This window comes from Mesorhizobium sp. RSR565B (genome assembly GCF_054719465.1).
Map to the genome: position 1 here is coordinate 608,882 of NZ_JBTTIE010000001.1, position 114,772 is coordinate 723,653.

Annotated in this window: 102 protein-coding genes, 1 tRNA gene and 2 pseudogenes (2 of these 105 cut by a window edge); 45 read left to right on the forward strand and 60 right to left on the reverse strand. The window is 63.4% G+C overall.

Features of this window, described 5'->3' with window-relative positions; translation table 11 throughout:
- From ACYG9R_RS03075 to ACYG9R_RS03090, 4 genes are all read right to left on the reverse strand, one after another.
- Positions 1-2,373 carry the 5' portion of a bifunctional [glutamine synthetase] adenylyltransferase/[glutamine synthetase]-adenylyl-L-tyrosine phosphorylase gene (locus ACYG9R_RS03075; protein ID WP_023824197.1) on the reverse strand. 582 nt of this gene lie to the left of the window's left edge, so only the first 2,373 of its 2,955 coding nucleotides appear in the window; the start codon lies at positions 2,371-2,373; the stop codon falls past the left edge of the window.
- 11 nt (positions 2,374-2,384) lie between these two features.
- Positions 2,385-3,860, reverse strand: coding sequence for a sensor histidine kinase (locus tag ACYG9R_RS03080; RefSeq protein WP_023824198.1), 1,476 nt, complete (start codon positions 3,858-3,860; stop codon positions 2,385-2,387).
- Between the two features lie 107 nt (positions 3,861-3,967).
- Positions 3,968-4,642: a response regulator transcription factor gene (locus ACYG9R_RS03085; protein WP_023670185.1), complete on the reverse strand. Its 675-nt coding sequence runs from the start codon at positions 4,640-4,642 to the stop codon at positions 3,968-3,970.
- A gap of 252 nt (positions 4,643-4,894) precedes the next feature.
- A complete protein-coding gene (locus ACYG9R_RS03090; RefSeq protein ID WP_023752740.1) occupies positions 4,895-6,448 on the reverse strand; it encodes a Do family serine endopeptidase in 1,554 nt (517 codons plus the stop codon).
- Positions 6,449-6,639: 191 nt separating this feature from the next.
- Between ACYG9R_RS03090 and ACYG9R_RS03095 the strand changes: the two genes are divergently transcribed.
- A complete protein-coding gene (locus tag ACYG9R_RS03095; protein WP_023684527.1) occupies positions 6,640-6,909 on the forward strand; it encodes a CopG family ribbon-helix-helix protein in 270 nt (89 codons plus the stop codon).
- Entirely contained in the window at positions 6,906-7,205 is a 300-nt protein-coding gene (locus ACYG9R_RS03100; RefSeq protein ID WP_023824199.1) for a type II toxin-antitoxin system RelE/ParE family toxin, read from the forward strand. Before ACYG9R_RS03095 ends, ACYG9R_RS03100 begins: the two co-directional genes overlap by 4 nt.
- 5 nt (positions 7,206-7,210) lie before the next feature.
- Here ACYG9R_RS03100 and ACYG9R_RS03105 read toward each other — a convergent pair whose 3' ends face one another.
- The 8 genes from ACYG9R_RS03105 to ACYG9R_RS03140 form a co-directional block, all read right to left on the reverse strand.
- Positions 7,211-7,675 carry a cytochrome c-type biogenesis protein gene (locus tag ACYG9R_RS03105; RefSeq protein ID WP_023670181.1) on the reverse strand — a complete coding sequence of 155 codons (465 nt, stop codon included), beginning with the start codon at positions 7,673-7,675 and terminating at the stop codon, positions 7,211-7,213.
- Positions 7,672-9,663, reverse strand: a complete 1,992-nt coding sequence (locus ACYG9R_RS03110; RefSeq protein ID WP_023702187.1) for a heme lyase CcmF/NrfE family subunit — start codon at positions 9,661-9,663, stop codon at positions 7,672-7,674. The genes ACYG9R_RS03105 and ACYG9R_RS03110 overlap by 4 nt, the downstream gene beginning before the upstream one ends.
- Positions 9,663-10,106, reverse strand: a complete 444-nt coding sequence (gene ccmE, locus ACYG9R_RS03115) for a cytochrome c maturation protein CcmE (RefSeq protein ID WP_023705431.1) — start codon at positions 10,104-10,106, stop codon at positions 9,663-9,665. Before ccmE ends, ACYG9R_RS03110 begins: the two co-directional genes overlap by 1 nt.
- A gap of 3 nt (positions 10,107-10,109) precedes the next feature.
- Positions 10,110-11,261 (reverse strand): c-type cytochrome biogenesis protein CcmI, encoded by a 1,152-nt coding sequence (gene ccmI / locus ACYG9R_RS03120; RefSeq protein ID WP_023824200.1) that lies wholly within the window; start codon positions 11,259-11,261, stop codon positions 10,110-10,112.
- A gap of 85 nt (positions 11,262-11,346) precedes the next feature.
- Positions 11,347-11,790, reverse strand: coding sequence for a hypothetical protein (locus ACYG9R_RS03125; RefSeq protein ID WP_023824201.1), 444 nt, complete (start codon positions 11,788-11,790; stop codon positions 11,347-11,349).
- A gap of 174 nt (positions 11,791-11,964) precedes the next feature.
- A complete protein-coding gene (locus tag ACYG9R_RS03130; RefSeq protein ID WP_023702189.1) occupies positions 11,965-13,383 on the reverse strand; it encodes an ATP-binding protein in 1,419 nt (472 codons plus the stop codon).
- Positions 13,367-14,032 (reverse strand): response regulator transcription factor, encoded by a 666-nt coding sequence (locus ACYG9R_RS03135; RefSeq protein WP_023670175.1) that lies wholly within the window; start codon positions 14,030-14,032, stop codon positions 13,367-13,369. Before ACYG9R_RS03135 ends, ACYG9R_RS03130 begins: the two co-directional genes overlap by 17 nt.
- Positions 14,033-14,114: 82 nt before the next feature.
- A complete protein-coding gene (locus tag ACYG9R_RS03140; RefSeq protein WP_023670174.1) occupies positions 14,115-14,375 on the reverse strand; it encodes a hypothetical protein in 261 nt (86 codons plus the stop codon).
- A 280-nt stretch (positions 14,376-14,655) separates the two neighbouring features.
- Between ACYG9R_RS03140 and ACYG9R_RS03145 the strand changes: the two genes are divergently transcribed.
- Complete coding sequence (locus ACYG9R_RS03145) at positions 14,656-15,042, forward strand: ester cyclase (protein WP_023684533.1); 387 nt, start codon at positions 14,656-14,658, stop codon at positions 15,040-15,042.
- A 6-nt stretch (positions 15,043-15,048) separates the two neighbouring features.
- On the opposite strand, the gene ACYG9R_RS03150 is transcribed toward ACYG9R_RS03145, so the two are convergent.
- Positions 15,049-15,456, reverse strand: a complete 408-nt coding sequence (locus ACYG9R_RS03150; protein ID WP_023670173.1) for a DUF3168 domain-containing protein — start codon at positions 15,454-15,456, stop codon at positions 15,049-15,051.
- A gap of 217 nt (positions 15,457-15,673) precedes the next feature.
- On the opposite strand from ACYG9R_RS03150, the gene ACYG9R_RS03155 reads away from it, so the two are divergent.
- Positions 15,674-15,883: a hypothetical protein gene (locus ACYG9R_RS03155; RefSeq protein ID WP_023670172.1), complete on the forward strand. Its 210-nt coding sequence runs from the start codon at positions 15,674-15,676 to the stop codon at positions 15,881-15,883.
- A 7-nt stretch (positions 15,884-15,890) separates the two neighbouring features.
- Positions 15,891-16,082, forward strand: a complete 192-nt coding sequence (locus ACYG9R_RS03160) for a hypothetical protein (protein WP_023670171.1) — start codon at positions 15,891-15,893, stop codon at positions 16,080-16,082.
- 42 nt (positions 16,083-16,124) lie between these two features.
- Here ACYG9R_RS03160 and ACYG9R_RS03165 read toward each other — a convergent pair whose 3' ends face one another.
- Together ACYG9R_RS03165 and ACYG9R_RS03170 are read right to left on the reverse strand one after the other, a co-directional pair.
- Complete coding sequence (locus ACYG9R_RS03165; protein ID WP_023670170.1) at positions 16,125-16,391, reverse strand: DUF1488 family protein; 267 nt, start codon at positions 16,389-16,391, stop codon at positions 16,125-16,127.
- Positions 16,388-16,651 carry a hypothetical protein gene (locus tag ACYG9R_RS03170; RefSeq protein ID WP_023732031.1) on the reverse strand — a complete coding sequence of 88 codons (264 nt, stop codon included), beginning with the start codon at positions 16,649-16,651 and terminating at the stop codon, positions 16,388-16,390. Before ACYG9R_RS03170 ends, ACYG9R_RS03165 begins: the two co-directional genes overlap by 4 nt.
- A 247-nt stretch (positions 16,652-16,898) precedes the next feature.
- Between ACYG9R_RS03170 and ACYG9R_RS03175 the strand changes: the two genes are divergently transcribed.
- From ACYG9R_RS03175 to ACYG9R_RS03185, 3 genes are all read left to right on the forward strand, one after another.
- Positions 16,899-17,261 (forward strand): co-chaperone GroES, encoded by a 363-nt coding sequence (locus ACYG9R_RS03175; protein ID WP_023684536.1) that lies wholly within the window; start codon positions 16,899-16,901, stop codon positions 17,259-17,261.
- 64 nt (positions 17,262-17,325) lie between these two features.
- Positions 17,326-18,954 carry a chaperonin GroEL gene (gene groL / locus ACYG9R_RS03180; RefSeq protein ID WP_023692807.1) on the forward strand — a complete coding sequence of 543 codons (1,629 nt, stop codon included), beginning with the start codon at positions 17,326-17,328 and terminating at the stop codon, positions 18,952-18,954.
- A 136-nt stretch (positions 18,955-19,090) separates the two neighbouring features.
- Complete coding sequence (locus ACYG9R_RS03185; protein WP_023698576.1) at positions 19,091-19,255, forward strand: hypothetical protein; 165 nt, start codon at positions 19,091-19,093, stop codon at positions 19,253-19,255.
- Between the two features lie 12 nt (positions 19,256-19,267).
- Here the strand turns inward: ACYG9R_RS03185 and ACYG9R_RS03190 are convergent, their stop codons facing one another.
- On the reverse strand, positions 19,268-20,821 hold the full coding sequence (locus ACYG9R_RS03190; protein WP_023824202.1) for a trimethylamine methyltransferase family protein: 1,554 nt from the start codon (positions 20,819-20,821) through the stop codon (positions 19,268-19,270).
- Positions 20,811-21,110 carry a glycine cleavage T C-terminal barrel domain-containing protein gene (locus tag ACYG9R_RS03195; protein ID WP_023824203.1) on the reverse strand — a complete coding sequence of 100 codons (300 nt, stop codon included), beginning with the start codon at positions 21,108-21,110 and terminating at the stop codon, positions 20,811-20,813. The genes ACYG9R_RS03190 and ACYG9R_RS03195 overlap by 11 nt, the downstream gene beginning before the upstream one ends.
- Positions 21,111-21,237: 127 nt before the next feature.
- On the opposite strand from ACYG9R_RS03195, the gene ACYG9R_RS03200 reads away from it, so the two are divergent.
- The 4 genes from ACYG9R_RS03200 to ACYG9R_RS03215 all read left to right on the forward strand — a co-directional run bounded on the left by ACYG9R_RS03200 (position 21,238) and on the right by ACYG9R_RS03215 (position 25,991).
- A complete protein-coding gene (locus ACYG9R_RS03200; protein WP_023687235.1) occupies positions 21,238-23,397 on the forward strand; it encodes a transglycosylase domain-containing protein in 2,160 nt (719 codons plus the stop codon).
- A gap of 73 nt (positions 23,398-23,470) precedes the next feature.
- The gene (locus ACYG9R_RS03205; RefSeq protein WP_023670163.1) at positions 23,471-24,055 is read left to right on the forward strand and encodes a DUF1214 domain-containing protein; all 585 of its coding nucleotides are present in this window, start codon (positions 23,471-23,473) and stop codon (positions 24,053-24,055) included.
- Positions 24,048-24,596 (forward strand): DUF1254 domain-containing protein, encoded by a 549-nt coding sequence (locus ACYG9R_RS03210; protein ID WP_023824204.1) that lies wholly within the window; start codon positions 24,048-24,050, stop codon positions 24,594-24,596. The genes ACYG9R_RS03205 and ACYG9R_RS03210 overlap by 8 nt, the downstream gene beginning before the upstream one ends.
- A 396-nt stretch (positions 24,597-24,992) precedes the next feature.
- Positions 24,993-25,991 (forward strand): DUF2336 domain-containing protein, encoded by a 999-nt coding sequence (locus ACYG9R_RS03215; RefSeq protein WP_023824205.1) that lies wholly within the window; start codon positions 24,993-24,995, stop codon positions 25,989-25,991.
- On the opposite strand, the gene ACYG9R_RS03220 is transcribed toward ACYG9R_RS03215, so the two are convergent.
- The 3 genes from ACYG9R_RS03220 to ACYG9R_RS03230 form a co-directional block, all read right to left on the reverse strand.
- Entirely contained in the window at positions 25,978-26,325 is a 348-nt protein-coding gene (locus ACYG9R_RS03220) for a DUF1491 family protein (RefSeq protein WP_023824206.1), read from the reverse strand. The genes ACYG9R_RS03215 and ACYG9R_RS03220 overlap by 14 nt on opposite strands.
- A 73-nt stretch (positions 26,326-26,398) precedes the next feature.
- Positions 26,399-27,187: a peptidoglycan-binding domain-containing protein gene (locus tag ACYG9R_RS03225; protein ID WP_023670159.1), complete on the reverse strand. Its 789-nt coding sequence runs from the start codon at positions 27,185-27,187 to the stop codon at positions 26,399-26,401.
- The gene (locus ACYG9R_RS03230) at positions 27,162-28,907 is read right to left on the reverse strand and encodes a sensor histidine kinase (RefSeq protein WP_023732037.1); all 1,746 of its coding nucleotides are present in this window, start codon (positions 28,905-28,907) and stop codon (positions 27,162-27,164) included. Before ACYG9R_RS03230 ends, ACYG9R_RS03225 begins: the two co-directional genes overlap by 26 nt.
- A gap of 532 nt (positions 28,908-29,439) precedes the next feature.
- Between ACYG9R_RS03230 and ACYG9R_RS03235 the strand changes: the two genes are divergently transcribed.
- Both ACYG9R_RS03235 and ACYG9R_RS03240 read left to right on the forward strand, forming a co-directional pair.
- Complete coding sequence (locus ACYG9R_RS03235) at positions 29,440-29,808, forward strand: DUF5330 domain-containing protein (RefSeq protein ID WP_023732038.1); 369 nt, start codon at positions 29,440-29,442, stop codon at positions 29,806-29,808.
- Between the two features lie 117 nt (positions 29,809-29,925).
- Positions 29,926-30,354 carry a SufE family protein gene (locus tag ACYG9R_RS03240; RefSeq protein ID WP_023684547.1) on the forward strand — a complete coding sequence of 143 codons (429 nt, stop codon included), beginning with the start codon at positions 29,926-29,928 and terminating at the stop codon, positions 30,352-30,354.
- A gap of 125 nt (positions 30,355-30,479) precedes the next feature.
- Here ACYG9R_RS03240 and ACYG9R_RS03245 read toward each other — a convergent pair whose 3' ends face one another.
- Both ACYG9R_RS03245 and ACYG9R_RS03250 read right to left on the reverse strand, forming a co-directional pair.
- A complete protein-coding gene (locus ACYG9R_RS03245; RefSeq protein ID WP_023673680.1) occupies positions 30,480-30,905 on the reverse strand; it encodes a Ros/MucR family transcriptional regulator in 426 nt (141 codons plus the stop codon).
- Between the two features lie 412 nt (positions 30,906-31,317).
- Entirely contained in the window at positions 31,318-31,692 is a 375-nt protein-coding gene (locus ACYG9R_RS03250) for an SH3 domain-containing protein (RefSeq protein WP_023684548.1), read from the reverse strand.
- A 114-nt stretch (positions 31,693-31,806) separates the two neighbouring features.
- Between ACYG9R_RS03250 and ACYG9R_RS03255 the strand changes: the two genes are divergently transcribed.
- The 3 genes from ACYG9R_RS03255 (at position 31,807) to ACYG9R_RS03265 (ending at position 35,114) form a co-directional block, all read left to right on the forward strand.
- The gene (locus ACYG9R_RS03255) at positions 31,807-33,954 is read left to right on the forward strand and encodes a S9 family peptidase (RefSeq protein ID WP_023824207.1); all 2,148 of its coding nucleotides are present in this window, start codon (positions 31,807-31,809) and stop codon (positions 33,952-33,954) included.
- Complete coding sequence (locus ACYG9R_RS03260; RefSeq protein ID WP_023754808.1) at positions 33,951-34,577, forward strand: LysE family translocator; 627 nt, start codon at positions 33,951-33,953, stop codon at positions 34,575-34,577. Before ACYG9R_RS03255 ends, ACYG9R_RS03260 begins: the two co-directional genes overlap by 4 nt.
- Positions 34,578-34,724: 147 nt before the next feature.
- On the forward strand, positions 34,725-35,114 hold the full coding sequence (locus ACYG9R_RS03265; protein ID WP_023673684.1) for an SET domain-containing protein: 390 nt from the start codon (positions 34,725-34,727) through the stop codon (positions 35,112-35,114).
- Between the two features lie 20 nt (positions 35,115-35,134).
- On the opposite strand, the gene ACYG9R_RS03270 is transcribed toward ACYG9R_RS03265, so the two are convergent.
- The 4 genes from ACYG9R_RS03270 to ACYG9R_RS03285 form a co-directional block, all read right to left on the reverse strand.
- Complete coding sequence (locus tag ACYG9R_RS03270; RefSeq protein ID WP_023824208.1) at positions 35,135-36,085, reverse strand: cytochrome c; 951 nt, start codon at positions 36,083-36,085, stop codon at positions 35,135-35,137.
- 9 nt (positions 36,086-36,094) lie between these two features.
- Positions 36,095-36,532, reverse strand: coding sequence for a c-type cytochrome (locus tag ACYG9R_RS03275; protein WP_023824209.1), 438 nt, complete (start codon positions 36,530-36,532; stop codon positions 36,095-36,097).
- 159 nt (positions 36,533-36,691) lie between these two features.
- Entirely contained in the window at positions 36,692-37,294 is a 603-nt protein-coding gene (locus ACYG9R_RS03280) for a superoxide dismutase (RefSeq protein ID WP_023699276.1), read from the reverse strand.
- A 105-nt stretch (positions 37,295-37,399) separates the two neighbouring features.
- The gene (locus ACYG9R_RS03285; protein WP_023692793.1) at positions 37,400-38,278 is read right to left on the reverse strand and encodes a branched-chain amino acid aminotransferase; all 879 of its coding nucleotides are present in this window, start codon (positions 38,276-38,278) and stop codon (positions 37,400-37,402) included.
- A gap of 168 nt (positions 38,279-38,446) precedes the next feature.
- On the opposite strand from ACYG9R_RS03285, the gene ACYG9R_RS03290 reads away from it, so the two are divergent.
- The 9 genes from ACYG9R_RS03290 to ACYG9R_RS03330 all read left to right on the forward strand — a co-directional run bounded on the left by ACYG9R_RS03290 (position 38,447) and on the right by ACYG9R_RS03330 (position 49,328).
- Entirely contained in the window at positions 38,447-39,109 is a 663-nt protein-coding gene (locus ACYG9R_RS03290) for a haloacid dehalogenase type II (RefSeq protein ID WP_023673689.1), read from the forward strand.
- 175 nt (positions 39,110-39,284) lie between these two features.
- On the forward strand, positions 39,285-40,094 hold the full coding sequence (locus ACYG9R_RS03295) for a L,D-transpeptidase (protein WP_023692792.1): 810 nt from the start codon (positions 39,285-39,287) through the stop codon (positions 40,092-40,094).
- Between the two features lie 289 nt (positions 40,095-40,383).
- A complete protein-coding gene (locus ACYG9R_RS03300; protein ID WP_023684556.1) occupies positions 40,384-40,584 on the forward strand; it encodes a hypothetical protein in 201 nt (66 codons plus the stop codon).
- A gap of 809 nt (positions 40,585-41,393) precedes the next feature.
- The gene (locus tag ACYG9R_RS03305) at positions 41,394-42,329 is read left to right on the forward strand and encodes a helix-turn-helix domain-containing protein (RefSeq protein ID WP_306413643.1); all 936 of its coding nucleotides are present in this window, start codon (positions 41,394-41,396) and stop codon (positions 42,327-42,329) included.
- Positions 42,330-42,562: 233 nt separating this feature from the next.
- The gene (locus ACYG9R_RS03310; RefSeq protein ID WP_023673694.1) at positions 42,563-42,982 is read left to right on the forward strand and encodes a hypothetical protein; all 420 of its coding nucleotides are present in this window, start codon (positions 42,563-42,565) and stop codon (positions 42,980-42,982) included.
- 1 nt (position 42,983) lies between these two features.
- Positions 42,984-47,561, forward strand: coding sequence for a YadA-like family protein (locus ACYG9R_RS03315; protein WP_023824210.1), 4,578 nt, complete (start codon positions 42,984-42,986; stop codon positions 47,559-47,561).
- 9 nt (positions 47,562-47,570) lie between these two features.
- Entirely contained in the window at positions 47,571-48,146 is a 576-nt protein-coding gene (locus ACYG9R_RS03320; protein ID WP_023670757.1) for an invasion associated locus B family protein, read from the forward strand.
- Positions 48,147-48,159: 13 nt separating this feature from the next.
- Positions 48,160-48,855, forward strand: a complete 696-nt coding sequence (locus ACYG9R_RS03325) for a hypothetical protein (RefSeq protein ID WP_023727661.1) — start codon at positions 48,160-48,162, stop codon at positions 48,853-48,855.
- Complete coding sequence (locus tag ACYG9R_RS03330) at positions 48,852-49,328, forward strand: DUF4189 domain-containing protein (protein ID WP_023687219.1); 477 nt, start codon at positions 48,852-48,854, stop codon at positions 49,326-49,328. Before ACYG9R_RS03325 ends, ACYG9R_RS03330 begins: the two co-directional genes overlap by 4 nt.
- A gap of 4 nt (positions 49,329-49,332) precedes the next feature.
- On the opposite strand, the gene ACYG9R_RS03335 is transcribed toward ACYG9R_RS03330, so the two are convergent.
- From ACYG9R_RS03335 to ACYG9R_RS03365, 7 genes are all read right to left on the reverse strand, one after another.
- Positions 49,333-50,202 (reverse strand): aldose 1-epimerase, encoded by an 870-nt coding sequence (locus tag ACYG9R_RS03335; protein ID WP_023702211.1) that lies wholly within the window; start codon positions 50,200-50,202, stop codon positions 49,333-49,335.
- A gap of 3 nt (positions 50,203-50,205) precedes the next feature.
- Positions 50,206-50,961, reverse strand: coding sequence for an SDR family oxidoreductase (locus ACYG9R_RS03340; RefSeq protein WP_023747504.1), 756 nt, complete (start codon positions 50,959-50,961; stop codon positions 50,206-50,208).
- A gap of 12 nt (positions 50,962-50,973) precedes the next feature.
- Positions 50,974-51,705 (reverse strand): ATP-binding cassette domain-containing protein, encoded by a 732-nt coding sequence (locus ACYG9R_RS03345; protein ID WP_023702212.1) that lies wholly within the window; start codon positions 51,703-51,705, stop codon positions 50,974-50,976.
- Positions 51,706-51,708: 3 nt separating this feature from the next.
- Positions 51,709-52,686: an ABC transporter permease gene (locus ACYG9R_RS03350; RefSeq protein ID WP_023702213.1), complete on the reverse strand. Its 978-nt coding sequence runs from the start codon at positions 52,684-52,686 to the stop codon at positions 51,709-51,711.
- Between the two features lie 87 nt (positions 52,687-52,773).
- The gene (locus ACYG9R_RS03355; protein WP_023692778.1) at positions 52,774-53,751 is read right to left on the reverse strand and encodes a sugar ABC transporter substrate-binding protein; all 978 of its coding nucleotides are present in this window, start codon (positions 53,749-53,751) and stop codon (positions 52,774-52,776) included.
- A 23-nt stretch (positions 53,752-53,774) separates the two neighbouring features.
- Complete coding sequence (locus tag ACYG9R_RS03360; protein WP_023702214.1) at positions 53,775-54,977, reverse strand: mandelate racemase/muconate lactonizing enzyme family protein; 1,203 nt, start codon at positions 54,975-54,977, stop codon at positions 53,775-53,777.
- 1 nt (position 54,978) lies between these two features.
- Positions 54,979-55,698, reverse strand: a complete 720-nt coding sequence (locus tag ACYG9R_RS03365) for a FadR/GntR family transcriptional regulator (RefSeq protein WP_023747506.1) — start codon at positions 55,696-55,698, stop codon at positions 54,979-54,981.
- Between the two features lie 104 nt (positions 55,699-55,802).
- On the opposite strand from ACYG9R_RS03365, the gene ACYG9R_RS03370 reads away from it, so the two are divergent.
- Entirely contained in the window at positions 55,803-56,702 is a 900-nt protein-coding gene (locus ACYG9R_RS03370) for an SMP-30/gluconolactonase/LRE family protein (RefSeq protein WP_023702216.1), read from the forward strand.
- Positions 56,703-56,739: 37 nt separating this feature from the next.
- Here the strand turns inward: ACYG9R_RS03370 and ACYG9R_RS03375 are convergent.
- A pseudogene (locus ACYG9R_RS03375) lies at positions 56,740-58,280 on the reverse strand (helicase HerA-like C-terminal domain-containing protein).
- A gap of 349 nt (positions 58,281-58,629) precedes the next feature.
- On the opposite strand from ACYG9R_RS03375, the gene ACYG9R_RS03380 reads away from it, so the two are divergent.
- From ACYG9R_RS03380 to ACYG9R_RS03390, 3 genes are all read left to right on the forward strand, one after another.
- Positions 58,630-60,072 (forward strand): methylmalonyl-CoA mutase subunit beta, encoded by a 1,443-nt coding sequence (locus ACYG9R_RS03380; RefSeq protein WP_027050027.1) that lies wholly within the window; start codon positions 58,630-58,632, stop codon positions 60,070-60,072.
- Positions 60,069-62,189 carry a methylmalonyl-CoA mutase gene (scpA, locus tag ACYG9R_RS03385; protein ID WP_023821052.1) on the forward strand — a complete coding sequence of 707 codons (2,121 nt, stop codon included), beginning with the start codon at positions 60,069-60,071 and terminating at the stop codon, positions 62,187-62,189. Before ACYG9R_RS03380 ends, scpA begins: the two co-directional genes overlap by 4 nt.
- Before the next feature lie 64 nt (positions 62,190-62,253).
- A complete protein-coding gene (locus ACYG9R_RS03390; RefSeq protein WP_023732052.1) occupies positions 62,254-62,385 on the forward strand; it encodes an AbrB/MazE/SpoVT family DNA-binding domain-containing protein in 132 nt (43 codons plus the stop codon).
- Between the two features lie 111 nt (positions 62,386-62,496).
- On the opposite strand, the gene greA is transcribed toward ACYG9R_RS03390, so the two are convergent.
- Positions 62,497-62,970, reverse strand: coding sequence for a transcription elongation factor GreA (greA, locus tag ACYG9R_RS03395; protein WP_023670749.1), 474 nt, complete (start codon positions 62,968-62,970; stop codon positions 62,497-62,499).
- A 139-nt stretch (positions 62,971-63,109) separates the two neighbouring features.
- Between greA and ACYG9R_RS03400 the strand changes: the two genes are divergently transcribed.
- Positions 63,110-64,465 (forward strand): TIGR03808 family TAT-translocated repetitive protein, encoded by a 1,356-nt coding sequence (locus ACYG9R_RS03400; RefSeq protein ID WP_023698160.1) that lies wholly within the window; start codon positions 63,110-63,112, stop codon positions 64,463-64,465.
- Here the strand turns inward: ACYG9R_RS03400 and ACYG9R_RS03405 are convergent.
- Positions 64,458-65,462 carry an asparaginase gene (locus tag ACYG9R_RS03405; RefSeq protein WP_023735549.1) on the reverse strand — a complete coding sequence of 335 codons (1,005 nt, stop codon included), beginning with the start codon at positions 65,460-65,462 and terminating at the stop codon, positions 64,458-64,460. The genes ACYG9R_RS03400 and ACYG9R_RS03405 overlap by 8 nt on opposite strands.
- 28 nt (positions 65,463-65,490) lie before the next feature.
- Positions 65,491-66,657: an acetyl-CoA acetyltransferase gene (locus tag ACYG9R_RS03410; protein ID WP_023824211.1), complete on the reverse strand. Its 1,167-nt coding sequence runs from the start codon at positions 66,655-66,657 to the stop codon at positions 65,491-65,493.
- Positions 66,658-66,846: 189 nt separating this feature from the next.
- On the opposite strand from ACYG9R_RS03410, the gene betI reads away from it, so the two are divergent.
- From betI to betB, 5 genes are read left to right on the forward strand one after another with little or no spacing between them, the layout of a single operon-like run.
- Complete coding sequence (betI, locus tag ACYG9R_RS03415; RefSeq protein WP_023670745.1) at positions 66,847-67,437, forward strand: choline-binding transcriptional repressor BetI; 591 nt, start codon at positions 66,847-66,849, stop codon at positions 67,435-67,437.
- 8 nt (positions 67,438-67,445) lie between these two features.
- Positions 67,446-68,975 carry a choline-sulfatase gene (gene betC, locus ACYG9R_RS03420; protein ID WP_023824212.1) on the forward strand — a complete coding sequence of 510 codons (1,530 nt, stop codon included), beginning with the start codon at positions 67,446-67,448 and terminating at the stop codon, positions 68,973-68,975.
- Positions 68,972-69,976 carry a threonine/serine dehydratase gene (locus tag ACYG9R_RS03425; protein ID WP_023824213.1) on the forward strand — a complete coding sequence of 335 codons (1,005 nt, stop codon included), beginning with the start codon at positions 68,972-68,974 and terminating at the stop codon, positions 69,974-69,976. The genes betC and ACYG9R_RS03425 overlap by 4 nt, the downstream gene beginning before the upstream one ends.
- Before the next feature lie 3 nt (positions 69,977-69,979).
- A complete protein-coding gene (gene betA, locus ACYG9R_RS03430; protein WP_023824214.1) occupies positions 69,980-71,632 on the forward strand; it encodes a choline dehydrogenase in 1,653 nt (550 codons plus the stop codon).
- Positions 71,633-71,666: 34 nt separating this feature from the next.
- On the forward strand, positions 71,667-73,130 hold the full coding sequence (gene betB / locus ACYG9R_RS03435) for a betaine-aldehyde dehydrogenase (RefSeq protein WP_023824215.1): 1,464 nt from the start codon (positions 71,667-71,669) through the stop codon (positions 73,128-73,130).
- 189 nt (positions 73,131-73,319) lie between these two features.
- On the opposite strand, the gene ACYG9R_RS03440 is transcribed toward betB, so the two are convergent.
- Complete coding sequence (locus tag ACYG9R_RS03440) at positions 73,320-75,557, reverse strand: mannose-1-phosphate guanylyltransferase/mannose-6-phosphate isomerase (RefSeq protein WP_023824216.1); 2,238 nt, start codon at positions 75,555-75,557, stop codon at positions 73,320-73,322.
- Between the two features lie 11 nt (positions 75,558-75,568).
- Positions 75,569-77,089 carry a phosphomannomutase/phosphoglucomutase gene (locus tag ACYG9R_RS03445; RefSeq protein WP_023824217.1) on the reverse strand — a complete coding sequence of 507 codons (1,521 nt, stop codon included), beginning with the start codon at positions 77,087-77,089 and terminating at the stop codon, positions 75,569-75,571.
- 200 nt (positions 77,090-77,289) lie between these two features.
- Between ACYG9R_RS03445 and ACYG9R_RS03450 the strand changes: the two genes are divergently transcribed.
- Positions 77,290-77,366: transfer RNA gene (locus ACYG9R_RS03450), tRNA-Pro, on the forward strand.
- Between the two features lie 168 nt (positions 77,367-77,534).
- Positions 77,535-77,873 (forward strand): hypothetical protein, encoded by a 339-nt coding sequence (locus ACYG9R_RS03455; protein WP_023705463.1) that lies wholly within the window; start codon positions 77,535-77,537, stop codon positions 77,871-77,873.
- A 42-nt stretch (positions 77,874-77,915) separates the two neighbouring features.
- Here ACYG9R_RS03455 and ACYG9R_RS03460 read toward each other — a convergent pair whose 3' ends face one another.
- From ACYG9R_RS03460 to ACYG9R_RS03525, 14 genes and pseudogenes are all read right to left on the reverse strand, one after another.
- Entirely contained in the window at positions 77,916-79,535 is a 1,620-nt protein-coding gene (locus tag ACYG9R_RS03460) for an ABC transporter ATP-binding protein (RefSeq protein WP_023705464.1), read from the reverse strand.
- A gap of 47 nt (positions 79,536-79,582) precedes the next feature.
- On the reverse strand, positions 79,583-80,710 hold the full coding sequence (locus tag ACYG9R_RS03465; protein WP_023824218.1) for an ABC transporter permease: 1,128 nt from the start codon (positions 80,708-80,710) through the stop codon (positions 79,583-79,585).
- 9 nt (positions 80,711-80,719) lie between these two features.
- A complete protein-coding gene (locus tag ACYG9R_RS03470; RefSeq protein WP_023684574.1) occupies positions 80,720-81,643 on the reverse strand; it encodes an ABC transporter permease subunit in 924 nt (307 codons plus the stop codon).
- Positions 81,644-82,069: 426 nt separating this feature from the next.
- Positions 82,070-83,437, reverse strand: a pseudogene (locus tag ACYG9R_RS03475) (peptide ABC transporter substrate-binding protein); the annotation flags it as partial.
- 422 nt (positions 83,438-83,859) lie between these two features.
- Positions 83,860-85,509 carry a beta-galactosidase BglA gene (gene bglA, locus ACYG9R_RS03480; protein ID WP_023702236.1) on the reverse strand — a complete coding sequence of 550 codons (1,650 nt, stop codon included), beginning with the start codon at positions 85,507-85,509 and terminating at the stop codon, positions 83,860-83,862.
- Entirely contained in the window at positions 85,509-87,509 is a 2,001-nt protein-coding gene (gene glgX / locus ACYG9R_RS03485) for a glycogen debranching protein GlgX (RefSeq protein ID WP_023824219.1), read from the reverse strand. The genes bglA and glgX overlap by 1 nt, the downstream gene beginning before the upstream one ends.
- A gap of 157 nt (positions 87,510-87,666) precedes the next feature.
- Positions 87,667-89,295, reverse strand: a complete 1,629-nt coding sequence (locus tag ACYG9R_RS03490; protein WP_023754827.1) for an alpha-D-glucose phosphate-specific phosphoglucomutase — start codon at positions 89,293-89,295, stop codon at positions 87,667-87,669.
- Between the two features lie 3 nt (positions 89,296-89,298).
- Positions 89,299-90,744, reverse strand: a complete 1,446-nt coding sequence (glgA, locus tag ACYG9R_RS03495; protein ID WP_023824220.1) for a glycogen synthase GlgA — start codon at positions 90,742-90,744, stop codon at positions 89,299-89,301.
- A gap of 19 nt (positions 90,745-90,763) precedes the next feature.
- Positions 90,764-92,029, reverse strand: coding sequence for a glucose-1-phosphate adenylyltransferase (glgC, locus tag ACYG9R_RS03500; protein WP_023715696.1), 1,266 nt, complete (start codon positions 92,027-92,029; stop codon positions 90,764-90,766).
- Between the two features lie 83 nt (positions 92,030-92,112).
- Positions 92,113-94,326, reverse strand: a complete 2,214-nt coding sequence (gene glgB / locus ACYG9R_RS03505; RefSeq protein WP_023824221.1) for a 1,4-alpha-glucan branching protein GlgB — start codon at positions 94,324-94,326, stop codon at positions 92,113-92,115.
- Positions 94,327-94,397: 71 nt separating this feature from the next.
- Positions 94,398-96,860 (reverse strand): glycogen/starch/alpha-glucan phosphorylase, encoded by a 2,463-nt coding sequence (locus tag ACYG9R_RS03510; RefSeq protein WP_023824222.1) that lies wholly within the window; start codon positions 96,858-96,860, stop codon positions 94,398-94,400.
- A gap of 140 nt (positions 96,861-97,000) precedes the next feature.
- On the reverse strand, positions 97,001-97,783 hold the full coding sequence (locus tag ACYG9R_RS03515; RefSeq protein ID WP_023670726.1) for an ATP-binding cassette domain-containing protein: 783 nt from the start codon (positions 97,781-97,783) through the stop codon (positions 97,001-97,003).
- A complete protein-coding gene (locus ACYG9R_RS03520; protein WP_023670725.1) occupies positions 97,780-98,841 on the reverse strand; it encodes an ABC transporter permease in 1,062 nt (353 codons plus the stop codon). The genes ACYG9R_RS03515 and ACYG9R_RS03520 overlap by 4 nt, the downstream gene beginning before the upstream one ends.
- Before the next feature lie 150 nt (positions 98,842-98,991).
- Positions 98,992-99,969, reverse strand: coding sequence for a sugar ABC transporter substrate-binding protein (locus ACYG9R_RS03525; protein WP_081725578.1), 978 nt, complete (start codon positions 99,967-99,969; stop codon positions 98,992-98,994).
- Positions 99,970-100,233: 264 nt separating this feature from the next.
- On the opposite strand from ACYG9R_RS03525, the gene ACYG9R_RS03530 reads away from it, so the two are divergent.
- The 4 genes from ACYG9R_RS03530 (at position 100,234) to ACYG9R_RS03545 (ending at position 104,267) form a co-directional block, all read left to right on the forward strand.
- Positions 100,234-101,460 carry an ROK family transcriptional regulator gene (locus ACYG9R_RS03530; protein ID WP_023824223.1) on the forward strand — a complete coding sequence of 409 codons (1,227 nt, stop codon included), beginning with the start codon at positions 100,234-100,236 and terminating at the stop codon, positions 101,458-101,460.
- A complete protein-coding gene (locus tag ACYG9R_RS03535; RefSeq protein ID WP_023824224.1) occupies positions 101,461-101,907 on the forward strand; it encodes an RbsD/FucU family protein in 447 nt (148 codons plus the stop codon). It begins immediately after the preceding gene.
- The gene (locus tag ACYG9R_RS03540) at positions 101,904-102,827 is read left to right on the forward strand and encodes a carbohydrate kinase family protein (protein ID WP_023684582.1); all 924 of its coding nucleotides are present in this window, start codon (positions 101,904-101,906) and stop codon (positions 102,825-102,827) included. Before ACYG9R_RS03535 ends, ACYG9R_RS03540 begins: the two co-directional genes overlap by 4 nt.
- A gap of 297 nt (positions 102,828-103,124) precedes the next feature.
- Positions 103,125-104,267, forward strand: coding sequence for a DegT/DnrJ/EryC1/StrS family aminotransferase (locus ACYG9R_RS03545; RefSeq protein ID WP_023824225.1), 1,143 nt, complete (start codon positions 103,125-103,127; stop codon positions 104,265-104,267).
- A 1-nt stretch (position 104,268) separates the two neighbouring features.
- Here the strand turns inward: ACYG9R_RS03545 and cysQ are convergent, their stop codons facing one another.
- The 4 genes from cysQ to ACYG9R_RS03565 form a co-directional block, all read right to left on the reverse strand.
- The gene (gene cysQ / locus ACYG9R_RS03550) at positions 104,269-105,057 is read right to left on the reverse strand and encodes a 3'(2'),5'-bisphosphate nucleotidase CysQ (protein WP_031196090.1); all 789 of its coding nucleotides are present in this window, start codon (positions 105,055-105,057) and stop codon (positions 104,269-104,271) included.
- A gap of 10 nt (positions 105,058-105,067) precedes the next feature.
- Positions 105,068-107,005 (reverse strand): sulfate adenylyltransferase subunit CysN, encoded by a 1,938-nt coding sequence (gene cysN / locus ACYG9R_RS03555; RefSeq protein WP_023824226.1) that lies wholly within the window; start codon positions 107,003-107,005, stop codon positions 105,068-105,070.
- 2 nt (positions 107,006-107,007) lie between these two features.
- Complete coding sequence (cysD, locus tag ACYG9R_RS03560) at positions 107,008-107,913, reverse strand: sulfate adenylyltransferase subunit CysD (RefSeq protein ID WP_023670717.1); 906 nt, start codon at positions 107,911-107,913, stop codon at positions 107,008-107,010.
- Between the two features lie 315 nt (positions 107,914-108,228).
- On the reverse strand, positions 108,229-108,570 hold the full coding sequence (locus tag ACYG9R_RS03565; RefSeq protein WP_245260079.1) for a hypothetical protein: 342 nt from the start codon (positions 108,568-108,570) through the stop codon (positions 108,229-108,231).
- Here ACYG9R_RS03565 and ACYG9R_RS03570 point away from each other — a divergent pair.
- Both ACYG9R_RS03570 and ACYG9R_RS03575 read left to right on the forward strand, forming a co-directional pair.
- Positions 108,557-109,654, forward strand: a complete 1,098-nt coding sequence (locus ACYG9R_RS03570) for an O-antigen ligase family protein (RefSeq protein WP_245260080.1) — start codon at positions 108,557-108,559, stop codon at positions 109,652-109,654. The two genes, ACYG9R_RS03565 and ACYG9R_RS03570, sit on opposite strands and share 14 nt — an antisense overlap.
- Positions 109,651-110,595 (forward strand): NAD-dependent epimerase/dehydratase family protein, encoded by a 945-nt coding sequence (locus tag ACYG9R_RS03575; RefSeq protein WP_023816493.1) that lies wholly within the window; start codon positions 109,651-109,653, stop codon positions 110,593-110,595. Before ACYG9R_RS03570 ends, ACYG9R_RS03575 begins: the two co-directional genes overlap by 4 nt.
- Here the strand turns inward: ACYG9R_RS03575 and ACYG9R_RS03580 are convergent.
- The 3 genes from ACYG9R_RS03580 to ACYG9R_RS03590 all read right to left on the reverse strand — a co-directional run bounded on the left by ACYG9R_RS03580 (position 110,568) and on the right by ACYG9R_RS03590 (position 114,202).
- Positions 110,568-111,125 (reverse strand): sugar transferase, encoded by a 558-nt coding sequence (locus ACYG9R_RS03580; RefSeq protein ID WP_460221805.1) that lies wholly within the window; start codon positions 111,123-111,125, stop codon positions 110,568-110,570. The two genes, ACYG9R_RS03575 and ACYG9R_RS03580, sit on opposite strands and share 28 nt — an antisense overlap.
- Positions 111,126-111,142: 17 nt before the next feature.
- Positions 111,143-112,075, reverse strand: a complete 933-nt coding sequence (locus tag ACYG9R_RS03585; protein ID WP_023824228.1) for a glycosyltransferase family 2 protein — start codon at positions 112,073-112,075, stop codon at positions 111,143-111,145.
- 138 nt (positions 112,076-112,213) lie between these two features.
- Positions 112,214-114,202, reverse strand: a complete 1,989-nt coding sequence (locus tag ACYG9R_RS03590) for a nucleoside-diphosphate sugar epimerase/dehydratase (protein WP_031197112.1) — start codon at positions 114,200-114,202, stop codon at positions 112,214-112,216.
- Between the two features lie 515 nt (positions 114,203-114,717).
- On the opposite strand from ACYG9R_RS03590, the gene ACYG9R_RS03595 reads away from it, so the two are divergent.
- Positions 114,718-114,772, forward strand: partial view of an ABC transporter permease gene (locus ACYG9R_RS03595; protein ID WP_023824229.1) — the beginning only. The gene runs 737 nt beyond the window's last position; only the first 55 of its 792 coding nucleotides appear in the window; the start codon lies at positions 114,718-114,720; the stop codon falls past the right edge of the window.

The following is a 114,772-nucleotide window of genomic DNA, read 5'->3' on the forward strand; positions in this document are numbered from 1 at the left end:
TTTCTTGAAGGCATCGATGTGGGTGGCCACCGGCCCCTTGTTGCCGGATGGCCGCAAGCGCAGGTCGAGCTCGTAGAGAACGCCTTCGGCGGTCGGCGCCGAGACAGCCGCGATCAGCCGCTGCGTCATCCTGGTATAGTAGTGCGATGGTGCGAGCGGCTTGTCGCCGTCGGACTCGTCGGCATTCGCGTCGTGGTCGTAGAGCAGAATGAGGTCGACATCGGAGCCGGCGGTGAGCTCGCGGCTGCCGAGTTTGCCCATGCCGAGCAGCGACACGGTGCCGCCGGCGATGCGGCCATGACGCAGCGCGAATTCGGTGGTCACCGCCTGCAATGCGGCGTCGATGGTGAGGTCGGCGAGATCGGAAAAGGCGCGGCCGGCGCGCGCCGGGTCGATCGAGCCGGCGAGCAGCCTGACACCGATCAGGAATTTCTGCTCGGAGGCAAAGATGCGCAAACGGTCGAGCACGTCCTCATAAGCCCGGTCGCCTTCGATGAAAGCGGCCAACCGCGCTGAGAGATAGGCTCGGTTGGGCAGTTCGGCGAGCAGCGCCGGGTCGAGCAGACCGTCGAAGACATGCGGGCGCCTTGTGATGATTGCCGCCAGCCGAGGCGCGGCGCCCATGATCGTCGCCATAAGCTTCAGCAGGGCGGGATTCGACTGCAGCAGCGAAAACAGCTGGATGCCGGCGGGCAGGCCGGCGAGGAATTCGTCGAAGCGAACCAGCGCCTCGTCGGCCCGGCGCGTCTGGCCGAAGGCTTTGAGCAGCGCCGGCGTCAGTTCGGTCAGCCGCTCGCGCGCTTCCGCAGACTGGGTGACGCGGTAGCGGCCGAAATGCCAGCCTCGAATCACGCGGCAGATGTCGCTTGGCCGCTGGAAGCCAAGGCCGTGCAAGGTCTGCAGCGTGTCGGGATCGTCGACATCGCCTGTGAAGACCAGATTGCCGACGCCGGCCGACAATTCAGGCGCGGTCTCGAACAGCGCGGCGTAATGGCGCTCGACCTCATGCAAAGCCGCGCGAAAGGTTTCGGCAAATCTGGCGGCATCGGCAAAGCCCAGCATATGGGCGATGCGTTCCAGCCCTTCATCATCGTCGGGCAGAATATGCGTCTGCTCGTCGGCGACCATCTGGATGGTGTGTTCGACGCGGCGCAGAAACCAATATTGCTGCGTGAGCGCGTCGCGTGCATCGGCGGTGATCCAGTTGCGCGCGGCCAGCGCACCGAGCATCGGCACCGTCTCGCGGCCGCGCAGCTCCGGAAAACGGCCGCCGGCGATCAGCTGCTGGGTCTGGACGAAGAACTCGATTTCGCGAATGCCGCCGCGGCCGAGCTTGACGTTGTGTCCTTTGACCGCGATCTCGCCATGACCCTTGTGGGCATGGATCTGGCGCTTGATCGAATGAACGTCGGCGATCGCCGCATAGTCCATGTATTTGCGCCAGACATAGGGCTGCAATTCCCGCAGGAACGCGTCCCCGGCATCGAGATCGCCGGCCACGGGACGCGCCTTGATCATGGCGGCGCGCTCCCAGTTCTGGCCGCGCGCCTCATAGTAGCGAAGTGCTGCCTCGACCGGGATCGCCAGCGGCGTCGAGCCTGGATCGGGACGAAGCCTCAAATCGGTGCGGAAGACATAGCCGTGCCCGGTGCGGTCCTGCAGGATGCGGACCAGCCTGCGGGTCAGGCGCGCAAACAGCTCTGTGGCGTCGAGCGGATCGACGATCGCCGGCGCATCCGGATCGAAGAAGACGACGAGGTCGATGTCGGAGGAGAAATTCAGTTCATGCGCGCCAAGCTTGCCCATGCCGAGCACGATCCAGCCGGATTGCCGTGACGGATTTTCGGGATCGGGCAATTTGAGCTTGCCTTGGCTGTGCGCCTCGCGCAGCAGGAAGTCGACCGCCGCGCAGGTGCAGGCATCGGCGAGATTGCTGAGGCGCCTTACCGTCAGCGCGGCATCGGCCTCGCCGGAGAGGTCTGCAAGTGCGATCAGGAAGTGAGCTTCACCCTTCCACTGCCTGAGTTCCATCATCAGGCTGGATTCGGAAACGGTCTCGGAAAAGGCGGCCTTGCCGATCGCTTCGGCGATGGCGAGCAGCCGAGCCTCGACACTGCCATCGAACAGCGCGTCGAGGATTTGCGGCCGGCGGCGCGCAACATCGCGGAGGAAGGGCGAGAGATCGAAGACGGCAGCGAGAAACTCCTGTGCGGTGCCCTTGCCTCCTAGGAATTTCGCCAGACGCGGCAGGTTCTCGTCCTTGGCATCGCCAGCGATCTCCGACAGTTCACGCCGGGCGCGGGCCTCATCCAGCGGCGCGAGCTGCGCCGCCAGTTGCAGGCGCCATTCGGTCTCGATCCGTTTCGCAGCCATCCTCACCGCCATCAATGGTCCTCCCGCGCCGGGAAGCTCATGATAACGGACAATCCGGGATTGGCAGGCAGAAGTTCAAGCCGGCCATTGTGAAAAGTCATGATCGCCTTGGCGAGGCTGAGGCCAAGACCGGATCCCGGCTGCGAGCGGCTCTTTTCCAGCCGCACGAAGCGCTCGGTCGCCCTGGCGCGGTCGGCATCGTCGGGGATGCCATGGCCATTGTCGGAAACGGAAAGGCGGATTTCGTGACCGACGCGCTGCAGGGCTACGCGCACGGCAGGCTTTTCCGTCGCATCGGTCGAGTATTTGATGGCGTTGTCGACGATGTTCGACAGTGCCTGGCCGATCAGCTCGCGGTTGCCTTCGACGGAAAAATTCCCGTCCGCGGCAGTTTCAAGCACCACGCCAGCCTCCTCCGCCACCGGCTCATAAAGCTCGACAACGTCATGCACCGCGGCGGCGAGATCGACCTTGCTGGTGCTCTCCGAGGAATAGCCGGCCTCCAGCCTGGAGATCATCAGGATGGCGTTGAAGGTTTTTATCAGCTGGTCGGATTCGGCGATGGTGCCTTCCAGCGCCTGCCGGTAGTCGGTGGTCTTGTGCTTGCCCGAAAGTGTCGCCTCAGCGCGGTTGCGCAGTCTGGTCAGCGGCGTCTTCAAATCATGGGCGATGTTGTCGGAGACCTGCTTCAGCCCTTCGTTGAGCGTCGCTATCCTGGCCAGCATGGTGTTGAGGTTTTCCGACAGGCGGTCGAACTCATCGCCGGCGCCGGTCACCGGCAGCCGTCCCGTGAGATCGCCGCCCATAATGCGGCGGCTTGCCTCCGAGACGCTGTCGATGCGCTTCAGCGCGGCGCGGCCGACAAGGAACCAGATCAGCAGCCCGCCCAGGCCCATCATGCCCAGCGCCAGCATCAGGGCGCGGCGGACGACGGCGCGGAAGCGCTCGGGTTCGCCGAGATCGCGGCCGACAAGCATGATCATCTGGTTGGGCAGCCGCAGCACCAGCGCGATGGCGTTGTGGCCCTTCTCGCCCTCGGACTGAATTTCGCTCTCGCCGGCCTCCGCGCCGTTCGGGTCAGCAGCCTGGTTGCGCTGCCGTTCGAGCTCACCTTCGCCGAAACGGCGATAGGAGAAGGGTTCGGTCGTCCAGCCATCGGTCTCGAGCACCCCCGGTGCCAGGCTCTGCACGTTGCCGGTGAGGATCTGGCCGTTGACATCGGCAATGAGATAGAGGTTGGCGCCGGGCTGGCGCGAGCGCTGCTCGACGACGCGCACCAGCCGCGGCAGGCCGCCGCTCTGATAGGCACGGGCGAGGCCGAGCACCTCGTCATTGATGGTCTGCTGGGTCTGGCCGGTCAGCATGCGGGCCGACAACGACGTCATGTAGAAGACCAGCAACACGGCACATAGCGCGAAAAGCAGGAAATAAAGCGCTGAAAGCCGCGCCGCCGTCGTCCTCATGATGGCCGGCAGGGAAAGGGCCATCGAGTTCTAGCTCATGATGAGATTTGGCTGAAATCTCATCATGACCTACCCCTTTGTTGGAGCATGATCTTCTCCAAAAACCGGTACCTACTTTTTGGGATCATGCTCTAGCCGCTCTTCAGCATATAGCCGGCGCCGCGAACCGTATGCAGGATCGGCTTGTCGAAACCCTTCTCGATCTTGCCACGCAGGCGCGAGACGTGAACGTCGATGACGTTGGTCTGCGGATCGAAATGATAGTCCCAGACATTTTCGAGCAGCATGGTGCGCGTCACCACCTGGCCGGCATGGCGCATCAGATATTCGAGCAGGCGGAATTCGCGCGGCTGCAGCGTGATCTCGCGCGCCGCGCGCTTGACCGAATGGGACAGCCGGTCAAGCTCGAGATCGCCGACCCGGTAGACGGTTTCGGCCTCCCTGGCGCTGGCGCGGCGGTTCAGCACCTCGACGCGGGCGAGCAATTCGGAAAAGGCATAGGGCTTGGTCAGATAGTCGTCCCCGCCGGCGCGCAGACCGGTGACGCGGTCATCGACTTCGCCCAGCGCCGACAGGATCAGCACCGGCGTGGTGTTGCCGCGCGAGCGCAGGCCGGCAATGACGGAGAGCCCGTCGCGGCGTGGCATCATGCGGTCGACGACCATCACGTCATAGTCGCCGGCATCGGCCAGCGCAAAGCCGGTTTCGCCGTCGCCAGCGACATGGGCGGTGTGCCCAGCCTCGGCAAAGGCCTTCTGCATATAGTCGGCCGCCTCGCGATCGTCTTCTATGACGAGAATCTTCATAGAGCCGTTATACGCGATTTCGCCGGAAGATTGAGGGGCGGCCATGAGCGCAAAAGCTTTCGTTCAAGCATGTCGTTTTGCCAAAACCGCCGTGCACTTTTGGGCGACATGCTTCGATGTTAGAGCGGCAGCGGGCGATGGGCCCGCTGCCGCCGGGGGCAGAACACGATGACTGACTAACGCGTTCGGCCCCTTGCTTCCCGTGCGGCGGCTCGGGGGTGTTGAAACCGCCGCACTGGAAACTGTGTGATGTCAGCCTTTGGCGACTGGCAGCGCGACGAAGCGGTTTGAATCGTCGCGGGTGATCTGCATCAGCACCGCCTTGCGGCCGGACTTGACCGCATCGGCCATCGCCTTGGCGACGTCTTCGGTGCCGTTCACCTCCGTCGAATTGACCGAGGTGATGACATCGCCGGGCTGGATGCCGCGGTCGGCGGCATCGCTGTCGGGATCGACATCGGTCACCACCAGGCCCTTGCCGTTTTCCGACTTGGTGACGGTGAGGCCGAGATCGGCCAGCGCGGCGGGCTTTGCCGGTGCCGCGGGCTGCTGCGGGTCGGCCGAGGCCTGCTTGTCGGTGGATGGCAACGTGCCGAGATCGACCTTGATGGTCTGGCTCTTGCCGTCGCGCCACACCGTGACGTCGACCGACTTGCCGGGTGGGTAGGCGCCGATCAGACGAGCCAGTTCCTTCGGCGATGCGACGTCCTTGCCTTCGACCTGGGTGATCACGTCACCGGCGGTGATGCCGGCCTTCTTGCCGGGGCCACCGTCCTGGGCGCCCGAAACCAGAGCCCCGTTCTGCGACTTCAGGCCCAGCGATTCGGCGATGTCCGATGTAACCGGCTGGATTTCGACGCCGAGCCAGCCACGCTGCACCGAGCCGCTCTTCATCAGATCCTGCACCACCTGCTTGGCGGTCGAGGCCGGAATGTCGAAGGCAATGCCGACGCTTCCGCCCGACGGCGAGAAGATCGCGGTGTTGATGCCGACGACCTGGCCGTTGAGGTTGAAGGTCGGGCCGCCCGAATTGCCGCGGTTGACCGAGGCGTCGATCTGGATGAAGTCGTCGTAGGGACCGGCGCCGATATCACGGCCACGGGCCGAGACGATGCCGGCGGTGACGGTGCCGCCGAGGCCGAACGGATTGCCGACGGCCACCACCCAGTCGCCGACGCGAACCTTGGAATCGTCGGCGAAATCGACATAGGTGAACTTGCCGACGCCATCGACCTTGAGCACCGCCAGATCGGTGCGCGGATCGGTGCCGATCAGCTTGGCGTCAAGCTCCTTGCCGTCATTCATTACCACTGTGAAGGCGGAGCCTTCCTCGACGACATGGTTGTTGGTGACGAGATAACCGTCATCGGAGATGAAGAAGCCCGAACCCTGCGCCACCGGACGCGGCTGGTCGTTGTTATGGTCGCGGTGGCTGAAGCGACGATTGCCGCCGTCATGGCCGTTCTGATCGCCAAAGCCGCGGAATTGCTTGAAGAACTGGCGCAGCTGCGGATTGTCGGGCAGGTTGTTCATGCCGTCCGGATCGTCGGACTGGTCGGAGCCGTCATCGGCGGCAGGCTCGATCTTGGCCTTGACCTTGACGCTGACCACGGCCGGCGAAACGCGCTCGACGACATCGGCAAAGCCCGGTACCTGCGGCGCTTCGACCCGCACGGCGTCGGCCAGAACGGGAGCTGTACCAGTGGCAACGGCGCCGAAACCGATGCCGCCGGCAATGGCCAGCGAAGCGGCGGCGGCCAACAGGCGCTTGCGGGTGCGGGAATATGGGTTGGGGGCGATAGTCATGGGTCTCGTATCCTCTTTTCACTGGATGCGGCTCAGGCAGAGCATCCTCGGACAAGAGAAATAGAGAGGCGCACATTACGGCGCCATTTCCGGTGCATGAAAGTTTTGTAATGTTGGGCGGTCGCACAAATCGCTTGGTTGCGCTCGCCTGCTGCCCTATGGTGTACACAACTCAGCACAAGGCTTTCACAATGACAGCAAGCACCACCATGACCATTCGAGTCTCGTCCGAGACCAAGCTGAAGCTGGAGCAGATCGCTACCGATACCAGGCGTAGTAAATCGTTCCTCGCCGCCGAGGCGGTCTCAGCCTATGTCGATCGCGAGCTGGATATCATCGAAGGCATAAAACGTGGCATGGCCGACGCAGAGGCTGGCCGCGTCGTGCCCCACGACGACGCCATGGCGGAGCTCGACGCGGTGATCGAAGCAGCGAAAGCCAGGCGCGCAGGCAAGGCGTGAAGCTGTTCGTCACCTGGTCGCGAGAAGCGCTGGACGATCTCACGCAGCAAGTTGCCTTTATCGCTCAGGACAATCCTGCCGCCGCCCGACGCCTCGCGGACCGTATCCGTGAAATGGGCCGGGGCCTTGGTGATATGGCGACGGGCCGACCTGGCCGGGTAACAGGCACTTATGAGAAGCCCATCGGCCGCCTGCCCTACATCATTGCCTATGAATTGCGCCTGATCGCCGGCCGTCAGAGCATTGTTATCCTGCGCGCCATCCACACGTCGCGGGACTGGCCTTTGGAGGAATAGCCGAGCTAGTCGCTCAGCATCTTGTCCAGCGCCGCCTGTTCCTCGGCGCTCAGCGCCTTGGTTGCCAACGAGCGGCGGGAGCGTGTGGTCAGCACAATGAAAATGCCGCCGACCAGAAGCAGAAGCACCGGCGTGCCCCAAAGCAAGGCGTTGCGCGGGCTGAAGCGCGGCTTCAACAGCACGAACTCGCCGTAGCGCGACACGATATAGTCCATCACCTGCTGGTCGGTATCGCCGGCAACCAGGCGCTGGCGCACCAGGATGCGCAGGTCGCGGGCGAGGTCTGCATCGGATTCGTCGATGGACTGGTTCTGGCAGACCATGCAGCGCAGGCCTTCCGACAGTAGCCGCGCCCTCGCCTCGAGCGCCGGATCGGTGAGAACCTCGTCCGGTTTCACCGCTTGCGCCGCGCCGGCAAACAGCAGCGCCAGAAGCAGGGTGAGCGAGGCCAACGAGAACCTGGTGCTCACGGCGCGCCTGCCGACGGCATGGAGGCTGCCTGCTTGCGGCGGCGCGAGGGTGCGCCAACCCGCAGGCGACGGTCGAGCAGCGACATTGCGGCTCCCGCCATCATCACCAGAGCTCCGCCCCAGATCAGCGTCACCAGCGGCTTCCACCACAGGCGCACCACGACGGATCCATCGGTGCCTTCATCGCCCAGCGACAGATAGAGCTGGCTGAAGCCGATCGTCTCGATGCCGGATTCGGTCGTCGTCGTCTGCCGCACCGGAAAGAAGCGCTTGGCCGAGGTGATTTCGGCTGAAACGCCGCCATCGGCGCCGATCAGGGAAAAGCGGCCGCGCTGCTCGCTGTAATTCGGACCCTGCGCCGGGAAGAGGCCGTCGAAACGCAGCGTGTGGCCGGAGAGTTCGACGCTCTCGCCGGCATGCATCGACAGTATCCTTTCGGTGCCGAAGCACAGCGTGCCGACAATGCCGAGCGTCGTCAGCCCGAGGCCGAGATGGGCAAGTGCAGTGCCGAACACCGAACGCGGCAGGCCGGCGAAACGGCGCAGCATGATGGCGGGCGACACATTGCCAAAGCCGGACTTGACGGCGAGGTCGGTGAGCGCGCCGCAGACCAGCCAGCAGGCGAGGCCGACACCAAGGGCGGCGAACACCGACGCGCCGTCGATAAACAGCCCCGTGACCAGCATCGCCAGGAGAGCGGCGCCGAAAGCCGCCATCAGGCGCTGAGCGACGGCATAGAGGTCGCCGCGCTTCCAGGCTAGCAGCGGCCCGAACGGAACCACGACCAGCAGCGGCACCATCAGCGGGCCGAATGTCAGGTTGAAGAAGGGGGCGCCGACCGAGATCTTGCCGGCCGAAAGCGCCTCGACCGCGAGCGGATAGAGCGTGCCGACCAGCACGGTGGCGGTGGCCGTGGTCAGGAACAGATTGTTGAGGACAAGCGCGCCTTCGCGCGAGATCGGGTGGAACAGGCCGCCGGCCGTCAGCCGCGAGGCGCGCAGCGCAAACAGGGCCAGCGAGCCGCCGATGAACAGCGTCAAAATGCACAGGATGAAGATGCCGCGGGTCGGATCGGTGGCGAAAGCATGCACCGAGGTCAGCACGCCGGAGCGCACCAGGAAGGTGCCGAGCAGCGACAGCGAGAAGGTGAGGATGGCAAGCAGCAGCGTCCAGATCTTGAGCGCCGAACGCTTCTCCATGACGATCGCCGAATGCAGAAGAGCCGTGCCGGCCAGCCACGGCATAAAGGAGGCGTTTTCGACCGGATCCCAGAACCAGAAGCCGCCCCAGCCGAGCTCGTAATAGGCCCAGTAGGAGCCCATCGCGATGCCGCCGGTGAGGAACATCCAGGCGACCAGCGTCCACGGCCGCACCCAGCGCGCCCAGGAGGCATCGATGCGGCCTTCGATGAGGGCGGCGACCGAGAAGGAAAAGCAGATAGAGAACCCGACATAGCCGAGATAGAGCAGCGGCGGATGGATGGCGAGGCCAAGATCCTGCAGGACCGGGTTGAGATCGCGGCCCTCGATCGGCGCCGGATTGAGCCGGGTGAACGGATTGGATGTCGCCAGGATGAACAGGAAGAAGGTGGCGCCGATAGCCCCCTGCACGGCCAGCACATTGGCGCGCAGCGTCGCCGGAAGGTTGGAGCCGAAGACAGCGACCAGCGCACCGAAGAAGGTCAGGATCAGCACCCAGAGCAGCATCGAGCCTTCGTGATTGCCCCAGGTTCCGGTGATCTTGTAGATCAGCGGCTGCAGCGAATGCGAGTTTTCCCACACGCTCGCCACCGAGAAATCGGAACTTGCATAGGCGCCGGCGAGTGCTGCGAACGATAGCGCCGTGAGCGCGAAGCCTGTGACCGTGACGGGACCGCCGACAGCCATCAGCCTCTGGTTGCCGGTACGGGCGCCGATCAGCGGCACCAGCGTCTGCACCAGCGACAGCACAAAGGCGAGGACGAGCGCGAAGTGTCCGGTCTCAACCATTACTGGCTCTTGCTCTCTTGCCACACGCCCTTGGCCTTCAGCCCGTCAGCGACTTCCTTGGGCATGTAGCGCTCGTCATGCTTGGCCAGCACGCTGTCGGCGACGAAAACGCCGTCGGCGCCAAAGCTGCCTTCGGTGATGACGCCCTGCTCCTCGCGGAACAGATCGGGCAGGATGCCGGTATAGCTGACCTTGACCGATTTGTGCGCGTCGGTGACCGAGAACGCAACCGTCGCGCCCTGCCCGCGCACGACCGTGCCCTTTTCGACGAGGCCGCCGAGCCTGATGCGCTGTCCCGGCTGCAAGCTGGCGGTGGTCAGATCGGCGGGCATATAGAAATAGGAGGCCTTCTGGCCCAACGCATAGAAGGTCAGCCCGGTGGCGGCGCCGAGGAAGGCAAGACCTCCGACAATCACCGACAATCGCTTCTGCTTGCGCGTCATGTCCTACTCCGTCGCCGTCAGGCCGAGCGAGGCGGCAAAGGCGGTGAATTTCTTCGCTTCCTCACTGTCGGCGCCAAACACGGCGATACCGCGATGCAGCGCGTCGCGCGCCTGGTCAGCCTTGCCCAGCACAACATAGGAACGAATGAGCCGCATCCATCCTTCCGCGTCGCGCGGATTTTGCCGCAGTTTTTCGTCGAGGCCGGCGACCATGGTTTCGATCATGGCCTGCCTGTCCTGCGGCGCCATCGACGAGGCATCGACGGCTGCGGCATCGGGGCCTTTGGCGGGCTCTCCTGACGCGACGCTGCGGTTGGCGGCCTCGGCCAGTGCCTGTTGGACAGCTCCGCGCCATGGCGAATCCTGCGGCAGGGAATCGAGCATTTTCTGCCAAGCCGTGGTTGCCTCGGGTATGCGGCCTTCCTGGGCCAGCGCCATCGCCAAATAGAACGAGGCCTTCGCGTTTCCCGGGTCGAGTTTTAGCGCCTGTTCGAAAGCGGATTGCGCATCGGCCGAAACGATGCCGCCGGCCGCATTGGCAATCGCTTCGCCGAGGCCGGCCTCGCGGGCGGCCGTGTCGCCATCGAGGCGGATGGCATTGCGATAGGCGGTCACGGCATCGGGAAAGCGCTGCAGGCGCAGATAGATCGGGGCGAGCACGTCCCAGCCGCGTCCATCGCCAGGGTTGGCGGCAAGATGAGCCTCGGCGCGCGCCACCAACTCGTCGACCGAACTATCGGCCGGATTCTTGGCCAGCCGTTCGGCAAGCGGCTGCGACGGCAGATCCGGCGAGCCGAGCTGGCTGTAAAGGCCCCAGCTGAGCAGAGGGACCGCCAGTACCGCAGCCGTTGCCACCAGCCTTGCCGCCTTTGACGGCTGCCGCGTGCCAGGCGCATCGGCTTGACCGACATTGGCTTGACCAACATCTCCCAGGCGAAGGATGCGGCGGGCGATTTCGGCGCGCGCCTCCTCGGCTTCCGCCGGCTGGATCAGCCCGCGCGCGGCGTCACGCTCAAGCTCGGCCAGTTGGTCGCGATAGACTTCGAGGTCGTGGTCGCTGCTGGTCGGAGCGTCCTTGCCGCCACTGGTCAGCGGCAGCAGCACCGTCAGGCTTGCGCCTAGCGTGAGGATTGCGGCTATGACCCAGAACAGCATGGTTCTTCCAATAGAGCGAGAGCCCTGCTCTCACAACATGAGGGTGCTGCGACGCTTTGACGGGATTCCGACCCCGGCCCAATGTTCAGGTCAGCGGCGTCCAGCTGCCGTCGGCGTTGCGGCATGCGGTGCCCCGCGCGGTCTGGCCGGCCGTGCCGGTAAACACCGTATGGGTGTACTGGCGGCAATCCTGCGAGCCGACGCGGTAGGGCTGGGCCGCGACGACTTCGCCGGAATGAGCCGAACTGTCGCTCTTCCACGTCACCTTCTGGCCGCTCGCCGTATATTCGAGCGCCTTGTATTCCGCCTCGAGCGCCTTGCGCTTCTCGGTGCTGTTCAGGCCGCTGCCGATCGATCCGCCGACGAGCCCGCCGGCCATGGCCGAGATGATCGTCGTCGCGACTTTGGCCCCTGAAGAAGGCGACGCGGGCGGGTTGGTGATGGAGATATCCGGGCCACTGCCCTTGCCCAGCGTTCCGCAGCCGGAAAGAGCGAGCAGTGCGGAAACGAGCGCAACGCGAATCTTCATGCCAACAACCGGTTTTCTTGAACGGGATGCGCTGGGGGCCGCGTCATCGGGGGCGTCAGGACGTCATACTATTGATATTTGTCGGAAATTTGGCCGTTCTTAACGGCTTTTGCGCAATCGAGGGGCCGCCATAACACAGGCATTCGGCCGTGTCGATTGGCCCTGGGCAGTACATCATTGCAAGCTCCGCAAGCGCACAACCGCCTTCAGCCCGCCCATCGTGGAGCGTTCCAGCGCCAGCGCCCCGCCATACTCGTTGACGAGGTCGGCAACGATGGCAAGTCCGAGCCCGGTTCCCGGCTTTGTCTCGTCGAGGCGCCGGCCGCGTTTCAAGACGTCGCGGGCCTTGTCCTCGGGGATGCCGGGACCGTCATCCTCGATCGATAGCTCGAACAGGCCGGCTGCGGCCGGCGTGACGGATACGGCAACAGTGCTCTTCGCCCATTTCATCGCATTGTCGAGAAGGTTGCCGAGCAGTTCCTCCAAATCCTCGCGCTCGCCAGCAAAGACGATGTCGGCCGCCGGCAGCGTAAGCGACAGGCTGACATCAGGCTTGAGTTTTTGCAGCACGCGCACCATGCGCTGCACCAGCGGCGTCACCGGCGTGCGGTAGACGACGCTGTCGCGCTGCGCCGCGACCCGTGCCCGCTGCAGGTAGTGGTCGACCTGTTTCTGCATCGACGCCGCCTGGTCGGCGATGAGCTGGCCCTTGGCGCCGCCGAGAGCCCGGCCCTCATTTATCAGCACGGCGAGCGGCGTCTTCAGCGAATGGGCAAGGTTGCCGACCTGCGTACGCGAGCGCTCGACGATGCGCTTGTTGTTTTCGATCAGCGCATTGGTTTCGTTGGCGAGCGGCTCGATCTCGGCGGGAAACCGGCCATCGAGCCGCTGCGCCGTGCCTTCGCGCACCTGGGCAAGCGCGTTGCGAACCCGGCGCAAGGGCTGGAGGCCGAGCAGGATAGCGATCGCATTGATGGCGATCATGCCGACGCCGAACAGGCTGAGATAGGTCAGCAATCGGCCTTGGAAGGTGGCGATCTCCTGTTCGAGCTCGGTCTTGTTGCCCATCACGCGGAAGCGCGCGGCGCGGTTCTTGGCGTCGAGCACGAATTCGCTCTCGAACACTTCGAGCTGCTCGTCGCCGATACCGTCGGTGGAGTAGCTGCGCTGGAAGCTCGAATTGAACGGCACCTCGGCGACGGTCGGCGACGGGATCGTCGTGGTCATCGAGGACGAATGAAGGTTGCCGTGCACACCTTCGGAAGCCGGCTCCACCGACCAGTACCAGCCCGAATTCGGCTCCGAGAAGCGCAGGTCGCCAAGGTCGGGAGCACCGGTGAGCTGGCCGGATTCGGAAACGCCGACCGAGCCGATCAGATTGAACAGATGCGCCGACAGCAGGCTGTCGAAGCCGCGCTCGCTGGCCTGGCGGTAGAGCGTGGTGATCAGAGTGAAGATGACGATCAGGGTGAGGATCGCCCAGATCGTGGAAAAGCCGATGACGCGGAAGGCCAGCGAGCGCGGCCAGAGCCGCGCCGAAAAAGGCTTCCTTGCTGGTATGGGGAGCGGTTCCGCCTTACGCCTCCGGCTCACGCATGCGATAGCCCATGCCGCGCACGGTTTCGATCATGTCGATGCCCATCTTCTTGCGCAGCCGGCCGACAAAGACCTCGATGGTGTTGGAATCGCGGTCGAAATCCTGGTCGTAGAGATGCTCGACCAGCTCGGTGCGCGACACCACCTCGCCCATATGGTGCATCAGATACGCCAGCAGGCGGAACTCATGCGAGGTCAGCTTCAGCGGCACGCCGTTGACATCGGCCTTGGAGGCCTTGGTGTCGAGGCGCAGCGGCCCGCAAGTGAGCTCGGACGAGGCATGGCCGGCGGCGCGGCGGATCAGCGCCCTCACCCTGGCCAGCACCTCCTCGATGTGGAACGGCTTGGTGACATAGTCGTCGGCGCCGGCATCGATGCCCGACACCTTGTCGCTCCAGCGGTCGCGCGCTGTCAGGATCAGCACCGGCATCTTGCGGCCGTTGCGGCGCCAGCGCTCGACGACGCTGATGCCGTCCATCTGCGGCAGGCCTATGTCGAGCACGACGGCATCGTAGGGCTCGGTGTCGCCGAGGAAATGCCCCTCCTCGCCGTCATAGGAGCGGTCGACGACATAGCCGGCATCGACCAGCGCGTCGGCCAGCTGCCGGTTGAGATCCTTGTCATCTTCTACGACGAGTACGCGCATGATCGGTCAGGCCTGTTGATGGGTCAGATATAGGCCGATTCCGGTGGTCTGGGAAACGAGCCCTGCAAGAGGGAAGATTGGATCAGTTCGCCGGGACGACGATCTCGGAACGGCGCGGACGCTGGCCGTCCTTGCCCGGCACAAGCACGACGATGACGCAGACCTCCTGGCCGCCACGCGTCGTCTGCGAAGCCTTGGCCAGCGTGCCGCCATTCTGCTCGGCAACCTGCTGGCCGATCGCGTAGCAATCCGCCGCGGCTGCCGGCGTCGCTTGCGACGCCAACAGGCCGGCCGCTGTGAGCGCCAGTATCGCGGTTCTGACATGAGAGCGAAGCGTTTTCATGGTCGGCGTTGTAACGCAACTGTGCTGAACGTGAAATGAACGGTGAACGGGTGAAAATCCATCCCCGCAATACCCCCTGCGCGCGCAACGAATGAATGCGATCCTACCGCCCAGTCCCTCAGACCGGGCAATGGATTCATAACCGGAAAACCGGCTGCGCGGCTATGGTGTTTGCGCGCAGGTTCTCAATTCGCAGCCAGATTGGGAACAGGTCAAGGCGAGACCATTCTGAAGGGCCGCCCTAAATAGCGCGGGAAACGCCAAATCATCGGAGTGCGCCATGACGGATAAAGACCTTGCCGACCTTTACCGGGGCTATATCGCTTGCCTGAATGCCCAGGACTGGGCGAAACTTGGAGACTTTGTCGGCGACGAGGTGCAGCACAATGGCGAAATGCTCGGCCTGTCGGGTTATCGCCGTATGCTCGAAGGCGATTTCGAGGCGATTCCCGACCTCCGCTTCAACATCGAACTGCTGGTCTGCCAGCCGCCGCGCGTGGCGGCGCGCCTGCATTTCGACTGTCATCCCAAGGGCGTGCTGTTCGGCCTGCCGGTGAACGGCAAGCGCGTGTCGTTCGCTGAGAATGTTTTCTACGAATTCGGAGAGGGTCGCATCCGCGAGGTGTGGTCAGTCATCGACAAGGCCGAGATCCAGGCGCAGATCTAGGTTGCTTCAATCACTTTGTTCGGTGAGAGCGCGTATCCGCAGCACCCCGTGGTAGAGCGCCAGGTCCTCGTCGTAGCGGGCCTCGGCGAACTCCAGCGACAGGCGGGTCTGGTCGCGCGAGCCGGTGGCGAAAGCGGCGCCGTCAAGGCGCGCCCGGATGCTGTCCATAATCAGACGCGTCTCGGCCTCGCCTTGCGCCTTCGACCAGACATGCAGCGTGATGAGCTGGTCGTCATCATTGTCGGCGCCGGTGTCCAGATCGAATGCGCTGGTCCTGCCATAGGTCACATAAGGGAAGGCGGCACTGTCGGCCGCCTGCTCGCGCAACCCGGCGCCGCCGAGCAGCGCCGTCAGCGAGGCATCGCTCTTCAATCTCATGAACAAGGCTTGCAGCAAATCGCCGGGCGCCGTCATCGTCGTCTCCGTTCGCCTGTCACGCTTTGAACAACCTCAGTTTCGCGCGCAACCTAACCGCGTTGCACGGATTTCGCCAGATGACGATCCGCCTGATGGAAGGCGGCGAATCGGGCGGCATGGCCCTTTCACGGACCGGGTTCTATTTGGCATGCGGGGAGTTTCAAGAAGGGTGTTATGAGGAGCCCTGTTTTCTCCGGCAATTCGAGGTCATTTCATGCGAACGCCACCGCTGCTGCCGGCTTTTGGAAAGCTTGGCGTCAAGCCCCCGGTCGCGATTGCGGCAGCACCCGCCCTGTCGAAGAGGACCGTGGCCCTGCGCATGCGCGAGATACTTTCAATGCATGGCGGCCTGGCCTTGAAGCTGTCGGTGGTGGCCTGGACAATCCTGATCCTGGCGGCGGCATTTTTCATGTCAAGGGCCTGATGCCGATATGGCAAACCGCTACGCGTTGCGCATGGACGAGCCCGAGAGCTGGACTATCTTCGACATCTTCACCGGCCAGCCTGTCGAGCTTAAGCAACAGGTAATGGTGGCCATGAATTTGCGGGATGCGGAAGCGATGGCCGACCGCCTGAACAGCCGGGACGTCAAGCGGCGGGCAAAAGCCGACCGCAAGTCCTGACGCACGCTGATCTCAGCCGCTCTGATGCAAGACGAACGCGCGCTAGCCGAAATCCGCGGCTGTGAGCACATAAATGCTCTTGCGGGTGCGGGCGTAGGCCTTGCTGGCAATGTCATGGATGGAGCTGGACGCGGTGTCGAAGGCCGCCAGATAGGTGGCTTCCGCGGTCGCCGTCCCTGATGGCGCCTTCGAGAGGGCATCGGCGGCGACAGAGAAGGAAATCTGGAACATGCCGTCATGGCCGACAAAGCGGATGCGCTTGCCGGCCTCGTCATAGAAGCGGCTTGGATTGGGGAATGTCAGGCTCATGACGTGCCCCCCTTCGGCGCGGCGGCGGCTTTCTTGACGGTAGCCCGCTTCTTCTTCGGTGTCGGGTTCAAGGCTTCCGCGACGCGGTCGGCCTCTTCCTTCTCCAGGCGCAATTCCCTGAGCCTTGCCGTCTTGATCTCCCTGGCCCTCGCTTCGGACATGTAGTCGGAGGTTGCCTTGTTGCGCTCGGCCGTCTTCTTCTGCTTGTCCATGAAGCGGGCTTCAGCTTTTTCCATGATGCTCTGATTGCCTTCGGCCATCGCATAAATCTCCTCGTGCCTGAAATTGTGAAATCGAACTTACGATATAAATAGTCGCTTTGGCCTCGAAATTCAATTTTTCGAAATATCTAGGCGCCTCGCGACGTTTCGAACCCCGGCAGACATCATAATACTTTTTAATATTAAATTTTGGCCACGAATAATTTTTGGCACTCCTATCTATCGAGTGCCAACACGCCTATAAGAACGGCGCGGTCGCCTATGCCGGCCCCAGAAAGAAGTTCTCATGAAGTTTCGGCCACTCCACGACCGCGTCGTCATCCGGCGCGCCGAAGGCGATGTCAAATCCAAGGGTGGCATCATCATTCCCGACAATGCCAAGGAAAAGCCGCAGGAAGGCGAAGTCATCGCCGTTGGGCCGGGCGCACGCGACGAAAACGGCGCGCTTGTTCCGCTCGAAGTCAAGGCCGGCGACTTCATCCTGTTCGGCAAATGGTCGGGCACCGAGGTCAAGATCGACGGCGAGGACCTGCTGATCATGAAGGAAGCCGACATTATGGGCGTCATCGACAAGAGCGAGACGGCCGCTATCGGCAAGAGCGGGACGGTCGTCACCGAGAAAAGCGTCAAAGCCAAGAAGGCCGCCTGACCGGCCTGGCTTTGCTAGGCTCCGGCGAGCCGCTTGCTTCACCACACCAACGGGATTGAAAAAAATGTCTGCCAAGGAAATCAAATTCGCCACCGACGCGCGCGACCGCATGCTGCGCGGCGTCGAGATCCTCACCAATGCGGTGAAGGTCACGCTCGGCCCCAAGGGCCGCAACGTCATCATCGACAAGGCCTATGGCGCGCCGCGCATCACCAAGGACGGTGTGACGGTGGCCAAGGAAATCGAGCTTGCCGACAAGTTCGAGAACATGGGCGCGCAGATGGTGCGCGAAGTGGCTTCGAAGACCAACGACCTCGCCGGTGACGGCACCACCACCGCCACGGTGCTGGCCGCATCGATCCTGCGCGAAGGCGCCAAGCTGGTTGCCGCGGGCATGAACCCGATGGACCTCAAGCGTGGCATCGACCAGGCTGTCGCCGCCGTGGTCAAGGACATCAAGGCGAAGGCCAAGAAGGTCAAGTCGTCGGCCGAGATCGCGCAGGTCGGCACCATCGCCGCCAATGGCGATGCCAGCGTCGGCGCCATGATCGCCAAGGCGATGGACAAGGTCGGCAATGACGGCGTCATCACCGTCGAGGAGGCCAAGACCGCCGACACCGAACTCGATGTCGTCGAAGGCATGCAGTTCGACCGCGGCTATCTCTCACCCTATTTCGTCACCAATGCCGACAAGATGCGCGTCGAACTGGAAGAGCCTTACGTGCTCATCCACGAGAAGAAGCTCGGCAATCTGCAGGCGATGCTGCCGATCCTCGAAGCAGTGGTGCAGAGCGGCAGGCCGTTGCTGATCATCTCGGAAGACGTCGAAGGCGAAGCACTGGCGACGCTGGTCGTCAACAAGCTGCGCGGCGGCCTCAAGGTCGCGGCCGTCAAGGCGCCGGGCTTCGGCGATCGCCGCAAGGCGATGCTGGAAGACATCGCCGTGCTGACATCGGGCCAGATGATTTCCGAGGATCTCGGCATCAAGCTCGAAAACGTCACCATCGAGATGCTTGGCCGCGCCAAGCGCGTACTGATCGAGAAGGACACCACCACGATCATCGACGGCGCCGGCACCAAGGCGACCATCCAGGCGCGCATCGCGCAGATCAAGGGCCAGATCGAGGAGACCACGTCCGATTACGATAAGGAGAAGCTGCAGGAGCGGCTGGCCAAGCTCGCCGGCGGCGTCGCCGTGATCCGCGTCGGCGGCGTCACCGAGTCTGAAGTGAAGGAAAAGAAGGACCGCATCGACGACGCGCTGAATGCGACGCGCGCGGCGGTGGAAGAAGGCATCGTGCCCGGCGGTGGCGTGGCGCTTCTGCGCGCAAGATCGGCTCTGGCCGGCCTGACCGGCGCCAATGACGATGTGACCGCCGGCATTTCGATCGTGCTCAGGGCGCTGGAAGCGCCGATCCGCCAGATCGCCGAGAATTCCGGCGTCGAAGGCTCGATCGTCGTCGGCAAGCTGTCCGACAGCAAGGACCAGAATCAGGGCTTTGATGCCCAGAACGAGGTCTATGTCGACATGATCAAGGCCGGCATTGTCGACCCGGCGAAAGTGGTGCGCACCGCGTTGCAGGACGCCGGCTCGATCGCCGCCCTTCTGATCACCGCCGAAGCGATGATCACCGACATCCCGGCCAAGGATGCGGCGCCTGCGGGCGGCGGTGGCGGCATGGGCGGCTACTGACCATCGCCCGAAAATTGCCCGCCTGGGAATCTGGGCGGGCATAAATCAGAACAGGCTGCCCGAGACATTTCCCCGGCGAGCTAGGAATTTCCGTCAGTCAGTCAAGACCAGTCAGCAACGACAGGGAGATCGACAGATGATCACATTCGCCCCGAAGCCAAACGCTGTATCCGCGACCAAGCCGGCGGAGGAGAGCCGCTTCGATCGCATCCGCCGGATCGCCGCCGACAAGCACACGCAGGCCGATGCCGGGCCGATTGGCCGCGAGCCGTCGAAGACCGGCGACAAGCGGCCGATGTGACGGCTGCCAACCTCACGACATCGGCAACGCTCCGCCCTCTTCGGTGCGGCGGGCAATGAACTCGTCGAGCACATCGGATGTGGCAACGGCCGACGCCGGCGGCTGGAACTCGGCCAGCGTCCGCTTCCAGATGCCGGTGGCGCGCTCGGTGGCCGACTTCGAACCGGACTGCGTCCAGCTGCCGAAATTCGACCAGTCGGCGACCAGCGGCTCGTAGAAGGCGGTGCGGTAGCGCGTCATGGTGTGGCCGGCGGAGAAGAAATGCCCGCCCGGCTGGACTTCGGCGATCGCCTCGAAGCCGATAGAATCCTCGTCGCCGGGGGTCCTAGCGCAGAGTTCGGCAACCGTCTGCAATGCCTCGATATCGGTGATCAGCTTCTCGTAGGAGACGCTGAGGCCACCCTCCAGCCAGCCCGCGGCATGGATGCAGACGGTGGCGCCGGCAAGCACCGAGCCCCACAGCGCGAACTGCGTCTCGTGCGCCGCCTGCACATCGGAAATGTTGGCCGCACTGCCGCCGCCGGACCGCCAAGGCAGGCCGGTGAAGCGCGCCAGCTGGCCGGCGCCCAGCGTCGCCTTGACGTGCTCGGGCGTGCCGAAGGCCGGTGCGCCGGACTTCATGTCGACATTGGAGGAGAAGGATCCGTAAACCACCGGTGCGCCCGGCCGCACCATCTGCGCCAGCGCGAGACCAGCCAGCGCCTCGGCATGCTGCAGCGTCAATGCGCCGGCGACGGTGATCGGCGCCATGGCGCCGGCCAGGCAGAAGGGCGTGATGATGGACACCTGGCCGGCCTTGGCGACGTCGATGATGCCCTGCGCCATCGGGATATCGAGCTGGCGCGGCGAATTGGTGTTGATGACGGTATAGCAATGGACGCCGGCAAGGAACTCGTCCTGCGAGAGGCCGCGCGCCAACCGGATCATCTCGAACCCGTCCTCGACCTGCGGCGTGCCACGGGCGAAGACGAAGGGAAACTTGTCCGACAGGGTCAGCTGCGCACGGTTGACGGCATAGTGGCGCAAATGGTTGTCGACATCCTGCGGCTCGATCCAGGGGCCGAGCATATGCAGCACATCGAAATTCTGAACAAGCTTGGTCAGTTCTTCGAAAGCGGCGAGCGTGCCCGGACGCCGTCCGCGTTCGAGATCGGTGACGTTGGGCGCCCCGGCCCCGGCGAGGAACGTCATCGAGCCGAGCTCCAGCATGAGATCGCGGCTACGGTTGCCCGCCAGCGCCCGGATGGATTTCGGCGCCGAGGCCAGTGCGGCGGTGACGATATCGCGGCCGATGCGCACCATCTGGCTGTCCTCATCTACCAGCGCACCGGCTTTGGCGTAGATCGCCCGTGCCTCCGGCGGCAGCACCTTGATGCCGAGCTCTTCCAGCACGCGCAACGCCGTGCCGTGGATGGCCGCGACCTGGTCGTCCGAAAACACCGGCTGCGGCAGGAACGGGTTTTTGAGCGAGCGATAGTTCGGGTGGCGGCTTGACCCGCTGCCGGCCACGCCGGTGTGCCCGCGCCGGCGCTCGCGCCTGGTCTCCCTTATGATGTCATCGACCATGGCCAAAACTCCTCATTGCCGCATCGCCTTGCCCTCGGGCCGTATGGCGAGCCGGAATAATTCGCGCCGGCCGCTCGACGCCGCCGACAATGTGCACCCAAAGCGCGGTCCCCTCCCCGGCGAATTCGTCGTCCAGCAACGCCAGCGCGACGCTTTTGCCTATTGTGTAGCCATAGCCGCCTGAGGTGACGAATCCGACCCGCCGGCCCTTGTGCCAGTCTGGCTCGAAGCCACTGGCGTCGGCATCGACGGAGCAGAACTCCAGCGTCACGATGCGGGCGGCGCTCAACAAACCGTGCGGTGTGGCCTGGCTGCCCTTGTGAGCCGGGCTGAAATGGAAGAATAGTCTTCGCCGGGTATGCCCGCCCTGAAATTGCCCGCTTGCGGTTCTCAGGTGGGTTGGGTGAGTTTCGGGAATGGCCAGTCCTTTAGAACGACGTCCAAGACGAAGAGGTCCGATCGCCGCCGCACTGCTGGCGGTGGACGCGTGGATCGATTCCTCGCTCTACGAAATCGGCTTCAAGGCCGGCCAGTTCTGGGAATCGGCAACCATTTTTTCGCGGCGCTTCCGAGTCACCGGCTGGCGACGCGGCATCATCGAGGTGCTGAGCGAAGGTTTTACGATGGGCGCCGGCGGCGTCGTCGTGCTGCTCGCACTCGCGATGCCGGCCTTCCAGATCACCACTGGCGACTGGCGCAGTCAGGGCGATTTCGCCGTCACCTTCCTCGACCGCTACGGCAACGAGATTGGCCAGCGCGGCATCATCCAGCGCGATTCCGTGCCTGTCGACGAGATGCCGGACCATGTCATCAAAGCAGTGCTGGCGACCGAGGACCGGCGCTTCTTCGAGCACTACGGCATCGACGTGCTAGGCCTGTCGCGCGCCATCTTCGAGAATGTGCGGGCCAATTCCGTCGTCCAGGGCGGCTCCAGCATCACCCAGCAGCTGGCCAAGAACCTGTTCCTGTCGAATGAGCGGACCTTCCAACGCAAGATCAAGGAAGCCTTCCTGTCGCTGTGGCTGGAGGCCAATCTGTCGAAGAAGGAGATCCTGCAGCTTTATCTCGACCGCGCCTATATGGGCGGCGGCACGTTCGGCATCGAGGCGGCGGCGGATTTCTATTTCGGCAAGAGCGTCAAGGATCTGAACCTCGCCGAGGCGGCGATGCTGGCCGGCCTGTTCAAGGCGCCGACCAAATACGCCCCGCACATCAACCTGCCCGCCGCCCGTGCTCGCGCCAATGTGGTGCTGTCGAACCTCGTCGATTCCGGTTTCATGACCGAAGGCCAGGTGCTGCAGGCAAGGCTGCATCCAGCCGAGATCGTCGACCGCGGCGAGCAGAAGAGCCCGGACTATTACCTCGACTGGGCCTTCGATGAGGTCAAGAAGATCGCCAAGCCCGGCCAGCATTCGCTGGTCGCCCACACCACTTTCGACGCCAACATCCAGAAAGCGGCGGAGGAATCCGTCGAATTCCATCTCCGCCAGTTCGGCAAGGAATACAACGTCACCGAGGGCGCCGTTGTGGTGATCGAGACCAATGGCGCGGTGCGCGCCATTGTCGGCGGCCGCGACTATGGCGCAAGCCAGTTCAACCGCGCCACCAAGGCGCTGCGCCAGACCGGCTCCTCGTTCAAACCTTACGTCTACGCCACCGCCATGGAGCACGGGTTCACCCCGGACTCCGTCGTCTCAGGCGGGCCGATCAGCTGGGGCGGCTGGTCACCGCACAATTACAATGGTGGCTCGGCCGGCAACGTGACGCTGATCACGGCGATCGCCAAATCGATCAACACCGTGCCGGTACGGCTGGCCAAGGACTATCTCGGCATCGGCCCGATCAAGGCGATGGCCGAATCATTCGGCGTGGAATCGCCGCTGGAGTCGCACAAGACCATGGTGCTCGGCACATCGGGCATGACGGTCATGGACCAGGCGACGGGCTACAGCGTGTTCGCGCAGAACGGCTTCGCCGGCTCGCGGCACGGCATCACCCAGCTCGTCACCCGCACCGGCGATGTCGTCTACGACTTTGCCAAGGATGCGCCGGCGCCGCATCGGGTTCTGTCGGAACAGGCTCTGAAATACATGAACACCATGCTGGCTGCGGTGCCGGCGATCGGCACCGCGCGGCGCGCGCAACTGCCCAACATCGTCGTCGCCGGCAAGACGGGGACGACGCAATCCTACCGCGACGCCTGGTTTGTCGGCTTCACCGGCAATTACACGGCTGCCGTCTGGCTCGGCAATGACGACTTCACCCCGACCCGCAACATGACCGGCGGCACGCTGCCGGCGATGGTGTGGCAGCGGCTGATGGTCTACGCGCACCAGAATATCGACCTGAAGCCGATCCCCGGCCTCGACAAGCCCTTCGTCGACGAAGAGATCGCAGCCAAGGCCGAGGAAGCGGAGAAGAAAAATGCCGATCAGGCAGCCGCGGATGCCGCCGCCGAGCGCCCGGCGGTGTTGTCCAGCCGCACGACACAGACGCTGCGCGAGATGACTAAGGTGTTCCAGACAGCGCCCGTGCTCGGCTCGCCGCAGACACCGGAGACCCTGTCGGCGCTTTGATTCCACAGCGCTGCTTGCTCTGTGGCCTGCCCCGCTATATCCCCGAACGATAATTCTCTCGTCCCGGTTCTTCATGCTCAAGACCGCCTTTTTCACGCTGCTTTCGCTTGCCATAGCCATCGGCCTCGGCGGCGGCAGCGTCTGGTATGCGCTGCAGGCGCAGAGCGGCGTCGGCGCGATCAGCATCGGCCAATGGACCGCCTTCCCCGAGATCGGCACGCAAGATGCCGACCCCTATTCGAAGGCGCGCGTGGCGCGCGAGGGCGTGCTGGCGCTCGGCAAGGCGGAAGGCTTGTCCTTCATCGCCGAACGCGATGCGGCCGGCGATGAGCTTCAGCGGCAATGCGACTACAGGATCGAGGGCAGTTTCCCGACCGCCCGGTTCTGGACGCTCTATGCCGCGGATCAATCGCTCGGCGTGGTCGACACCGGCAAGCCGAGGCTGGCGGCGCTGCAATCCTACCAGGTGCTGCGTCAGCCCGACAATTCGGTGATCATCGCCGTCGGCAACCGTCCGGCCCCCGGCAACTGGCTTCTGACCGAAGGTTTTGGCCGGATGTATTTCGTGCTCACCTTCTACGACACGCCGATTGCCTCAAGCACCGGCCTTTCCGACGTGTCGCTGCCCCGGATCGTCAAGGCTGGCTGCAATGCGTAGGTTGCTGCACGCCATCCTGCTCGGCCTGCTCGGCGCCGGCATCGTCCACATCGTCGTGCTTTTGCTGGTGCCGGAATTTACCGAGCGCGATGCCTGGTCACGGCTGGCGATGGCGTCCGACCTCTACATGATGACCAGGCTGGACGCCGAGGCGGGCGGCGCGCCGGTGGTGAAGTCGGTGGATCCGCTGTTTTACGCCGCCGCCTGCCGCTTCGACCTTGCCGAAGGCATGGTGCGGATCAAGGCGCCGGGCAGCGTGCCGTTCTGGTCGGTGTCGGTCTATGACCGCAACGGCCACAATTTCTATTCATTCAACGACCGCACGGCGACCGGCAACAAGCTGGACACCGTGGTGCTGACGCCGGCACAGATGATCGACGTGCGCAGGGAGCTTCCCGAAGACCTGCAAGGGGCGATCTTCGTCGAGGCGCCGATCGAGGAAGGCATCTTCGTCATCCGCGCCTTCGTGCCTGACGACAGCTGGAAGCCGATAGTGTCGCAGTTCCTGGACCAGAGCTCCTGCGAACTGCAGGACTACTGACCTCAGCCCGACGACCAGCAAACTCAGTGGTGCGGAACAGGCGTCCGTGGTGTGCCCGGCTTGTCCGCCGGCCGCGCCTGGCCTGCCAATGGCGGATGCTCGTAGCGGACGCCGGGAAAAATGATCACCGCCGCCGGCGTACCGGTGTCCTGAACTGCTCGATTGACTGGTGCCGATCGCGGCACGAAAGACAGTACCATGCCCATGGTTCGCGTATTCCTCTCGGTTGCCCCGGAGCACAACGCAACGCCTCCAAATGTGATTAAGGCCGGCAGAGGGTTAACGGAGCGCTAACGGATCGCGGCTAATTTGATGTTTGTTCCAGGCCTTGCGCGAAACCGACACTGTTGCGGTTGAGCATGGCCCGGGTTGTGTCGAGTGTCGGGCGTATCTTCCGTGTCAGCTTCGGATTTCAGGCAAATCGCCATACGGACGGAATCGGGAAAAGCCGAAAGGCTGTTTCGCGCCGCCGTGTCGGCGTTCTGCTCGCTGACCCGCCCGTCGCGCCGCGAGATCGCCCAGCTCGAGGATCTGACGCTGCCGCTGTTCGACAGCGTGCCGGTCGAATCGCGCCGCTATGTCGCCGCCGCCCTGTCCGAATGCGAATATGCGCCGGCCGCCCTGGTGCGGCGGCTTTGCGAGGAGCCGGTCGATGTCTGCGCCCCCTTGCTCGTCCGTTCGCGGGCGCTGGGCGACATCGACCTGATCGCGTTGATCGGCCGCCACGGCCTGCCGCATGCGCGCGCCATTGCCCGCCGCAAGGATTTGAACCCGACCATCGCGCAGTTGATCAAGGCGCTGGAAAAGCCGACCCTGGTGCGCGTGCGGCAGCCCCAGCCGATCGCCGACGTGGCGGGCGCCGACGCCGAAGCCGCTGCCGCCGCTCCCAGCGCACCAAAACTGCCCGGCAGCGCCGCCGCAACCGCCAGGCGCCGCCTGCGCTCGATGATGCTCGCCGAGGGCGAGGCGACATCGGTCGGCTCAGCAACTTACAGCAAGCTGCGCGAGACGGCGCTGACCGGCAACGCCGCCTTCTTCCAGACCGCGCTTGCCGACGCGCTCGATATCGACTTCTCGACGGCGCGGTCGCTGACCGAGCATTCGAGCTATGTCTCGCTGCTCGCCGCGCTGCGGGCGCTCAACCTCAGTGAGGACAGGGCATTCCTGATCGTGGTCGCGGTTTACCCCCGGGAGTTTCCGCACCCGCAGGCGATCCGCATCTTCCTCGACCGCTACCGGCTGCTGCACCACGAGGCGGCGCTCGACAAGGTGCGCGGCTGGAAGGCCGAAACATTGTCGCGAGCGGTGCGCGGCAACACCCCTGTCGCCGCGAATGGCGACCAAGCGCCGGACGTCGACAAAGCCAGCCTAGGGGCCAGCCTCAAGGCGTCTTGACGGAGAGAAGCTCCTCGACGGAAACCGTTGCGGCCTCGATCTCGACCACCCAGATGTCGGGATCGAATTTTTTCTCCCGCTCAAGCCTGGCGTCAAGCACGGCGGCATCGTCGCCGGCGCCGAGCAGCGTGAAAAAGCGATCATCCGGTTTGTCCGAATCGTAGCTCGTCTGGGGCGCCGGGCCGAACAGGGAGACCTCGCCCAGCCTGCCGCGGGAGAGCACGAAGACAGCGCCGGCCTCGGTTGCGCCGCGCTTGACGACGGCCGCAAAGCCGCCGGCGCCGAAAACACGGCGCAGCAGGGCCGACACCCAAAACTCGGTGGTTACGCGCATGACGAGGCTCCGGAGGACATGCGCGGCGTCTTAGCCGGATTTTCGTCTATCCGCGAGCGGTCGTCTTGACCACTCAATTGGTCAGGCCGATCTCGCGCATCTTGACGTAGACGACCTCGTCGGGCTCGCCCGTTTCCGGCAGGCCGAATAGCGACTGGAATTCCTTGATCGCCGCCTTGGTGCGGGCGCCGACGACGCCGTCGAGCTGCATGTCGTCATTGCCGAATGCCTTCAGGCCGGCCTGGATCTTGACGATGCGGGCATCGGGCGCCTGGGCGGATACCGGCGCGGAAACCGGGATGGGCGCAGGCGCGGCCTCGGGCGCGGCAACTCGAGCGGCGGCCATATCCACGGGCCTCGGCACAGGATGCGGGATGCCAGCTGTTGTCTGCTTGGCGCCGAGCTGGTCGAGCAGGACGGCGTCGATCTCACCGGAGGCCGGCAGGCCAACTTTCTGCTGGTATGCCTGGATCGCCTTTTGGGTATTCGGCCCGGAAATGCCGTCGACCGTTCCCGTGTAGAAATCGAGATCCTTCAGGATGCCCTGGACCTGCTCGACGGTCGGATCGCTTTTGACCGGAGCCGGGCCGGGCCGCAGGATGTTGATGGTGGTTTCGGGTTCGTCCGCGCCGGGGTGCGGAAAACCCTCGATGCTGCGGGTGGCGAAGAAGGCGCCGGCATGCGGAAACGGCTGGTACCACAGCGCGTTGGCGGAAACGTAGAACAGCGTCACCAGGAAGGCGGTCGAGCCGCCGACCAGGACCGGATTGCGCGAGATCGCGCCGCCCAGCGCAATCGCGCCGGCCTCGAACGCGCCGCTGCGGCGCTTGACCGCCTTAGGCTGTTTTGCGGAGCGAGCCATTCCTGTCCCCTTTCGCGTCGCCTTTCGTCCTGGTCGCGGGCATCGGCAGCACGCCGTTCCTCTCGGTCGCGCTCCTCTTCGGCCCGTTCACCGGCAGGCTGATCGTGACCGTCGTCCCCTCGCCCGGCATGCTTTCGATCGACATCGTGCCGTCGTGCAGCGCCACCAGGCCCTTGACCAGCGACAGGCCGAGCCCGGTGCCCTCGAAGCGGCGCGTATAGTCGTTCTGGATCTGCATGAACGGCTTGCCGAGATTGACAAAATCCTCCTCGGCGATGCCGATGCCGGTGTCCCTGACCCAGAAATGCAGCCGCGAGCCGATCCGCTTGGCGCCGACGACGACATTGCCGCCATCGGGCGTGAACTTGACCGCATTGGAGACGAGGTTGATCAGGATCTGCTGCACGGCACGACGGTCGGCATTGATCTCCCCGGCGTCCGGCGCAATCTGCGCCTGGAGACCGATGTTCTTGGCATTCGCCTGCAGCTGCATCATCGACTGGCACATCTCGACCGCTTCGATGAATCGGAACGGTTCGGGCTCGGTCGCGTAGGCGCCGGCCTCGATCCTCGAGACATCAAGGATGGAGGTGACGACGGCAAGCAGATGCTGGCCCGACTCCTTCACCAGGCCGACATACTCCTTCTGGCGCGGGTCCTTGAAGCCGCCGAACATCTCATGCAGCAGCATGTCGGAAAAACCGATGATGGCGTTGAGCGGCGTCCGAAGCTCATGGCTGACGACCGCCAGGAAGCGGCCCTTTGCCACCTCGGCCGACGCTGCGGCCTCATTGGCGGCAGCAAGCTCGTCGCGCAATTCGGCAGTCTCGTCGTTCTCGCGCAGCAGCAGAGTGAAGGTCTCCTGCTGCTCTTCGGCACGCATCAGTTCGAGCTGAAATGGCCGGTAATTGTCGGCCGTCGAGGCGCTGCCGTCCTGCGGCAGCCTTACCCGAAGATCGAGCCGGCGCGCCAGGGCGCCATCGCGCATGTCGGCAAGCGCGCTGAGATAAGCGACGCGATCGGACAGGTGGATGCGGTCGAACAGCCCGGCGCCGAAAAGCAGTTCCGGCGGCAGCTTCAGGATGGTGCGCGCCTTGGCTGAGGCATCCAGGACCTCGCCATGCCGGGCGACATGCAGGACAACGGCGTCGATCATGTCTTCAAGGCGGTCGTTTGGAAGCAGCGCGGGCTGCGCGCGTGCGGCATCGCCTAGGGCTGCGAGCCGGGGAACCAGCGTCAGGCCCCAGGCGAGCGGCAGCAGCCAGTGCCACGCCGCGACTTGCGCCCCGCCGAGCGGGACGACAGAGGCGACAAAGGGCTGCAGCAGCATTGCGGCCAAGGCCGAGAGGCCGCCCCAAAGTGCCGCGCGCTTTGAACCGCCGATCCACCAGGCCTCGAATGGCAGTGCCAGGGCCAGCAGCGCAACCGGCGACGCCAGGCCGCCTGCTGCCGCGACGGCGCCGGCAAGCGCAAGACCGCCGGCGGCAAGGGCAACCTGGGCTGCCAGCGTCATCTTGCCCGACGCCGCCACCAGCAAGGCGGCGAACCAGCAAAGACCGAAGGCGGCGAAAATGGTTGCGACGGTGACGGCGGCGCCCATGCCCGAGGTGACCAGTGTCACCGCCGCACCGGCGGCGAAGAACGGAGCGGCAAGCATGATGCCGATGAACCGGCGCTGGCGCAGGCGATCGCCCTGGCCGATGATGGCCGGATGGACCATGCGTTCGCAACCGGCCGCCAGCGCGCCAGGCAGTTCAATATATCTGGCAGTTGTCAAACTCAACGCACTCGCACCCGGTCGTGACTGCCCCTGCGTTGCAGGTCGCTTTTGCTTGTTTGAAACTCGCATCCAGCGTTTAAGGAATGAATAAGGCTGACCGGAACAACGAGCGCGCTGCGGCAAAAATTGGAGCGCCGGCACCGGAATGCACCGCCATTTGTAGCCATAGTAAACGGAGCGTTATGTGCAAAGGGCGTGCCCGTGGCTGCGAAACCCTGAGCCGGCATGCCTGCTCTTCTGAAGATATCCATGCGCAACAATCGCTTAGATGGTTACTGCAAGGTTAAGAAAATTGTCGGCATTTGAGGCTAATGCACTGCAAAACGCCTCGCTTCGAATTTGCCTAAAATTTGAGGAAAATTTTCACTGAGCAGGAAAGCCGTCCTTTGCGCCTCATGTGCCATTGTCGCTGATATAAAGAGGTCATTGCGCATGGACGCATGATCCGGTCATTGGACGAGAGGGCAGATCGATGGGCTTTTTGATAAGAATGGCGTTCTGGTTTTCGCTGGTGTTGCTGGCGCTGCCGCTGACCGTCGGCCCCGACGAGGATGGCCGCGAGAGCGTCGGGCCGTTCCAGGCGCTTTTTGCGGCGCGCGAAGCGGTCGGCGACATCGCCGGCATTTGCGAGCGTAAGCCGGACGTCTGCGAAACCGGCAAGTCGGCGATGCATACGATCAGCGCCCGGGCCAAGGAAACCGCCAAGATCGCCGCCGCCATGCTGGACGACAAGAGCGCCGAGACCTCGCCCGATACATCGCTGGCCACCGGCAGCGTCGCCGAGGACATCGTGCTGCCGGCGACAGTCAACATACCTGCCAAGCTGGTGGCGAAGAACTAAACACCGTTTCAGCTGGTATCTACAGCGTCACCGCAGGCCGGTCGGACCTCTCGATGCCTGCGGTGCTTTTCTTCTTTTTCCGTGACGCCGCAGCCGCGGATGACTATATCCCGAGCAATGGCCACGACGATCCAGACGATCCGCGACGACTTCTCCCTGCTCGACGAGTGGGAAGACCGCTATCGCTATGTGATCGAGCTCGGCGAAGCGCTGCCGCCATTTCCCGACGCCGAACGCAACGCCGCCAACAAGGTGCCGGGCTGCGTCAGCCAGGTCTGGCTGACCACGAGCCGAGCGCCGGGCGCCGATCCGGTCATCACCTTCACAGGCGATTCAGACGCTCATATCGTACGCGGTCTGGTCGCCATCATGCTGGCGCTGTTTTCGGGACGGACTGCCAGCCAGATCCTTGAAACGGACGCCGAGGCGACGCTGAGGTCGCTTGGCCTCGACGAACATCTGTCGCCGCAGCGGGCCAATGGCCTGCGCTCAATGGTCAAGCGCATCAAGCGCGACGCCGAGATGGCTCTCAAGCAGACTGCTTGATTGCTCTATCTTCTCTTCTTTCGACGCAATTCCCAAGAGAAAGCGCTCGGCAGTTTTCCTGGAATTGTTCTAGAAACAAAACGGCGCCGTAAGGGGCGCCGTTGATCTTGTCCATTGGAGCGGTGTTACCGCCCCTTGCGCTTGCGGCCGAGGCCCATCTTCTTGGCCAGCTGCGAACGGGCAGCGGCATAGTTGGGGGCGACCATCGGATAGCTGGCGTCGAGATTCCACTTCTCGCGGTATTCATCGGGCGTCAGACCGTAATGAGTCATCAGGTGGCGCTTCAGCGACTTGAACTTCTTGCCATCTTCAAGGCAGACGATGTAATCGTCATGAACAGAGCGCTTCGGGTTTACCGCAGGCTTCTGCTTGTCGGCCGGAGGCTGTTCGCTTGCTCCGCCCACGCGCCCGAGAGCGGCATGGACATCAGCGATAAGGTTCGGCAATTCGCCGACCGGCACGGGATTGTTGCTGACATAGGCTGCCACCACATCGGCGGTCAGCTCGATCAGCGCATCGCTATTTCTGGAAGGTGTTTCGACGATATCCATGGTTTAGGCCCCAACGAAGGATGTTTCTGTTTGCGCCCTTTTTGGAAGATCGGGCATGGCGCGAATTTCACGCGGGAAGAGCTTCATGGATTCGCGTCCGGGCATCTTAATGAGCCCACAGACAAAGTAAGTCAATTCGCATCTTGCGCTATATTCAACGATATTCATCGAATAGTCGCTCTTCAGCTTCAATCTTTCGTGCACTCTGTAACTTCGCGATATTTTCTGGTCGGACCAGGACTAGCATGACGTAAGGTCACACCACCGCTAAATCAGCAAGGACTCATAAAGCGGGCAGCGATGCTTGGTCTATGCTTCGAGGTTTGGGCGGCTGATTGTCGGATTCGTACCAAACCGCAAGTTGCAAAGCGTTGGCGAAACACGCCGAAGAAGATCTTCGGTCTGACCGGATTCAATACGGCGTGAGGTATTTTCCATAGACCCAGCCACTAACAAAACCACCATTTTGCGCCGGGTCGTGCCAAACTTGACACCATTGATAGCGAATTGCCTGTTTCTGTTTCCAGTGCGGCTGGCCGGCGATCTCCAGAAGATTCAAGCCGCTGGTGCACTTGCCGGTCATCTGCAGGATCGTCCCGTTGGGATAGGCGGCCTGCTTCTGCGAGGTGCCGGACGGATATTTGCGAACGTTGAGCGTGTCGCCGAACGGCACGCCAGCCACTTGCCAAGCGGCGAACGCGGTTGCATGAGACTGGCCGGTGAAAGCCAGAACGGTCGAAGCGACGACGGCGAGAGCCGCAGCGGTGTTGATATGGAAATTCATCATCCTCTCCTTTTGGCTCATCTCCCGAGCCCGCCGCAACCAATACATCCCGGCCCTTGAACCCGCGCTGATCGGCGTGTTCATTTGCCATTCAAGTAATTTCTTCAGTGAGACGCAATGACCAAGACCTCAGCTTTTCCGTCCGCCAGCCCGCCGATCCCCGAGAAACACCCCGTCTTCGACACGCATCACGGCATTACCCGCACAGATGACTATGCCTGGCTGAGGGCCGAGAACTGGCAGGCGATGTTCAGGGACCCTTCCCTGCTTGAGGGCCGCATCCGCGCCCATCTCGAAGCCGAAAACGCCTATCAAGCAGTGCTTATGGCCGATACGCTAGAGCTTCGGAAGCAGCTGTTCGGCGAGATGAAGGGGCGCATCAAGGAAGATGATTCGACGGTGCCGATGAAGGATGGCCCCTATGCTTACGGCTCATCCTTCAAGCTTGGCGGCGAACAGCCCCGCTATTTCCGCATGCCGCGCGATGGCGGCGATGAGCAGATCCTGCTCGATGGCGACGCGGAAGCCGAGGGCAAGCCCTATTTCCGCCTCGGCGGCGTCGACCATTCGGCCGATCACCGCAAGCTGTTGTGGGCGTTCGACGACAAGGGCTCTGAATTCTTCACACTTCGCGTGCGCGATCTCACCAGCGGCAAGGAACTGAGCGACCAGATCGAGGCCACCAGTGGTGGCGGCGTCTGGAATGCCGCCGATGACGGTTTCTTCTACACAAGGCTCGACGACAATCATCGCCCGTCCAAGGTGCTGTTCCACGCGCTCGGCGGCAGCCCCCTTAATGACCGGCTGATTTATGAGGAAACCGATCCCGGCTTCTTCATGGATGTCGGCGGCACGCGCTCCAACGAATGGATCATGATCGGGATCAACGATCACGAAACCTCGGAATATCACCTGATGCGCGCCGATGAGCCTTTCGCCGAGCCAAAGCTGGTGGCAAAGCGCGAGACTGGCCTGCAATATGATCTGGAAGAAGGCGGCGACATCTTCTTCGTCCTCACCAATGCCGACGGCGCCAAGGACTTCAAGATCATGACGGCGCCGGCTAATGACCCGGTTCGCGCCAATTGGGAAGAGCTGGTGGCGCACGAGCCAGGCCGGCTGATCCTGTCGGTGGTCGGCTTCAGGGATCATATGGTCAGGCTCGAGCGCAAGGAAGGGCTGCCGCGCATCGTCGTTCGCGATCGCCGCAGCGGCGAGGAGCATCTGATCTCGTTCGACGAAGAGGCGTTCTCGCTCGGCCTGTCGGGGTCCTATGAATACGACACCGAGATCATGCGCTTCACCTATTCGTCGATGACGACCTCGGCGCAGGTCTTCGACTACAATATGCGCAGCCGCGAGCGTGTGCTGCTGAAGACCCAGGAAGTGCCGTCCGGTCACAATCCGGATCATTATGTCACGCGCCGGCTGATGGCGTCGGCCGCCGATGGCGAACTGGTGCCGGTCTCGCTGCTGCACCACCGCGACACGCCGCTCGATGGCTCCGCACCGTGCCTGCTTTACGGCTACGGCTCTTACGGCATTGCCATTCCGGCGGCGTTCAACACCAACTGGTTCTCGCTGGTCGACCGTGGCTTTGTCTTTGCCATCGCCCATGTCCGCGGCGGCAAGGACAAGGGCTATGGCTGGTATGACGACGGCAAGCGGGCGCACAAGATGAACACGTTCACCGATTTCATCGCCGTCGCGCAGCATCTCGTCGCCGAGCGTTACACCCAACACGACCGCATCGTCGCGCAAGGCGGCTCGGCCGGCGGCATGCTGATGGGTGCGATCGCCAACATGGCGCCGCAAAATTTCGGCGCCATCGTTGCCGAGGTCCCCTTTGTCGACGTGCTGACCACGATGCTCGACGCAAGCTTGCCGCTGACGCCGCCGGAGTGGCCGGAATGGGGCAACCCGATCGCGTCGGCGGAAGATTACCAAACGATCGCCGCCTACTCACCCTATGACAATGTCGCCGATCACGACTACCCGCCGATCCTGGCGCTGGCCGGCCTCACCGATCCGCGCGTCACCTATTGGGAGCCGGCCAAATGGGTGGCGCGGCTGCGCGAGCGCAAGAGCGGCGACAATCCGGTGCTGTTCAAGATCAACATGGATTCCGGCCATGCCGGCGCCTCCGGCCGCTTTTCAAGGCTGGAGGAGATCGCCTATACCTACTCCTTCGCGCTCAAGGTTACGGCCAAGCCCGAACCCGAGGTTACGGGCAAGGCTGAGAATGCAACGGAGGCGTCGCAATGATCGATCTATCCACCTTGACGGCTTACATAGCGGTTGTGCTTGGCTTTGTGTTTATTCCAGGCCCAGCCACGCTTTTGACGGTCGCGCGAGCGACGAGTTCCGGAACCAGGGTTGGCGTCGCGACGGGCGCGGGCGTCGCGGCTGGCGATGTGTTCCATACCATCATGGCGATGGTCGGCATTTCGGCGATCATCGCCACTTCGGCAACGCTGTTCAGCGTCGTAAAATACATCGGCGCGGCGTATCTCGTTTACCTCGGCCTTCGCGCAATCATCGAGAGAATACCGGCCGATCCTACTGCCGGTGCACTCGCGATCTCCGCCAGCAAGGCGTTTCGTCAAGCTGTCCTGACCGAAGTGCTTAATCCAAAGACGGCGCTTTTCTTCCTTGCCTTCCTGCCCCAGTTCGTGCGGCCTGAAAACGGATCGGTGATGCTCCAGCTGATGACGCTGGGCATAATCTTTGTTCTGCTCGGCCTTTTCAGCACAGTCGTCTTTGCCGTGAGTGCGGGCCGGCTCGGCACGTTCCTGCGCCGCAATCCGTCGGTGGTGAAATGGCAAGGCAAGGTGGTTGGCGGCATCTACTGCGCGTTAGGCGTTCGTCTGGCCTTGCAGCAGCGCTGATGTCGAAGCGAAAAGCGCGCCCGTCGAGGGGCGCGCCGGTCGTCACTTTTTCAATTCCGGGCTGCTCATTTTCACTCGCATTTGCAATGGCTGCGCGCTACCCATGCGCGCCACCTTCCAGACCATGACATACGCAAAGGGGCCACTATGTTGCTCGTCGACACCTATCTCGAGAAATCACCGATCCAGGGCATCGGGGTTTTCGCCAGGAACCACATTGCCAAGGGCACGCTGGTCTGGAAGCTCGACCCCAGATTCGACCGGATCATCGACGTCGAGACCTATGAAGGCGAGAGCGGCCCGGTGAAGAACTATCTCGACCGTTATTCCTATCCAGACCGCCGGGATCCGAACTACATCGTCTTCGAAGCCGACGACGCCCGCTACATGAACCATGACGACGAACCGAATTGCGATGTCTCCTCGCCCGAGGAAACCTATGCCTTGCGCGACATCGCACCCGGCGAGGAACTGACCTGCAATTACAGCCATTTCTTCGAGACGGGCTTCGACTTCCTCGGCGATCGCCACCTGTAGATGGCCACCTGTAGCCGGGATCACTTGGCCGGCTTGCTGCGCACCGGGTAGCCGTTGGGATGCGGCGGCACCGCCTTGAGATAGGCGGCTATTGCCGCGCGATCTCCCGGCGGCAGTTCGGCCATGTTGCGCTGCACGTCGACCATGGCGCCGCCTACCGAGTCGAAATCGGGGGTAAAACCGGTTTCGAGATAGTTGGCGATGTCGGCTTCCGACCAGTCACCGAGCCCGCCCTCGCCCGATGTGATGTTCGGCACGACGCCGCTGCCTTCGGCTGCCGGCGCGCCAGCCAGCCACTGGCTCTTCCTGGTGGCGCCGGTGACGTCGCGCGGCGTGTGGCATTCGCCGCAATGGCCGGGTCCCTCGACCAGATAGCGGCCGGCCAGTACCGGATCAGGCGTGCCATCGGCAAAGGCAATCACCGGCTCCTTGCTGAGATAGAGCCGCTTCCACAGGCCGAGGCCGCGACGGATGTTGAAGGGGAAACTCAGCGAATTGTCCGGCGCCTTGCCGGCCACCGCCGGCAGCGTCTTCAGGAACGCATAGAGATCGGCAATATCAGCCGGCTTCATGCGGGCGTAGGATGTGTAGGGGAAGGCCGGATAGAAATGCTCGCCCGACGGCGACACGCCCTTCAGCATGGCGTTGGCAAGGTCCTCGACCGTCCAGGCGCCGATGCCGTCCTTGGGATCCTGCGAGATGTTGGGCGGCACGAAGGTGCCGAACGGCGTCTTGAGCTCGAGGCCGCCGACCAGTTGCAAACGGCCGTCGCCTTGCGAGCCCGGCTTGGCGTGACAGGAGGTGCAGCCGCCGGCATTGAAAATGCGCTTCCCCCTGGCGGCGTCGCCGGGGCCGAGCTGCGCCAGGGTGCCAGTGTCGAGCTTGACCGGCGCCGACAGGAACCAGCCGGCGCCGGCACCGACGACGCCCAGGACAAGGGCGGCGCCGACAAATTTTTTCCACAAGGGCATTGCCCGGGATCAGCTCTTCTTCACCCGATAGGTCTTGTGGCAGGTGCCGCAATCACTGCCGAGCGTATCGATCTGCGCCTTCAGCGCATCGACATCGGCGGGTGCGGCGGCGACTGCGGCCCTGACGTCGGCGAGGTACTTGTCCTCGGTCGATTTGAAGCCCGCCATGTCTTCCCAGATTTTGGGCGAGGCGGTGGTATCACCGCTGTCGCTGCCGGCCGGGAACAGCGCGTCGACATCGAACTTCTCGGCATTGACTTGCAGCGCCTGCAGCGCCGTCAGCACGGCGGCGGCATCGAAGTCTGCCTCGCCCTTGGCGATTTTCGACAGGCCGCCGACAATCTTGCCGCGTTCCTTCATCAGTCCCTGTCGGTCGAGGATCGGGTCGGCAAAAGCCGCCGAGGCGGCGAGGCTGAGCATAGAGATGGCGATAACAAGCTTTCTCATTCAATTGGCTCCAGGATGATGAGGGGTCGCGACCTAACGTTAACGGAGGGCGGGCCGGGATTATTCCCTGTCCGCCGGCCGGATTCTGCCGAATTTTGTGTGCCTGCTGCTTCAGCTGAGAAAGAAAAGCCCCGGAGTACCGGGGCTTCTCTGGGTCGATCAGGCTTTCGCCTCTTCGTACATTTCAAGGACATGGTCCCAGTTGATGAGGCTGTCAACGAAGGCCTCGAGATATTTCGGCCGCGCGTTGCGGTAGTCGATGTAATAGGAATGTTCCCAGACATCGACGCCGAGGATCGGCGATGCGCCATGGACGAGCGGGTTCTCGCCGTTCGGCGTCTTGGAGATCGCCAGCTTGCCGTCCTTGACCGAGACCCAGGCCCAGCCCGAACCGAACTGCGTGGTGCCGGCGGCGATGAAGTCGGCCTTGAACTTGTCGTAGCCGCCGAGGTCGGCGTCGAAAGCCTTCTGCAGGGCGCCCGGAAGCTGGTTGCCGCCGCCGCCCTTCTTCATCCACTTCCAGAAATGGATGTGGTTGTAGTGCTGGGCTGCGTTGTTGAAGAGGCCGGCATTCTTGCCGAACGACTGCTTGACCACCTCTTCGACCGACAGATCGCCAAGGCCCGCTTCGGCGGCCAGCTTGTTGCCGTTGTCGACATAAGCCTTGTGGTGCTTGTCGTGGTGATACTCCAGCGTCTCCTTCGACATGTAAGGCTGCAAGGCCTCGTAGTCGTAGGGCAAGGCGGGCAATTCAAAAGCCATCGGTCATACTCCTCATGGAAAAATCCGGTGCGGATACCGGATTAAGATAGGGCTGCATTGATCTGGAACAACTCCGGAATGAAGCGCCAATTGCCTTTTAGCGGCTCAACCGGCGGAAGTCGAATGCGCCCATTCCCAATAAAGGTCGCGCGCTTTCTTGGCCACCGGCCCGGGCTGCAGATCGCGGTCCTCGATGCGGGTGATCGGCACGACCTTGGAATGATTTCCGGTCGAAAATATCTCGTCGGCTTCGAGAAAGTCGCGCACCGACAGCATCTTCTCCGTGGTCTTGAAGCCGTAATCGCCAAGCAGCGTCATGGTGCGCGAGCGGGTGATGCCGGACAGGAAGGTGCCGTTGGGCGCCGGCGTCAACACGTGGCTGTCCTTGACCAGGAAGATGTTCGAGGTTCCGGTCTCGGCGACATTGCCCAGCATGTCCAGCACCAGCGCATTGTCGAAGCCGCGTCCCTTGGCTTCGAGAATGGCGCGGCCATTGTTGGGATAGAGGCAGCCGGCCTTGGCATTGGTCGGCATGGTCTCGATGGTCGGCCGCCGGAACGGCGACACGGTGATCGAAAAGCCGGTCGGCGAGATCATCGGCGATTCGTAAAGGCAGAGGCAGAAACGGGTCGAGGCCGGATCGGCCGGCACGCCCATATAGCCGCCATGCTCGGCCCAGTACATCGGCCTGATGTAGACCGCTGTCTTGCCGTCGAACTTCTTCAGCCCGTCCCAGGTCAGTCCAACAATCTCATCGGCGCTCATCGACGGCGCGAGGCCGAGCGCGGTCGCCGATGCGTTCACCCTGGCGGCATGCAGCTCGAGATCGGGGGCGACGCCTTCGAACCAGCGGGCGCCGTCGAAGACGCTGGTGCCGAGCCACATGGCGTGGCTGCGCGGACCCAGAATGGCGACGTTGCCTTCGTACCAGTCGCCGTCGACGAAGGTCCATGTCGCCGATAGCGCCGCAGTCACCAGTGTCATTGTTCGGTTCCGCTTCAAAGCTGCCTGTGCCAAGCATTGGAAGATGCTTTGACCGGCGCCGTCAACCGGCATGGAGCGGTTTTTGTTGAGGCCAGAGCGCCCCAAGAAAGCGATCAAGACCACAATCGATGCTTGCACCTTGCGCCGCCTGCCCTCAAAACTGTCGCCATGCATTACGCGGCTTACGTTTTCGACGCCTATGGCACGTTGTTCGACGTGCACGCAGCCGTGCGCCGTCATGACGGCGAGATCGGCCCCGACGGCCCGCTGCTTTCGGAAATCTGGCGCGCCAAGCAGCTGGAATATTCCTGGGTGCGCACGCTGATGGGCGGCTATGCCGATTTCTGGCAGCTCACCGAACAGGCGCTCGATTTCGCCCTGCTCAAGGTTCCCTCCGCCGACAAGGGACTGAAGGCCAAGCTGCTCGAAGCCTATTGGCGGCTCGACTGCTATCCGGAAGTGCCGGCCGTGCTCAAGGCGCTGAAAGCATCCGGCGCCAAGCTCGCAATCCTGTCCAACGGCTCGCCCGAGATGCTGGAAGCGGCGGTCAAGTCGGCCGCCCTCGACCAGGTGCTGGACGATATCTTTTCGGTCGACGCCGTCAGGCGCTTCAAGACCGACCCGTCGACCTACGACATGGTGGCGACGGGCTGGCGACTCTATCCGGGCGCCGTCTCGTTCCAGTCGTCCAACCGCTGGGACGTCGCCGGCGCCACCAAATTCGGCTTTCGCACCGTATGGATCAACCGCGCCAACCAGCCCGAGGAATACCGGGATTTCCCGCCGGCGCTGATCCTGCCGTCGCTTGAAGGCCTGCTGACCGGCGGCTGATCACTCTGTTGCCTTCGAGCAACAGTGGCAGGGCGGTCACAGCTTCGCCTTTGTTTGTCCACCCTCAGGCCAGAATCGGAACCGCCTATCGCGTCAGGCATTGGGGGAGGCCGACCACTGCGCCGCTTGAAGGCATTCACGCTTTCTTGCGATTCGAGACTTAGAAAAGGCAACCATGTTGAAGACCGAAATCGACCCCTATCGCCTGAGCCGTCGCGGCTTTCTGAATGCTGCAGCCCTTGGCGCCGCTTCGATTGCGGTCTCCGCCTGCACCACCACCGGACCGGCGCCGGCGCCGGTCGAACCGCCACCGCCGACCTATGACGAGCCGCCGCTCGGCGACTATGCGACGATGTACGGCCCGATTTCCGACAGCGGGTTCGAGCTCCCGGCCATCCCGATCAAGAAGATGGACCCGCAGTTCCTGCGCCAGATCGTTCCCGATCCGACCGGCCAGCGGCCAGGCACCATCATCGTCGATACGACCAACCATTTCCTCTATCTGGTGCGCGAAGGCGGCCAGGCGATCCGTTACGGCGTCGGCCTCGGCCGCGCCGGCTTCGAATGGTCGGGAGACGCCGTCGTCCAGTGGAAGCAGAAATGGCCGAAATGGACGCCGCCCGATGAGATGGTTGCCCGCCAGCCTGAACTGGAAGAATACAGCGCCAAGAACGGCGGCATGCCCGGCGGCCTCAAGAACCCGCTCGGCGCCCGCGCGCTCTACCTGTTCCACGACAACGTCGACACGCTCTACCGCCTGCATGGCTCGCCGGAATGGAACTCGATCGGCAAATCCGTCTCGTCAGGCTGCGTGCGCCTGATAAATCAGGACATCATCGACCTCTACGACCGCGTGCCGTCGAAGAGCCCGGTCATCGTGACGTCCGACATCGGCCAGCCGATGGCGGCGAGCGCAAACCGCAGAGCCATCCCGATCGATGGCGGGGTGCCGGATGGCTCGGTCCTGCTCGGCCCGGTGACCTGATCGACTTCATCGATGCCATGAAGCGGCAGGTTCCGCTCCATGCGGCAAAGCTCGCCAGGATCCCGATAGCTTTACGCGAATGCCTGGGGTTCGCATCCAAGATGTGCAATGCCGGCAACAGGAGGCCAAAAAAGACGTCCAGACGAACCATGGAGCCGCTGCAATCGGGGCGGCCATGCCCTGTCAATCTCGACGCTGCTGTGTTTCGTTACCGATTGATGTATATTAGACGGGAGTATGATTGCAGAGACATACATTTCATTAGATCATTGATGGCGGGGGAACGCCGATGGTGGGATTTGATTTCGATAGTCCGCCTGCCGACGGCGCCGAGGCCAACCTGTCGGCCGAATGCGAGCGCCAATTGCTGCCGCTCGTCCGCGGAATTGTCGAGGCGGCGGTTGCCGCCGGGTGGAGCCAGGAAGACGTTCTTCTGGCCATGGTCGAGCTGTCCTGGGATCTGTACGAGAAACGCCGAGGCGATCTTTAGCAGGCCTGCGTGAGCCGGATAATTCCGTAGCGCCGGCCAAGCCAGGCCATGTTTTTCTCGCGCGAACTTTTTTCTTCACTTACAATGTTTTTTCTATCCACGGGATGCGCTACGCTGCCTTTGGGCAGGACTATGGGGGATACAAATTACCGTCCGGATTTCCGGGTTGGCTGTTTGCACGGCACGGAATTTCGATGGGCTGGCAAAGCGGCTGAGGCAAGGCTGAATGAAAAATGCGGGCGAGGTTCAGGAACGCAGCGCAGGCGCCGATCGGGTCGATCGGCACGCCCTCGGACATAATCCCCGAAAATGCCAATCCCAGAAGAGCAACCATGCGGGGGAGCGGGATATGCTCTGTCCGCAGCCCTGGATCGCTCCCGGAGGGTCGCCATCGCCGAAGTCGCCTACCTCGCGGGATTTTCGGATCAAGGCCATTTGGCCACCGCCATGAAGAAGCACAAGGGAAAGAAGCCATGATTCGGGCGATAACTGCTGCCGGATCGTCCGTGGCAATGACAGATAGTCGACCAGCTCTGTCAATGGCCGCGCGATCTATATTCGGAATACAATGCTGGATTGCGACGGCACACTATGCACAATAACTAGGCAGAATGGTAAGATAAGATCGGAAAATAGTCAGGTAGCCTTGGCTAAAAATTCAAACCTGTAAATTTATAGTCAAAATTCTGGTAAAATTTTCATTTGAGCTCAAATTCTTCTTTGCAATATAAAGCAGCATCTGTAGGATTCGAAGGAACGCCCAGGAGCAAACGTGAATTCTGGGCGCCTCGATACAGCACAGGATTGGATTGATCGGCGCAGCAGTGGCAGAGACGAAGATGCAACATAGAGGCAACGTCCAGGAAAGCGCCGGGACAGAGCGGCGGCGCGCGGATCGTCGCATCTTCGACGGAATTCCGGAAAGCGCGGGGCGCTACCTGGTCACGTTTCGAGGCGGCGCGGCTCATGTCGTTCATGGGCCGGGATCACACACATTCAAAGCGGCGGAACATTTCGCTTCGGTTCTGCTTACACCCTCACCAGGGATTGCGGCATCGCTGGGCAGCGACAAAGTCCACGAATACGACGGCGACGTCGGCATGATCATGATCGTCCCAGCCGACCTCGGCGGCAAGGTGACCCGGTCATCCACCACGGAAAGCGTAATCGTGGCGCTCACCCCCGAGAGTCTCTTCGAGCTGGCAACGCGTGAATTCGACACCGGCCATGCCGAGCTTCAGCCGCCGCCGTACGGGACCGTCGACTTCCAAGCGCTGCAACTCGCGCAGTTGCTGAAGGCGGAACTGACGGATCGGGAAACTCCAAACGAGTTCTATATCGATTCGTTGGTCACCATGTTCGGCGTCCATTTGCTTCGGAACTACGCAGGAGCGCGAAAGTTGCCACAAGCCCCAAAGGGCGGTCTGTCGAACCGCAGCGCCCGGCGGGTGCGCGAATTCCTGGAGGTAAATTTTTCCAGCAAAATCGCGGTGGCCGAGTTGGCCGCACTCTGTGGCCTTTCGCCGAGCCATTTCATCCTGGCATTCACCAAGACCTTTGGCGAGCCGCCGCACAAATACCTGCTGCGGCTGCGTCTCGATTTCGCCGAAAAACTTCTCATCGAGAGCGACCTGTCGATTGCGGAAGTCGCTCATCTCAGTGGATTCTCGGACCAGAGCCACTTGACAGTCACCATGTCCAGATACCGGAACAGAACCCCCAGGCAGGTGAAGCTGCAACGTTAACGACTGTTGCGGCGCGCATGATTGTCCGCGGCGATACCTCGATTGATCTTCAGTATAGTCGAAGGTTGTGTGGCAGAGCAGTCACAGTTGTCGCGCAGGGACCAAATACCGGATTTTCCTACAAAGATTCCGGATTATTCCAAAATACCTGCACCGCGAATGTGCTCATGGTCGCGATTGAAGTCATTTGGGGCGGGGGAGCAACCAGATGATACAGCATGTCGGATTGTCCCATGGACATTCAATTCGCGGAAATCGAGGTCTTCGCGCCTAAGGCCGAAGCGGCCTGGGCTGCACTGCAACGCCAATACGCCAGCCGGATCAGCGCTGCGGAACTCGACCATCTCCTGGCCTGTTTCGTGCTTGGACTGACCTCTCCGGCTTGTGGTGAAGGCGATCCGGGATTTCATTTCGATCTCTGCCGCGCGCTGGTGGCGGTAAACCTGCCGCCGGAACGGACGGAGGCTGCACTGCATGCGGTTCCAGAACCGACGCAGCCATGGGTCGCGAGCGCCTATCAGCTGATTGAAAAACAAGGCGCGAAGGTCGGTCTCTCGTTGCGGGAGAAGACGCGCAATTTCGAAGATTTTTTGGCCACCGAGGCGAATGGTGCGGCACATCAGAGCGCCTCGGCAATTGCGAGGAAAAACTAGCATGACCAAACGCGTCGAGGGGCGGAGAAGGATCGAACTTTCTTCAAGCTTTGTCGGAAACTGGATCGCGGGCGCGGCCGACAGCCGCTCGGTGCGGCGCCGCCTGATGGCGGTGCTGCGCAACGCGTGCCGCGTGCTCGGCATGCGACGCAAATGTCTGGGGCTTGGCACGCTGGGCAGCGGCAGAATTGCGGCAGCGGCGCTGGGTGCAATCGCATTCGGGAGCATCGCCACCCCGGCGTCCGCGCAGTATGCCGCCGGCGGCGGCACCGCGACGGCCAGTGGCTCAGTCGCTATCGGCCCGGCCGCGACGGCCTCTCAGCTCAATGCTGTTGCGATCGGGACCCGGTCTGTCGGGTCAACGCAATACGCAGTGGCAATCGGCCAGGATGCGCAGGCCACAGGCACCGGCGGCGCGGTGGCGATCGGCGGCGGCGCGATTTCAAACAACATCAATACGGTAGCCATTGGCGTTCAGTCCGACGCCACTGCGGCCGGGGCCAGCGCACTGGGCACAAACTCCCACGCTTCGGGATCGAACTCCACCGCGGTCGGTGTCGGCGCCACGGCCAGCAACAATTATGCGTTCGCCACTGGCTACGGGTCGGTAGCCAGCGCCCAATACGCATACGCCATGGGCTATCAGTCCAGTGCTAGTGGCCTGCGCGGTATGGCGCTTGGATATCAAGCAACCCAGAGCGGAATCGATTCCCTTGCCCAAGGTACCAACGCCAATGCAGGCAGTCAAAACGCCATCGCGATAGGCTTCCAGTCGGTCGCGTCCGATATCAACTCTATCAATATCGGCGCGCGCACCGTTGCGGGGTCAGGGGCCTTGGCCCAAGGCGCCATCGCCCTTGGCACGGATGTCACAGCAAATCAGCAAAACGCCCTTGCCATTGGCGTCCTGACCAAAGCAACGGGAACGAACGCCGCAGCGGTGGGTAGAGGAGCCAGTGCATGGGGCAACCAGTCCATCGCATTCGGCACGGGCGCGCAGGCGGGCGTTCAGGCCAACACGGCTGTGCCCAACAGCATCGCGATCGGTACCAATTCGCTCTCTTCGGGCGCTTTCGCCACGGCGATGGGTGCTACCTCGGTTGCGAGTGGCTCCGCCAGCACAGCGATCGGCAACACGGCTGTCGCCAGCGGCGCGAACGCCTCCTCATTCGGGTCCGGCGCGAATGCGACGGGAGACAATTCTCTTGCCGCCGGTGTCAGCGCCGCCGCTAGCGGGATTGCCAGCACCGCGCTCGGCATCGGCTCCAAGGCCAGTGCCACCAACGCCGTGGCGATCGGTAATGCTGCGGTCGCCAATTCCGCCGACGCGGTTGCCATCGGCACGGCCGCGACGGCCACGGGCGGCAAGGCTGTCGCCATTGGCGCCGGCAACACGGCTTACGGCAACGGCGCGGTCTCCATCGGCGATCCGAGCTATGCCAGCGGCACCGGCGCCTTCACCGGCGGCGCCAACAACATCGCCAACAGCGACGGCACGGCAACCGCCACAGCCGCAAACCAGGCCGCAGGCGCGGTTGCCATCGGCAACAACAACAAGGCCGTCGGGCAAGGCTCCGTGGCGCTGGGCAATGGCTCGACGGCGGGTGCAGCCGGCCTTGCCGGCAATGTCGCGCTGGGCAACGGCGCGACGGCGACGGCAAGCTCCGGCGACGTAGCGCTCGGTTCGGGCTCGGTGACCGCGACGGCGGTCGGCACCAGCGGCGCGACGATCGGCGGCACGGCCTACAGCTTCGCCGGCACGACGCCGACGAGCACTGTCAGCGTCGGCGCGCTCGGCGCGGAGCGGACCATCACCAATGTCGCGGCGGGCCGGCTCAGCAATTCGTCGACCGACGCCATCAATGGCTCGCAGCTCTTCGCCACCAACCAGCAGGTGACGCAGAACACGACGGCCATCGCCGCCAACACCGCCGACATCACCAATCTCGGCAACACGATCAACAGCATCAGCACCGGTGGCGGCATCAAGTATTTCCACGCCAATTCGACGGCGGCGGACTCGTCCGCAACGGGCACGGACTCCGTTGCTATCGGACCAGTCGCGACCGCGACGGGGACAAACGCCATCGCGGCCGGCACCAATTCGAGCGCCTCCGACGCCAACGCCTCGGCCTTCGGCAGCGGCGCCGTCGCATCGGCGCTTGACGCAACGGCGATGGGATACATCTCAAAGGCCTCGGGCCAATACAGCACCGCCGTCGGCGCCAATGCCAACGCCACAGCCACGTCCAGCACCGCGATCGGCCAGAACGCGTTTGCAACCGCCTTTCAAGCGACCGCTCTCGGCGTAGGAGCGAATGCCGGCGCCCAGAATGCAATCGCGCTGGGCGCCCTCGCCAACGCCAGCAACGCCGGCGACGTGGCGCTCGGCTCGGGCTCGGTAACCGCCGCGGCGGTCGGCACCGCCGGCACGACGATCGGCGGCGTCGCCTACAACTTCGCCGGCACGACGCCGGCAAGCACCGTCAGCGTCGGCGCGGTCGGCGCGGAACGCACCATCACCAATGTCGCGGCGGGCCGGCTCAGCAATTCGTCGACCGACGCGATCAACGGCTCGCAGCTCTTCGCCACCAACCAGCAGGTGACGCAGAATACGACCGACATCGCCGCCAACACCGCCGACATCACCAATCTCGGCAACACAATCAACAGCATCAGCACCGGCGGCGGCATCAAGTATTTCCATGCCAATTCGACGCTGGCGGATTCGCAGGCGCTGGGGACGGATTCCGTTGCCATCGGCCCGAATGCCGTGGCCAACAATGCCGGCGACGTGGCGATCGGCGCGAATGCGGTGTCGACCGTGACGACGGCGGTCGGCGGCACCACGATCGGCGGCGTTGCCTACACCTTCGCCGGAACCACGCCGGCGGGAGCGTTTTCGGTCGGCTCGGTGGGCGCGGAACGCCAGATCCAGAATGTCGCGGCCGGGCAGTTGAGCGGCTCCTCGACCGACGCGGTCAATGGTTCGCAGCTGTTTGCGACCAACCAGCAGGTGACGCAGAACACGACCGACATTGCCGCCAACACGGCTGACATCACCAATCTCGGCAATTCGATCAGCAACATTACCGGCGACACCTCGCTGGCCTACACCGACGCCAATGGCGACGGCATACGCTATGTGCGCACCAACGACCGGACGCTCGCCGTCGCGGACTCCTTCGCGCAAGGGATCGGCTCGTCCGCCCTCGGCTACCAGGCGACCGCGAGCGCCGACAATGCGCTGGCGCTCGGCCGCGACACCCAGGCCAGCGTCATAGGCGGCGTGGCGCTCGGCGCCGGCTCGGTTTCGGACCGGGCGGTCGCGCCCGTATCGGGATCGATCCTCTCCGGCACCGGCCTCATTCCCTACAACACCGCGGACATGAGCCTGCTCGGCGCCGTCTCGGTCGGCACCTCCACCTCCTATCGCCAGATCATCAACGTGGCCGACGGCACGCAGGACCAGGACGCGGTCACGCTTCGCCAGTTGAAGGGCGCGCTGAGCTCGTTCGCGGTGACCGGGAGCTTGTATTTCCATGCCAATTCGACGGCAGCGGACTCGCTCGCGGTCGGCGTCGATTCGGTTGCGGTCGGTCCGCGCACCACCGTCAACGGCGACAATGGCATCGGCATCGGCAACGGCGCCATCGTGCAGCAGACGGCGCCGGGAGGCATTGCGATCGGCCAGAACTCGACCGTCAACCAGGCCGACAGCATCGCGCTCGGCACCAACGCGACCACCAACGGAGCGCAGGCGGTGGCGCTCGGCGCCGGCGCAAAGGCCAACGAGCCGGGCAGCGTCGCGCTCGGCGCGGGCTCGACGACGGCGGCGGCGGTCGCCACCACCGGCACCACGATCAACGGCGTTGCCTATACCTTCGCCGGAACAGCTCCGACGAGCACGGTCAGCGTCGGCACCGTCGGCAACGAGCGCACCGTCACCAATGTCGCGGCGGGCCGGATCAGCGGCACCTCCACCGACGCCATCAACGGCAGCCAGCTCTTCGCCACCAACCAGGCGGTCGAAGCCATGCAGGGTAGCGTCGGCGACCTGAATCAGTTCGCCGTCCAGTACGACAAGGACGGGAACGGCAACAAGGCCAACTCGATTACCCTTGCCGGCGGCGACCCGAACACGCCGGTCGTCATCCACAATGTCGGGGCGGGCGTTGCCAACACCGATGCGGTCAATGTTCAGCAGTTCAACAGCGGTTTAGCACTCAACCTGGACAATTCGAAGAACTACACCAACCAGGTGGCGGCCACCACGCTGCAGCAAGCCAATGCGTATGCGGACTCCAAACTCAGCCAGCTCAACATGGACATGGGAGAGGTCAGGGGCGAGGCGCGCCAGGCTGCGGCAATCGGCTTGGCGGCCGGCTCGCTGCGCTACGACGATCGTCCCGGCAAGCTGAGCGTGGCCGCCGGCGGAGGCTATTGGCGCGGTGAAGGCGCCCTGGCCTTCGGCGCCGGCTACACCAGCGAGGAAGGACGTGTTCGAGCGAACCTGTCCGGTACGACGGCAGGCGGACACTGGGGTGTCGGCGCGGGCGTCAGCCTTACGCTGAACTAGAGCCCGGCCATGATCAGGCAGGCAGTCCTTGCTGTCGCGATATCCATGACGTCAATGCTCCTGTCCGGCCCGTTAGCGGCCGGGCAGGAAGCAATCCCTTCCGGCTACAGGGTAAAACCTTCCGACGTAGCGATCCCTGCGGATGCGAAGCTTGGCGAATATCAACGGACCACCCGTCCGTTCGAGAACTGGACGCTGATCTGCGACGAGAACCTGAAGGCGCGCCAAAAGGTCTGCAATGTCACCCAGATCATCGAGGACCAGGCAGGACAGGTTGCGTTCAGCTGGTCGCTTGCCGCCACCAAGGAAGGCAACCCCTACATGATCTTGCGCGCCCCGCCGATCGCCAAGAGCGACGCTCCTGTCTCGCTGACGTTCGAGGGGCGCAAGGAGCCGATAAAAATTCAACTCGACGGATGCAATCAGGCCGTCTGCGTCGGCATGCTGCCGGTTGGTCCGATCATGCGCGAACAGATTTCGAAGGCCGCGGCATCCGTCATCTCCTTCCCGACCACGGATGGCAGGACGATCAACGTAACCGCGACCCTCAAGGGCTTGGCCGCGGCCGTTGCGGCGATCAATTGACGAGGCAATCGCGATGAACCAGCAATCGATCCATGACCGGATAATGTCCCGCAACCAGGGAAAGGATGCTGTCCGGGTCGGCATCGAAGACCGGAGCAGACCGCAACGAAACCGCGCGAGGACCGCTGTCTTCTCGTTGCTCGCCATTGCCGTCGTCGCCACGGCCGGCTTCGCGGCCATGCGCTACGACCTGCTCCACAATTTATTGCCGCAGCCGGCGGTCGCGGAGACCAACCAGCCCAATCCGGCCCTGGCCGAGACGCCATTTCTGCAACACGCCAAAGAGGCAGGCTTGCAGTCTTGTTCCAACATTTTCCCAGCCCTTGGGCAGATGCTGACAACCGGCACGACGTACAGCGTCCAGTCGATCTGGAACAACGAGGCCCCCGACAAACACCTCGTGGAAGCCCTGGTCGGCATGAACTACGCCACGCAGGGCTACAGCGGCCCGGCGGCAGGCCTGGTGTTCGCAGCACCCACCGCATCCGTTTGCGAAGGTACGATGGTCAGGGTGGCGCCATTCGCGGCCAATTGCGCCGATGTTCCGGCCCTGCTTCCGAAAGACAGCAAGCTCGCCAACAATCTTGGACAAATCAGCGTCTATGAACTCGCCAATGGAGGGGGCAACGCGATGCTGCTGCCAACCGGCAACAGCTGCGTCGTCATTTCCGTGGCCTCGGCAGCAGGTAAACAAGGAGGCGTACAATGAGGGTGAATTCCGCCATTGCGGCGATTGGTATGCTGTTGCTTTGCGCCGGACGGCTGGGCGCGGCGGACCTCGCCCCGGCGGCGGACGTGCCCGAGCCGCCGGCCCAGGAGGAGAGAGGCATCTGGGCGGCGATCGCCTATTCGAGCCCCGACGAGAAGCACGGCTTCTTTTGGGGCGCCGACAAGCGGCAGGAGGCGATGGACATCGCGCTGAAGCATTGCCAGAACGCCGGCGGCGGCAGCTGCGCCGTGGTCAGCGTATTCCGCAATCATCGCCATTGGGACGATGACGACAATACCGGCTTTCCCTACAAGCATTGCGGCGCCCTCGCCGTAGGCGAGAAGCCGGAAGGGCGGCTGACCAGTTGGGGCGCCGAGACGGCGCAAACACGCCGGGATGCCGAAGACCTGACACTGCAGGCGTGCGAGCGGAACGGACAAAAATGCAAGATCCGCGAGTGGGTGTGCACATGACGCATCAGAGCGAAGCAGCGGAACGCCAATCGAGGCGCATGTTTGCACTCAGTGTAGCGCCGTGCTCAAGCGGGGTCAGCCCTTTGCCGTGATGCGCATCGACGGTATGCGACACCGGCTCGAAGCAGAAGAAATCGGCATCCTGCGACGGCGAATAGAGGATGAAGACGTCGAGCAATGGCGAGGCGGTGAGCGAGATGGCGATCCTGTCCTCGGGCCGGGTGATCCTGGCGCGGCGGTCCCAGCCGTCGAAGGCGTTGTTGACCCAGCTTCGCGGCAACAGGGAGGCGTTCGAGAAATTCCACGCGGGGTAATCGGCCACCGGCGCCACGCCGACCGGCAGATGATGCTTGTCCTCCAGCCAGACCCGCGCCGCCTTCGCCTCGAGCGTCGTTCCGGCGCTGCGCGGGAACCACGGATGAAAGCCGAGCCCGTAAGGCAGGCGAATGCCGGTGCGATTCTCCACCGTGAGCGTGGCATCCAAGGCCCCGTCATGCAGCGCATAGGCGACCCGCGCCGTATATCGGTAGGGGCCGATTTCACCGGCGTCGAGGACCAGTTCTGCCTCGGTGGCGCTGTGGCTGGCAATCCGCCACTCCCTCTGGAAGCCGTCGCCATGGATTGGAAAGGCCTCCCCCGGCACGTTCGGCTCGATCGCATGGAAGCGGCCGTCGAAGGCGAAACCGCCGCCTGAGATGCGGTTCGACCAGGGAACCAGAAGCTGGCAGCCGGAGGCGCCGGTGCCATCGTCGGGGCGGAGCAGCGGCACCGTTGCGCCGCCGACCAGTGCATCGAAGCGGGCGATCGCCGCGCCCTTTTGCGGCGCCAGGACCAGACGGGCGCGGTCGTCGCGCAGTTCCAGGAGGCCGGCCATCCCTTACCAACCGCCGTCGATGGCGATATTTTGGCCGCTGATCATGTCCGAGGCGGGCGATGCGAGGAACAGTACGAGATCGGCAACGTGATGCGGCTCGATGCGCATCTTGAGCCCCTGGTTCTCCAGGATCCACTCGTTGTATTGCGCCAGCCGGTCGCCGAACACCCGCGCCTCGGCCTCCGAAACAACCGCGCCCGGGGACACGGCGTTGACCCGGACGCCGTGCGGCCCAAGCTCCCGCGCCAGCGATTTGGTCAGACCCAGCATCGCGCCCTTGGACGCGACATAGGGCACGTAGCCGTCCCAGCGGCCGTTGAGCGTGATGGAGCAGAAATTGACGATCTTGCCATAGGCCTTCGCCTTCATCGCCGGCGCGCAGGCCCGCGCCAAGGCGAAGGCGGCCGAAGAGTTGACACGGATCTGATCCTCATACTCGGTCAGCGAGAATTCTTCGAACGGCCGGTTGATGATCAGGGCAGCGTTGTTGATCAAGACGTCGATGCCCCCTTCCCTCGCCGCCAGCGCCGCCACCGTAGCCTCCGCCTCCGCAAGCCGGTTGAGGTCGCAGCCGACAAAGGCGACGTTGCCGCCTGTCTGCACGGCCATTTCCGAGGCAATCCCTGGCCCGTCTTCGCTATCGGGGCGATCGAGCACCAGCACGCGCGCGCCGGCCCGCGCCAGCGTCACCGCCTGGGCACGGCCGAGCGAGCCAAGGCCGCCGGTCAGAAGCACGACGCGATCGGCAAGGGCTTTCATTGCCGCCACCTCTTACAGAACGCCGTGGACTTCACCGATCGAGGTCTCCGCGACCCGCTTGTCCAGCACGATTTCGCCGCGCGCCATCGCCACGACGCGGTCGCAGCATTCGAAGACATGATGCATGTTGTGGCTGATGAAGACGCCGGTGATGCCTTGCTCTTTCAGGCCACGCACGAAGCCGATCACCTTCCTCGTCTCCTTGACGGAGAGATGGTTGGTCGGCTCGTCGAGGATCATCACCTTCGACTTGAAATGCATGGCCCGGGCGATGGCGACGCCCTGCCGCTGGCCGCCGGAAAGCTCGCCGACAAGGGCATCCGGCGAGCGCAGGTGCAGATCGACATTGGCAATCGCGCGGATGCTTTCGCTGGCCATCTTCTTCTGATCGAGCAAGCCGACGCCGAAGACCGAAAACCGGGTCGGCTCGCGGCCGATGAACAGGTTCCTGGCGATCGACATGGTCGGTACCATGGAATTGTACTGGTAGATCGTCTCGATGCCGAGATCCATCGCATCGCGCGGCTTGGCGATGCGGACAGTCCTGCCCTCGACCTTGATCTCGCCCTGGTCCGCCGTGTGGACGCCGGAGAGGATGTTGATGAGGGTCGATTTGCCGGCGCCATTGTCCCCAACCAGGCCAAGCGCCTCGCCCCGGGTGAAGTCGAGCGTCACCCCTTTCAGCGCATGGACGCCGGAATACCATTTGTGAAGGTTGTGCACGGAGATGATCGCGTCGGCCATCGCTCAATCCTCCATCTTGATGGCCTTGGCGCGCTTGCGCATCCAAGCATTGGCGACGACGGCGAATATGGTCAGGAAGCCGATGGCAAACTTGAACCAATTGGCGTCGACATGGCTGAGCACGAGGCCGTTGTCGATGACGCGGATAAGCGTCGTGCCGATGATGCCGCCCATCACGGTGCCGATACCGCCGGCGAGCGAAGCGCCGCCAATGACGGCGGACGCCACCGCCTGCAGTTCCATGCCCTCGCCGATCGAAGGCAAGGGCGAGCCCAGCCGCAGCACTTGCAGCATGCCGGCGAAGCCGGAGAGCATCGAACAGAGCATGAAACAGATGATCTTGACCCTGGTGGTCGGGATCCCCATCGCGGCGGCGGCCGGCGGGAAGCCGCCGGTGGCCTTGATCCAGTTGCCGAAATTGGTGCGCGAAAGCATCAGCGAGGTCAGCACCGCAATGCCGGCAAACCAGAGGAAGGACATGCGGAACATGTTGCCGGGGCCCACGAAGGATGTGAACAGCCAGTTCGGCAGGTCGGCAGGCAGCAGCGGCGGGAAGCCGCCCGAAACGACGACGGTGAGCGAGCGCGCCATGAACAGCATGCCGAGCGTGGTGATGAAGCTCGGTATGGCGAAGCGGATGGTGATGTAGCCGTTGATGAAGCCGATGGCGGCTGCGACAAGCAGTCCGGCGAGCAGCGCCAGCGGGAACGGGGCGTCGTGCACCATCAGCACCGCCATCGTCATCGGCATCAGCGCGAACACCGAGCCGACGGAGAGGTCGAACTCGCCACTGATCATCAGGATGGTGACGCCGATGGCAACAAGGCCGGCCTCCGGCAGGATGCCGAGAATGCCGCGAAGATTGTCCTGGTTGAGGAACACGCCATGCGAGCGGATCTGGAACACGATGATCAGCAGCAAGAGCAGGATCAGACCGGCCAGCTCCGGCTTTTCGAGATAGGTCTTGAACAGACGCTTCACGTCAGGCTCCAGGAATTCGAACTTCTGTTGAGGCATCGGCGGCGCGCGGGCGCCGCCGATGCAAAACCGCTCATCGGCGCTGCGCTGTCAGCGCATTCCCTGGGCGGAAAGCGCCATGATCGCATCGGCTTCGTTCGGCCGCACGATGCCCTGGCCGGTGTCGATGTCGGAAGGCGCCAGGCCGATCTTCTTGTTGAGATAGGCCTCCATCACCGGCATGAAGCCCTGCATGTAGGGCTGCTGGTCGACCAGCGCCTGCACGTAGCCCTTCTGCATCTGCTGCAGCACTTCGGGCACCAGGTCGAAACCGCCGAGCAGGACCTTGCCCGGCGCTACGCCGCGATCCTGCAGCACGCGGGCGACACCGGCGCACCAGAATCCGGTGTCGAAATAGGCGGTGGTGTCCGCATGGGCGTTGAGATAGGCGCCGACGCGGTCGGAGGTGACGGCAAGGTCGGTGCCGCTGTCGATGCGCTCCCACGACACATCGCGGTCGGCATGCGCGGCCTTGTATTCCTCAAGGAACTGCATCACGCCGGCGCCACGGCTCTCGGACCAGTTCTGGCCGGGCGCCGAGATGCCAACCAGCACCTTGATCGGGCCATCCTTCGGGAAGCTTTCGGATATAGCCTTGGCGAGCGAATAGCCCGCCGGCTTGAAGCCCTGCCCGACGAAGGCCTGGCGCGCATTGCCCTTGGCGCCTTCGGTGTCGTCGACATTGACGGCGATCACGAGCACGCCGGCATCGCGCGCCTCCTTGATGACGTCATCGAAAGCATGGTCGTCGACGATCGAGGTCAGCAGCGCGTCGGGCTTGGCGGCAAGGGCCGCGCGCATGTTGGCGACCTGCTGTTCGATCGAACCCTCGGTCTGGGTGAAGACCATGTTGCAGCTGGCCTCGACCTTGGCGCAGCCGTCGTCAAAACCCTTCTTCACCGCCTGCCAGAAGGTGTTCGATGCCGACGAATGGTGGGTGAAGACGATGTTCAACCCGTTGGCACGCGCGGCGGTCTGGGCGCCGAAGATAGCGACGCCAAGCAGAAGTGTTGCAGTCAGTTTTCTCATTTCAATTCCTCCCTTTGGATTTCCTAGATGTCGGTCTTGTCGGAGACGCGGCGCTGGACGGTGTAGGCCTTGCCGAGGTCGGGGTTGAGCGCCAGCCCCAGGCCCGGTCCAGGCGGCACGGTGATCATGCCGTTCTTCACTTCCGGCAGCGCCGTCACCAGGTCCCGGTACCAGGTGCGGTAGAAGGCGCGCACGCTCTCCTGCACCAGCGCATTGGGCGCATTGAGCGACAGATGCGTCGAGGCGGCGAGCACGACCGGACCGGTGCAGTCATGTGGCGCGACCGGCAGTCGCCAGGCCTCCGCCATCGCGGCGATCTTGCGCGCCTCCGACAGGCCGCCGCACCAGGAGATGTCGAGCATGACGATGCCGGCAGCCCCGGTTTCGAGCAGGTCGCGGAAGGCCCAGCGGCTGCCCAGTGTCTCGGAGGCCGAGATCGGCGCCGGGCTCACCGCCTCGTAGCGTTTCAAGTCACCGAGGCTGTCCATGCGGATCGGGTCCTCGTGCCAATAAGTGGCATAAGGTTTCAGCGCGCCGGCGATCTTCATGGCCGGCAAAAGCTGCCACATCGAATGGAACTCGACCATGATGTCGATCTTGTCGCCGACGGCGCGGCGGATCTTCTCGAACGGCTGCAGCGCCGATTTCAGGTCGGCCGCCGAGATGTCATTGCCACGCGTCTTTTCGGCGGCGTGATCGAACGGCCAGATCTTCATGGCAGTGATGCCGTCCTCGAGCAGTTCCTCGGCCAACTCGCCGGCGCGGTTGAGGAAGCCGTTGAGATCGTCGTAGTCGCGCCCGGCGCCGATGCCGTAATTGGCCGTCGTCTGGCCCTTGGCGTCCTTGATGTATTCGGTGCCGGCGCAGGTGTTGTAGGTGCGGATGGAGCGACGGCTGAAGCCACCCAGAAGCTGAGCGATCGGCTGGCCTGTGACCTTGCCGAAAATGTCCCACAGCGCGATGTCGAAGGCCGAATTTCCGCGCACCTCCGCGCCGCTGGAGCGGAAGCCGAGATAGCCGACAAGGTCGGCGGATAAAAGGTCGATCTCGAGCGGATCGCGGCCGATCACGCGTGGCGCGACATATTCGTGCAGATACGCTTCGACGGTGCGCGACAGGAAGAAGGTCTCGCCGAGCCCGGTGATGCCCTCGTCGGTATGGACCTCGACCCAGAGAAGGTTGGGCCGCTCCTCGATGCGAATGGTCTCGATCGCGGTGATCTTCATGTCAGGCGATTCCCGCGTCGAGGAGCGCCTTGACGCTCTTGTCGAAATGTTGCGCCATGTGCTCGACGGCGAGCCGCGGATCGCCCTTGAGGATCGCCTCGGCTATGTCCTCGTGCCCCTTGATCATCTTGAGCTGGTCTTCGCTGGAGGGGCGTGTCCGCCAGCCGATCACCCAGGTGCGGCGCGTGACCCCGCTGAAGGCGGTGACGATCAGCGAGAAGACCGGGTTGTGCGAGGCCGCCGCGATCGCCTCGTGAAAGGCGATGTCGTGCTCCATGACGATCTCAGGGTGCTGGAAATTCTCACGCATCAGCCTGGCGGATTGCGCGATTGCCGCGGCTTCCGCCTCGGTGCGGCGGAGCGCCGCCAGCGCCACGGTGCGCATCTCGATCGTGCGTCTGACATCATAGACCTGATGCACGCTGATCTGCTGCGTGGTGATGCCGTGCTCGATCACCATCGACATGGCGCCGGTGTCGAGCTTGGCGACGGTGGCGCGGCGCCCGGCGCTCATGTCGATCAGGCGCATTGCAGAAAGCGACCGGAACGCTTCGCGCACGACGGTTCGCGAGACATTGAGCTGGCGCGTCATGGCCGCTTCGCTGGGCAGCGGATCGCCGGCCGCAAGGCCCTCCGAGCGAATGTGCTGGGTGATCGCCTGGATCGCCGTGCTCACAAGGCCGGGATTCGGCTCAGCCGCTGTCTCTGTCGGATCCTGCATGTCTCTCCCTAAACCTGTATGACAGGTTGTTATTCAGTTGCTGATAATTCATCCGAAAGATATATGTCAAGCGTGTTCTGGATGCGCTGGTCTGGAGGAACCGCATGGACGATATGAACGCTGGCCTGCTCTTCGATGCGCGTGATGTCGTCGGCGAGAGCCTGATCTGGGACGACCGCTGCGACCGGCTGGTCTGGATCGACATTATCGGCCGCAGGATCCACAGACTGGATCCGCTGACCTCAGTTCACGAGTCCTGGGAGACACCCGATCTGGTCACCTCGATCGGCCTGCGCACCGATGGCGGCGCCATTGTCGGCCTCAGGAACGAGATTGCCTTGTGGGACTTCGGCGGGAAGTTCCGAACGATTGCGACGATCGAGCCGGACAGACCCGACATCCGGCTGAATGAAGGCGTCATCGCGCCCGATGGGTCATTCTGGGTCGGCACGATGGCCAACAACATCGGACCGGATGATGCGCCCGTCGCCATCACGCAGGAGGCCGGGCAGCTGTTTCGGGTTGCTCCCGACGGCCGCGTGACGCGCCTGTCCGACGACCGCTTTGGCATCACCAACACCATGGCATGGACACCGGACGGTCGCTTCATCACCGCCGACACAATGAAGAACGAACTCTACAGCTATGCTTGGGACAGGACCGCATCGCGGCTTGAACACCGGCGCCGGTTTTTCGGGGCCTTCGAGCGGGGCCTGCCCGACGGCTCCTGCATGGACGCCGAAGGCTACATCTGGAACTGCCGGGTCGTCGGCGGCAGCTGCCTTGCTCGCATCGCGCAGGACGGCCGACTGGATCGGATCGTCGAACTACCCTGCTCCTGGCCGACAAGCTGCGCCTTTGGCGGCGCCAAACTCGATACGCTGTTCGTCACCTCGGCGCGCTTCACGATGACGGCGGAGCACCTTGACGCGCATCCGAACGAGGGCGGCGTTTTTGCGCTCCGGCCGGGAGAACGAGGCCGACCGAGCAACCGTTTTGGTTAGGTGCCCGCCATGCGGCATTCTTGCGGGCTGATGCCTTTTACCGCCCCCTGGACAGGCTGCCCAGAATCCCGCGCACGATCGCGCGGCCGACCGACGAGCCGACCGAGCGCACCACCGCTTTGATCGCGGCTTCGGCCACCGTCTGGCGGTTGGACGGCCGTGGTGCAGGGGCGCGGCGACCGCCTGATTGCTGCGGCGGCGGATCGTCATTGCCGAAGCCCGGAATGGTCCAGCGCGAGCGCCCGCTGTCGGCCTGCTGCGCCTGCTCGTCCTGCGCATCCCTGGCTTTCTTCTGCAGCATCTCGAAGGCCGATTCGCGGTCGATGGTCTGGTCGTACTGGCCGGCGACCGGGCTCTGGTCGATCAGCTTGCGGCGCTCGTCCGCTGTGATCGGGCCAAGCCTAGACGATGGCGGCCGGATCAATGTCCGCTGCACCATGGACGGCACGCCCTTGACCTCCAGCGTCGAGACCAGCGCCTCGCCGGTGCCGAGCTGGGTGATGGCGGTGGCGCAGTCGAAATCGGGATTGGGCCGGAAGGTGTCGGCGGCGGTCTTGACCGCCTGCTGCTCACGCGGCGTATAGGCGCGCAGCGCGTGCTGCACACGGTTGCCGAGCTGGGCGAGAACCTTTTCAGGGATGTCCAAAGGGTTCTGCGTGACGAAATAGACACCGACGCCTTTCGAACGGATCAAGCGAACCACCTGCTCGACGCGGTCGATCAGCACCTTCGGCGCATCGTCGAAAAGCAGATGCGCCTCGTCGAAGAAGAACACCAGCTTCGGCCTTTCGGGATCGCCGACCTCGGGCAATTCCTCGAACAGCTCCGACATCAGCCAGAGCAGGAAGGTGGCGTAGAGCCTGGGGTTCATCATCAATCTGTCGGCAGCGAGCACGCTGATGGCGCCGCGGCCGTCGCGGGTGGTGCGCATGATGTCGGCGATGCGCAAAGCCGGTTCGCCGAAGAAATGCGCCGCGCCCTGCTGTTCCAGCACCAGAAGCGTGCGCTGGATTGCGCCGACCGACGGCTTGGTGACATTGCCGTAGCGCGAGCTGATCTCGTCGGCGCGCGCTGCGATGTTGGCCAGCAGTGCTTGCAGATCCTTCATGTCGAGCAGCAGCAGGCCATCCTCATCGGCGATGCGGAAGGCGATGTTCATGATGCCTTCCTGCGCTTCGGAGAGGTTCATCAGCCGCGACAGAAGCAGCGGCCCCATTTCCGAGACGGTGGCGCGGATCGGATGGCCCTGCTCGCCGAACAGGTCCCAGAAGATGACCGGGAATTCCTGGAAGTCGTAAGGGTCGAGCTTGACCTGCTCGGCCCGCTTGACCAGGAAATCCTGCGCCTTGCCCATCATGGCAATGCCGGACAGGTCGCCCTTGATATCGGCGCAGAACACACGCCGGCATTGGAAAACCCCTCGGCCAGGATCTGCAGGCTGACTGTCTTGCCGGTGCCGGTGGCGCCGGTGATCAGGCCATGGCGGTTCCCATATTGCAGCAAGAGCTGTTCGGCGCGCTGATAGCTGTCGTCGGGCTTGCGGCTGGCGCCGAGGAAAATGCAGGTGTCGTCAGCCATATGACCATGTCTCCGCAAACTGATGTGTTAAAAGCCTGTGGCCGTGCCGCAGGGTATAGTCAGGCCATTGCGCAGCGACAATGCTATTCTCCAATTGGGCTATCCATCCAGTTGGCTATTCATCCAGATTGGGCCAATCGTCTAAATTGAACCAATCCTCCAAATCGGTTTTTGGAACTTGCGGATTTTGCCGCTGTTTGGCAATCGTTCCATGGTTCGTCCACGCAGGCTGCCCTATGTCAGGGAAGCGAATCCCAACCGCGCAAGCGCATTGCATTGCGATATCTGGCAGGGAACCGTAGACTGGACGGCTGACGCTGGTGCGGCCGCATAAAAACGAGGAACATGGATGGGCGCCGGAGCCTTGACCAGGAGCATCGAACCCGCTGACGTCGAGCGCCAGCGTTGGCTGGCCTTGGCCGAAAAGGCGCTCGCCGGCGCCTCCTTCGAGGAAAAACTGGTCTCACATACCGACGATCAGATTCGCATCGAACCGCTCTACGATCGCGCCGCCGGCGCCGAGCCGCTTGTGCGCGCCAACCCCAAATTGCCCTGGATCGTCAGCCAGCGCATTGACGATCCCGATATCGGCCGCGCCAAGGCGCAGGCCCTGGACGATGTGGCACAAGGCGCGACGGGATTGTCGCTTGTCTTCGAGGGTGCTCCGAATGCGTTCGGCTATGGCCTGCCAAGGACGGCGCAGGCGCTGGAAACGGTGCTGGATGGCGTACCGCTCAACCGCACGCAGATCCGCATCGACGCCCATCCCTGGAGCCGTGCCGTCGCCGACTGGCTGGTGGCGTTCCTGAGCAAGCGCCGCTCCGACCCGGCAAAGCTGAACCTCTCCTTCGGCATCGACCCGGCGGCAATCTTTGCCGGAACCGGCCGGCTGCGCATGTCGATCGAGGCGTTGCAGGCATCGATGCCGCAATCGCTGGCGCATTTCTTCTCGCTGGGCGTGCCGGGTGTGCTGCTGGAGGCCGACGGGCGGGTGTTCCACAATGCCGGCGCCACGGAAGCGCAGGAACTCGGCACCATGCTCGCTTCCGCCGTGTCATACCTCAGGATGTTCGAGGATGCGCGCCAGCCGCTTGTCTATGCCGCTCCCCATATCGGCTTTGCGCTGAGCGTCGACCAGGACCAGTTCCTGTCGATGGCCAAGGTCCGGGCCTTGCGCAGGCTGTGGGCGCGCATCCAGGAAACCTGTTCCATCCCGGCATCGACAGCCAACATCCATGCCGAGACGTCGTTCCGCATGATGACGGCGGCGGATCCCGAAACCAACATCCTGCGCACCACCATCGCCAGCTTTGCAGCGGCAGCAGGCGGCGCGGACTCGATCTCCATCCTGGCACACACCATCGCCCTCGGGCTGCCGGCCGGCTTTGCCCGCCGCATCGCCCGCAATGCGCAGTTGATCATGGCCAATGAAAGCCATATCGACCATGTCGCCGACCCAGCATTTGGGTCGGGCGCAGTCGAGGCGCTGACCCTGGGCCTGTGCGAAGCGGCGTGGGAAGAGTTCCAGCGGATCGAAGCGGAAGGCGGCGTTCTGGCAAGCCTGCAGCAAGGGCATATCCAGAAGCGCGTGAAGGCAGCATCCGAGCGCCGCGCCGAGGCCTACCGGTCGGGTGAACGGGCAATCATCGGCACCACGCTTTACCCGCTGAAAAACGATGCCCCGGTCGAGACGCTGGCGGCTGAGCGGCGGCCGCCTTTCACAGAGGGCGTGGCGGTGTGCGAGGCGCTGTTTCCCGTCCGCATCGACCAGGCAATCGGAGCCGCACAGTGATCCCGGATTTCAGCCACATTGGCTGGTCGGCGCCACGGCGCGCGCCGGTCGAGGTCAAGGGCCAGCGGCTGACGCCGGAAGGCATCGCCGTCAAGCATCTCTACGGCCAGGGCGATCTCAAGGGGCTGCCGCATCTCGACACCTATCCGGGAATGCCGCCCTTCGTGCGCGGTCCCTACCCGACCATGTATGTCCAGCAGCCGTGGACGATCCGGCAATATGCCGGCTTCTCGACGGCCGAGGAATCCAACGCCTTCTACCGGCGCAATCTCGCCGCCGGCCAAAAGGGCCTTTCGGTCGCTTTCGATCTGCCCACACATCGCGGCTATGACAGCGACCATCCGCGTGTATCAGGCGATGTCGGCATGGCGGGCGTGGCCATCGATTCCATCCTCGACATGCGGCAATTGTTCGACGGCATCCCGCTCGACGAAATGACGGTGTCGATGACCATGAATGGCGCGGTGCTGCCGATCATGGCGCTCTATATCGTTGCGGCCGAAGAACAGGGCGTCGCGCAGAAGGATCTCGCCGGCACCATTCAGAACGACATTCTGAAAGAGTTCATGGTCCGCAACACCTACATCTATCCGCCGAAGCCCTCGATGCGGATCGTGTCTGACATCTTCTCCTATACCTCCCAGCACATGCCGAAGTTCAATTCGATCTCGATCTCCGGCTATCACATGCAGGAGGCCGGCGCGACCGCGGACCTGGAGCTCGCCTACACCATCGCCGACGGCATCGAATATGCCCGCGCCGGCGTCGCCGCCGGGCTCGACATCGACCGTTTCGCCCCGCGGCTTTCCTTCTTCTGGGCGATCGGCATGAACTTCTTCATGGAGATCGCCAAGCTCCGCGCGGCGCGCATGTTGTGGGCGACCCTGATGCAGAAGAATTTTGCACCGAAGGATGAACGCTCGCTGTCGCTGCGCACCCATTGCCAGACCTCCGGCTGGTCGCTGACGGCGCAGGACCCCTACAACAACATCACCCGCACCATGATCGAGGCGATGGCGGCGACGCAGGGACATACCCAGTCGCTGCACACCAACTCGTTCGACGAGGCGATGGCGCTGCCGACCGACCACTCGGCGCGCATCGCCCGCAACACGCAGTTGATCCTGCAGAAGGAATCCGGCACCACCCGCATCATCGATCCATGGGGCGGCTCGGCGTATGTCGAACGGCTGACGCATGATCTGGCGGCGCGTGCGCTCGCCCATATCGAAGAGGTCGAGGCGCTTGGCGGCATGGCGGCGGCAACCGAACAGGGCATTCCAAAACTGCGCATCGAGGAAGCGGCGGCGCGCACGCAGGCGCGTATCGATTCCGGCGAGCAGATACTGGTTGGCGTAAACGCGCATCGCCCCGAGAACAACATCGAGGTCGACGTGCTGAAGATCGACAATGCCGAGGTCAGGGCCCGACAGTTGTCGAAGCTGCAGAACCTCAAAGGCACGCGCAATGTCGGCGCGGTCGAGAGCGCGCTCGATGCGCTGACCCGCGCTGCGCAGGGTAACGGAAACCTGCTGGAATTTGCCATCCGCGCCGCGCGCGCCTATGCCACGGTCGGCGAGATCTCGCTGGCGCTGGAAAAGGTCTTTGGCCGTCACGTCGCCTCGGTGCAAACGATCTCCGGCGTTTATCGCAATGCGCTTGGCGACAATCTGACGGTCGGCCGATTGCTGGAGAAGCTCGAAGCTTTCGAGAAGAAGTCCGGCGGCAAGCCGCGCATCCTGGTCGCAAAGATGGGACAGGACGGCCACGACCGTGGCCAGAAGGTGATCGCCACGGCCTTCGCCGATCTCGGCTTCGACGTGACGGTCGGCGCGATGTTCCAGACACCCGACGAGATCGCCAGGCTGGCGGTGGCGCAGGACGTCCATATCATCGGCGCCTCGTCGCTGGCGGCGGGGCACCTGACACTGATCCCCGAATTGCGCGATGCGCTGAAGAAACTCGGCCACCCCGACATGCTGATCGTCGTCGGCGGCGTCATCCCGCCGCAGGATTACGGCGCAGTGCTGGAAGCGGGTGCCGCGGAAATCTTCCCGCCAGGGACGGTTATCCCGGAGGCTGCGGATCGGTTGCTGGACCGGCTGCTGGCGAGCTGATTGAAACAGTTGCACTGCTTATCAAAGTTGCGTTACAATATCGGGCGCAACCTATGGTATAGCTATGAACACCATCATTCACGGACTTGAGGACGGATCGGGCGTTGTAATCCTGCCGCGGGAAACGCTCGACAGCTTGAGCCTGCAAGTGGGCGATGAACTCCAGATCATCGAAACCACGACGGCATCATCCTAAGGCCGGTGCCGTGTGACGACGTCGAACGGCAAATACGTGCTGCTCGCGATGTCATGGACAAGTATGAGCCCGCGTTGCGAAAGCTGGCTGTGCAAATAGGGTGAGCTGGCGTCAGGCGTCCGACAGCTTGACAATTTCCCATTCCTTGCCGTTGACGCTTGCGACGTCGCCGACCTTCTTGCCGAACAGCGCCACGGCCATTGGCGAGACGTGTGAGATGCTGCCCTTTGAGGGGTCGGCCTCGTCCTCGCCGACGATCTTCCAGTGCACTTTCTTGCCGTCATCGCTTTCCAGCGTGACACCCATGCCGAAGCGCACCTGGTCGCTGCCCGGTTCCGGCACGGAAAGCTCGGCGCTTTCGCGGCGCGCTGTCCAGTAGCGCAGGTCGCGCGAGACGACGGCAATGCGCTCGCGATCGGCTTTTCGCTCGGCTTTCGCCAAAATGTCGCGCAGATCGGCCAGATTGTCCTCGATCATCGCCAGGCCGCGCTCCGTCACCAGATTGCGGTGTTGGCTGATCGGCCGCTCGCCGATGCCGGCAATGGCGTTTTCGCTGTCTTCCTCGCGGGTGAAAGCCCTGCTCATCGGATAAACTTAGGCCCGCTTCGGCGACTGTACAAGCCACTTGGCGGACCCGGTCATTGGTCGGACTATCGCCGAGCGGAGACCTATGCGGCTGGCCCAATTCCTGCGAAGAACCATTTCATCGCAGGGATCTGTGCCGATGTTGAACAGACGAACGCTTCTCAAGGGGACTGTCGGCTTTGCGGTGCTCGGCGTTTCGCTGGACAACGCCTTGGCGAAGACGGCAGCGCTTGGCTCGATCAATGCCGCCGAGCTTGGCGTGGAGCCGGACGCACCGGACGACCAGAGCAAGGCCTTCGCCACGATGCTAGCCGAGGCAAGCCAGCGCAATGCGCCGGTGTTCCTGCCGCCGGGCACCTATGTCGTGTCCAACCTGACCCTGCCCGCCCGCGTCAGGCTTTCGGGCGTGCCGGGCGCCTCGCGCATCCTCTATGGCGGCAATGGCCATTTGCTGACGGCCGAACAGGCCGAGCATATAGAGTTCACCGCATTGGTCTTCGACGGCGCCAACGGCGGGTTGGCCGACGATGCGCAAGGCCTGCTCGACCTGCGCCGCGTCGCCCATCTCGTCATTGACAATTGCACGATCACCGGCAGCGGCAAGCATGGGCTGGCGCTGGAGCATGCGTCGGGCCGCATCGAGCGGTCCGAGATTTCGGGGGCTGCGGACGCCGGCATCTACTCCGTCGAGGCCGCTGGCCTGGCGATATCCGACAACACCGTATCCGACTGTGGCAATGGCGGCATTCTTGTGCATCGCTGGCAGCAGGCCGAGGACGGCACGATCGTCAGCGGCAACCGCGTGCAGCGGATCGGCGCGCGCGGCGGCGGCACCGGGCAGAACGGCAATGGCATCAACGCCTTCCGTGCCGGCAATGTCTCGGTCACCGGCAACATCGTCTCGGACTGCGCCTTCTCGGCGATCCGCGCCAACAGTTCCAGCAATCTGCAGATGACCGGCAACACCTGCTCGCGGTCGGGCGAAACCGCGCTCTATTCCGAATTCTCCTTCGAAGGCGCCATCATCGGCAACAACATCGTCGATGGTGCCGCTAACGGCATCTCGATCGTCAATTTCAACGACGGCGGCCGTATGGGTGTCTGCTCAAACAACATCATGCGCAACCTCTCGACCACCGGCCCCTACCCCGCCGACGCGCCGGGCTTCGGCGTCGGTATCAGCGTCGAGGCCGACACCACCGTCTCGGGCAATGTCATCGAGAACGCGCCGCTCTACGGCATGCAGATCGGCTGGGGCGCTTATATGCGCAATGTTGTGGCGACGGGAAACATCATCCGTCAGGCCGGAACCGGCATCGCCGTCACTGTGGTAGAAGGCGCTGGAAACGCCATCATTTCCGACAACGTCATCGACGGCGCCAAGAACGGCGCCATCATCGGCCAGCGCTGGGCCGAACCGGCGACCGGCGACCTCGCGCGGTCGAGCGATAGCGGCTATGCGCACCTGACGGTCGAGCGAAACAGGGTCAGCTGAGCGTCGTCGTCGGCCGCAGCGAGCCGACCTTGGCGCCAATGCGGCTTTCGATCGGAGGATTGGCCCGCTCCAGAAGGTTCGCCGCCAGTGCGCCGTCGGCGCTGAGAAGTTTTGCCAGCACAGTGGCAATCATCACCTCGGCGGCGCGGCCGGCGCCGTCATCGCATTTTAGCGCGATGCCGAGGCCAAGCTCCGGAACGGCAGCGCAATAGACACCCTCGGCGCCCGTCTTGACGAATATGCGGCCGGGCGCGGCCTGCATCAGCGCCACATCCACTTTGCCGGTGCCGGCGACCAGGAAAGGCTCGGCCATACAGGCAGACAGCAGGCGTTTGGCCGCCTTGGCGCGCTCAGGGCCAAAGCTCCTGCCCGTCGCCATGCGGGCAAAGCCAAGGGCAAAACTTTTCAGCGGCACGGCATAGGTGGGAATCGAGCAGCCATCGGTTGCCCGGTGATCCGCATCGTGGGCAGCGCCGGTCACCGCCTGCATGGCGTCGCGCACCATCTCCTGCAAACCATGGCCTGCCTTGACGTAGCCTTGGTGGGCAATCCCTGAGTGCACGCAGGTGCAGAGAAATCCGGAATGCTTGCCCGAGCAATTGTTGTGCAGTGCGTTCGGCGAGACGCCTGTGCGGGCCAGTGCGATCGTCGCGTCGTGGCTCGACGGCCAATGCGCGCCGCATTCCAGCGCCGACTTGTCGAGCCCGGCCTTGGCCAGCATCGCCTGCGCCAGTTCGACATGCGCGGGTTCGCCCGAATGCGAAGCGCAGGCCAGCGCCAGTTCGCGGTCGCCCAAGCCGTACGCATCGGCAGCACCCGTTTCAACCAGCGGCAGCGCCTGGATCGCCTTGACCGCCGAGCGCGGAAACACCGGCCGCGCCGTATCGCCGATCTCCAGGACAGGCTTGCCGTCACCGTCGAAGATTGCGACAGCGCCGCGATGGACGCTCTCGACGATCGCGCCGCGCAAGACCTCGACCAGAACCGGATTTGTCATCACCACGCCCCAAAAATACGGGCCGCTTCTACCTGATCCGGTCGAGAATGGAAACGTAGTTGGCGACGGCAGCGCCACCCATGTTGAAGATGCCGCCGAGCTTTGCGCCCGGCACCTGGATGCCGCCGGCCTCGCCCGTCAACTGCATGGCAGATAAGACGTGCATCGACACGCCGGTGGCGCCGATCGGATGGCCCTTGGCCTTCAGGCCGCCCGAAGGATTGACCGGCAGCCTGCCGTCCTTGGCCGTCGTGCCGTCCAGCGCCAGCCTGGCGCCTTCGCCGGGCTTGGCCAGGCCCATCGCCTCATATTCGATCAATTCGGCGATGGTGAAGCAGTCATGTGTTTCGACGAAGGAGAGATCGTCGAGCGTCACGCCGGCCTTTTTCAGCGCCTGGTTCCAGGCCTGTTCGCAGCCTTCGAAGGACAGGATGTCGCGCTTCGACATCGGCAGGAAATCCTGGACATGCTCGTTGGCGCGGAAGGCGACGGCGCGGCGCATCTTCAGCGCCGTCGAGGTGTCGGTCAGCACAAGGGCGGCTGCACCATCGGAGACCAGCGAGCAGTCGGTGCGCTTCAGCGGACCGGCGACGAAGGGGTTCTTCTCGCTTTCCTGGCGGCAGAATTCGTAGCCGAAATCCTTGCGCATCTGCGCGTACGGATTGTCGACGCCGTTCTTGTGGTTCTTGGCGGCAATCATCGCCAGCGCGTCCGACTGGTCGCCATAACGCTGGAAATAGGCCTGCGCGATCTTGCCGAAGACGCCGGCAAAGCCGGCCGGCGTGTCGCCCTCCTCCGGCAGATAGGAAGCCTTGAGCAGGTTCTTGCCGATCTCGGGGCCGGGCGTCGTCGTCATCTGCTCGGCACCGACCACCAGCACGATGCGGGCGGCATTGGCGTCGATGGCGCGGATGCCTTGGCGGACCGCTGCCGAACCCGTGGCGCAGGCGTTCTCGACCCGCGTCGCCGGCTTGAAGCGCAGCCGGTCATCGGCCTGCAGCACCAGGCTGGCGGTAAAATCCTGAGGGGAGAAGCCGGCGTTGAAATGGCCGAGCACGATCTCGTCGACCTCGTCCGGGCCAATGCCGGCATGGTCGAGCGCGTCGACCGCGACCTTTGTGATCAGGCCCTCGAGCGTCTCGCCTTCAAGCTTGCCGAAGCGCGAATGCGCCCAGCCGACGATGCATCCGGTCATGGCAACCTCCGTTCGCCGCAAGCCTAACATGTCATAGCGCGGCATCAGCCTCTAATATTGTTCAACAGTGAACCGTTTTCCAGTCCAAGGGATGGGCCAGAGCGACACGATCGGTTGATCCGAGCGCGAGTTTTTTATTGATTGATCCGTCAATAAAAAATAATCTCTGTTTTGATCTGGATCTCCCCAATGCCGAAAGTCGGAATGGAACCGTTGCGCCGCAAGGCGCTCATCGACGCGACGATCTCGGCGATCGGCGAGCGCGGCTCGCTTGATGTGACCATGTCGGAGATCGCCGGCCGTGCCGGTGTATCCTCAGCCCTCGCCCATCATTATTTCGGCGCCAAGGACGAGCTCCTTCTGGCGACAATGCGGCACATTCTGGCCGAACTGACCATCGACATGCGGCGTGCCCTGCAATCCGCCGGCTCGCCGCGCGAACGCGTCTCGGCGGTGGTCGCCGTCAACTTCTCCGACATCCAGTTCCGGCCGGAAACCATCGCGGCCTGGCTCGCCTTTTATGTCGAGGCGCAGAAATCATCGGCCTTGCGCCGGCTGCTCAGGGTCTATGCGCGGCGGCTGCATTCCAACCTGATGAGCGGACTGATCGGCATACTGCCGCGCAACGAAGCCGACCGCGCGGCGGAAGCGGTCGCGGCGATGATCGACGGGCTGTACATCAGGCGCGCGCTGAAGGACGGCGTGCCGGATGCTCAAACCGCGATCGCGCTGGTCGAAGATTATCTCGAAATCAAACTCGGCGGGCGACAGACACAGTGACAGCCTCAGTGATATCAAGGCGACCCAACATCCTGATCGTCATGGTCGATCAGCTCAACGGCACGCTGTTTGCGGACGGGCCGGCGGACTTCCTGCATGTGCCGCATCTCAAGGCGCTGGCCGCACGCTCGGCGCGCTTCGGCAACAACTACACGGCCTCGCCGCTTTGCGCGCCGGGCCGCGCCGCCTTCATGAGCGGGCAATTGCCGTCGCGCATCCAGGTCTATGACAACGCCGCCGAATTCGCTTCCTCGATCCCGACCTATGCGCATCATCTGCGCGGCGCCGGCTACTACACTTGCCTATCGGGCAAGATGCATTTCGTCGGCCCTGACCAGTTGCACGGTTTCGAGGAGCGGCTGACCACCGACATCTATCCCGCCGATTTCGGCTGGACGCCGGATTACCGCAAGCCTGGCGAGCGCATCGACTGGTGGTATCACAATCTGGGCTCTGTCACCGGCGCCGGCGTTGCCGAGATCACCAACCAGATGGAGTATGACGACGAGGTCGCCTTCCACGCGGTGCAAAAACTTTACGATCTTGCCCGCACCTCCGAGGACGAGGCCAGCCGGCCCTGGTGCCTGACGGTTTCCTTCACCCACCCGCACGACCCCTATGTCGCACGGCGGCAATATTGGGATCTCTATGAAGACTGTCCGGCGCTTGAGCCGGAGGTGGGATTCATCCCCTATGCCAATCAGGACCCGCATTCGCAGCGGCTCTACCGGGCCAGCGACTACGACAGTTTCAACATCACACCCGAGCAGATCCGCCGCTCGCGGCGCGGCTACTACGCCAACATCTCCTATCTCGACGACAAGGTCGGCGAGATGGTGTCGGTGCTGGAACGCACGCGCATGCTGGACGACACGGTCGTCCTGTTCTGCTCCGACCATGGCGACATGCTTGGCGAGCGCGGCCTGTGGTTCAAAATGAACTTCTTCGAAGGTTCGGCGCGGGTGCCGCTGATGATCGCCGGCAAGGGTATTCCTGCCGGGCTGGTCGAGGCGCCGGTCTCCAACCTCGACGTGACGCCGACACTGTGCGATCTCGCCGGCATCGACATCTCTGCCATCGCGCCGTGGACCGATGGCCAGTCGCTGCTGCCGTTGCTTGATGGCGGACAGCGCACCGCGCCGGTGCTGATGGAATATGCCGCCGAGGGCTCCAACGCGCCGTTGGTGGCGATCCGCGACGGCCGCTACAAATTCATCCATTGCGAGATCGACCCGCCTCTTCTGTTCGATCTCGAAGCCGATCCGCAAGAACGCACCAATCTTGCCACCGATCCGGCGCATGCCGATCTGGTGGCGGCCTTCACGGGAGCCGTGCGAGCGCGCTGGGACATGACGGCATTCGATGCCGCGGTGCGCGTCAGCCAGGCGCGGCGCTGGGTGGTTTATCCCGTGCTGCGCAACGGCACGCATTACCCCTGGGAATTCCAGCCACTGCAGAAGGCGTCGGAACGCTACATGCGCAACCACATGAACCTCGACAATCTCGAGGAACAGAAACGCTTTCCGCGAGGCGAATGATGACAATTGTCCCCTCCCTCGAGCACCTCAGACAGGCCTATGCCGTGACGTCGAAGGCGACGCAGATCACGCCTTTGCTGGAATCGACAGCCTTGGCCAAGGAGACGGGTGCGGCCCGCGTCTTTATCAAGTCGGAATCGCTGCAATGGGCGGGATCGTTCAAGGTGCGCGGGGCCTATTGGCGGTTGAAGCGGCTGTCGCCGGATGAGGCCAGAAAAGGCGTCGTCGCCTACTCCTCCGGCAATTTCGCGCAAGGGTTGGCGGCTGCCGGCCAGGCGCTCGGCATTCCCGTCACCATCGTCATGCCGATCGACGCGCCGGCCGCCAAGCGCGATGCGACCGTAGGCTATGGCGCGCGCGTCGTGCTGACAGATCATGGCGAGCGCGCCCGTGAAGAGGTCGCAGCCGCCAAGGCCCGCGAGATTGCCGAGACCGAAGGGCTGGCGTTGCTGCATCCATTCGACGATCCGGAGATCGTTGCCGGCCAGGCCGGCGCCGGGCTCGAAGCGCTCGAACAACTCGAGGCAAAGGACGCCAGTGCCGACCTTCTGTTCTGCTCGGTCGGCGGTGGTGGGCTGATCGGCGGCGTCTCGCTCGCCTTCCACTATCTGTCGCCGGCAACCGAGATCATCGGCGTCGAACCGGAAGGCTTCAACGGCATGGGTTCATCGCTAGCGCATGGCGCCATCGAGACCATGCCGATCGCGCCGAAGTCGATCTGCGACGGGCTGATGTCGCGGCGGCCGGGCGACGCGCCGTTTGCGGCGGTCAAGACCGCCGGCGTGCGCGGCATCACCGTCGATGATGCCTCCGTGCGGCGGGCAATGAAGATCGCCTTCGAACGGATGAAGCTGGTGCTCGAGCCATCGGGCGCCGCCTCTCTGGCGGCGTTGCTCGGCGGCAAGGTGGATGTGACGGGTAAAGCGGTCCTGGTTGTGGCTACCGGCGGCAATGTCTCGCTCGCCGATTTTATTTCGCATATGAACGATGGGCGCATGTGAACCATGCTTGAAGCAGACTTCGTCATCATCGGCTCCGGCTCGGCCGGCTCGGCCATGGCCTACCGGCTGTCGGAAGACGGCAAGCATTCGGTGATCGTCATCGAGTTCGGCGGCACCGATATCGGGCCGCTGATCCAGATGCCGTCGGCGCTGTCGATCCCGCTCAACATGAGCCTTTACGACTGGGGCTTTGCCAGCGAACCGGAGCCGCATCTCGGCGGCCGCGTGCTGGCGACGCCACGCGGCAAGGTGATCGGCGGCTCGTCCTCGATCAACGGCATGGTCTATGTCAGGGGCCACGCACGCGACTTCGACCACTGGGCCGAACAGGGGGCGGCCGGCTGGGGCTTCGCCGACGTGCTGCCCTATTTCAAGCGCATGGAGGACAGTGACGGCGGCGAGGACGGCTGGCGCGGCCACGGCGGCCCGCTGCACGTCCAGCGTGGCCCGCGCAAGAATCCGCTCTACGGCGCCTTTGTCGAGGCCGGCCGCCAAGCCGGGTTCGAACTGACCGACGACTACAATGGCTCGAAGCAGGAAGGCTTCGGACCGATGGAGCAAACCATTCGCGGCGGCCGCCGCTGGTCGGCTGCGTCAGCCTATCTGAAGCCGGCGCTCAAGCGGCAAAATGTCAGCGTGATCAGAGGCTTCGCCCGCCGGGTGATCATCGAGAATCAGCGTGCCGTCGGAGTCGAGATCGAAGCTCACAAACAGATTCAGGTCGTTAAGGCACGACGTGAGGTGATCGTCGCCGCATCGTCGATCAATTCGCCCAAGATCCTGATGCTATCCGGTATCGGCCCGGCCGCGCATCTCACGGAGAACGGCATCCAGGTCGTGGCCGACCGGCCCGGTGTCGGCCGCAATCTGCAGGATCATATGGAGCTCTACATCCAGCAGGAATCGACCCAGCCGATCACGCTGAATTCGGTTCTCAACCCATTCTCCAAGACGCTGATCGGGGCGCAGTGGCTGTTGTTCAAGACCGGCCTCGGCGCCACCAACCATTTCGAGGCCGCGGCCTTCGTGCGCTCGCAGGCCGGTGTCGACTACCCCGATATCCAGTACCACTTCATCCCGGCGGCGGTGCGCTATGACGGCAAGGCGGCGGCGAAGGCGCATGGCTTCCAGGCGCATGTCGGGCCGATGCGGTCGAAGTCGCGCGGTTCGGTGACGCTGCGCTCGCCCGACCCGAAAGCGACGCCGGTCATCCGCTTCAACTACATGTCGCATCCAGACGACTGGACCGAGTTCCGCCACTGCATCCGGCTGACCCGCGAGATCTTCGGCCAGAAGGCTTTTGACGGCTTTCGCGGCAAGGAAATCTCGCCGGGTTCGCACGTCCAGTCGGACGAGGATCTCGACGCCTTCATCCGCGATCATGCCGAGAGTGCCTACCACCCGTGCGGCACGTGCAAGATGGGCCGCGCCGACGACATCATGAGCGTGGTCGATCCGGAGTGCCGGGTCATCGGCGTCGACGGCCTGCGCGTCGCCGACTCCTCGATCTTCCCGCGGGTGACCAACGGCAACCTCAACGCGCCGTCGATCATGACCGGCGAGAAGGCCTCCGACCACATTCTCGGCCGCACGCCGCTGGCGCCATCCAACCAGGAACCCTGGATCAATCCGCGCTGGCAGGTGGCGGATCGATAGGGCATTGTCCGGCCAAGACCATTGGAGAATTCATATGCGCGCCCAGCCAACGGCATCGCACTATGTCAACGGCCGCTACATCGAGGACGAAGGCGGCGCGCCGCTGCCGGTGATCTATCCGGCGACCGGCGAGATCATCGCCACCTTGCATTCGGCGACGCCGAACGTGCTGGAACTCGCCATCGAAGCTGCGCGGGCCGCACAACCGGCCTGGGCGCGGATGAAGCCGGTCGAGCGTGGCCGCATCCTGCGCCGCGCCGCCGACATTTTGCGCGCGCGCAACGCCGATCTGGCGCGGATCGAGACGCTCGACACCGGCAAAGCGATCCAGGAGACGCTGGTGGCGGATGCACTATCGGCCGCCGACTGCCTCGAATATTTCGGCGGCGCGGTTGCCGCCTTCAACGGCGAGGCGATCGATCTTGGTGGACCTTTTGCCTATACGCGCCGCGAGGCGCTCGGTGTGTGCGTCGGCATCGGCGCCTGGAACTATCCGATCCAGATCGCCGGCTGGAAATCCGCCCCGGCGCTCGCCATGGGCAACGCCATGGTATTCAAGCCTTCGGAGAACACGCCGCTGTCGGCGCTGGCGCTGGCCGAGATCTACTCAGAGGCGGGCCTGCCCGACGGGCTGTTCAACGTCGTGCAAGGCTATGGCGAAGTCGGCGCCGGCCTCGTCGGCCATGATGTCGTTGCCAAGGTTTCGGTGACCGGCTCGGTGCCGACCGGCCGCAAGGTGCTGTCGCTCGCCGGTTCGAAGATGAAGCATGCGACGATGGAACTCGGCGGCAAGTCGCCGCTGATCGTGTTCGACGATGCCGATCTCGAAAACGCCATCGGCGGCGCCATGCTCGGCAATTTCTATTCGAGCGGGCAGATCTGCTCCAACGGCACGCGTGTTTTCGTACAAAGCGGCATCCATGACCGCTTCGTCGACCGGCTGGTCGAGCGGACGAAAAAGATCCGCATCGGCGATCCGCTCGATCCTGAGACGCAGATGGGGCCGCTGGTCAACAAGGCGCAGCAGGAGAAGGTCGTTTCCTACATCGCGGCCGGCAGGCAGGATGGAGCAACGCTCGCCTGCGGTGGCAACGTGCCGTCGCTGCAAGGGTTCGATGGCGGCTTCTTTGTAGAGCCAACCGTGTTCACCGGTGTCACCGATACGATGCGCATTGCGCGCGAGGAGATTTTCGGGCCGGTGATGAGCGTGCTGAAGTTCGACGGCGAGGACGAGGTGATCGACCGCGCCAACGACACCGAATTCGGCCTCGCCGCCGGCGTCTTCACCCGCGACCTGCAGCGCGCCCATAGGGTCATCGCCGAACTGCAGGCCGGCACCTGCTGGATAAACGCCTACAATCTGACGCCGGTGGAAATTCCGTTTGGCGGGGTGAAGCAATCCGGCATCGGGCGCGAGAACTCGCTGGCGGCTTTAGCGCTCTATTCGCAGCTGAAGGCGGTGTATGTCGAGACCGGGGATGTAGCGAGCCCGTATTGAGGGTTGAAAGCGAAGTGACAGCTGATCTCCCCCCTTGCGGGGGAGATGGCCGGCAGGCCAGAGGGGGGTGTGACGGATCGCCAACCTTTGGTCTGATCTTCGAGTAGCTGAGACGTCGGCGGGACAGCACCCCCCTCTGCCTTGCCAGGCATCTCCCCCGCAAGGGGGGAGATTGGCAGCTCCAACGCTTCACCCCTTCTGCGCTGTCCCATCAAGATACTGCGTCAGCGCGCAGACCAGATGATAGAAGATGCTGGCCGGCACGTCCGATGCCAAGGAGCGGCCGCGTTCGTCGATGCGGTCGATCCACAGGCCGAGCGGCGCCGGGTCGATGTGCCAGCGGAATAGCCGGCCGACGCGCGCCTCGATTTCGGGCTTGAGGTCGGGACCGCCCGAGCCATCCAGCGCAATCGCCGCCTTGATCGCTTCCGCCTGCGGCCAGCTGCGCGATACGAGGTCGAGCGGCAGGCCCTGCCGGGAGACCGCACCGTAGGCAAGGCCGGTGGCGCGGTTGAGGCCGTTGGCGATGGCCGAGGCGTAGAGCTTGCGGGCAAAATTGCTCAACTCGCCCTGGCCGCTGCGGGCGACGAAATCGGTGAGCAGCGAGGCCCATTCGAAATGATGGCCGGGCTCGGTCCATGTGCCCTTCTCGCCGGCGGCCGGCTTCCACCCGGCGTCGAAATATTCGCCCAGCGTCCAGCTCTCGGCATCGAAGAAATGACTGCGGAAAAGGTCGATGATGCGCGCGGCGCGGCGCAGATAGGTGCGGTCGCCGGTCGCCTCATACCAGGCGAGGAAGGCCTCGAGCAGATGCATATGCGGGTTGGAGCGCCGCTCGCCCTCCCCGTCCGACGTCTCGAGGAAACCGGTCATGCGGCTGTCCTCGAGATGCGCGTCGAGGAACACGAAGGTCTCCTGGCCCAGCCGCAGCGCATCCGGATTGCCGCACATATGCGCATGCGCCAGCGCCAGCAGCACGCAGGAATGGTCGTAGGCATCCTCGGTTGGGTCGGCGACGGAGCCGTCGACATTGAGCGTGCGCACCCAGCCGCCCCGGTCCGTGCGGCCCTTGCCGGCCATGAAGGCGATGCCATGGGAGATCAGGCGATCGGCTGGACCGTCCCAGCCGCGGGCCTTGGCAACGGCGAAGGCGTAGACTTGCCTCGCCGTCGTGCGCATGCGCTTGGGCTTCAACAGCGCCTCGCCGTGGAAGCCGAGCGCCTCGTGGAAGCCGCCATGACGCTCATCGACGCCTGAAGTCGACCAAAGCGGCAAGGTCTCCTCGAACAGCCAGTGATGCACGCGCCGACGCCAGGCGCCGCTCTCGATGACGCGGTCGTGTGCCGGCGTAAACCTGGTTTCCAGCCGTCCCGATTTCTCCAGCTGCTCGACGATCTTCTTGACGTGCTGGCTGTGACTGACCGGGGCAACGAAGGTGGCGTCCGCGGTCGAGACGATGGCGACATCCTTCATGCCGATCGCCGACAAAAGCCGGCCGTCGCTGCGGATGTAGGAGTTCTCGCAATCGATGGCGACGACATCGCCGACGACGACATTGCCCTTGGCGTCGGCAGGGCCGACATCAAGCAGCGACTGCCAGGAGCCGAGGTCGTTCCAGCGGAAGCCGGCCGGCACCATCGCGATGTCCTTGGCCCGTTCCATGATGGCGTAGTCGATCGAGTTCGACGGGATGGCGGCGTAGAGGTCGAGCGGCATATAGAGGCCGGACAGGTCGCTCGTTGCCGCCTTGTAGGCGGTTTCGGTGGCCTGCCAGATGTCGGGTTGGAAGGTGGCGAAGGCGTCGCGCATGGCGCCGGCGCGAAACAGGAAAATGCCGGTGTTCCAGTAGAAGGTGCCCGCACTGAGATAGCTCTGCGCAGTGGCGAGGTCGGGCTTTTCGACGAAGCGCGACACGTCGAAGACGCCGCCGCTTTCGGCTGCGACTTCGATATACCCATAGCCGGTCTCGGGCTGCGCCGGCTTGATGCCGAACACCACCAGACGGCCGGCAAGCGCTGCCTGGCTGCCCGCCTCGACGCTCTGCCAGAACTGCTTGGGCGTGGCGATTTCGTGGTCTGACGGCACCACCAGCACCAGGCTGTCGCCGAACTCCGACAATGTGCGCAGCGCGGCCAGCGCCACGGCGGCAGCCGTGTTGCGCCCGGTCGGCTCGAACAGCGGGCCACCGCCGGCGAGGTCGAGTCCGGCAAGGTCGGCATGGACACGCTCGGCATGGCGCTCGGCGGCGATCAGGAAGATCGGCGTCTCACCTTCCGGCCGCGCCGTCAGCCGGCGCAAGGTCTTGGCCAGCATCGAGCCGTCGCCGGAGAGATCGTGGAACTGTTTCGGGTTGTCCTCGCGTGACAGCGGCCACAGCCGCGAGCCGACACCGCCGCTCATGACAAAACTGACGATGCGCTCGCTCATGAAAGGTCCAATCAGAACGTCTGGTTGTAAGCGCCGACTTCGGGGCTGCGGCGCAGCACGGCGTCGACCGCCTCGAACATCTGCCGGCGGCGCTCGGACGATACCGGGCTTTCGACAACCACGACAAGCTCCGGCTTGTTCGACGACGCCCGCACCAGCCCCCAGGTGCCATCCTCGGCCACGACGCGCACGCCGTTGACGGTGATCAGCTCGGCGATCTTCTGGCCGGCAAAAGTCTTGCCGGCGCGCTGCATCGCCTGGAAGTCCGCCACCACCCGATCGACCACGCCGTATTTCACATCGTCGGCGCAATGCGGCGACATGGTCGGCGTGCCGAAGGTCAGCGGCAGCGCGCGATAGAGATCGGCCATCGAACTTGTGGGGTTGCGGACGAGCATCTCACATATGGCTATTGCCGTGATGAGACCGTCATCATAGCCGCGGCCGATCGGCGGATTGAAGAAGAAATGGCCCGACTTCTCGAAGCCGGCGACGGCGCCAAGCTCGGCGACGCGGCGCTTGATGTAGGAATGGCCGGTCTTCCAGTAATCTGTCTTCGCGCCGTTGCCACGCAAAACGCTGTCGGTGTTGAACAGGCCGGTCGATTTGACATCGACGACGAAGGTCGAGCCGGGATGCTGGCTGGAGATATCGCGCGCGAGCATGACGCCGACCTTGTCGGCGAAGATCTCGTTGCCCTCATTGTCGACCACGCCGCAACGGTCGCCGTCGCCGTCGAAGCCCAGCCCGACATCGGCGCCGGTCTCCAGAACCTTGTCGCGGATGGCATGCAGCATCTGCATGTCTTCCGGGTTCGGGTTATAGCGCGGAAAACTGTGGTCGAGCTCGACATCGAGCGGGATCACCTCGCAGCCGATGCGCTCCAGCGCCTGCGGCGCGAAGGCGCCGGCGGTGCCGTTGCCGCAAGCCGCCACAACCCTGATCTTGCGCGCGATGCGCTTGTCCTGGGTCAGGTCGTCGAGATAGGTCTCGCGAAAACCGGAGACGAATTCGTAAGAGCCGCCGCCGGCGAGATCGAAATCGCCCGACAGCACGATCTGTTTCAGGGCGCTCATCTCCTCCGGTCCGAAGGTGAGCGGCCTCGCCGCACCCATCTTGACTCCGGTCCAGCCATTCTCGTTGTGCGATGCCGTGACCATGGCGACGGAAGGCGCGTCGAGCGCGAACTGGGCGAAATAGGCCATGGGCGACAGCGCCAGGCCAATGTCTTTCACCTTTGCGCCCGCAGCCATCAGGCCGGAAACCAGCGCCAGCTTGATGGCAAGCGAATAGGAACGGAAATCATGCCCGGTGACGATGTCGGGCCCGGCGCCAAGACGGCGGATCAAAGTGCCCAGGCCCATGCCCAGCGCCTGGACGCCGATCAGGTTCAGGTCCGGCGGTTGCGTCGAACCGGCATGGCCAAACCACCAGCGCGCGTCGTATTCGCGAAAGCCGGACGCCTTGATCAGCGCTTCGGTTTCGAATTCGAAGCTGTTGGGCCGGGCGTCGCCTACGATTTTCAGGGGCAAGGCAGCAAAGCTCCAGATGGCGAAAACGCGATTTATCGAGGCTGCGACTTAGCACACAAGGCTTTAAGCCGGGTTTATCCCGGGAGGGAAAGCCAAGCTTTGCGGCAATGCCCAACGAAAGCCAACGAAATGCGACAGAAGCGCTGCCATTGCCGCTTGCAGGAACGGTATGTGGCAGCTATAAGCCCGCGGTCTGGTCACGGAGTGTAGCGCAGCCTGGTAGCGCACCTCGTTCGGGACGAGGGGGTCGCAGGTTCAAATCCTGCCACTCCGACCAGAAAAAACAGACACTTAGGTGTTTGTTCTCCCGACCCACAAGATAGCTTGATGCAAACCGGCTGCGTCGGCGTCGCTGTCAGCATGGTGTTTTGACGCGACAACCTTCCGCGCTACCTCGATAATAGGAATGCCGCCGAGACAGCGGCCGGAACGAGGTTTGCGGAAGATGAATTTGTTGATTTCAAGCCGGCTGTCAGCGCTGCTCGCTTTGTCCCTGGCGGCAGGCTGCTCATCGCTGGGCAGCGCGGTGAACCCGGCGAAATACGACAGCATGACATGCGCCGAGCTCAACACCGCCGTAGGCGATACCGCGCGCGACATCTCGCAAACCGCCATCACCCGCGGCAAGGTCGCCAACACCAGCGTGCCGAACTGGCTGCTCGGCGGGGCACGCGTCAAGAGCGCCGTCGCCAACCGCGAGACGGCCAGGATCGAACGGCTGAAAGAGCGCGAGGCGGCCATTGTCGCCACGAGGACCAGCCGATGCCCCAGGTCAGCGGGCTGAGCGATTCGGCCCTGCCCTGTTGATTAACCTCACGCGACTATCTCAAGCACTCAACCGGAACCGGGTCACATCGATCGCCGCAGCCATCAGCGTCTGGGTGTAGGCGGCCTGCGGGTTGCTGAAGATCTCTTCCGTCGGGCCTTCCTCGACGATCTTGCCCTGCCTCATGACGATGATGTAGTCGGCCATGGCGCGCACCACGGAGAGATCGTGGCTGATGAAGAGGTAGGACAGTTCGTGGTCGGCCTGCAGCTTGCGCAGCAATTCGACGATCTGCTTCTGCACCGAGCGGTCGAGCGCCGAAGTCGGCTCGTCCAGCACCACCAGTTTGGGCTTCAGGATCACGGCACGCGCGATGGCGATGCGCTGGCGCTGGCCGCCGGAGAATTCGTGCGGGTAGCGGTTGCGTGCGTTGGGGTCGAGGCCGACCTCGAGCAAGGCCTCGACGGCGCGCTGATCGCGTTGCTTACCTGACAGGTTCGGCTCATGCACCAGAAGCCCTTCGGTGATGATCTGGCCGACGGTCATGCGCGGCGACAGCGAGCCGAACGGATCCTGGAAGACGAGTTGCATCTCACGTCGCAGCGGCCGCATCGCCTGGCGGTCGGCGGTGGAGATGTCGCGGTCGCCGAAGCGGATGACACCGTCGCTGGGCAACAGGCGCAGAAGTGCGCGGCCGAGCGTCGATTTTCCCGAACCGGATTCGCCGACTATACCGATGGTCTGGTTGCGCTTCAGCCGGATCGAAATGTGATCGACGGCGCGTAGCAGCAGCGGTTCGCCGGCAAGGAAGCCGCCGCCGATCTTGAAGGTCACTTCGACATTGCGGCCCTCCAGCAGCACAGGAGCGCTGGACGGCGGCGCCGCCTTGGTGCCGGTCGGTTCGGCGGCCAGCAGCATTTTGGTATAGGCATGCTGCGGGTTGGCGAAAAGTGCTTCCGCCTCGCCTTCCTCGACCACCTCGCCATAGCGCATGACATAGACGCGGTCGGCAAAGCGCCGGACGATGCCGAGATCGTGGGTGATAAAGACGATGGCCATGCCGAGCTTGCGCTGCAGTTCGGCGAGCAGCACCAGGATCTGCGCCTGGATGGTGACGTCGAGCGCCGTCGTCGGCTCGTCGGCGATCAGGATGTCGGGGTCGTTGGCCAATGCCATGGCGATCATGACGCGCTGGCGCTGGCCACCCGACATTTCGTGCGGATAGGATTTCATCCGCCGCTCGGGATCGGGGATATGCACCAGCCTGAGCAACTTGAGCGCCTCGTTCCGTGCCTCGGCTGCGTTCAGCCCGCGGTGCTTGCGGATCGGTTCGATAAGCTGGTTGCCGATCGAATAGAGCGGATCGAGCGAGGTCATCGGCTCCTGGAAGATCATGCTGATCTTGGCGCCGCGCACCTTGTTGAGGTCGGGCTTGCTCATGGTCAAAAGGTTGCGGCCGCGATAATCGACGTGACCCGTCGCCTCGCCGTTGGACGCCAGCAGGCTCATCGCCGCCATCATGGTCTGGCTCTTGCCGGATCCGGATTCGCCGACCACGGCAACGGTTTCACCTGCCTTGACGTGGATGTTGATGCCCTTGACCGCTTCGACCGCGCCGTCGAGCGTGCGGAAGCGGACGCGAAGGTCCTTGACGCTGAGGATCGTTTCGGGCGTTTCCATCGCAACGGTCCCCATCTTATCGGTCCCCATCTTTATCGGTCCCATCTTCATCGGTCTCTCGGATCGAGCGCGTCGCGCAGGCCGTCGCCGACGAAGTTCAGTGCAAACAGCGTCGACACGAGGAAGAAGGCGGGGAACAAAAGCAGCCAGTTGGCGGTGCCGATGTTCTTGGCGCCGACGGAGATGAGCACGCCCCAGCTGGTCATCGGTTCCTGCACGCCAAGGCCGAGGAAGGACAGGAAACTTTCCAGGATGATGACCTGCGGCACCAGCAGCGTCATGTAGATCACCACTGGTCCGAGCAGATTGGGGATGACATGGCGCAGCAGGATGCCGCGCTGGCCGACGCCCATGGCTTCGGCCGCCTGGACATACTCCTGCCGCCGGATCGACAGCGCCTGGCCGCGCACGATGCGCGCCATGTCGAGCCACAGCACCGCCCCGACCGCCAGGAACATCAGCACGAAATTGCGGCCGAAGAACACCACCAGCATGATGACAAAGAAAATGAAGGGCAAGGAATAGAGCACGTCGACGATGCGCATCATCACCTCGTCGATCTTGCCGCCGGAAAAGCCGGCCGCCGCCCCGTAGAGGACGCCGATGACCACGGCGACAATGCCGGCAAGCAGGCCGATGGCCAGCGAGATGCGCCCTGCCATCAGCGTTCGCGAGAGAAGATCGCGACCGGTGTTGTCGGTGCCGAACAGGAAGTACTGCTGTTTGACCGACGCAGTCATAGTCAATTCGAGCCCGTCGGCCGATTTGCTCTCTATCTTGGTATCGTCGAAGGCATCGGAGCGGTCGAGATAGCGGATGTTGCGGTCGTCGATCGGTTTGGTCGAGGTGACGGTGACGGTGACGCGACTGCCGTCCAGTTTCCACTCCTTGATGTCGACGCGCATGCGCTTGATGGCATCCTTGAGCGCCGTCTCGATCATGTCGGGCTTCGGATAGGCTGAAAAGCTTGGCGGCGTGCGCACATAGTCGGCATAGATGGTGGTGTACTGATGCGGCACGAACCAGGGGCCGAAGATGCTGATGACGCCAATGAAGGCCAGGTAATAGAGGCTGAACATGGCGGCGCGGTTGGCTTTGAGGCGCGCCCATGCGTCGCCCCAGAGCGAGCGGCCGACGACGGCCGGCGGAGCGGCGGCGACTGTGATGTCAGTCATAGCGCACCCTCAGTCATAGCGTACCCTCGGGTCGACGACCGCGTACATGACGTCGACGATCAGGTTGAAGACGATGGTGAAGAGCGCGATCACCACCACGGTCCCCATCACCAGCGTGTAGTCGCGGTTGAGCGCGGCATCGACGAAATAGCGGCCGACACCGGGAATGGAGAAGATGGTCTCGACGATGACCGAACCGGTGAGCAGCGCCGCGGCTGCCGGGCCGGTGAAGGAAACGATCGGCAGGATGGCGCCGCGCAGCGCGTGCTTGACCACCACCGACCAGTCGGAGAGGCCGAGCGCACGCGCCGTTCGGATATGATGCGAACGCAAGCTCTCGATCATCGACCCGCGCATCAGGCGGGCAACGATGGCGATCTGCGGCAAGGCCAGCGTCAGCACCGGGCCGATCTTGTTGATCAATGCGCCATCACCCCAGCCGCCGATCGGCAACAGCTTCCAGGTCAATCCGAACACCAGCTGAATCACAGGAGCGATGACGAAGGTGGGGATAGTGCTGCCGGCGGTCGCCAGCGCAATCACCGTATAGTCGCCAAGCTTGTTCTGGTTGAGCGCGGCGATGGTGCCGAGCACCGAACCAAGCAGCAGCGCCAGGATCAGCGCCGAGGTGCCGAGCTGGACCGATATCGGCAGCCCCTTGGCAAACAGTTCGGTGACGGTGAAGTCAGGCAAATTGTAGCTCGGCCCGAAATTGCCGCGCAGGAGATTGCCGAGATAGTGGGCATATTGCAGCCAGAGCGGATCGTCGAGGCCGAACTGTGCTTCCAGATTGGCCCTGATCTCGGGACTGAGGCCCCGCTCCTGATTGAAGGGGCCGCCCGGTGCGACGCGTATCAGGAAGAACGCCATGGTCACGATGACGAACAGCGTCGGAATGGCGGTCAGAAGCCGCCGTAAGATGTATCGCAGCATTGGCGCCCCGCTTCGGCCAGAGCGACATACGTCCATGCGGACGCATTGCCACGCTCCGGCGCCAAATCTTCGCACCGGGCTTGCCGAAAATCGACCACGACTTTCGGACCGGTGCGATGACCGACCAGTCCGCCGCGCCCAAATGGGGCGCGGCGGTCCAGTCAAGGATGATTATCAGTCCTTGGAGACGAAGCGGGACGGATGGATGTCCATCACATTGTCATCGAAGCCATGCAGCTTCGAGGAAACGATATCGTGGAAGCTGTAGTAGAGAAGCGGAATGTTGCCGACGTCATCGACAAGGATGCGCTCGGCCTCGGTGAGGTCCTTCATGCGCTCTTCCGGCTTGCCGCCGGCAGCCGCGGCCTTGTCCATGGCCGCCTCATATGCCGGGCTGACGTAGTTCGAATAGTTGTTGCCGCTGGCCTTGCGGGTGATGCCGAGGAAGGTCTCGGGATCCTTGTAGTCGGCGATCCAGGCGGCACGCGCCACGTCGTAGTTGCCCTTCTGCTCGAGGAAGGAATAGTGGGTCTTGGTATCGGTGTTGAGCAGCGTGATCTCGACGCCAAGCGGCTTCAACTGTTCCTGGATGGCAACCGCGGTGTTCTTGTGGTTTTCCGAGGTGTTGTAGCGGATCTCCATCTTCAGCGGATGCTCGGGCGTATAGCCGAGTTTCTCAAGGATCTTCTTGGCGGCGTCCTCGCGGTCGATCTGCGGCATGTCGGCGTATTTGGCCATTGCCGGCGTGTAGCCGGCGATGCCCGGAGGCACCATCGAATAGCCAGGCAGCATGGAATTCTGCCAGACCTTTTCGGCCAGGAAGTCGCGGTCGATAGCCATCGAGATGGCGTTGCGCAGCTCGACATTGTCCCAGGGCGCCTTGTCGGTCTTGATCGCGTAATAATAGGTGCCGAGATACGGTCCGACGCGGACCTGATCGCCGAACTTGGTCTTGAGGTCAGCGAGCTGTTCGGTCGGCAGGTCGCCGTAGCTGTCGAGTTCGCCTGCCTCGAAGCGCTTCATCGCCGAAGAGCGGTCTTCGGTCGGGATGTAGTTGACGACGTCCATCTTGACGGTCGCGGCATCCCAGAATTTCGGATTCTTGACCAGCTTCATGTGGTCGTTGGGAATCCACTCGGCCAATGTGTAGGCGCCGTTCGAAACGAGATTGCCCGCCTTGATCCAGTCGGCGCCGAGCTTGTCGATCGAGGCCTTGTTGACCGGGTAGGTAGCCTGGTGGGTCAGCATCTCCAGGAAGTATGGCGTCGGCGCCTTCAGCGTCACTTCCAGGGTGTTGGCGTCGATCGCCTTGACGCCCATGTCCTCGGGCTTGCCTTTCTTGGTGTTGACTTCCTCGGCGTTCTTCACGGGATAGAGCATGGAAGCGTATTCGGCGGCGGTCGCTGGATCCTCCAGCCTACGGAAGGAATAGACGAAATCGTCAGCCGTCACCGGGCTGCCATCCGACCACAAGCCGTCCTTGCGCAGCTTGAAGGTGTAGACGGTGCCGTCATCCGATACCGTCCAGCTTTCGGCGGCGCCCGGGATGAGGTTCGTCTTCTGATCGTGCATGACCAGTCCCTGGAACAGGTCGCGTATGATATCGGCTTCGTAGACGGTCGAGGTCTTGTGCGGATCGACCGTCTCCGCTTCGGCGGCGCTGCCTCTGTTATAGACGGTCTCGGCAAGGGCCGGCGTCAGGAACGTGCCTGCGGCAAAGGTCATGGTCGCGGCGACAAGCGTCGCCTTCAGCATATTTTTCAGCATGAAGTCTCTCCCTGTGGCGCTGCCCATCGGCTGCGCCTTACGAGTGTTGACGCCCCGGAACCGATTTCTGGCCCCTTCGAGCGCGCCGCCGGTTCCCGTTCCGGCAGCTGGTGGCAGGAGACTAGACAGACGGAAATATTATTTCAACCGAGTCTTGCTTGACGCCAAGTGAGCATCCTCACCTTAAACCAGCCATAGCTAATCTATATTACAAGATCCAATTGGGTGCAGCTTGTGGTTGTCCTGTAATTTTGGGTTTTGCCCTCAGCAGTTGTCATTAGCGCAACCATCTGGAAACATTCCAGGAATGCAGTTCGTGGCCAAGCTCAACGAAAGTACCTAAGAAGCCCGAAAATGGAAAACGTGGCGCCGGTGACGTTGCGCGGATCACTCGGCACGGTTGCATGCGGACACGATCTTTTTTGAAGCCGGACGGCGTCCCTGAAAGATCAGCCTACCTTGCCGACAAACCAGCCCAGGGCCGGCAGCAACAGCCCCTCCTCCTGCAGGACGGCACCGCCACCCAGAGCGATCGCCTCGACAAGCTGGAGATCCGGCGGCAGCCGCCAGTCGGCCGGCTTGTCGGCGAAATTGAAGACGCAGAGCAATATCTCGTCCTCGCCCTGCCGGATGAAGGCAAGGACATCGCCGTCGGTATCGAGAAAGCGGATCGGGCCCTTGACCAGCGCCAGATGCGCCTTGCGCAAGGCAAGCATCGTCCGGTAGCCGGCGAGCACGGACTTGTCGTCGGCGTTCTGGATATCGACCGCCCGAGCGCGGTGGCTTTCCGGCACCGGCAGCCAGGGTTTTCCCGAGGAAAAACCGGCATTGTCGGCGCCCGCTTCCCAGACCATCGGTGTGCGGCAGCCGTCCCTGCCCTTTACCCCCGGCCAGAAACGGATGCCGACGGGATCGCGCAGATCCTCGAAGGTCAGTTCCGCCTCCTCCAGCCCAAGCTCTTCGCCTTGGTAGAGACAGATCGAGCCCCGCAGGCAGGAGAGCAAAGCGATAGCGAATGTCGCCACCGCATCTGGATCGCCGCCCGGCCGCGTCCAGCGGCTGACATGGCGCACGACATCGTGGTTGGAGAACGCCCAGCAGACCCAGCCGTCGGCGACAGCTGCCTCGAAGGCCTCGACGCAGCCGCGCACATGGGCGGCTGAGAATTGCTGACCGAGCAGGTCGAAGGTGTAGCACATGTTGAGCTTGTCGCCGCCGGATGTGTAGGCGGCCAGCGTCTGCAGCGAACGGCCTTCGTCGCCGACCTCGCCGACACTGGCGCGGCCGTCATATTCGTCGAGCAAAGCGCGGAAGCGCCTGAGGAAACCGAGGTTTTCCGGTTGCGTCTTGTCGAACAGATGCTCCTGGAAGAGATAGGTGTTGGTTTCGCCATTGGTGCCGGCGACGCTCGACGCCAGCGGCGGATTGCTGCGCAGCCAGCGGTCGTGGACATAGTAGTTGACCGTATCCAGGCGGAAGCCGTCGACGCCGCGCTCGAGCCAGAACCGCACCGTCTGCAACAACGCGTCTTGAACCTCAGGATTGTGGAAGTTGAGGTCCGGCTGCGAGGCGAGGAAATTGTGCATGTAGTATTGCCGGCGGGTCGCGTCCCACTCCCAGGCCGGGCCGCCGAAGACCGACAGCCAGTTGTTGGGCGCGTTGCCGTCCGGCCTGGTGTCGGCCCAGACATACCAGTCAGCCTTGGGATTATCCTTGCTGGCACGGCTCTCTACAAACCATTCGTGCTTGTCGGAGGAGTGCGACAACACCTGATCGATGATCACCTTCAGGCCGAGCCTGTGCGCCTCGGCAACCAGCGCGTCAAAGTCGTCGAGCGTGCCGAACATCGGATCGACCGCCTGATAGTCGGAGACGTCGTAGCCCATATCGGCCATTGGCGATTTGAAGAAGGGCGACAGCCAGACGGCGTCGACGCCGAGCGAGGCGACGTGCGCCAGCCGTGAGGTGATGCCTGAGAGGTCGCCGCTGCCGTCGCCGGTGGTGTCCTGGAAGGAGCGAGGATAGATCTGGTAGATGACGCAGCCGCGCCACCAGTCGGCGCTCTGTTCGGGTCCCGGCTGGGCATTGTCGTCGGCCATCACGGACCCTTCCTGGCGCGGGCCTTTGCGGTCCGGCGCTCGATCATGAAACTGACACTGCGGCCGGGCAGCGGCCACGCGAGGTCGACCGCTTGCGCTTCAACAGCCGGCTGCCATTCAAACCCTTGCCGCGCGGGCAGCGTGAAGACGCATTGGCGGCGATCGCCATTGACGATCACAGCCAGGCGGCCTTCCCCGCCATCGCCGAGCAGCATGACGAGGCGATGGCGCGAGCCATCGTTCCAGTCGGCTTCGCCGAGCGGCGCGCCGGTCTCGGTCAGCCAGGCGACGTCGGGCGTTTCAGAACCGGCCGGCGGCTCTCCGGTCAGGAAGCGCGTATCGGAAAGCGCCGGCACCGCGCCGCGCAGAGCTGCGAGCGCGGACACATGGGCTTCCAGCCCGACGTCGCGCCCGGCCCAGTCGAGCCAGGTGATGGCGTTGTCCTGCGCATAGGCGTTGTTGTTGCCCCCTTGCGTGCGGCCGAATTCATCGCCCGCCGTCAGCATGATGGTGCCGCGCGAGGCAAACAGAGTGGCGAGCAGCGCGAAGCGATCATGGGAACGGGCCTCGGCAATCGCCTTGTCCGAGGTTTCGCCCTCGACGCCGTTGTTCCAGGACAGGTTCTCATTGTGGCCGTCGCGGTTCTTCTCGCCATTGGCTTGGTTGTGCTTGGCTTCATAAGCGACGATATCGGCCAGCGTCATGCCATCGTGCGCGGCGATGAAGTTGACCGTGCGGCTGGCGGATTGGCCCTCCCTGCCGAACACATCGGAGGAGCCGGCGAGCCTTGTCGCCAGCGCACCGACCGTGCCGGCATCGCCGCGCCAGAAGCGCCTGACGTCGTCGCGGTAGCGGTCGTTCCATTCGAGGTAAGGCGGCCGGAAATTGCCGAGCTGATAGCCATTCGGGCCGATGTCCCAGGGCTCGGCGATCAGCACCCTGTCGGCAAGGATGGGATCGGTTGCGATGGTTTCGAGCAACGGGGCTGCCGGATCGAATGCGCCATCGACGCGACCGAGGACCGGCGCCAGGTCGAAGCGGAAACCGTCGACGCCGGCTTGGCGGACGAAATGGCGCAGCGTGTCGAGTACCATGTCACGAACGACCGGATGGTCGCAGGCGATGGTATTGCCGGTGCCGGTATCGTTGGCCAACCTGCCGTCCGGCTCGCTGCGGTAGTAGGCTTGATTGTCGAGGCCGCGCAGCGACAGCGTCGGCCCGAGCCGGTCACTTTCGCCGGTATGATTGAAGACGAGATCGAGGATGGTGCCAATGCCAACCCTGCGCAGCACCCCCACAGTATCGCGCAACTCGGCGAGGCCGCCGGGCGCCAGGCCCGGGTCGAGCGCCATGAAGGTGACTGGGTTGTAGCCCCAGGCATTGCTGAGGCCCAGCGGCGGCAAATGGCGCTCATCGACCCATGCCGTCACGGGCATTAGCTCAACGGCGGAGACGCCGATCTTCTTGAGATGTTCGACGATAGCCGGATGGGCAAGGGCTGCAATGGTGCCGCGCTGCGCTTCCGGTACGTCCGGATGCAGCCTGGTGAAGGAGCGGACGTTGAGTTCGTAGATCAGGCCGCCTGGCTGGAACAAAGGCGGCTTGGCCGGCAGCGGCTTCGGTTGAGCCCGCGCGATGGTCTTCGGCATCAGTGGCGCGGTGTCGGCGCCTTCGTTGCGCCGGGCGGCAAGCCGCCAATGATGCTGGTAGGGCCGGTCGATCTCGACGGCGTAGGGATCGGTGAGCAGCTTGTCGGGATCGAACCACAGCCCGCGCTCCGGCGCATATTCGCCGTCGGCGCGAAAGCCGTAGCACGTACCTGCGGCAAGGCCGGCGACGAACAGCGCATGGACGCCCTCGCCTTCCGGCTGGAGTTCGAGCCGGTCGGTTTCGCGAGCGCCGGTGTCGCCGAAGATCGACACCCAGAGCCGCCGCGCGGACGACGACCAGGCGGCGAAGCGGATGCCTTCGGGAGTGACGGTTGCGCCGAGCTGGGTCATCGGCGCATCCTCCACCCTCGCCCTTGTGGGGAGGGTCGCGAACGAAGTGAGCGGGGTGGGGGTCGGCGCGGGGAAAGCGCTTTACGAGCACCCCCAACCCGATCCTCTGCGCGGATCGACCCTCCCCACAAGGGCGAGGGTAAAGACGTCACCACCCTCAAGTAATCACGCTCGGCTTGTTGCGCCCGGTGTGGCTCTTGATCCCGGCGATATCATCGGCAGCCGCGATCAGGTCGGCGAGCGCCTCTTGCGTGTCGAGATCATGCCGCGCTCTGTCCGGCTCGTAGCGCTCGATGTAGACGCGCAGCGTAGCACCCGACGTGCCGGTGCCGGACAAACGAAACACGACACGCGAGCCGCCTTCGAACAGGATGCGGATGCCCTGGTTCTTGCTCACCGAACCGTCGACCGGATCGTGATAGGCGAAGTCGTCGGCATTGGCGATCTTCAGGCCGCGCACGCTGGTGCCGGGCAGCGAGGTCAGCTTGGCGCGCAACTCGTCGACCAGGGCGTTGGCGCGCTCGGTTTCGACCTCCTCATAGTCATGACGTGAATAGTAATTGCGGCCGTAGGTCGCCCAATGTTCGGTGACGACGTCCTTGCAGCTTTCGCCGCGCACGGCCAGGATGTTCAGCCACAACAGCACCGCCCACAGCCCGTCCTTTTCACGGACATGGTTCGAGCCGGTGCCGGCGCTTTCCTCGCCGCAGATCGTTGCCATGCCGGCATCGAGCAGATTGCCGAAGAACTTCCAACCGGTCGGCGTTTCGTAGATGCCGATGCCGAGCTTTTCGGCGACGCGGTCTGCCGCGCCGCTGGTCGGCATCGAGCGGGCGATGCCTTTGAGGCCGTCCTTGTAGCCCGGCGCCAACTGCGCATTGGCGGCAAGCATGGCCACCGAATCCGACGGGGTGACGAAAATGCCCTTGCCGATGATCAAGTTGCGGTCGCCGTCGCCGTCGGAAGCGGCGCCGAAATCGGGCGCATCCGGTCCCATCATCTCGTCATAGAGATGCTTGGCGTGGACCAGGTTCGGATCCGGGTGATGGCCGCCAAAATCCGGCAGCGGCTTGTAGTTGCGGCAGGTGCCATTCTCCGCGCCGAGCCGGCGCTCGAGGATTTCCTTGGCATACGGCCCGGTGACCGCATGCATGGCGTCGAAGCGCATGCGGAAGCCGTATTTGAAATTGGCGCGGATGGCGTCGAAGTCGAACAGGCTCTCCATCAATTCGGCATAGTCGGTGACCGGGTCGATAATCTCGACCGCCATGCCGCCGGCGGTCACCGTGCCGATCTTGTCGATGTCGATCTGGTCGATGTCGGCGGTCTTGAAGCTCGAAATCGTCTTGGTCTTTTCGAAGATCGCGTCGGTCAGCTTTTCCGGCGCCGGGCCGCCATTGCCGGCATTGTACTTGATGCCGAAATCCTCGTGCGGGCCGCCCGGATTGTGACTGGCCGACAGGATGATGCCGCCGAAGGTCTTGTATTTGCGGATGACATGCGACGCCGCCGGCGTCGACAATATGCCGCCCTGCCCGACCATCACCTTGCCGAAGCCGTTGGCCGCCGCCATGGCGATGGCGTTCTGGATGACCTCGCGGTTGTAGAAGCGGCCGTCGCCGCCGATCACCAGCGTCTTGCCCTCAAAGCCCTCCAGCGCGTCGAAGATCGACTGGATGAAGTTCTCGGCATAGTGCTCCTGCTGAAAGACAGGCACCTTCTTGCGCAGGCCGGACGTGCCGGGTTTCTGGTCGAGATAGGGTTTGGTGGCGACGGTCCGGATCATGCTTCAGGCAACCCTTTTCGAAAGCAGCAGGCGGTAGAGTTCAACGTATTTGTCGGCGCTCTTGTCCCAGGAGACATCGGCCTTCATGCCCTGGCGCTGGATCTGTTCCCAGACGGCCGGGCTCGAATGCGCATCGACCAGCCGGCGGATGGCGTGCAGCATGGCGCCGCCACTATTGGGCGCGAACTGGAAGCCGGTGGCGACACCGGCCGAGATCGCTGCTTCATTGGCGTCGATGATGGTGTCGGCAAGGCCGCCGGTGCGGGCGACGACCGGCACGCAGCCATAGCGTAGGCCGTAAAGCTGGGTCAGCCCGCAAGGCTCGAAGCGCGACGGGATGACGATGGCGTCGCAGCCGCCCTGCATGGTGTGGGAAAGCCCCTCGTCATAGCCGACGACGACGCCGACACGGCCGCGATGGCGGGCGGTGGCAGCCAGCAGCGCGCCTTCCAGGCCGGCGTCGCCTGAGCCGAGGATCGCCAGCCGCGCGCCGGTGGCGACGACGCCGTCGACCACAGCCGCCAGTATGTCCATGCCCTTCTGCCAGGTCAGCCGGCTGACGACGCAGACGATCGGACTGTCGTCGCGCTCGAGGCTGAAGCGGTCCTCGACAACCGCCCGGTTGGGAAGCCGAGCCTTGAGCGTCGCGGCGGAGTAGGCCGACACCAGATGCTTGTCGGTCTCCGGGTTCCAGATGTCGGTGTCGATGCCGTTGACGATGCCGTAGAGGTCGGAAGAGCGCATGTTGATCAGGCCGTCGAGGCCCATGCCGAATTCCGGCGAGCGGATTTCCTGGGCATAGGTGGGGCTCACCGTGGTGATCGCCCAGGCCGCCTGCAGGCCGGCCTTGAGGAAGCCGACGCCGCCATAGTATTCTACGCCGTCGAGCACCATCGCCGCGGCCGGCAAGCCGAGCTCGCCAAAAATGCCGGCGCCGAACTGACCCTGGAAGGCAAGGTTGTGAACCGTGATCAGCGACGGCACGCCGACCGCCTTGCCGTAGCGCATATAGGCCAGCGTCATCGCCGACTGCCAGTCATGGGCGTGGACGAGATCCGGCTGGTAGCCGGAAATGGCGCCGCCGGCGATATCGCCACCGACCTGGCTCAGCGCAGCAAAACGCCGCCAATTGTCGGGCCAATCGGCGCCGGCCGCATTGCCGTAAGGGCCGCCGGGACGATCGTAGAGATGCGGCGCGTCGAGCACGAACAGGTCGAGCCCGGCGATCTTGACGGCATGGACCGAAGCCTTGCCGCCCTGCAGCAGCGGGTATTGGTAGACAGCCTTCTTTTTCTTGAATGCGTCCATCACCTGGGGAAAGCCGGGGATGAGCGTGCGCATGGTCACGCCCCTGGCGGCCAGCGCGATCGGCAATGCGCCGGTCACGTCGGCAAGTCCGCCGGTCTTGATCAGCGGGAATATCTCGGGCGTGACCGACAGAACCTGCATGCGTTTATGGTACCCCGTCTTACAGCTTCAGCTTGTCGATCATGTCCTGCGTGACCAGGCAGATGCCCTTTTCCGAAACCCGGAAACGCTTGGCGTCGAGAACAGGGTCTTCGCCAACCACCAGCCCTTCCGGTATCCTTACACCGTGGTCGATGACGACGCGCTTCAACTTTGCGTTCCGGCCGACATGAACGTCGGGCAGCATGACGACCTCTTCCAGCGTCGAATAGGAGTTGATGCGCGCGCCGGTGAAGATCAGGCTGCGCTTCAGCGAAGCACCCGAGACGATGCAGTCGCCTGAGACCAGCGAGGAGACGGCCGAACCGCGCCGGCCATCCTCGTCATGCACGAACTTTGCCGGCGGCTTCAATTCGGCATAGGTCCAGATCGGCCAGTCGCGGTCGTAGAGGTCGAGTTCGGGAGTGATGTCGGTCAGGTCGATATTGGCTTCCCAGTAGGCGTCGACCGTGCCGACATCGCGCCAATAGGCTTCGTTCTCGGCCGTCGAGCGCACGCAGGACTTGGCGAAACGGTGCGCGATCGCCTTACCGTGCTGGACGATGTAGGGGATGATGTCCTTGCCGAAGTCGCGGCTCGAACCCGGCTCGGCCGCATCGCGGCGCAGCTGTTCCATCAGGAACTTGGTCTTGAAGACATAGATGCCCATCGAGGCCAGCGCGAATTCCGGCTTGTCGGGAATGCCGGGCGGGTCGGCGGGCTTTTCGACAAAGGCGATGATGTTGTCCTTGCCGTCGACATGCATGACACCGAAGCCGGTCGCTTCCAAGCGCGGCACTTCAAGGCAACCGACAGTGACATCGGCATTGGCATCGACGTGCTGGCGCAGCATCAGCTCGTAGTCCATCTTGTAGATGTGGTCGCCGGCCAGGATGACCATGTATTCGGGGCCATAGGCCTCGATGATGTCGATGTTCTGGTAGACGGCATCGGCGGTGCCTTCATACCACTGCGTTTCCGAGACACGCTGCGAGGCCGGCAGGATGTCGAAACTTTCGTTTCGCTCCGGGCGCAGGAAGTTCCAGCCGCGCTGCAGGTGGCGGATCAGCGAATGCGCCTTGTACTGGGTGGCGACACCGAGGCGACGAATGCCGGAATTCAGCGCATTGGACAGCGCGAAATCGATGATGCGCGTCTTGCCGCCGAAATAGACAGCCGGCTTGGCGCGGCGGTCGGTCAATTCCTTGAGCCGGCTGCCGCGGCCGCCGGCCAGCACATAGGCCATGGCATCGCGCGCCAGCGGCTGGGTTCTCTTCAAGTCTGCCATTTTTACCCTCCCAAATTACCAGTCTGGAGCATCGCCCGGTCCGCAACGAGTCGACGGACCTAATCCGAAACGAGTTGACGGACCTAGTCCGCAACGAGTTCAAGCATGATCGTCGACAGCGGCGGCAAAAGCATCGTTGCCGAAATGCCTCCTCCTTCCGCCCTGGCTTCGACCACACCGCCATTGCCCTTGCCCGAACCACCGTAGTCCGAAGCGTCGGTGTTGATGATTTCGCGCCATTTGCCGACCTTGGGCAATGGCACGCGATAATTGTCTCGCGGCACTGGCGTGAAGTTGGAAATGACGGCGATCGGGTTGCCGTCGGGCGCGCTGCGCAGCCAGGCGAAGACCGAGTTTTCCTTGTCGTCGACGATCAGCCAGGAAAAGCCGTCCGGCTCGCAGTCGCGCGCATGCAGCGCCGGGCGCGAGCGGTAGAGATAGTTGAGGTCGCGCACCGTCTGCCAGACGCCGCGATGCGGGTGGAAGTCGAGCAGGTCCCAGTCGAGCGCGCGCGCCTCGCTCCACTCGCGGCGCTGGGCGAATTCCTGGCCCATGAACAACAGCTTCTTGCCGGGATAGCCCCACATGAAGGCGTAAAAGGCGCGCAAAGTCGCGAACTTCTGCCAGTCGTCGCCGGCCATCTTGCCGAGCAGCGTGCCCTTGCCGTGCACGACCTCGTCATGGGACAGCGGCAGCACGAAATTCTCGGAGAAGGCGTAGGTCAGGCCGAAGGTCAGGTCGTTGTGGTGATGTTTGCGGAAGATCGGCTCCTTGGCGAAATACTCCAGCGTGTCGTGCATGAAGCCCATGTTCCATTTGAAGCCGAAGCCCAGCCCGCCTTCATGCACCGGCGCCGAGACCTTCGGCCATGAGGTCGATTCCTCGGCGATGGTCATCACGCCGGGATGGTGGCCGTAGACCTCCTTGTTCATCTTCTGCAGGAAGGACACCGCTTCGAGGTTTTCGCGGCCGCCTTTCTCGTTGGGGATCCATTCGCCAGCCTTGCGCGAATAATCGAGGTAGAGCATCGAGGCCACCGCATCCACGCGCAAACCGTCGACATGGTATTTCTCGGCCCAGAACAGCGCATTGTTGACCAGGAACGACACCACCTCGCGGCGGCCGAAATTGTAGATCGCGGTGTTCCAGTCGGGATGAAAACCCTTGCGCGGGTCGGCATGCTCATAAAGTGCTGTGCCGTCGAAATTGGCCAGGCCATGCGCGTCGACCGGGAAATGCGCCGGCACCCAGTCGAGGATGACGCCGACGCCGGCGCGGTGCGCACCGTCGACGAAACGGGCGAAGCCGTCGGGGTCGCCGAAGCGCGCCGAGGGGGCATAAAGTCCGGTTGTCTGATAACCCCATGACGGGTCATAGGGATGTTCGGAGATCGGCAGGAACTCGATGTGGGTGAAGCCGGTCTCGACAGCATAGGGGATCAGCTGGTTGGCGAGTTCGTCCCATGACAGGAAGCTGCCATCATCGTGCTGCTGCCACGAACCGGCATGGACCTCGTAGATCGATATGGCTTCGCGCCGGGGATCGGCCTTTCGCCAGTAATTGCGATGCGCCTCGTCGCCCCATTCATGCGCCGGCGGCACCGCCGTCACTGAGGCTGTGGCCGGGCGCAATTCCGACTTGAAGGCGAACGGATCGGCCTTGAGCGGCAGGCGCACGCCGTCCGGGGCAATGATCTCGTATTTATAGGGGTGGCCGGCGCCGATATCGGGAATGAACAGCTCCCAGATGCCGGTGTCGCGGCGGTCGCGCATCGTATGGCGGCGGCCGTCCCATTCGTTGAAGTCGCCGACCACCGAGACACGCCGCGCATTGGGCGCCCAGACGGCGAAGTGTACGCCGGAGGCGCCCTCGTGATCGATGAGATGAGCGCCGAGCTTGTCGAACAGCCTGAGATGCGACCCTTGGGCGATGTAATAATCATCCATCGGGCCGAGTACCGGGCCGAAGGAATAGGGATCGGTCAGCCACCAGTCGCCGCCGGCATTCTTGGCGTGATAGCGCAGCGGCTGACGTTTCTTGATCGACAGTCTGCCTTCGAAGAAGCCGGCGTCGTCGCGCCGCGTGAGTTCGCCGGCCGTCTTGCCGGTCAGCGTATAGGCGGTGACGAACTCGGCATTGGGGACGAAGCAGCGGGCAACCAGGCCCTTGTCGGCTTCATGCACACCCAGCACCGCGAAGGGATCACCATGCGTGCCTGCAACAATTGCGGCGACATCGCCGGCTGACGCCAGCCCGTCCGACCCGCTCGTCGTCGCGGTCGCGCGCGGTTTCTTCATCAGGCGGTGTCCCTCCCTGGGAACCAGTTCTTGTGCACAAGACCCTTTGCTCGTGGCCTCATGCAATCATATCAGGCGGGCACGTTCCAGATTTCTTTCGCATATTGGCGGATCGTGCGATCGGAAGAGAACCAGCCGACGCGGGCAACGTTGCGGATAGCGCGCGCGTACCAATCGGGGCTGTTGCGCCAGACCGCGTCGACATCGCGCTGGGCGGCGGCATAGGCGTCGAAATCCGCCGCCACCATGAACCAATCGCTGTTGTAGAGACCGTCGACCAGCTCGCGGTAGCGATCCGGCTGGTCGGGCGAGAACACGCCCGACGATACTGCGGCAACAGCCTGCGCCAATTCAGGGGAGCCCTCGATCACGGCGCGCGGGTTGTAGCCATTGCTGCGCCGCTCGGCGACTTCCGCCGTGCTCAGGCCGAAGATGAAGATGTTGTCGTCGCCGACGCATTCCTTGATCTCGACATTGGCGCCGTCGAGCGTGCCGATGGTCAAGGCGCCGTTCAGCGCGAACTTCATGTTGCCGGTGCCCGACGCCTCCATGCCGGCAGTCGAAATCTGCTCGGACAGGTCGGCGGCCGGCATCATCACCTCGGCCAGGCTGACATTGTAGTTCGGCACGAACACCACTTTCAGCAGCCCGCGCACCGACGGGTCGCTGTTGATGACCTTGGCGACGTCGTTGGCCAGTTTGATGATCAGCTTGGCATTGTGGTAGCTGGGCGCCGCTTTGCCGCCGAAAAATTTGACGCGTGGCATCCAGTCCAGCTCGGGATGCGAGCGGATCTGGTCGTAGAGCGCGATAGCTTCCAGGATGTTGAGCAGCTGGCGCTTGTATTCGTGGATGCGCTTGACCTGGATGTCGAACAGCGCCGACGGGTCGAGCTTGATGCCGAGCCGGTCGGCGACCAGATTGGCGAGCTTGACCTTGTTGGAGCGCTTGACGGCGGCGAACTTGTCGCGGAAGGCGGCGTCGCCGGCAAAGGCTTCGAGCCCCTTTATGGCGTCGATGTCGTCGAGGAAACGGTCCCCGATCGCCGCGCGGGCGAGCGCGGTGAGGCCTGGATTGCACTGGATCAGCCAGCGCCGTGGCGTGATGCCGTTGGTCTTGTTGTTGATGCGATCGGGATAGAGCTTGTGGAGATCGGCAAACACCGTCTCCTTCATCAGTTCGGTGTGCAACGCCGACACGCCATTGATCGAGTGCGAGCCGACAAAGGCCAGGTTACCCATGCGCACGCGGCGGTCGCCATTTTCCTGGATCAGCGAGATGCGGCTGATCTGCTCATTGGAAAACTGGTTGGTGGCGCGGGCCTCAAGCAAAACCTGCGCATTGATGGCGTAGACGATCTGCATGTGGCGCGGCAAAAGCCGTTCGAACAGCGGCACCGGCCAGCTTTCCAGCGCTTCTGGCAGCAGCGTGTGGTTGGTGTAGCCGAAGGTGCGCTTGGTGATGTCCCAGGCCTGGTCGAAATCCATGCCATGGACGTCCATCAGCAGGCGCATCAGCTCCGGCACGGCGATCGCCGGATGGGTGTCGTTGAGATGGATCGCCGCCTTGTCGGGCAGCGAGGCGAGATCGCCATACTGGCTGAGATGGCGCTGGACGATGTCCTGCAGCGACGCGGTGGAGAAGAAATATTCCTGCCGCAGCCGCAGTTCCTGGCCGGCCTTGTGGGAATCTGCGGGGTAAAGCACACGCGACAAGGCATCGGCCTTGTTGCTTTCGGCCAGCGCGCCGATGTGGTCGCCGGCGTTGAACTTGTCGAGCAGGATCGGATCGACCGGCATGCCGGACCAAAGCCGCAGCGTGTTGACGCGGTTGGCGCGCCAGCCGACCACCGGCGTGTCGTAGGCGACGGCCTGGACATGCTCGGTCGGCTTCCAGACGTGACGCTCGAGCCGGCCATCCTTGGAGGTGATCGATTCCACCGAGCCGCCGAAGCCGACCTCGAAGGCACGCTCCCGCCGCTCGAACTCCCAGGGGTTGCCGTGGTCGAGCCAGGTTTCGGGCAGTTCGACCTGCCAGCCGTCATGGATCTCCTGGCGGAACATACCGTTGGCGTAGCGAATGCCGTAGCCGTGGGCCGGAATGTCGACGGTCGCCATGCTTTCCATGAAGCAGGCGGCGAGCCGGCCAAGACCGCCATTGCCGAGCGCTGCATCCGGTTCGAGCCCGGCGATGAGGTCGAGGTCGACGCCCAGCGACTTGAGCGCTTCTCGCATATTGTCCATCAGGCCGAGATTGGAGAAGGCATCGCGCATAAGCCGGCCGATGAGGAATTCGAGCGACAGGTAATAGACGCGCTTTTCCTGCTGGGCGTAGGCCTCCTGCGTCGCCTGCATCCAGTGATCGACGATGCGGTCGCGCACGACCTTGATCGAGGCGGTCAGCCAATCATATTGCGTAGCAACGGACGTGCCTTTGCCGACCCGGTATTTGAGAGCCAGCAAGACTTCGTCGGCCAGCGTCTTGGGATCGGGTATTTCGAGATCGGGGGCTTTGGCTGTCATTGTTCGCGTCATACTGCCTCTCGTGATCGTGCTGCGATCATACCGGCTTTCGCTCTCAGTCCCAGCCTATCCTAGTGCATCGCAACATACGTTCAATCGATTTAGACCAGCATGCCGCCAGTTCCCCTGCGGCAATTTATCCGTCGAGCGGATCAGGCAGCGAGTGCAGCCTCCGGCGGAACCTTCGCTCCCGTCATGAAGGCGACGGCGTCGGACATGGTATATTGCTTGGGATCGATGACGCAGAGGCGGCGACCCAGCCGATGGATATGGATGCGGTCGGCAACCTCGAAGACATGCGGCATGTTGTGCGAGATCAGCACGATCGGCAGGCCTCGCTTCTTGACGTCGAGGATCAGTTCCAGCACGCGGCGGCTCTCCTTGACGCCGAGTGCCGCGGTCGGCTCATCCATGATCACCACACGGCTGCCGAAAGCGGCGGCGCGCGCCACCGCCACGCCCTGACGCTGGCCACCCGACAGCGTTTCCACCGCCTGGCTGATGTTCTGGATGGTCATCAGCCCAAGCTCGGTCAGCTTGTCGCGGGCGCGCTTTTCCATTGCGGGCCGGTCGAGCATACGAAGCCAGTCGCCGAGGAAGCCGGGTTTGCGGATCTCGCGGCCGAGGAACATGTTGTCGGCGATCGACAGGGCCGGCGACAAAGCCAGGTTTTGGTAGACCGTCTCGATGCCCGCCTCGCGCGCCTCCATGGGCGATTTGAAAGCGACAGCTTTGCCTTCGAGACGGATCTCGCCTTCGTCGGGCACGGCGGCGCCGGAAATCGCCTTGATCAGCGATGATTTGCCGGCGCCATTGTCTCCGATGACGGCCAGGATTTCGCCGGGGTAGAGGTCGAAGTCGGCATTGTCGAGGGCGGTGACACGGCCATAGCGCTTGATCAGGCCGCGCGCGGTGAGGATGGGTTCCACGGTCATGCCGAAACCTTTCTGATCCATTGGTCGATCGCCACGGCGCCGATGATCAGCACACCGGTGAGCAGCACCTTCCATTGCGGATCGGCGCCCAGCATGTTGAGGCCCATCGAGACGACGCCGACGATCATCGCGCCGAAAAGCGTGCCCAGAATTGAGCCGCGCCCGCCGAACAGTGAAATGCCGCCAATCACCGTCGCGGTTATCGCCTGCAGGTTGTAGTCGGTGACGGCGGCTGACGGCGAGATCGAGCCGTTGCGGCCGATGGAAACCCAGGCAGCGAAAGCGGCGATCAACCCGGCAAGGGTGTAGACCGTCATCAACACCTTCTTGGTCTGGATACCAGACAGCTTCGCCGCCTCCTGATCATCGCCAACGGCGTAGACATGGCGGCCCCAGGCGGTGTGATTGAGCACGTACCAGAGGATCAAAACGAGCACGACCGTGGCGATGACGCCCAGTGTGAGCACCGCCGTGCCGATCTTGAAACTCAGGGCAAAGAGATGCAGCAGCGGCGCCTGGGCGTCGACGTCGGTATCGCGGATCGTCTCATTAGCCGAATAGATGAAGTTCGTCGCCATGACGATGTTCCAGGTGCCGAGCGTGACGATGAACGGCGGCAGCTTCATGTAGGCGACCAGCAAACCGTTGAGCAGGCCGCAGGCTGCGCCGGCGGCAAGCCCGATGGGCACTGCGAGCACGGCCGGCATGCCGTAGCTGACCGCGCAATTGCCCATGATCACGGCTGAAATCACCATGATCACGCCGATCGACAGGTCGATGCCGGCGGTCAGGATGACCAGTGTCTGCGCGGCACCGAGGATGCCGACGATGGCGATCTGCTGCAGGATCAGCGTCAGCGTATAGGATGAGAAGAAACGCCCGCCAATGGCGATGCCGAAAATTACGATCGACAGGACCAGCACAATCAGCGGCACCGCCGCCGGCGTGGAGTGCAGGAAATGCTGGATGCGCTTGACGGCCGATTTGTGCTCGTCAAAGGCGGCAACGCTTGTGTCGCTGCTCGAGAGAACCTTCTCGAATTCCTGTGCTTGAGCCATGTTTCCTCCCCTGGGCTTCAGCTCCATGCCGATACCCGCTCGCGCCTGTCCGGTCTGCTGCCGGGATTATTCGCGTGACGCATCGTCCACCCGAAGCGGCCGGGGATCAAGCCCCCGGCCGTCAGCTTGCCGCTGGCTGTCAGGCAGCCATCAGCCCCAGCACTTGGCGAGGCCTTCCTTGGTGTCGATCGACTTCACGCCATTGGCCGGCTTGTCGGTGACGAGGTTGACGCCGGTGTCGAAGAAGTTCTTGCCTTCGGTCGGCTTCGGCTTGGCGCCGTCCTTGGCGAAGGCGGCGATCGCCTCGATGCCGAGTGCCGCCATCTGCAGCGGGTATTGCTGCGAGGTGGCGCCAATGACGCCTTCGGTCACCGACTTCACGCCGGGGCAGCCGCCATCGACCGAGACGATCAGCACCTGGCTTTCGAGACCGACCGCCTTGAGCGCCTGGTAGGCGCCGACAGCGGCGGGCTCGTTGATGGTGTGGATGACGGTGATGGAGTTGTCCTTCTGCAGAAGGTTTTCCATCGCCTTGCGGCCGCCTTCTTCATTGCCGTTGGTGACGTCGTGGCCGACGATGCGGGCATCGTCCTCATCGCCGATCTTGTTGGGATCCTTCACGTCGATGCCGAAGCCCATCATGAAGCCCTGGTCGCGCAGCACATCCACGGTCGGCTGTGAGGGGGTCAGGTCGAGGAAACCGATCTTGGCGTCCTTGGCCTTGTCGCCGAGGGTCGCGGCTGCCCAGGCGCCGATCAGCTTGCCGGCTTCCAGATTGTCCGTCGCGAAGGTCGCGTCGGCGGCATCGATCGGGTCCAGCGGGGTATCGAGCGCGATCACCAGCAGGCCGGCGTCACGCGCCTTCTTCACCGTCGGCACGATGCCCTTGGTGTCGGACGCGGTGATCAGGATGCCCTTGGCACCGTCGGCGATGCAGCTTTCGATCGCCGCCACCTGGCTCTCGCTGTCGCCGTCGATCTTGCCGGCATAGGTCTTGAGGTCAACGCCAAGTTCCTTGGCCTTGGCGGTTGCGCCCTCCTTCATCTTGACGAAGAAGGGGTTGGTGTCGGTCTTGGTGATCAGGCAGGCGCCGACGCCGGCGGCCGATGCTGTCGAAGCAAACGCCATCAGGCCGAGGCCCGCCGCGGCGAACACGGTGGACTTCAATAATGCTTTGGTCACGATCTTCCTCCCATGGAACCATGCGGATGCCGCCAACCGGCATCTCGAGCGCATCCACTGAAGTTCTCCCAGTGTGGACGCGCCCTCAAATGACACCAGCGGGAGCCGCCTGTCAATAATTAAATCACTCTTATTTATTATTGACAGCTTTGCGCGGTTCACTCATTCTGCCGCAAAAGCAGTAAGAATAAACCAAGGGAAGGAACAAGGGTGGAGACCGGCATTGCGAGGCACGGTTCGCCCGAGGCGGCCGCCAGCCGTCTCCACCGTGGCACCAACCAGAGCGGCATGCGCGACCACAATGAGCGGCTGGTGCTGTCGTTGGTTCGCCAGCATGGCAGCTTGGCCAAATCAGACATTGCGCGCATGACCGGGCTTTCAGCGCAAACCGTCTCGGTCATCATGCGCGAACTGGAGGAAGACAGCCTGCTGCTGCGCCAGGCGCCGCTGCGCGGCAAGATCGGCCAGCCTTCGATCCCGATGGCGCTGAACCCCGAAGGCGCCTTCTTCATCGGCCTCAAGATCGGCCGCCGCAGCGCCGAACTGGTCCTGATCGATTTCCTTGGGCATGTGCGTTCCATGCTGCAGCATTCCTATCGCTATCCGGCGCCGCGCGAGACGGTGGAGTTCGTCACATCGGGCATGAAGACGATGCGCGCCGAACTGACACCTGCGCAGGACAAGCGCATTGCCGGGCTCGGCATCGCCATGCCGTTCGAACTGTGGAACTGGGCCGACACGGCGGGTGCGCCGCGCGATATCATGGACGAATGGCGCCACCGCGACATCCGCGCCGACATCCAGTCGCAATGCGAATTCCCGGTCTATTTGCAGAACGACGCGACGTCGGCCTGCGGCGCCGAACTGGTGTTCGGGCAGACCGGCGGGGCGCGCGACTTCGTCTATTTCTACATCGGCGCCTTTGCCGGCGGCGGCATCGTGCTCAACGGCCGGCTTTTTGGCGGACCGACAGGCAATGCCGGGGCGCTGGGTTCGATGCCGGTGCCGGGACCAGACGGCAAGCCGACGCAGCTCATCGACGTCGCCTCGATCGCAATGCTGGAAAAGGCGCTTAACGCACGCGGCATTGACGGCTCCTATCTCTGGACCTCGCCGCAGGAATGGGGCGAGATCGGCGCCGATCTGGACGACTGGATCGCCAGCGCCTCGCAGGCGCTTGCCTACGCCATTGTCGCGGCGTCCTCGGTGATCGATTTCGAGGCCGCGGTGATCGATGGCTGGATGCCGCTCGCCGTACGCCGCCGGCTCGTCGATGCAGTCAGGCAGGCGATCGGCACGATTGACGGCGAAGGCCTGAAGCTTCCGGTGGTACGCGAAGGCACCGTCGGCATCCATGCCCGGGCGCTGGGCGGCGCCAGCCTGCCGCTGTCCGAACGCTTCCTCATCGGTTCGACCACCATTCCCCGGAGCACCTGAATGCTGATCGGTATTCCGTCGCTGCTCGGTCCGGAGCTTCTGGCGACATTGCGCGCCATGGGCCATGGCGACGAGATCGCGCTTGTCGACGGCAACTATCCGGCGGAAGAACAGGCAAACCGGCTGATCCGCGCCGACGGTCTTCACCTCATACCGGTGCTTGAAGCCATTTTGAGCGTTCTGCCGGTGGATGATTTCGTGCCGGAAGCGCTGTTTCGTGCCTCGGTCAAAGGCGATCCCTCGGTTGCAAATCCGGTCCACCTCGAGATCGAGGCGATCTGCACCAGGCGCGCGCCGGGCCGCAAGGTGGTTGCGCTGGCGGGCGCCGACTTCTATGCACGCGTCCGGTCGGCATATGCGATCGTCGCCACCAGCGAACCCCGGCTCTATGCCAACATCATCATCCGCAAGGGCGTGATCTATCCGCCGGAGAACAAGAAATCATGATCCTCTGCTGCGGCGAAGCCCTGATCGACATGCTGCCGCGCACCACGACACAGGGCGAGCCGGCCTTTGCGCCCTATGTCGGCGGCGCGGTGTTCAACACGGCGATCGCGCTTGGCCGCCTCGGCGCGCCGGCCGGCTTCTTTTCCGGCCTGTCGTCGGATCTGTTCGGCGGCCAGTTCCGCGAGGCGCTCGGCGCAAGCAAGGTCAGTTCCACCTATGCGCACACCTCCCCTCGCCCGACCACGCTCGCCTTCGTGCGGCTCACCAACGGCCAGGCGACCTACACTTTCTACGACGAAAACACCGCCGGGCGCATGCTGACGACAGAGGATCTGCCGAAACTGGGCGCCGAGATCGAAGCCATGCTGTTTGGCGCCATCAGCCTGATTTCGGACCCGGCGGGTGCTGCCTACGAAGAATTCATGAAACGCGAGCACGAACGCCGCGTCATGATGCTCGACCCCAACATCCGGCCGAACTTCATCCCCGACAAAGCCAAGCACCTCCGGCGCATCCGCTCGATGATGGCGATGGCCGACATCGTGAAGCTATCGGATGAGGATCTGCACTGGTTCGGCGAGGCCGGCTCGCATGAGGACGTCATCCGCAACTGGCTGGATCGCGGCCCGAAGCTGATCGTCGTTACCCACGGCAGCGAAGGTGCCGTCGGCTACAGCAGGGAACACAAGGTCACGGTGATGCCGCATAAGGTGGAGGTGGTCGACACGGTCGGCGCCGGCGACACTTTCAATGCCGGCATTCTGGCCTCGCTGCACGAGCAAGGCCTGCTCACCAAGGCCGGGATCGGCGGCCTTTCGGAGGACGCCATCCGTCAGGCGCTGGCGCTCGGCGCCAAAGCGGCGGCGGTGACCGTGTCGCGGGCCGGCGCCAACCCGCCCTGGCGGCACGAAATCGCCTGATCCACGCTTAGTCGCCGCCAGCCGCTGCAAGCAGCCGATCACTTTATGTTTCCGCGAGCCGGAAAGACGCACTGAATTAGCCGGATTAATAGGCGGCGAAGCCCGGATTTCCGGCATCTTGCGGCAATGCAGGGAAAGCCTGAAGTAACAGGCTGCGACACCCAGACAACCCGTCCCGCGGCCGGTCCGGCTTTCTAGACCGGCCCAACTCTGGTACCAGCGGCCCGGTTAAGTTGTTGTTTCTGTGCGTGTCATTGTCCCCGGGGCAGCCCGCACCACACCGTTTTTGAGGCCGACATGCAGTTCATCGATCTTGGCGCGCAGCGCGAACGTATCCGCGACCGGCTGAAGGCCGCGATCGACAATGTCGTCGAGGAAGGCCGCTATATCCTCGGACCGCAAGTCACCGAATTCGAAAACAAGCTCGCAGCCTATATCGGCACCAAGCATGTCGTGGCCTGCGCCAACGGCACCGACGCGCTGCTGTTGCCGCTGTTTGCCGCCGGTATCGGCCCCGGCGACGCGGTGTTCGTGCCGAGCTTCACCTTTGCCGCGACGGCGGAAGTGGTGGCGCTTGCCAAGGCCGAACCGGTTTTCGTCGATGTGGACGCCGAGACCTACAACATCGACATCGCCAGCCTCGAGGCGGCGATCGCCATGATCAAGAAGGAAGGCCGGCTGAAGCCGAAGGCGATTATTCCCGTCGACCTGTTCGGGCTTGCCGCCGACTACGAGGCGATCATGGCGATTGCCAAGCGCGAAGGGCTGCTGGTGATCGAGGATGCGGCGCAGTCAATCGGCGGTTCGGCCGACGGCACATTGTGCGGCGCCTTCGGCCATGTCGGCTCGACCAGCTTTTATCCGGCCAAGCCGCTGGGCTGCTACGGCGATGGCGGCGCGATGTTCACCAATGACGACGCGCTGGCCGACCAGCTGCGCTCGTTTGCGTTCCACGGTAAGGGCGAGACGCAGTATGACAATGTCCGCGTCGGCATCAATTCACGCCTCGACACGATCCAGGCGGCGATCCTGATCGAGAAACTCGCCATCCTCGAAGACGAGATGGTCGCCCGCCAGGTGGTGGCCAAGCGCTACGCCGAAGGTCTCGGCGACATCGTCAAGGCGTCACGCAATCTGGGCGGTGGCCGCTCGGCCTGGGCGCAATACGCCATCGAGACGCCGAAGCGCGACGGGTTGAGGGCGCATCTCGGCGAAAAGGGCATCCCTTCGGTGATCTATTATGTGAAGCCGCTGCACGAGCAGGTCGCCTATCGCGACTATCCGCGCACGCCGACCGGGCTTGCGGTTTCGGAGGAACTGCCGAAGCGCATCCTGTGCCTGCCGATGCATCCCTATCTCAGCGAAGCCGACCAGGACCGCATCATCGAGACGATCCGCAACTACATTGGCTCGAACTCGGCGCATGTAGCGGCGGCGTAAGTTACGCCGCGTCCGCCGCCTTCCCGCTCGCAATAAAATGCGGGTTGGCGAAATCCTCGTCGTCGCTCTGTTTGCGCTTGCCATAGGTGAGCGGCTCGCCGTCCAGCGTGCGCGTCATGCCGCCGGCGGCGCGCAGTACGGCGTCGCCGGCCGCCGTGTCCCATTCCATGGTGCGGCCGAAGCGCGGATAGATGTCGGCTTCGGCTGCGGCGAGCAGGCAGAATTTCAGCGATGAGCCGACCGAGACGATCTCGGCGGCGCCGAGATCCTTGATGAAGGCTTCGGTCTCCGGGGTGTTGTGCGAGCGGCTGGCAACGACCGCCAGCGGCGTGACCGCCCTCCTAACCGAAATCCGCCGGCGGCCGACGATACGGAAGTCGCCATCGACCTCGATTGCTTCGGCCCAGCCCGGCCGTCCAGAGAAGAACCGCCCGCTGCACGGTGCGAAGACGACGCCGATCTCCGGCACGCCGTGCCGGACAAGCGCGATGTTGACGGTGAAATCGGTCCGGCGGTTGACGAATTCCTTCGTTCCATCGAGCGGATCGATCAGGAAGAAGGCGCCATCCAGATCGGGCGGCACAATGCCTTCGGCGACCTCTTCCTCGGCCACGCAGGGAATATCGGGATAGGCCGCACGCAGGCCGGCGAGGATGATCGTCTCGCTCTCGCGGTCGGCTTCCGTGACCGGCGAGGAGTCCGACTTGCTGTCGACCGCGCAGCCGGCCTTGAAGACCCGCATCACCTCGCGTCCGGCTTCGAGCGCCAGGCGCTCGAACACGTCGAGCATCACTTCGTCGTCAGATGCCGCCGCCGCTGTCATATTGGTCTTCGGCAATGTCGCGCTCATTCAGCCAGTGTTCCAGAGCCTCTACCATCTCCTCGGCCGTCTTGCCGAGTGTCTTGAGATGGATTTCGGGATTTTCGGGAGCTTCATACGGGGAATCGACGCCGGTGAAGTTCTTGATCTCACCATTCAGCGCCCGTGCGTAAAGGCCTTTCGGGTCGCGTCGGGCGCATTCCTCGAACGGCGTATCGACGAACACTTCGACGAACTCGCCGTCGGCCATCAACTCCCTGGCCATGCGCCGCTCGGCGCTGAAGGGCGAAATGAAGGAGACGATGACGATCAGCCCGGCATCGGCCATCAGCTTTGCCACTTCGGCGACACGGCGGATGTTTTCGACCCGATCGGCGTCGGTGAAGCCGAGATCGCGGTTGAGGCCGTGGCGGACATTGTCGCCGTCGAGAATGTAGGTGTGGCGCCCGGAAGCGAACAGCTTCTTCTCGAGCAGGTTGGCGATGGTCGACTTGCCCGAACCGGAAAGGCCGGTGAACCAGAACACGGCGGGACGCTGGCTCTTCAAGTCGGAACGGCCACGCTTGCCGACATCGAGCGACTGCCAGTGGATGTTTTCGGCGCGGCGCAAGGTATGCAGGATCATGCCGGCGCCGACCGTGGCATTGGTGATGCGGTCGATCAGGATGAAGGCGCCGGTATCGCGGTTGTCGGCGAAGGTGTCGAAGGCGATCGGCGCCCGGGTCGAGATGTTGCAGATGCCGACTTCGTTCATCTCGAGCGACTTCGCCGCCTCGCGAGCGAAGTCGTTGACGTTGACGCGGTATTTCAGGTCGGTGACGGTGGCGCTGGTCTGGTCGGTCTCGGTGCGCAGTATATAGGAGCGTCCCGGCAGCAGCGCTGCCTCGTCGAACCAGACGATGTTGGCGGCGAACTGGTCGGCGACCTGCGGCCGTGCCGCCGGCGACACCAGCATGTTGCCTCTGGAGACCTCGACCTCGTCATCGAGCACAAGGGTGATGGCCTGGCCGGCCACCGCCTGGGCAAGATCGCCGCCTTGCGCGACGATGCGCTTGACCCACGAGGCCTTGCCGGATTTGGCGACCACCACCTCGTCGCCCTGCGCGACGGAGCCGGACGCGATGGTGCCGGCAAAGCCGCGGAAGTCGAGATTGGGCCGGTTGACATACTGCACCGGAAACCGGAACGGCAGTTCGACCGCGGCCTCGTCGACCGATATAGTTTCGAGATGCTCGATCAGCGACGGGCCGGAATACCACGCCGTCTTGCCGGAGCGGCTGGTGACATTGTCGCCATAGCGGGCCGACATCGGGATCGGCACGATCGTCTGGAAGCCGAGCTCGTGCGAGAACTGCCGGTAATCCTCGACGATACGGTCGAACACCGCCTGGTCGAAATCGACGAGGTCGATCTTGTTGACGGCAAGCACGATATGGCGGATGCCGAGCAGCGAAGCGATGATCGAGTGGCGCCGGGTCTGGCGCAGCACAGCCTGGCGCGCATCGATCAGCACGATGGCGAGATCGGCAGTCGATGCGCCGGTCGCCATGTTGCGGGTGTACTGTTCATGGCCGGGCGTGTCGGCGACGATGAACTTGCGCTTGGGCGTGGCGAAGAAGCGGTAGGCGACGTCGATGGTGATGCCTTGCTCGCGCTCGGCCTCGAGGCCGTCGACCAGAAGCGCGAAGTCGATGTCGTCGCCAGTGGTGCCGTGCTTGCGGGAATCGCGCTCGAGTGCGGCGAGCTGGTCCTCGAAGATCTGCTTTGTGTCGGACAGAAGACGGCCGATCAGCGTCGACTTGCCGTCGTCGACCGAGCCGCAGGTGAGGAAGCGCAGCAGCGACTTCTTCTCCTGCGCCGCCATGTATTCGCGCACGCCGTCGGTGGGAGCGAGGCTCTTGGCCAGGATATGGCGCATGCTCAGAAATATCCCTCGCGCTTCTTCTTTTCCATCGAGCCGGCTTCATCGCGGTCGATGAGGCGGCCCTGGCGCTCGGAGGTGCGCGCCGTCAGCATCTCGCCGACGATGGCTTCGAGCGTGTCCGCGTCGGATTCGATGGCGCCGGTCAGCGGATAACAGCCGAGCGTGCGGAAACGCACCAGACGGTTCTCCATCGTCTCACCGGGGCGCAATTGCATGCGATCGTCATCCTTCATGATCAGCATGCCGTCGCGTTCGACCACCGGCCGCTCCTTGGCGAAATAGAGCGGCACGATCGGGATGTTTTCCTGCAGAATGTACTGCCAGATATCGAGCTCGGTCCAGTTCGACAGCGGAAACACGCGGATCGATTCGCCCGGCGCGATGCGGGTGTTGAAGATCTTCCACATCTCCGGCCGCTGGTTCTTCGGGTCCCAGACATGCTGGGCGTTGCGGAAGGAAAAGATGCGCTCCTTGGCGCGCGACTTCTCCTCGTCGCGCCGAGCCCCGCCGAAGGCAGCGTCAAAGCCGTATTTGTCGAGCGCCTGGCGCAACGCCACCGTCTTCATGACATGGGTGTGGGTGTTCGAGCCATGGTCAAAGGGGTTGATACCGTCGCGCACGCCGTCTTCATTGACGTGGACCAGCAGGTCGAAGCCGAGCTTCTGCGCCATCTGGTCGCGAAAGGCGATCATCTCGCGGAACTTCCAGGTGGTGTCGACATGCAGGAAGGGGAAAGGCGGCTTGGCCGGATAGAAGGCCTTCATCGCCAGATGCATCAGCACGGAGGAATCCTTGCCGACGGAATAGAGCATCACCGGCTTGGAGAAGGAGGCGGCAACCTCACGGAAGATGTGGATGGACTCGGCCTCGAGCCGCTGCAGGTGCGTAAGCGCGATGTTCATGGACTGTGAGCGTTCTCTCGTGCAATCCAGACCTTGCATCAGATGGATCGGGCGTCCTTTTCAGCCGCCCGGTTCAAGCTTCACTGCTGGACACTATCGGTTCGTGCCGGCGTTCTAGCAGATCGCCACCTGATATAACAACGCTGGAAAGGCCGGCGGCCACACCGATCGGCAACGAATTTTCCATGAAAAGCCTAGAATCCGAAAATTCCTGCCCGACGGAGCGATAGCATTCAAAGGCCGGGAAAAATCTTGCCTGGACCGAAAGAAACGCCGGCCGGACCTCGTCGCACTTTCGAAAACCGCACCCAGCCGCTATACCGGCTCCTGAACCTGCGCCGGGCGGCATGCCGCAAATGCCGCCGCCAAACGCCGGGCGGCATGCCGCAAATGCCGCCGCCAAACATTGTCCGTCGCCACGCGACCCAGCGCATTGTGAACCAGAGCATTGACCCCGATCTCCGCCATCAAGCAGCACGTTTCGCCGTCACGGATCAACGTCACCTTCTCCATTTTGTGCTTCTTTTTCCCGCCGGTACTGGGATCGGCGGTCAGCTTTTTGTTCAATGGCGGCGGCCTGTGGTCGGTGCTTCTGCTTGCGCTGAAAAGACGGCGTTTCAACATTGACCGGCCGATGACCGCGATGACGGTGGCCATCTATGCCTATTGCGCAGCCAGCGTGCTCGCCTCCATCGTCAACAATTCGATCGCCAGGGATGCGCCGCATCTGGCAGGGCTGATCACCTTCCTGTTTTTCCCTGTCTCATACGCGACCTGGAGCATTACCGAGAAAACCACGCTGACGCGCATCGTCGTGCTGGCGAGCGCCGCCGCCTGTTTTGGCGCCCTGCTGCTGGCGGTCGTGCAATATCACGGGCTGGGCATACGGGCCGAAGGCGGCGCCGGCAATCCGATCGTGTTCGCGACCGTCGCCTGCCTCAGCATGATGATGTGCCTGGCAGGCGCCTTATCGGGTGTCGAAAAGAACAGGGCGTTGCTGGCCTGCGCGACACTGGCCGGCGCGGTCGACATTGTCTATTCGGGGTCGCGGATCATCTGGCTGGCGATGCTGGTGGCCGGCATCGCGGTCCTGCTGATCAACCGTCGCAAGCTCAACAACAGAAACGCCATTCGGCTTTTGCTGATTGCGGGCGCGATCGGCATCGTCATCGCGGTCATTGGTCTCCCCATCATTTCCGAGCGCGCGGCCTTCCTGTTCAGCGACTGGGATGCGCTCGCCACGAAGGGCGACCACACGACCGCGCTCGGCTTGCGCGCAGCACTTTGGCAGATTGGGCTGAGCGCCTTCCACGACATGCCGATTTTCGGTCACGGCATTGCTGCAAGCCGTGAGCTGATAAAGGATGGATTCCACAATCAGTTCCACATGCCGTCCACGGGCTTCAGCCATTTTCACAATGGCTTCCTGACTGCATTGGTGGAGGCCGGGCTGCTTGGAGCCGTAACGCTCGCGGCTGTGTTCTTCGTTGCCGCGAGAAACGCGGCCATCGTGCTGCGCACCAGCACGGACGCGATCGAGCGGTTCGGCGCCACGATGATTGTCGTCACTGCGATCATCTACCTCATCGGCGGCCTGACCGGCATCCTGGTCGGCCACGACATCCTCGATGCCACACTGATGGTGTTCCTGGTGTCCGGGACATATCTTGCATCGGGCCGGCAACAAATGCTGCCGGAACAACAGGCACCGGCCCCGGCGCCCCAGGCAAGCCGGCCGTGAAAGTGCTGGTCACAGGCGCGACGGGTTTCATCGGCAGGCAGGTCGTCAACCAGCTGCGCGAAGCCGGGTTCGGGGTGCGCATGGCATCGCGCCACCCGGAACGGCTCGATCCCGTGAGCGATGCGGTTTTGTTGCCGGACTTCGACGCACCGGCTCAGGCATACCAGGCGCTGATGCGAGATATCACCCATGTCGTCCACTGTGCGGCGCTCAACAACGACCGCAAGGCGAGCGAAGCCGACTTCATGGCAGCCAACGCGACACTGACCGCGCAGCTGGCGCGCGCGGCCGCCTCGCGGACAAGCGGGCGCTTCATCTATCTGTCGTCGATCCGGGCAGTAGCCGGTCCCGGTTTCAGCGGAACGATCAGCGAGGCGACGCTCCCTGCCCCGCAATGCGCCTACGGGCGCTCGAAACGCGAAGGCGAGATCAAGACACTGGAAGCCTATGCGTCCAGGCCCTCCGATGCCACGGCGCTGCGCCTGCCGCCGGTCTATGGCGAAGGCATGAAGGGAAACCTGCGTGGAATGATGCGCATGGGCGGCACGAACCTGTCGCTGCCTGCGGCGATCTTCAGCGGCGTACGATCGCTGATGTCGAGCGAAGCGGCAGCGCGGACCGCGGTGTATCTGTTGAGCCGTCCGCAGCCGCTCCGCCCCGCCTATGTCGCCTGCGACCTACCGCCTCTCCCTGTCTCGGCAATCATCGGGGGTTTCAGGGACGGTCTTGGCTACTCATTGCGGCTGTCCGCTGTGCCTGCTGGCCTGATGCGGGCAGTGCTGACCCTACTGGGCAAACGCAAGGCATGGGACGCGATGGCAGCGACACAGATTTGCGATCCGTCCCTGCTGGTATCCGAAGGCTGGGTGCCGCAGACCGATACGCTCGAACGGCTGACCGAACTCGCGCGGCGCTACAAATCAGGTGCCGTTCGGCAGTAGAAAATCGTGCCTATGAGAATGCGGATATCGAGGCCGATCGAGGCTCCCCTGAGATATTCGGCATCGGTTTCGGCGCAGAGTTTCGGATCCGACATGTCGATGCCTCTCATCTGCGCAAGCCCGGTAATGCCTGGAAGTGCGGCAAGCACACCCAATTGCCTGCGGCGGTCGACCAACTCGGTTTGCGTGGGCAGGCATGGACGCGGCCCGACCAGGCTCATCTCGCCCTTCAGCACGTTCCAGAGCTGCGGCAGCTCGTCGATCTTGAATTTTCGCAGCACCTTACCGGCGGCGGTGACGGAGTTTGCCGGCGCCTGATGCGAGGGCAGAGACGGCGTTCCCACAACCATCGTCCTCAACTTGTGGCAGCGAAACAGCACCCCGTGCTGGCCGACGCGAGTTTGGGAGAGGAGTGCCGGTCCGGGCGACGACAGCCTGATTGCCAGTATGGCAAGCAGGGTGACGGGCGAGGTCAGCGGCAACAGAACCGCCGCCGCGACGAGATCGAAAGCTCGCTTGGGTCCCCTCATGGCCATCTCAGCATGCTCTAGATCCGCCGCCAGATGAAGGCCAGATAGAGCCCAAGCGTCCCAGCCAGCGTCTGCCGGTAGACGCCGCTTTTCCGGAGAAGGCGCAGGCGTCGCAAGATACCGCCCTTTCGCGCCCTGATGAACAGGCCGAGGCAGGCGGCGGCATCCCTCGTGAGGATGTCGCGATTGACCGCCAGGCCGCTCAGATTGTGATCGGTCCAGACGGCGAACTCGCCCCTGAAGAGGCGCCCCAGCCGCGACAGCCTCGCCTTCCACGAGACGTTGGCGCCGACCAGGTTTGCCTCATGCTGGCGGTAGCGCACCAGCGGTCGCGGGTCATAGCGGACAATGCCGCCGGCAGCCGTGACGATCAGATAGGTCCACCAGTCATGGCTGACGAACTCGGTCCTTGCCGATGCCTTTGCCAGCAACTTTCGCGCGGCGCGGTTGATCATCATCGTATTGCCGCCGGCAATGCTTTGCACAAGCGCATTGCGAAATGCGGGTGGATGCTGGAACAGCGGCGAATACCCTTGCGCTGCTCCGGTTTCGGACATGGTCGCGGTTCTGGAGCAAAACAGCAGCGGCGTTCCGGCATCGTGCCCTTGCATCCAGGCAATGGCGCTCTCCAGCCTGTCCGGCTCCCAGATGTCGTCCTGGTCGCAGAAGGCGTAGTAGTCGGCCTCGATGCGCGGATCGATGATCATCGCGCGGAAATTGGCGGCAAAGCCTTGGCGAGGACCATTCGACAGGGTCAACCGGCCCTTGGACCAGCGGCTCTGCCAGGCGCCGATAATGGCCGAAGTGCCGTCTGTCGAACCGTCGTCGGAAACCCAGAGGTCGACAACAGGGTGCGATTGCGCAGCCAGCGACGCGAGCTGCTCGTCAAGGAAAGCCGCGCCATCTTTCGTGCCCAGCAGCACGGCCACGCGCTGATCTTGTCTGCTCACTGGTTCAAAATCATCTGCAAACGCCTGGGAACGGCCATCGGATCGGTTTCAATAGCCAATCCCGGTCGATCAGGACAGGCTCTTTGTTTTGACGCAATCCCGGACGGAAAACCGCTCCACACTTTTCTTGGAATTGCTCTAACCAGCTTGCCCGACTGTTTTCGCAACGGTTTCCCGGCGTGCCTCACTTGGAGGCTCTTCCGCCTGATAGAGGCCGGCCATGACGGCGAGCGCCGAGGCCTTGTCCTGATCGCGCATGGCCGCCTGCAGCAATGTCAGCGCCGCCTGGACCTTGGGCCATCCCACGACATCGGTCCTGAGGCCGAAGATCTTGGGGATATCCAGCGCGACGATCTCCTCATTGCCGCCATGCAGCACTTCGTGAAGCTTCTCGCCCGGCCTGATCCCGGTGAAACGGATCGGAATGTCGGTGTAGGGGCTTTTGCCGGCCATGCGGATCATGGTTTCAGCGACTTCGAGGATCGGCACCGGCTTGCCCATGTCGAGCATGTAGATGGCGTAGTCGTCCTTGCCCTGGCGCCGCTCGGCGTCGGCCGCCGACATGATGACGAGGTCGACGGCTTCGGCCACCGTCATGAAGTAGCGGGTCATGCGGCGATCGGTGATGGTGACCGGACCGCCGGCCTCGATCTGCGCCTGGAAGATGGTGGCGACCGAGCCATTGGAGCCGAAGACATTGCCGAACCGCACGGCGATGAACTTGGTGCCGGAGCGACGGCCGCTGGCCCCGGTGGCGTGCGTTTCGTGCAGCGAAGAGACGATCTGCTCGGCGGCGCGTTTCGTCATACCGAGCACCGAGGTCGGATCGACCGCCTTATCGCTGGAAATCAGCAGGAACTGCGGCACCCCGCATTTGGCGGCAACCTCGGCGCAGACGAGGGTGCCCAAAATGTTGGTCTGGATCGCCGATTCCCAATTTTCCTCGAGCAGCGGCACATGTTTGAGCGCGGCGGCATGGAAGATGATGTCGGGCTTGAAATCGCTGACGACGCGGGTGATCTGGCGCCGGTCTGTGACATCGACGATGCGGCTCTTGAGCCGGACATGGTCCTTTTCGTCAACCTGCTGGTCGAGCTGGAAAATACCGAACTCCGAGATATCGGCGACCAGAACCGCCTCGGCGCCAAGTTCCAGCGACCGCTTGACCAGGATGCGACCGATTGAGCCGGCGCCGCCGGTGACCAGGACGCGCTTGCCACCGATAAAGCCGCCGATCCGCTCAATATCGGAAGCAACTGTGGGGCGGCGCAGGATGGTTTCCATCTCGACAGCGTCGAGTACCAGCTTTCCGCCTTGGCCGAGCTCCGAAACGCCGGAGAATTGGACGACGGCGATACCGCTGTGACGGGCGACACGGACCAGTTCCGAATATTCCTCGATCTCGCGTTCGGTGCCATTGCCGAAAATCAGCATGTCGAGGCTTTTGGTGCCTCTTGCATATTCTTCGAGGACCTCGACCAGGCGGGGCCGCACGGCTACCACCGGAACGCCCTGGATCTGCGTGCCCAACGGCGCGCCGTTCTCGATGGCCATGATGCCGGCGATGGAATATTCGGCCGGCTCGGCCGTGCGTGTGAAGCGGATGATGACGTCTGCTTCGCCAAGCCTGCCGACGAACAGCGCTTGTTTGATCGCCGCATTGTTTGCGTTGCGGCTCAGGATTCGCCAGCTCGCCCCGTCGCGCAGGAACCGGTAATAGAGCCGAGGCGCCGATATGATGGTGAAGGAGACGAGGAAAAAGACGATGAACTGGCGCTCGTTGAGGCCGGTCACCGGCTGAAACGATCGAACCGCCAGCGAGACGACATAGAGCGTGACGGTCAGGATGGCGCAGCTCTTCAGGATGTTGAAGAAGTCCGGCGTGGAGGCGAAACGCCACACGGTGTTGTAGAGGCCGCAATAGCGAAACAGCATATGGCTGAGAAAAACAATACTTGCCCAGCACGCCAGGCCGGCCGTGGAGAGCGCGTCGAATGAAAGTCTCGACTGAGAAAGCCCCAGACTCAGCGCCACCGCGACCAGGACCATGACCAGATCCTGGATCATTATAATGGCGCGCCGCATCTTCGGCCGAAGTCCGGACACGACCTCTACATAGGATGTCATTGGGTAGTACTGAACTCCAGGCGCAAGGACATGGACACTAACGTGGTGCAAGAGCGACGGAAACCCGTCACCGATCACCTGTTTAGAGTGCCAATCCCCAGCCCCGCCGCTTTGTATCGCATAGCGTGGAGTTGTAGTGATCGCCAGATATTTTTTTGGCGGACCCTTTGGTTAAGGGGTTGAAAATAATTGAACGAACGAGGTTTCGCAAAATATCGAGCCGCTGGGGCAGACGGCGCGCCTTGAGTTTCAGCCGGGCGCGGCATTGACTGGAAAGCAATTGTGGCCAAGTGCTTGATGCGTCTCTGCTCATAATCAGAGGCATGAATTTGCGATTCGCGCAGTGCGACGGTTGCGATATCGAGGTAAGAGGCGTCGACCTGTCGCAAGCGATTCGTGGTCCATCGCGACGCAATGCGTTGCCAAATGCGCGCCGCAATGACTATGAAGGGCGCCTTTGGCCCGTCTAACGGCCATAGATGCACAAGAACAAAAGAATGCGACACTAGGAAATTATGATTGCGGCACTAAACGGCGCTGTCGACGACATCAGCAAGGCCATGAAGCTGC

Coding starts and splice junctions, on each gene's coding strand:
- ACYG9R_RS03510 (WP_023824222.1), bottom strand. CDS start 96,860: ATGACGCGAACAATGACAGCCAAAGCCCCCGATCTCGAAATACCCGAT.
- ACYG9R_RS03250 (WP_023684548.1), bottom strand. CDS start 31,692: ATGATGAATTTCCATATCAACACCGCTGCGGCTCTCGCCGTCGTCGCT.
- ACYG9R_RS03405 (WP_023735549.1), bottom strand. CDS start 65,462: ATGACAAATCCGGTTCTGGTCGAGGTCTTGCGCGGCGCGATCGTCGAG.
- ACYG9R_RS03365 (WP_023747506.1), bottom strand. CDS start 55,698: ATGCAGGATCCGACAGAGACAGCGGCTGAGCCGAATCCCGGCCTTGTG.
- ACYG9R_RS03155 (WP_023670172.1), top strand. CDS start 15,674: ATGCGAACGCCACCGCTGCTGCCGGCTTTTGGAAAGCTTGGCGTCAAG.
- ACYG9R_RS03165 (WP_023670170.1), bottom strand. CDS start 16,391: ATGAGCCTGACATTCCCCAATCCAAGCCGCTTCTATGACGAGGCCGGC.
- ACYG9R_RS03315 (WP_023824210.1), top strand. CDS start 42,984: ATGACCAAACGCGTCGAGGGGCGGAGAAGGATCGAACTTTCTTCAAGC.
- ACYG9R_RS03335 (WP_023702211.1), bottom strand. CDS start 50,202: ATGGCCGGCCTCCTGGAACTGCGCGACGACCGCGCCCGTCTGGTCCTG.
- ACYG9R_RS03135 (WP_023670175.1), bottom strand. CDS start 14,032: ATGCGCGTACTCGTCGTAGAAGATGACAAGGATCTCAACCGGCAGCTG.
- ACYG9R_RS03175 (WP_023684536.1), top strand. CDS start 16,899: ATGAAGTTTCGGCCACTCCACGACCGCGTCGTCATCCGGCGCGCCGAA.
- ACYG9R_RS03230 (WP_023732037.1), bottom strand. CDS start 28,907: ATGGTCCATCCGGCCATCATCGGCCAGGGCGATCGCCTGCGCCAGCGC.
- betI (WP_023670745.1), top strand. CDS start 66,847: ATGCCGAAAGTCGGAATGGAACCGTTGCGCCGCAAGGCGCTCATCGAC.
- ACYG9R_RS03380 (WP_027050027.1), top strand. CDS start 58,630: ATGGGCGCCGGAGCCTTGACCAGGAGCATCGAACCCGCTGACGTCGAG.
- ACYG9R_RS03460 (WP_023705464.1), bottom strand. CDS start 79,535: ATGGAAACGCCCGAAACGATCCTCAGCGTCAAGGACCTTCGCGTCCGC.
- ACYG9R_RS03170 (WP_023732031.1), bottom strand. CDS start 16,651: ATGGCCGAAGGCAATCAGAGCATCATGGAAAAAGCTGAAGCCCGCTTC.
- ACYG9R_RS03190 (WP_023824202.1), bottom strand. CDS start 20,821: ATGGTCGATGACATCATAAGGGAGACCAGGCGCGAGCGCCGGCGCGGG.
- ACYG9R_RS03200 (WP_023687235.1), top strand. CDS start 21,238: ATGGCCAGTCCTTTAGAACGACGTCCAAGACGAAGAGGTCCGATCGCC.
- betA (WP_023824214.1), top strand. CDS start 69,980: ATGCTTGAAGCAGACTTCGTCATCATCGGCTCCGGCTCGGCCGGCTCG.
- ACYG9R_RS03295 (WP_023692792.1), top strand. CDS start 39,285: ATGTTGAAGACCGAAATCGACCCCTATCGCCTGAGCCGTCGCGGCTTT.
- ACYG9R_RS03520 (WP_023670725.1), bottom strand. CDS start 98,841: ATGGCTCAAGCACAGGAATTCGAGAAGGTTCTCTCGAGCAGCGACACA.
- ACYG9R_RS03340 (WP_023747504.1), bottom strand. CDS start 50,961: ATGAAAGCCCTTGCCGATCGCGTCGTGCTTCTGACCGGCGGCCTTGGC.
- cysN (WP_023824226.1), bottom strand. CDS start 107,005: ATGCGCCATATCCTGGCCAAGAGCCTCGCTCCCACCGACGGCGTGCGC.
- ACYG9R_RS03455 (WP_023705463.1), top strand. CDS start 77,535: ATGAATTTGTTGATTTCAAGCCGGCTGTCAGCGCTGCTCGCTTTGTCC.
- ACYG9R_RS03515 (WP_023670726.1), bottom strand. CDS start 97,783: ATGACCGTGGAACCCATCCTCACCGCGCGCGGCCTGATCAAGCGCTAT.
- ACYG9R_RS03140 (WP_023670174.1), bottom strand. CDS start 14,375: ATGAAAACGCTTCGCTCTCATGTCAGAACCGCGATACTGGCGCTCACA.
- ACYG9R_RS03370 (WP_023702216.1), top strand. CDS start 55,803: ATGGACGATATGAACGCTGGCCTGCTCTTCGATGCGCGTGATGTCGTC.
- ccmI (WP_023824200.1), bottom strand. CDS start 11,261: ATGCTGTTCTGGGTCATAGCCGCAATCCTCACGCTAGGCGCAAGCCTG.
- glgB (WP_023824221.1), bottom strand. CDS start 94,326: ATGAAGAAACCGCGCGCGACCGCGACGACGAGCGGGTCGGACGGGCTG.
- ACYG9R_RS03235 (WP_023732038.1), top strand. CDS start 29,440: ATGGGCTTTTTGATAAGAATGGCGTTCTGGTTTTCGCTGGTGTTGCTG.
- ACYG9R_RS03225 (WP_023670159.1), bottom strand. CDS start 27,187: ATGGCTCGCTCCGCAAAACAGCCTAAGGCGGTCAAGCGCCGCAGCGGC.
- ACYG9R_RS03400 (WP_023698160.1), top strand. CDS start 63,110: ATGTTGAACAGACGAACGCTTCTCAAGGGGACTGTCGGCTTTGCGGTG.
- ACYG9R_RS03410 (WP_023824211.1), bottom strand. CDS start 66,657: ATGACCGGATGCATCGTCGGCTGGGCGCATTCGCGCTTCGGCAAGCTT.
- glgA (WP_023824220.1), bottom strand. CDS start 90,744: ATGCAGGTTCTGTCGGTCACGCCCGAGATATTCCCGCTGATCAAGACC.
- ACYG9R_RS03570 (WP_245260080.1), top strand. CDS start 108,557: ATGACGGTGGCCATCTATGCCTATTGCGCAGCCAGCGTGCTCGCCTCC.
- ACYG9R_RS03490 (WP_023754827.1), bottom strand. CDS start 89,295: ATGATCCGGACCGTCGCCACCAAACCCTATCTCGACCAGAAACCCGGC.
- glgC (WP_023715696.1), bottom strand. CDS start 92,029: ATGGCAGACTTGAAGAGAACCCAGCCGCTGGCGCGCGATGCCATGGCC.
- ACYG9R_RS03145 (WP_023684533.1), top strand. CDS start 14,656: ATGACGGATAAAGACCTTGCCGACCTTTACCGGGGCTATATCGCTTGC.
- ACYG9R_RS03205 (WP_023670163.1), top strand. CDS start 23,471: ATGCTCAAGACCGCCTTTTTCACGCTGCTTTCGCTTGCCATAGCCATC.
- ACYG9R_RS03125 (WP_023824201.1), bottom strand. CDS start 11,790: ATGAAGATTCGCGTTGCGCTCGTTTCCGCACTGCTCGCTCTTTCCGGC.
- ccmE (WP_023705431.1), bottom strand. CDS start 10,106: ATGACGCGCAAGCAGAAGCGATTGTCGGTGATTGTCGGAGGTCTTGCC.
- ACYG9R_RS03185 (WP_023698576.1), top strand. CDS start 19,091: ATGATCACATTCGCCCCGAAGCCAAACGCTGTATCCGCGACCAAGCCG.
- ACYG9R_RS03590 (WP_031197112.1), bottom strand. CDS start 114,202: ATGACATCCTATGTAGAGGTCGTGTCCGGACTTCGGCCGAAGATGCGG.
- ACYG9R_RS03110 (WP_023702187.1), bottom strand. CDS start 9,663: ATGGTTGAGACCGGACACTTCGCGCTCGTCCTCGCCTTTGTGCTGTCG.
- ACYG9R_RS03260 (WP_023754808.1), top strand. CDS start 33,951: ATGATCGATCTATCCACCTTGACGGCTTACATAGCGGTTGTGCTTGGC.
- ACYG9R_RS03090 (WP_023752740.1), bottom strand. CDS start 6,448: ATGACTATCGCCCCCAACCCATATTCCCGCACCCGCAAGCGCCTGTTG.
- ACYG9R_RS03290 (WP_023673689.1), top strand. CDS start 38,447: ATGCATTACGCGGCTTACGTTTTCGACGCCTATGGCACGTTGTTCGAC.
- ACYG9R_RS03285 (WP_023692793.1), bottom strand. CDS start 38,278: ATGACACTGGTGACTGCGGCGCTATCGGCGACATGGACCTTCGTCGAC.
- ACYG9R_RS03535 (WP_023824224.1), top strand. CDS start 101,461: ATGCTGATCGGTATTCCGTCGCTGCTCGGTCCGGAGCTTCTGGCGACA.
- ACYG9R_RS03270 (WP_023824208.1), bottom strand. CDS start 36,085: ATGCCCTTGTGGAAAAAATTTGTCGGCGCCGCCCTTGTCCTGGGCGTC.
- bglA (WP_023702236.1), bottom strand. CDS start 85,509: ATGGCCGACGACAATGCCCAGCCGGGACCCGAACAGAGCGCCGACTGG.
- ACYG9R_RS03325 (WP_023727661.1), top strand. CDS start 48,160: ATGAACCAGCAATCGATCCATGACCGGATAATGTCCCGCAACCAGGGA.
- ACYG9R_RS03425 (WP_023824213.1), top strand. CDS start 68,972: ATGATGACAATTGTCCCCTCCCTCGAGCACCTCAGACAGGCCTATGCC.
- ACYG9R_RS03470 (WP_023684574.1), bottom strand. CDS start 81,643: ATGCTGCGATACATCTTACGGCGGCTTCTGACCGCCATTCCGACGCTG.
- ACYG9R_RS03330 (WP_023687219.1), top strand. CDS start 48,852: ATGAGGGTGAATTCCGCCATTGCGGCGATTGGTATGCTGTTGCTTTGC.
- glgX (WP_023824219.1), bottom strand. CDS start 87,509: ATGACCCAGCTCGGCGCAACCGTCACTCCCGAAGGCATCCGCTTCGCC.
- groL (WP_023692807.1), top strand. CDS start 17,326: ATGTCTGCCAAGGAAATCAAATTCGCCACCGACGCGCGCGACCGCATG.
- ACYG9R_RS03095 (WP_023684527.1), top strand. CDS start 6,640: ATGACAGCAAGCACCACCATGACCATTCGAGTCTCGTCCGAGACCAAG.
- ACYG9R_RS03545 (WP_023824225.1), top strand. CDS start 103,125: ATGCAGTTCATCGATCTTGGCGCGCAGCGCGAACGTATCCGCGACCGG.
- ACYG9R_RS03255 (WP_023824207.1), top strand. CDS start 31,807: ATGACCAAGACCTCAGCTTTTCCGTCCGCCAGCCCGCCGATCCCCGAG.
- cysQ (WP_031196090.1), bottom strand. CDS start 105,057: ATGCTCGACGTGTTCGAGCGCCTGGCGCTCGAAGCCGGACGCGAGGTG.
- ACYG9R_RS03080 (WP_023824198.1), bottom strand. CDS start 3,860: ATGGCCCTTTCCCTGCCGGCCATCATGAGGACGACGGCGGCGCGGCTT.
- ACYG9R_RS03220 (WP_023824206.1), bottom strand. CDS start 26,325: ATGCGCGTAACCACCGAGTTTTGGGTGTCGGCCCTGCTGCGCCGTGTT.
- ACYG9R_RS03210 (WP_023824204.1), top strand. CDS start 24,048: ATGCGTAGGTTGCTGCACGCCATCCTGCTCGGCCTGCTCGGCGCCGGC.
- ACYG9R_RS03265 (WP_023673684.1), top strand. CDS start 34,725: ATGTTGCTCGTCGACACCTATCTCGAGAAATCACCGATCCAGGGCATC.
- ACYG9R_RS03355 (WP_023692778.1), bottom strand. CDS start 53,751: ATGAGAAAACTGACTGCAACACTTCTGCTTGGCGTCGCTATCTTCGGC.
- ACYG9R_RS03440 (WP_023824216.1), bottom strand. CDS start 75,557: ATGAGCGAGCGCATCGTCAGTTTTGTCATGAGCGGCGGTGTCGGCTCG.
- betB (WP_023824215.1), top strand. CDS start 71,667: ATGCGCGCCCAGCCAACGGCATCGCACTATGTCAACGGCCGCTACATC.
- ACYG9R_RS03540 (WP_023684582.1), top strand. CDS start 101,904: ATGATCCTCTGCTGCGGCGAAGCCCTGATCGACATGCTGCCGCGCACC.
- ACYG9R_RS03275 (WP_023824209.1), bottom strand. CDS start 36,532: ATGAGAAAGCTTGTTATCGCCATCTCTATGCTCAGCCTCGCCGCCTCG.
- ACYG9R_RS03390 (WP_023732052.1), top strand. CDS start 62,254: ATGAACACCATCATTCACGGACTTGAGGACGGATCGGGCGTTGTAATC.
- ACYG9R_RS03320 (WP_023670757.1), top strand. CDS start 47,571: ATGATCAGGCAGGCAGTCCTTGCTGTCGCGATATCCATGACGTCAATG.
- cysD (WP_023670717.1), bottom strand. CDS start 107,913: ATGAACATCGCGCTTACGCACCTGCAGCGGCTCGAGGCCGAGTCCATC.
- ACYG9R_RS03240 (WP_023684547.1), top strand. CDS start 29,926: ATGGCCACGACGATCCAGACGATCCGCGACGACTTCTCCCTGCTCGAC.
- ACYG9R_RS03280 (WP_023699276.1), bottom strand. CDS start 37,294: ATGGCTTTTGAATTGCCCGCCTTGCCCTACGACTACGAGGCCTTGCAG.
- ACYG9R_RS03345 (WP_023702212.1), bottom strand. CDS start 51,705: ATGGCCGACGCGATCATCTCCGTGCACAACCTTCACAAATGGTATTCC.
- ACYG9R_RS03300 (WP_023684556.1), top strand. CDS start 40,384: ATGGTGGGATTTGATTTCGATAGTCCGCCTGCCGACGGCGCCGAGGCC.
- ACYG9R_RS03565 (WP_245260079.1), bottom strand. CDS start 108,570: ATGGCCACCGTCATCGCGGTCATCGGCCGGTCAATGTTGAAACGCCGT.
- ACYG9R_RS03085 (WP_023670185.1), bottom strand. CDS start 4,642: ATGAAGATTCTCGTCATAGAAGACGATCGCGAGGCGGCCGACTATATG.
- ACYG9R_RS03245 (WP_023673680.1), bottom strand. CDS start 30,905: ATGGATATCGTCGAAACACCTTCCAGAAATAGCGATGCGCTGATCGAG.
- ACYG9R_RS03360 (WP_023702214.1), bottom strand. CDS start 54,977: ATGAAGATCACCGCGATCGAGACCATTCGCATCGAGGAGCGGCCCAAC.
- ACYG9R_RS03465 (WP_023824218.1), bottom strand. CDS start 80,710: ATGACTGACATCACAGTCGCCGCCGCTCCGCCGGCCGTCGTCGGCCGC.
- ACYG9R_RS03580 (WP_460221805.1), bottom strand. CDS start 111,125: ATGAGGGGACCCAAGCGAGCTTTCGATCTCGTCGCGGCGGCGGTTCTG.
- ACYG9R_RS03525 (WP_081725578.1), bottom strand. CDS start 99,969: ATGGCGTTTGCTTCGACAGCATCGGCCGCCGGCGTCGGCGCCTGCCTG.
- ACYG9R_RS03150 (WP_023670173.1), bottom strand. CDS start 15,456: ATGACGGCGCCCGGCGATTTGCTGCAAGCCTTGTTCATGAGATTGAAG.
- ACYG9R_RS03160 (WP_023670171.1), top strand. CDS start 15,891: ATGGCAAACCGCTACGCGTTGCGCATGGACGAGCCCGAGAGCTGGACT.
- greA (WP_023670749.1), bottom strand. CDS start 62,970: ATGAGCAGGGCTTTCACCCGCGAGGAAGACAGCGAAAACGCCATTGCC.
- ACYG9R_RS03310 (WP_023673694.1), top strand. CDS start 42,563: ATGGACATTCAATTCGCGGAAATCGAGGTCTTCGCGCCTAAGGCCGAA.